The following is a 110,923-nucleotide window of genomic DNA, read 5'->3' on the forward strand; positions in this document are numbered from 1 at the left end:
AGGTGCCAGGGAACGGTCTCTAACGACCAGGATGCCGGACGACCTTCCGCCCGCACACATCATACCACAAGCCGCTATACACAGGATGCCGGCTCTTGGCCGGCATGACGAATGTGAGCGGCAAAGGCCTCCATCAACAAACTTCCACCCCACCTACGTCAAATGACGTATGTGGGGTTCTCTCTCCCTCAACGATAGTTGTCGCAGGCGTTTTCTGACGGACGCCGCGATTTCCAAACGCCTTGCAGGCGACAATCCGTTGAGGGGAAAAACATGAATTTCAAAAAGGCAATGACAGGTGCTGCTCTTCTGGCGGCGCTCACCGCTTCGACCGCCACCGGCGCTCTGGCGCAGGAAGACACGATCAAGGTGGGCATCCTGCACTCGCTCTCCGGCACCATGGCGATTTCGGAAACGACGCTGAAGGACGCCATGCTGATGCTCATCGAAGAGCAGAACGCCAAGGGCGGCCTTCTCGGCAAGCAGCTTGAGCCGGTCGTCGTCGACCCGGCCTCCGACTGGCCGCTCTTTGCCGAAAAGGCGCGCGAGCTGATCGAAGGCGATGGCGTTTCGGCTGTCTTCGGCTGCTGGACGTCCGTGTCGCGCAAATCGGTTCTGCCGGTCTTCGAGGAGCTGAACAGCATCCTCTTCTACCCCGTCCAGTATGAGGGCGAGGAAAGCCAGCGCAACGTCTTCTACACGGGTGCTGCGCCGAACCAGCAGGCCATTCCGGCCGTCGACTACCTGATGGAAAATGAAGGCGTCGAGCGCTGGGTTCTCGCCGGCACCGACTATGTCTATCCGCGCACGACCAACAAGATCCTCGAAGCCTATCTGAAGGATCACGGCGTTGCCGAAGAAGACATTATGATCAACTACACGCCCTTCGGCTTCTCCGACTGGCAGACGATCGTTTCCGACATCAAGAATTTCGGCTCGGAAGGCAAGAAGACGGCCGTGGTCTCCACCATCAATGGTGACGCCAATGTGCCCTTCTACAAGGAACTCGCCAACCAGGGCATCGCCGCTTCCGACATCCCGGTCGTCGCCTTCTCCGTTGGCGAGGAAGAACTTGCCGGTCTCGACACCGCGCCGCTCGTCGGCCATCTGGCCGCCTGGAACTACTTCCAGTCCGTCGACACCGACGCAAACTACGACTTCATCGATGCCTGGCATGCCTTCACCGGCGACGATGCCCGCGTGACCAACGACCCGATGGAAGCCCACTACATTGGCTTCAACATGTGGGTCGATGCCGTTGAAAAGGCTGGCACCACCGATCCGGATGCCGTCATCGACGCGCTTGTCGGCGTATCGGTTCCGAACCTTTCGGGCGGCTATTCGGCCATGATGCCGAACCACCACATCACCAAGCCGGTCCTGATCGGCGAAATCCAGGATGATGGTCAGTTCGACATCGTTTACGAAACGCCCGGTCTCGTTGCCGGCGATGCATGGTCCGACTACCTGCCGGATTCGAAGAACCTGATTGCCGACTGGCGCGCTCCGATGTCGTGCGGCAACTTCAATGTCGAAACCGGCCAGTGCGGCGGTATGGCTGCCGAATAAGAACGGCAACTCGGCTCCCGGCGCGTGTTTCGCGCCGGGTGAACAGGGGGGCGGTCCTGTACGAGGCGGGACCGTCAAATTTGGGGGCGCACATGTCCATTTCTTTTCTACCGCGCTATTTCAGAACCTTTCTCTTATTTGTAACTCTGGTACTGACATGTGCGCCCTCACTTTCACGGGCCGCTGATGACGTCGGATCGCTGATTGATCAGTTCTCCGAAGCCCGTAATTTCAACCAGACGGAAGAAATCGTCAAAGCGCTCGCCGCCACCGGTGATCCGGCCGTGATTCCGGTCCTGAAAACGCTCGCCGATGGCGATCTCTACTACCGCGAGGATGACGGCAAGGTCTTCATGACCGCCGATGGCGAATCCCGCCGCAACCTGCTTCTGATCGACCCGCTGACCGGCGAAGAGCTTGGCGAAATGTCCAAGCGCGACCTTGAGAAGATCAAGGTCAACAATAATCTGCGCAGCACCATCGATGCCGCCCTTGCCGGCATGACGCTGATGAGCCCCAATCCCGCGGTTCGTCTCTCGGCTGCCCGCTCGATGATGGATGCGCCGAGCGAGGACAATCTGGCGCTGATCGAAGAGGCGCTCGCGGCCGAAGAGGACGGCGAGATTGCCGCAGTCCTCGGCCAGGCCCGCGCCATCTCCATCCTGAATTCCTCCCGTCCGATTGAGGCCAAGGCCGAGGCGATCGACGACATCGCCGCGATCGGCGGACGTGACGCGATCTCGATCCTTCTGTCGGCGCGCGGCTCGCTCGACCCGGAACTGCAGGACGAGGTCGACGCCGCCCAGGCGAAGATCGAAAAGCGGCTTGCCTTCTGGGATGCCGCGCAGAATGTCTGGTACGGGCTGTCGCTCGGCTCGGTGCTGCTTTTGGCGGCCATCGGGCTTGCCATCACCTTCGGCGTCATGGGCGTCATCAATATGGCGCATGGCGAGATGGTGATGATCGGCGCCTATTCCACCTTTATGGTGCAGCAGGTGATCCGCACATCCTATCCCGGCCTGTTTGACTGGTCGCTGGCGATTGCGCTTCCGGTCGCCTTTCTCATCACCGCCGCCGTCGGCCTTGTGATCGAACGCGGCGTCATCCGCTTCCTTTACGGCCGCCCGCTCGAGACGCTGCTCGCGACCTGGGGCGTTTCGCTGATCCTGCAGCAGGCCGTGCGCACCATTTTCGGCCCCACCAACCGCGAGGTCGGCAATCCGTCGTGGATGTCCGGCGCGTTCGACGTCGGCGGGCTCGTCATTACCTGGTCGAGGCTCTGGATCGTTGTGTTCTCGCTTGCCGTCTTCCTCGGCCTCCTGATGCTGATGAAGCGTTCCGCCTTCGGCCTGCAGATGCGGGCAGTGACCCAGAACCGGCGCATGGCCGCTTCCATGGGCATCCGCACGCCCTGGGTCGATGCGTTTACCTTCGCGCTCGGTTCGGGCGTGGCAGGGCTTGCCGGTGTCGCCCTTTCGCAGATCGACAATGTCTCGCCCAATCTCGGCCAGTCCTACATCATCGATAGTTTCATGGTCGTGGTCTTCGGCGGGGTCGGAAATCTCTGGGGCACCTTCGTCGGCGCCTTCTCGCTCGGCATCCTCAACAAGTTCCTCGAGCCCTATGCCGGCGCCGTTCTCGGCAAGATCCTGGTGCTCGTCTTCATCATCCTGTTCATCCAGAAACGGCCGCGCGGTCTGTTCGCACTCAAGGGAAGGGCGGTTGAATCATGATTACGGCCTATGTTCTCCGCTCGCTCGACCGCAGGATCTCGATCGCGATCGCCATACTTTTCGGCATCGCCCTGCTGGTGCCGGTGCTGAACCTCGTCATCCCGGCGGGCAGCCCGTTTCATCTGCCGACCTATCTGGTCTCGCTGTTCGGCAAATATCTCTGCTATGCGCTGCTGGCGCTCTCGCTCGATCTCGTCTGGGGTTTTTGCGGCATTCTATCGCTCGGCCACGGCGCCTTCTTCGCGCTCGGCGGCTACGCGATGGGCATGTATCTGATGCGCCAAATCGGTCCGCGCGGCGTCTATGGCGATCCGATCCTGCCGGATTTCATGGTCTTTCTGAACTATCAGGAGCTACCGTGGTTCTGGCATGGCTTCGACATGTTCTGGTTCGCCATGCTGATGGTGCTGCTGGTGCCCGGCGCTCTGGCCTTCGCCTTCGGCTGGTTCGCTTTCCGCTCGCGCGTCAACGGCGTCTATCTCTCTATCATCACCCAGGCCATGACCTATGCGCTTCTGCTCGCCTTCTTCCGCAACGACATGGGGTTCGGCGGCAATAACGGGCTGACGGATTTCAAGGACATTCTCGGCTTTTCCGTGCAGGCCGACGGCACGCGCGCAGCACTCTTTGCAGCCTCCGCCATCTTCCTTGCCATCGGGCTTTTCATTGCCTCGGCCATTGTCCGCTCCAAGTCCGGCAAGGTGCTGGTCGGCGTGCGCGATGCCGAGAGCCGGGTGCGCTTTCTCGGCTACCGCGTGGAAAACTACAAGCTCTTCACCTTCGTCGTCTCCGCCATGATGGCGGGCGTTGCCGGCGCGCTCTATGTGCCGCAGGTCGGCATCATCAACCCGGGCGAATTCGCGCCGGCCAATTCCATCGAGGTCGTCATCTGGACGGCGGTCGGCGGGCGGGCAACGCTGATCGGCCCGATCATCGGCGCCATTCTGGTCAATGGCGGCAAGACCATCTTCACCGGGCTTTTCCCCGCCTTCTGGCTGTTCGCGCTTGGCGGCCTCTTCGTCGCCGTCACGCTCTTCCTGCCAAAGGGCATCGTCGGCACCATATCCGACCGCCTTTCGAAAAAGGGCAATGACGCGGCGGCGCGCAACGAACGCTCCGAAGAGGCCGAGGCCGGCATGGATGTCAACCCGAGCGAGGAGGGCGCACGATGAGCCCGATGGAAAAACGCGCGAAGAGCCTGCTTTATCTCGACAATGTCTCGGTGTCCTTCGATGGCTTCAAGGCGCTGAACAGCCTTTCCTTCGTCATCGAGCCCGGGGAACTGCGCGCGGTGATCGGCCCGAACGGCGCCGGCAAGACGACGATGATGGATATCATCACCGGCAAGACCCGGCCGGACACCGGCGAGGTGTTCTTCTCCGACACGATCGACCTGACCCGCAAGGACGAGGCCGACATCGCCCAGCTCGGCATCGGCAGAAAATTCCAGAAGCCGACGGTGTTTGAAAGCCACACGGTCTGGGACAATCTGGAACTGGCGCTCAACCGCAAGCGCGGCGTGTTCTCCACGCTGTTCTATCGGCTGACCAGCGAGGATCAGTCCCGCATCGAGGACATCCTCGAGACGATCCGCATGACGGCCCGCAAGGATGAACTCGCCGCCAACCTTTCCCACGGCCAGAAGCAGTGGCTCGAGATCGGCATGCTTCTGGCGCAGGAGCCGAAGCTTCTCCTGGTCGATGAACCCGTCGCCGGTATGACCGACGCCGAGACGGTGGAGACCGCGCGCCTTTTACGCGAGATCGCGAAAACCCGCGCCGTCGTCGTCGTCGAACACGACATGGGCTTCGTCCGCGACCTCGGCGTCAAGGTCACCTGCCTCGCCGAGGGCTCCGTACTCGCCGAGGGTTCGATCGACTACGTGTCGAACGACCCGAAGGTCATCGAGAACTATCTGGGGCGGTGAGGTGATGCGTTTGTTTGCGACAAGGCGCCTGCCATTGCCGATCTCCCCCCTTGAGGGGGAGATGCTCCGACAGGGGCAGAGGGGGGGGAGCCCTCTCCGAGAGCACGGTGGTCGCGGTTTATGCCCATTACTCCTCTCTGTCGCTTTCGCGACATCTCCCCCTCAAGGGGGGAGATTATGGGATGCGGCATCGCGTCTCTCCGCCATTCCAGCGCGGGCTGAACAGCCCGGCGTCCTTCGAAGGGGCCCGTACCATGCTGACCATCGATAACGTCAATCTTCACTATGGCGCGGCGCAGGCTTTGCGCGGCGTTTCGCTTTCTGCGGACATGGGCAAGATCACCTGCGTTCTGGGCCGCAACGGCGTCGGCAAGTCCTCGCTGTTGCGCGCCGTCACCGGCCAGCATCCGACATCGGGCGGCTCCATCACCTTTCAGGGCGAAACGCTTGATGGGCTGGCGCCCTATCGCCGCGCCAAGCTCGGCGTCGGCTATGTGCCGCAGGGGCGCGAGATCTTTCCGCTGCTGACGGTGAAGGAAAACCTGGAGACCGGCTTTGCCCCGCTTCCAGCCCGCGACCGCAACATTCCCGACGACATCTTCAGCCTGTTTCCCGTGCTGCAATCCATGCTGTCGCGCCGTGGCGGCGACCTGTCGGGCGGCCAGCAGCAGCAGCTTGCCATCGGCCGCGCCATGGTCACCCGACCGAAGATTCTCGTCCTCGATGAGCCGACGGAAGGCATCCAGCCCTCGATCATCAAGGATATCGGCCGCGCGATCCGCTATCTGCGCGATTCAACCGGCATGGCCATTCTGCTCGTCGAGCAATATCTCGATTTCTGCCGGGAACTCGCCGATCAGGTCTACATCATGGACCGCGGCGAGATCGTGCATGAAGGCCCCGCCGAGACGCTGGACACCCCCGAGGCGCGCCGCCACCTGACGGTCTGATGCTTCCTCACGCAGCCTGCGGAGAAAATGTGCGCGCCGGGCAGGCATCTGCTGCTATTGTGTCCACAAAACCTTGATGCCGGAGACATCAATGTCCCGGCTTTCAACGAAAAACAAAATTCATTTCACCGGCGGCACGAAACTTGCTTTTCCTTGTGTGAGTGAAAAATACGAGGTCAATCAATGTGCGGTCAGAGAAAATGCGGCTTGGAGGAAGCGCCCCTCGGGGCGGAGTGGACGTCTTGATCCGAGACCTGCCGGGACGGGCGCAGCGCACCTATGGAAGGGGCGAGGTCAAGGCCAAGCTCTCGGCCGGCAAGACGCGGCTTGACGAATTCTATCAGGAGGGTGCTGCCAAGATCCGCATCCCGGAAAGCTTCGACGGGTCGATGGAGGCCGTGCTGATCAACACGTCGGGCGGTCTGACCGGCGGCGACCGGCTGCAATGGGCGATGACGGCGGAGCCCGGCACGGCACTGACGGTCACCACGCAGGCCTGTGAGAAGATCTACAAGTCCGACAGCGGCCCGGCGACGATCGACAGCGAATTGCGCGTCGGCGAGGGCGCGAGGCTCGACTGGCTGCCGCAGGAAACCATCCTTTTCGATGACGCCTCGCTCAACCGCCGGCTTGATGTCGATCTTGCCGAAACTGCCGAGTTTCTGGCCATCGAGGCCGTGCTACTGGGCCGCAAGGCCATGGGCGAGGCGGTTCAGCGCGGCCAGTTCCGCGATCGCTGGCGGGTGCGCCGTCAGGGCACGCTGCTTCACGCCGAAGATGTGCGCATGACCGGCGACATCGAGAACCTCGTGTCGCAGACGGCGGTGCTCGGCGGCGATGTCGCCTTTGCCACGCTGCTTTATTGCGGCCCGCGGACAGAAATCCTGATGCCGAAGGTGCGCGAGGCGCTGGGTGTGTCTGCCGGGGGAGCGAGCGAATGGAACGGCAAGCTGGTCGCCCGCGTCGTCGCCCCGGACGGCTATCAGTTGAGAAAAAGCCTGATTCCCGCCCTAAGGGTCTTGCGGGACGGCGAAAATCTGCCGAAAGTCTGGCATCTATGAAATCCGCAAGCTGTGACAGCGAGAGAGTGACGCATGAACCTGACGCCGCGTGAAAAGGACAAACTGATGATCTCCATGGCCGCCATGGTGGCGCGCCGCAGGCTGGAACGGGGCGTCAAGCTCAACTGGCCGGAAGCCGTGGCGCTCATCACCGACTACGTGGTCGAAGGCGCGCGCGACGGCCGCCCCGTGGCCGAACTGATGGAGGCCGGCGCTCATGTGCTGACCCGCGACCAGGTGATGGAAGGCGTGCCGGAGATGATCCACGACGTGCAGGTGGAAGCAACCTTCCCCGACGGCACCAAGCTTGTGACCGTGCACGAGCCGATCCGCTAGGGAAAACGCGATGCTCGAACTGCGCCCGAATTGCGAATGCTGCGACAGGGATTTGCCGCCGGACAGCGGCGAGGCAATGATCTGCACATTTGAATGCACATTCTGCCGGGATTGCGTCGACACCGTGCTTCACAATGTCTGTCCGAATTGCGGTGGCGGCTTTGCCCCGCGTCCCATCCGACCGGCTGCCGCCCTCCTGCGCCATCCGGCTTCAACCACGCGCGTGCTCAAGGCTGAAGGCTGCGGGCCGGCAAGCGCTGCCTGAGGAGGAACGAAAAGAAATGATCCCCGGTGAAATGATCCCCGCAGAGGGCGAAATCGAAATCAACGCCGGTCTTCCGACCGTGACGCTGACCGTTTCCAATACCGGCGACAGGCCGGTGCAGGTGGGCAGCCACTACCACTTTTTCGAGGCCAATCCGGCGCTCGCTTTCGAGCGCGACAAGGCGCGCGGCATGCGGCTTGATATCGCTGCCGGAACGGCCGTGCGCTTCGAGCCCGGCCAGACCCGCGACGTGACGCTGGTGCCCTTTGCCGGCAACCGCAATGTCTATGGCTTCCGCCAGGAAATCATGGGCAAGCTCTGAACCCGATTGACGCAGGCCCGCCGCCGCAATGTTCTGAGCGGCGCAGGCATTTTACCAAGCCCCTTTGAGGCGCCGCCCGCGCCGCCGAACCCGCCAGGAGGAATTCATGCCCTTCAAGATGTCCCGCCAGTCCTATGCCTCGATGTTCGGGCCGACCACCGGCGACAAGGTGCGCCTTGCCGATACGGAACTCTTCGTCGAGGTGGAGAAGGACTTTACCCGTTACGGCGACGAGGTGAAATTCGGCGGCGGCAAGGTGATCCGCGACGGCATGGGCCAGAGCCAGGCGTCGCGCGCGGAAGGCGCGGTCGACACGGTGATGACCAATGCGCTGATCATCGACCACTGGGGCATCGTGAAAGCCGATATCGGCATCAAGGACGGGCGCGTCGCCGGCATCGGCAAGGCGGGCAATCCGGATACGCAGGCGGGCGTCGACATCATCGTCGGGCCGGGCACTGAGATCATCTCGGCGGAAGGCAAGCTCGTCACCGCCGGCGGCATGGACGCCCATATCCACTTCATCTGCCCGCAGCAGATCGAGGAAGCGCTGATGAGCGGCCTTACCTGCATGCTCGGCGGCGGCACGGGGCCTGCCTATGGCACATTTGCCACCACCTGCACGCCCGGTCCCTGGCATATCGAGCGGATGATCCAGGCAGCCGACGCCTTCCCGATGAACCTCGCCTTCTCCGGCAAAGGCAATGCCTCGCTGCCCGGCGCGCTGGAAGAACAGGTGCTGGGCGGCGCTGCGGCGCTGAAACTGCACGAGGACTGGGGCACGACGCCCGCCGCGATCGACAACTGCCTTTCGGTGGCAGACAAATACGACGTTCAGGTGATGATCCATACGGATACGTTGAATGAATCGGGCTTTGTCGAAGACACGGTCGAGGCCTTCAAGGGCCGCACCATCCATGCCTTCCACACGGAAGGGGCGGGCGGCGGCCATGCGCCGGACATCATCAAGATCTGCGGCCTCTCCAACGTCATCCCGTCCTCGACCAATCCGACGCGGCCCTATACGCAGAACACGATCGCCGAACATCTCGACATGCTGATGGTCTGCCATCATTTGTCGCCGTCGATCCCGGAAGACATCGCCTTCGCCGAAAGCCGGATCCGCAAGGAAACCATCGCGGCGGAAGACATTCTGCACGATATCGGCGCGTTCTCGATCATCTCGTCCGACAGCCAGGCCATGGGCCGCGTCGGCGAGGTCATCATCCGCACCTGGCAGACGGCCGACAAGATGAAGCGTCAGCGCGGCCGTCTGGCGCAGGAAACCGGCCAGAACGACAATTACCGGGTGAAGCGCTATATCGCCAAATACACGATCAACCCGGCGATTGCCCATGGCCTCTCCCACGAGATCGGTTCGGTGGAAGTGGGAAAACGCGCCGATCTCGTGATGTGGGACCCGGCGCTGTTCGGCGTGAAGCCGGAGATGATCATCATCGGCGGCACGATCGCGGCCGCCCAGATGGGCGATCCGAATGCCTCGATCCCGACGCCGCAGCCGATGCATTACCGCTACATGTTCGGCGCCTACGGCAAGTCGCGCACCAATTCCTCCGTCACCTTCGTCTCGGAAGCCTCGCTCGACGCCGGCCTTGCCCACAAGCTCGGCGTTGCCAAACAGCTTCTGCCGGTGAAGAACACGCGCGGCGGCATTTCCAAGGCCTCGATGGTGCACAATTCGGCAACGCCGGAGATTTCCGTCGATCCGGAAACCTACGAGGTGCGCGCCGATGGCGAAGTGCTGACCTGCGAGCCGGCGGACGTGCTGCCGATGGCGCAGCGGTATTTCCTGTTCTGAGGTGGAGCGATGTCGGCAAGATTTTCGCAGCGAATAGGCAAGTCACCAACCATGCTGACCATCCAGTTGGATGGAATGAGCACACCGCTGCGTAATTCTCTGTGGAATATTTTTCATTCGATTTATGTTGTTGGTGGGGAGAATATTTACTTCCCCAGAACCACTTTGGGCCAATTGGCGAATAGAGGACATGTATTTTTCTTTAAGCTGCCCGCGGATGAAGTCCCTGACGAAAGATACTTGTATGTTCGTTGGATCAAAAAATGGTTCCTCGAGGCCGACTGGTTTCTGCTGTATGACTTTTTTGAATGGTTAATCAATTTCGGAGAAGCGTCTGATCGCTACAGAGCAGATGAGCGTGCTAAGCTCTGTGAAGAACTCGCGAACCGTGTTTTTAAGGAGGAAAATTCGGGTTACCGTTTCGTCGACAAGGTACTTGTGCAAATCACTAATGAGGAGGAGTTGGCTGCAGTGGGATCCGCTCTCGACAATTCTGCTCCATTTTCTGGTGTTCGCACACATATTGAGACTGCAGCTCGTTTACTATCGAATAGAGAAAACCCTGATTTCAGAAATTCAATAAAGGAATCGATATCTGCGGTTGAGCTGGTCGCAAAGAATCTGGCCGGTAGTCCAGCGATCACTTTGGGAGAGGTGCTGAAAGTCCTAAGTCCAGATCTTTCTTTACATCCCGCTTTGAAAGAGGGCTTTTCTAGACTGTATGGTTGGACCAATGATGATGGCGGTATCCGTCACGCGATTATGGATGAGCCAAATCTTACGTTGGCCGATGCAAGGTTAATGCTTGTTCTGTGCAGTGCGTTCTCCAATTATTTGATCGACCGTTCTATCGCCGAAAGGCAGACTTAGGGAGTTTTCTGACGGGGTATCGCATGACCGCTTGGGAGTTGTTCATACCAGCCTGTTTCGCGCTCAATTGCGCGCCGGGGCCGAACAATATGCTGGCCTTTTCCAACGGGGCGCGGCTTGGCGTCGCGCGGGCGCTCGCCGGCGGCATGGGGCGGATGCCGGCCTTTACTTTTCTGATCGCCATTACCGTGGCCGGGCTGGGGACAGTTCTGGCGGCTTCGGCCACAGCCTTTCTGGCGATCAAGATCGTCGGCGCGATCTATCTCGTCTATGTCGGCATCCAGATCCTCATGAAGGCGAGGGCCTTGGCCGAGATGCAGGCGCTCGACGCCAGTATCGCCGCGCTGATGCGACGCGATTTTTCCATCGCCATCACCAATCCCAAGGCGATCGCCATCTTCACCGCCTTCTTTCCGCAGTTCATCGTCGAGGGCGCGCCGATCTGGCCGCAGCTGGCCGTGATGGGCCTTGCCTTTCTCGTGATGGAGGTCGTCGCTGTCTGCCTCTATGTCGCCGGAGGCGCATTGCTCGGGCGTTTCATCACCTCCAACCGGGTCTTCGTGCAGCTCAATCGTTTGGTCGGCGCGGCGCTGGTTTTTGCCGGCGGTTCGATGGCGCTTTCGCGCCATTGAGCGAGGCCTTGAACTGGGTGCGTCGGAATGACGCAGCACGGCTGGGTTGAACCAGGATCGGTCGCTATCACATTGAAACTGCTTGGAAGATGAAACGGATTAGCTATGCGTCGTCAGCATAGCAGGTATTACATTGGAATAATTCTAAAGTTTTACCTTTATTCCGATTTGAAAATTGATAAAATCCGTCAAGCTTTCCAATAGAGAATTCCCTCACACAGGGTTTAAGACAACAGGAGATTGAGATGATCGGTCGCAAAGTTCCGAACGTAACCTTCCGCACGCGTGTTCGCGATGAGAGCATCGAAGGCCCGAACCCCTTCCGCTGGCAGGAAGTGACCTCGGACGATTACTTCAAGGGCAAGCGCGTCATTCTGTTCTCGCTGCCGGGCGCCTTTACCCCGACCTGCTCGACCTATCAGCTTCCCGATTTTGAAAAGCTCTTCCCTGAGTTTCAGGCTGAAGGCATTGATGACATCTACTGCATGTCGGTCAACGACGCCTTCGTCATGAACGCCTGGGCCAAGGGCCAGAACCTTGAGCACGTCAAGGTCATCCCGGATGGCTCCGGCGAGTTCACCCGCAAGATGGGCATGCTGGTCAACAAGGACAATCTCGGCTTCGGCATGCGCTCCTGGCGCTATGCTGCCATCATCAATGACGGCGTCGTTGAGAAGTGGTTCGAGGAAGAAGGCTTCTCCGACCTGTGCGAGACCGACCCCTACGGCGTTTCCTCGCCGCAGAACATTCTCGAAAGCCTGAAGGGCGAATCCAAGGCCGCCTGAAGCCCGGCGCCTTTATCGGTGAAATGATTGCGAGGCGGCCGGCGTGTCGGCCGCCTTTTTCATCGGCTTCATTCGAACACAATCCGTGGGAAATAGAACGACACCACCCAGTTGGGCGCGTCGACGATCTCGCTGATCTTCAGGTCGCCGCAGACCGAGCACAGCATATAGGCGTCGGCCGGATCGAGGTTGCGGGTTTTCGCCAGAAGCTCGATCATGTTTGACACGGCCGCGCGCGCGGCCTGCATCAGATCGGGACCGATGCCGGTCGTGACCTCGTAGCCGGCGGCGTCGAGATGGCGCGAGATGGGGCCGGGAGTCGCAAAATGCGGAGTCTTCGGCGCGGCACCCTTCATCACCTCCACCGTGACGGAAACGTCCATGGCGCTTTCGATTGCCGTCCCACAGACCTCGCCATCGCCCTGGGCGGCGTGGGTATCGCCGATCGACAGCAGCGCGCCCTCGATCTCGACTGGCAGAAAAAGTGTCGTGCCGGCCGCGATGTCGCGGATGTCCATATTGCCGCCGACCCGGCGCGGGGGGATCACCGTGTGATTGCCTGGCGCGTCCATGGCAACGCCGATTGTGCCGATGAAGGGGCGAAGCGGAATGCGCGCCATGGGATTGAAGACGGCCGGTTCCGAGATGTCGGTCTCGTAGTCCCAAAGCTTCAGCCTTGGCTCGGCGAACTGATCCGCCAGAAGACCGAAACCCGGAATGATCGCGGTCCAGCCGAAGCCCGACGGCGCGAACTCGTTGATGGTGACCTTCAGCGCGTCGCCGGGCGCTGCGCCTTCTACATAAAGCGGGCCGGTCAGCGGATTGGCCTTGCCCGGCTCGGCTGTCAGAATGTCGGCGGCGACGCTTTCCTGACCGTAGTGCCCGTTTCCGGCATCAAGACAGGAAAAGGCGATGGTCTCGCCGGATCGGGCGACAAGAACCGGTTCGATCGACCGGTCCCAGCCGAGATGCCCCTGATGATCGTGGATCGTGTGTGCGCATTTCATGCATTTCACCCCTTCCGGGACTGTTTCACCTGTCAAGTCCGGGCCGCATCGCGTTCAGGCGGGCGCGCTCAAGCATGTAAGCCTCTGCCTCCACCATGTGTTCCGTCATGATGGAGCGGGCCTTTTCCGCATCCCTTGCACGGATCGCCTTGATCAGCTCGATCTGGTAGAAAATGCCGGTCTCGCGCAGGCCCGGATTGGGTTCCTCGTAAATTGCCCGGCAGACCGGAAGGTCGCGCAGGAGATTGAGCAGCAGCCCGCAGGTAAAGCCGAGAACCGGGTTTTGCGCGTGGAGGGCAAGTTCGGCATGAAAGTCGAGTTCGGCGAGCCGCTGGACATATTCCTCCTCCGCCGTCGCGGCCTGGCCCTCGTAAAGCCTGATCTTGTCCTGAAGTGTCCTTATGGTCTCCTCCGGCAGGTGCAGCGCCGCGTCGGCGGCGAGCTCCGGCTCCAGCGTCTTACGCAGCGCGTAGATATTCGCGATCGAGGGCGGAGCCTGCAGGAACAGGCTGGTGACGGTCTGGATCGCCTCGGCCGGCTGGACGGCGCGAATGAAGATGCCGCCGCCGGGGCCGGTCTTCGAGGCAATCAACCCTTGAAATTCGAGGATTTTCAATGCCTCGCGCATCGTGCCGCGCGAGGCGCGCAGCGCTTCCGGCGCAAGCCATTCGGCCGGCATGCGGTCGCCCGGCTTCAGGTCGGCGTCGATCATGCGCTCGCGCAGCATATCGGCGATCACATCGGGGCGTTTGCGCTTCTTCTCGGCAAAGGGCGGGCCGAAGGCCTGCCGGCTTTCAAGACTGGTGTTGCTCATGCCGTCCTTTTCGTCATCGGGTGGAAGCAGGCGGCCTTGTGGCCCGCTTCCCCCATCGCCTCGTCGGTCGGCGGAACGGAGCGCTGGCACGCATCCGTTCCGTTGGGACAGCGGGCGAAGAAGGCGCAACCCGGCGGCGGATTGTATGGGTCGGGCAGTTCCGCTTCCCGGTCACCGCCGGAAACAGCCTTTCTGCCGGGGGCCGGGGCGGAATTCAACAACAAATGCGTGTAGGGGTGAAGCGCGCCGGAAAAGACCTGATCGCGCGTGCCGAGTTCGACGATCCTGCCGAAATACATCACCGCCACCCGGTCCGAGATCGACTCCACCACCGAAAGATCATGGCTGATGAACAGATAGGTCAGCCCGAAGCGCGCCTTCAGATCGTCCAGGATGTTGAGCACCTGCGCCTGCACCGAAACGTCAAGCGCGGAGACCGGCTCGTCGAGCACGATCACTTCCGGATTGGCGGCAAGCGCGCGGGCGATGCCGATGCGCTGGGCCTGGCCGCCGGAGAATTCGTGCGGGTAGCGGTCGAGGAATTCCGGCGCGAGGTTGACCGCGTTCATCAGCTCCTCGAGCCGTTTCCCGCGCTCGGCCTTGTTGAGCTTCAACAAGTGGATCAGCGGCGCTTCCAGGATGGTGCGGATCTTCTTGCGCGGATTGAGCGAGGACACCGGGTCCTGAAACACATATTGCACCTGCCGTGCCAGCGCGCGCGGGTTCTTCCGTGCCTCCTCGGCCAGATCCTTGCCCTCGAAGGTGATCTTTCCGCCCGTCGGCACGTCGAGGCCGGAAAGCAGGCGGGCAAGCGTGGACTTACCGCAGCCCGATTCGCCGACAATGCCGAGGGTCTCGCCCTTCTTCACGTCGATGGTGACGTCCTGAACGGCGTGGACGGCGGGAAGCTTCTTGCCGAACAGCGTCTTGCCGCCGCCGAAAGTGCGTTCCGCCCGGTCGATTGCGATTAACACATCTTCAGCCATTGGCGGTCTCCCTGTTGAGCGGGTGGAGGCAGCGCACGCCGCGCTCCTCGCCAAGCGCGGTCATGGCGATATCGCCGCTGCGACAGTCGTCCTGAACGAAAGGACAGCGGTCGGCGAAGGCGCAGCCTTCCGGCAGATTGTTGACCACCGGCGGACGCCCTTCGATCGCATCAAGCCGACGGTCGGGTTCTCCGAGAACCGGCACGCATTCGATCAGCTTGGCCGTGTAGGGATGGGCCGGACGATCGAGGATTTCCTCGGTGGTTCCGGTTTCGACGATCCGTCCGGCATACATCACCGCGACCCGGTCGCAGATCGCCGACACCACGCCGAAGTCATGGGTGATGAACAGGATCGCCGTGTTGCGCTCCTTGCGCAGCCCGTTCATCAGCTCGAGGATTTGCGCCTGTACGGTCACGTCGAGCGCCGTCGTCGGTTCGTCGGCGATGATCACCTTGGCGTCATTGGCTAGCGCCATGGCAATGGAGATGCGCTGGCGCATGCCGCCGGAGAGCTCGTGCGGGAATGCCTTCAGCCGTTCGCCCGCATTGGGAATGCGGACTGATTCCAGCAGCGCGGTTGCCTTTTCGCGCGCCTGTTGTCTCGAAAGCGGCTGGTGCGCCTGGATGGCTTCGATCAGCTGGTCGCCGACGGTAAAGAGAGGATGCAGCGTGGACAGCGGGTCCTGAAACACGTGGGAGACATCGCCGCCGCGCAACTGGCGAATGCGCTCGTCGCTTGCGGCAAAGAGGTCCTCATCGTCGAGCCATGCCGCGCCGCCGGCAATGCGTCCGGGGGGCGTCGGCACAAGGCCCATCAGCGACATGGCCGTGACCGACTTGCCGGATCCGGATTCTCCGACGAGACCGACGCACTCTCCCTGACGCATGTGAAGATCGACGCCGCCGACGGCCTTGTAAATGCTGCCGCCGATATGGAATTCGGTGCGCATTTGCTGAACATCGAGCACTGTCTCGGGTTTCCGGCTCTGGTCGGGAACGCTTTCGCGCTTCACCGCCGTGCGCGCGCCGGGACGCGCCAGCGCGCCGGATTTCAGCCGGGGGTCGAGCACATCGCGAATGCCGTCGCCAAGCAGGTTGATGCTCATCACAAGGGCGAAGATCATCAGGCCGGGCACCATGGAGACATAGGCATCGGTGAACAACACCTTGCGGCCGTCGCCGAGCATGGAGCCGAGATCGGCCTGCGGCGGCTGGGCGCCGAGGCCGAGGAAGGAAAGCCCGGCTGTTTCCAGGATCATCCAGCCGATCGTGGTCGACATGGTGATGATGATCACCGGCAGCACGTTCGGCAGCACCTCGCCGAAGAGGATGGAGAAATGCGACTTGCCGGAAAGCCGCGCCGCATCGACGAATTCACGTCTTGAGAGGCCGAGCGTCATGCCGCGGATGTTACGGGCGAAGAAGGGGATATTGACCACGGCGATGGCGTAGAGCGCGTTCAGCAGGCCGGGGCCGAGAACGGCGACGATGGCGAGCGCCAGCAGGATATAGGGAAACGCCATGACCATATCGATGCCGCGCATCAGGATATTGTCGGTGCGCCCGCCGGCATAGCCTGCGACAAGCCCGATCAGCGAGCCGAAGAATGCCGCGATCAGCGTTGCCGAAACGCCGACGGCGAGGCTGACGCGCGTGCCCCAGATGAGGCGTGAGAGAAGATCTCGGCCCAGCGCATCGGTGCCCAGAAGATGGCCTTCGGTCAATGGCGGCGACAGGCGGACGGCAGGGTCCGTCACATTCGGCGGCTGCAGCGGCAGGATGGGGGCTGCCAGCGCGATGAGGACGATGACGGCGAAGACAATCAGCCCTGCGGTTGCCAGCGTGTTGTTGAACAAAAGCTTGAAGGCGCTCGGGCGGTCGCTCTTCTTCTTTTTGCGCGGCGCGCTGTCTGCGGTGGCATCGGTCATCAGCGCAACCTCGGATCAAGCATGGTCTGGACGACGTCGGCGACCAGATTGAACAGAACATAGGCGGCCGCGACGATCAGCACCCCGCCCTGGACCGTCAGCAGGTCGCGGGTGGAAATGGCGGTCACCAGCATGGAGCCGATGCCGGGCCACTGAAACACGGTTTCGATATAGACCGCGCCGCCGAGCACGAAACCGGCCTGGATGCCGAGGACCGGAATGACGGAGACGAGCGCCGCCTTGAAGGCGTGGCGCATGATCACGCGGCGCTCCTTCAGCCCCTTGGCGCGGGCGGTGCGGATATAGTCCTGGCGCAGCACTTCGAGCATGGAGGTGCGCGTCAGCCGGGCGACAACGCCGGTTGCCACCACGGACAGGGTAAAGGCCGGCAGGATCAGGTGTTTCAGCAGATCGATCGGGCCGCCGCCGCCATAGATCGCATACATGCCGCTTGCCGGCAGCCATTGCAGCTTGACGGCAAACAGCAGGATCAGCAGCAGGCCGAGCCAGAAGGACGGGATCGAAATGCCAATCAGGACGAAGAAGGTGACCAGCTTGTCCGTGAGGCCATACTGGCGCACCGCCGAGACGATGCCGGCCAGAAGACCGAGGATGGAACAGAGAATGAGCGAGGTGCCGGCAAGGATCAGCGTGTTGCCGAAGCGCTCGGTGATGATATCGATGACGGGGCGGTTCTGCGTATAGGACCGACCGAAATCGCCGTGGAGAATATTGCCGAGCCAGATGAAATATTGCTGCACCAACGGCTTGTCGAGGCCGAGCGCCTTGTTGACGCGGTCGACATTTTCCGGCGTGGCATAGGAGCCGAGGATCGCGGTAGCCGGATCGCCGGGGATCATCGCCATGATGGCGAAGACAATGACGGTCAGGCCCAGAAGGACCGGTATGACGGTCAGGAGCCGCCTGAGGATATAATGGGCCATGACGTGTTCTCCGTGTGGGCGGGAGACTCTGCGTTGCTTCAGCGGTCGGTGCGTTGGTTGAGCGCGTTCGCGCTCGCCGTATCTTTTCGATCTCCCCCCTTGAGGGGGAGATGTCGCGAAAGCGACAGAGAGGGGTAGAGGGCGCAAGCCCTATAAGCCGCAATCTCCGTGCTCTCGGATAGGTTCACCCCCCTCTGCCCCTGTCGGGGCATCTCCCCCTCAAGGGGGGAGATTGGTGGGGCTATGCGGTTCCCTTCAGAAGACCGACCCGATCAATTCGGCTTGGCAACCTCCTGCAGCTGCAGGAAGAAAGACGGCTGCAGCTTGAAGTTTTCAACGCTCGCCTTGGTCACGGCGTTCTGCTTCCAGTTGGCGATGAAGGCCCAGGGCGCATCATCCTGCACGATCGCCTGCATCTTCTTGTAAAGCTCCGCGCGTTTGTCCTGATCGGTGGACGTGCGGGCCTCCTCAAGCAGCTTGTCGACTTCCGGGTTGGAATAATAGCCGGAGTTGAAACCGCCCTTGTCGGGGAAGGCATCCGAACGCAGCGCCAGGAAGGGCAGGGTGTCCGGATCGTTGGTCATCCAGGCCATTTCGGCCATGTCGGCCTTGCCTTCGAGGCCCGGATTGACCTTGCCGAGGAAGGTGTTCCACTCATAGGTCTCGATCTTGACCGGCATGCCCACGGCTTCGAGGTCGGCCTGGATCTGGGTGGCCATGGCCTGCGGTTCCAGCATGCCCGAGCCGCCTTCGGTGACGTAGAAGGTCAGTTCCGAGCCATCATAGCCGGCTTCTTCGAGAAGCGACTTGGCCTTTTCCGGGTCGTAAGGGTAGGGCGACAGGCTGTCGTCATAGGCCCAGGCGAAGGCCGGCGGCGTCGGGCCGGCGGCAACTTCGGCCGTGCCCTGCAGGATGTCGTTGACGATCGCTTCCTTGTTGATGGCGTAGTTGACCGCCTGACGGATCTGCTTGTCGGCGAAGACGCCGTCCTTGAGGTTCAGGATCAGGAACCAGACATGCGGGCCGGCCTGCTCGTAGACCTTGTAGCGGTCATTGCCGGAGAACTGCGACAGCGAATCCGGCGGAACCTCGACCATCACGTCGAGACCGCCCGACATCATCTCGGCAACGCGGGTATTGGCATCGGTGACGGGGCGGAAGACAACAGCCTCAAGCGGCGGCGCGCCGTCCCAATAATCGGCGTTCTTGGAAACGACAACCTTGGAATTCGGGTCCCATTCCTCGAATTTGAAAGCGCCCGTGCCGGAAGGATGACGGCCGAAATCGGCGCCGTATTCCTTGACCGCCGCCGGCGAGACGATCAGGCCGGTCGGATAGGCGAGGTTCGACAGGAAGGGGGCGTAGGGTTCGGAAAGCGTGAACTTCACCGTCATGTCGTCAACCACCTCGACGGTGTCGACGGAGGAGAAGAAGAAGGACAGCGGGAAGGGCCCGGTGTCGTAATATTCGCTGTTTTCATCCAGCATGCGGTCGAAGTTGAACTTCACCGCCTCTGCATTGAAGGGCGAACCGTCATGGAAGGTCACGCCCTCGCGCAGCTTGAAGGTGTAGGTCTTTCCGTCCTCGGAAATCTCCCAGCTCTCTGCAAGCGCAGGCTCGACCTCAAGCGTGCCGTCCTTGTAGCGCACGAGGCCGTCATACATGTTCACCAGGATGCGGAAATCATTGACGGCGGTGTCGACGGCCGGGTCGAGCGATTTCGGCTCGGCGATCTGGCCGACGACCAGAACATTGGGCGGCGTCTGCGCCATGGCGGGCGCTGCGAAAGCCAGCGATGCTGCGGCAAACGCGGCGGCGAGAAGGCGTTTCATCAATCGGTTCTCCTCTGTTGGTATTTCGTTAATTAATTATGAAAATTCTGTAATTTACAAGGATTGATCATAATAAATTACAACCAATCCCTCAACGGAATGCAAATGGTAGAGTAAAGTCAGAGGTTTAGCGGCAAGGCGGAGGCTCCGGAAAAGATGTCGCAGGGTTGGTTGATGTCGCGGATGCGCCCTTAAATTGTCCCGGATTTCGGTTTCTGCCTCTCCCGTGGGATGCGCGGCCGATTGCGCCGTGCGCCGGAACGGAAAGGCAGATGAACATGACCAACATCAGTCGTCGAAAGGTGATCGGCAGTGGCGCCGTGGCGGCGGCGCTTGCGGCGCTGGCACCGGTGGTTGCCGAGGCCAATATCGTCACCTCGGGCTATGCTCACGACACGCTCACGATCGCCCTGTTTTCAGCCGACATTTCGAAGCTGGCAATCAACAAGGCTCTGCATCCCATGGTGCAGCAATTCGCAAGACTGGAGGCAAGCGAGGCTGAGGCGGTCGGCAATCTTCTCCTGGGGGCAGGCGCGATCATGCCCAAAAGGCCCGATGCGCTTGCCGAGACGTTGACCACTCTGAAGAAGATGGATCCCGGCACCGGTTTCGACCTCCACTATGTCCGGGCAGAGATCGACGGTCACGAGGACCTGCTGAAGATCCAGAAACGGCGCGTGGCGGAAGGCAAGGCCGGAATCGACACGACCATTGCGACGCTCCTCGTGCCCTTCATCGAGACCCATCTCGCCATGCTGCAGGCCGTGGAAAACAGCATCGCCAGATAAGCGTCGCCGGCGATGGTCCGGCGCCCCGATTTGCGGGTCGGTCGAAATTATCATAATAAATTCCCCAAAGACAAAGCCGCCTTGCGGCAGATAAACCGGGGAGGGCGACAGCCATGGGCAGTACACCGAAGATCAATTCCGAGCGGCTCAAAGCGCTTCTCGACGGTATCAACCGCTTCGGCGCCGGCAGTCCCGGCGCGGGGTTCAACAGGCCGGCTTTTTCCGATGCCGATATGGCCGTGCGCGACTGGTTTGCCGGTCAAATGCAGGCCGATGGCCTGGCCGTGACGCGCGACGGCGCGAACTCGGTTTTCGGGCGTTTCGGCGATGCGGTCGGCCCCTCGATCATGGTCGGCTCACATCTTGATACGGTCGTCGATGGCGGCGCCTTTGACGGGGCGCTGGGCGTGGCCGTCGGGCTTGAATGCGTGCGGGCGATGAAGGAGGCCGGCGTGCAACCCGCCACCCCGATCGAGGTTGTGGCGACCTCCGAAGAGGAAGGCCGCTTCGGCGGCATGCTCGGGTCGCAGGCGATCGCCGGGCTGGTGACGGCCGAATGGCTGTCATCCGCCGCCGATGCCGACGGCGTGCTGCTTGCCGACGCGATGCGCGCCCAAGGTCTCGAACCGGAGGCCGTGCTCGGTGCCGCCCGCCCGAAGGGCTCCGTCAAAGCCTTTCTCGAACTCCATATCGAGCAGGGCCCGGTGCTGGAGCGCGAGGCGATCGCGATCGGCCTGCCGGAAGGCGCGACCGGGATCGTCAACCTTCAGGTGACGCTGAAGGGCACGGCCAATCATTCCGGCACGACGCCGATGGATATGCGCGCCGACGCCTTTGCCGGCCTTGCCGAGATCGCCGTGCAGATCCCGGACATGATCGCACAGTCGCCGTCCGAGATCGCCAGGATCACGATCGGAAAGGTGGAGCTTGTGCCCAACCATCCGCATACGGTGCCGGGCGAGGCGACCTTCTCCGTGATCATCCGGGATGCCTCGGAAGGCGTCATGCGCGGCTTGCAAAGGCTGTTCTACCGCGCGACGGCGGCGGTCGCGGCAAAGCACGGCCTTGCCCACGAAATCGAGGAAAAGAGCGTCATTGCGCCGGTCGCCTTCGATGGCGGACTGGTCGATCTTTTGTCGGAGGAGGCGGAGGCGCTCGGCCTTCCGGCCAGACGGATGATCTCGGGCGCCGGTCATGATGCGCAGACGATGATGGCGCTCTGCCCATCGGCGATGATCTTCGTGCCGAGCCGCAACGGCATTTCTCACGCCCCTGAGGAATTTTCCGAATGGGCGGATATCGAAAAGGGCGCGGAACTCATGCTGGCGGCGCTGGTGCGGCTTGCCGCCTGAGCGGCATCAACTGACGGCGTAGAGCCGGAGAGCGGCGAAGATCACCAGGGCTGTTGCGGCCAAGAGAACGCCGGCGATCAACGCCAGTTCACCGGCCTGGCTTCCGGCCTCGCCTTTTCTGCTGCTGCTTCTTTCGGGCATGACAGTGCTCGCCTTGATCGTGTCGATGGCTGTCAGCATGATCATCCTGCCTTCCTTCGGCGTTAAGAAACATGGTTATCATCTTCTAAACACATGGAAACCGGCTCTGGTTCCCTGAACCGCAAGGGCGTTTGCCATCAGGAATGCCAGACGATAGAAGAGGAAAACGATTTGTCAGCGCAGGATAGAGCCACCGATGGCCCGTGCCTTTCTCTATGTTCTCGATTCTTTCGGCATCGGCGGCGCGCCGGATGCGAAGGCCTATGGCGATCTCGGCGCCGATACGCTCGGCCATATTGCCGAGTTCTGCGCCGCAGGCCTCGGAGATCGGGCGGGTCTGCGCTCCGGCCCGCTGAAACTGCCTAATCTTTCCGCGCTTGGCCTTCTGGAAGCCGCGAAGCTTGCGACCCGGCATTATCCCGCCGGCATGGAACAGCCCGAACGGCTCTTGGGACGCTACGGCGCGGCAAGCGAGGTTTCGCGCGGCAAGGACACGCCGTCGGGCCACTGGGAGATCGCCGGCACGCCGGTGATGTTCGACTGGGGCTATTTCCCCGATCAGCCGGACTGTTTTCCGCAAGAGCTTCTCGACGCGATCTATCGCGAGGCCGGCATTTCCGGCAGCCTCGGCAATTGCCACGCCTCAGGCACGGAGATCATCAAGCGCTTCGGCCAGGAGCATGTCTGGACGCGGCGGCCGATCTTCTACACCTCTGCCGACAGCGTGTTCCAGATCGCCGCCCACGAATATCATTTCGGCCTCGAGCGACTGCTGAAACTCTGCGAAGTGGTGCGCGAACTGACCTATGACCTCAATATCGGGCGCGTGATCGCCCGTCCCTTCATCGGCGAGACGGCCGAAACCTTCAAGCGGACGGGCAACCGCCGCGATTTCTCGATCGCCCCGCCGGAGGAAACGCTGCTCGACCGGTTGACGGCGGCAGGCCGCAACGTGCTCGCCGTCGGCAAGATCTCCGACATCTTCGCCGGCAAGGGCGTGACCCGCCTGTTCAAGGGCGACGGCAATGATGCGCTGGTGACGGCCAGCCTGAAAGCCATGGACGAGGCGGGCGAGGGCGACCTGGTGTTTACCAATCTCGTCGACTTCGACATGGTTTACGGCCACCGCCGGGATGTGGCGGGCTATGCGGCCGCACTTGAGGCGTTCGATGCCCGCATCGAGGAGATCGCCGCGCGGATGAGGCAGGGCGACATAGCGGTGCTGACGGCCGATCACGGCTGCGACCCGACCTGGCGCGGCTCCGACCACACCCGCGAGCGCGTGCCGGTCCTCGTCTTCGGGCCGGGGCTTCAGCCGGGATCGCTGGGCCTGCGCGATACCTATGCCGATATCGGCGAGAGCATCGCCCATCATCTCGGGCTCGGCCCCGGCAAATACGGAGCATCCTTCCTGTGACGACACCGAAAGCCGAACTCCACTGCCATATCGAAGGGGCGACGCCGCCGGCCCTTGCCGCGCGCCTTGCGACAAAATACGGCATCGATCTTTCCGCCTGGCTCCGCGACGGCCGCTATGTCTGGCATGATTTCTCGAGCTTCATCGCCTGCTATGCCGCAATCGCCAATGTCTTTCGCGCCGAGGAGGATTTCGCGGATCTCGCGGAGACCTATCTCGGCGAACTTGCCGCCGATGGCGCGATCTATTCCGAGCTTTTCGTCTCGCCCGAACAGGGGCTTGCCGCCGGTCTTTCCCGCGATGCCTATATGCGCGCGATCACAGCGGGCATCGAGGCGGCGAAGGCGAAGACCGGGATCGAGTGCCGCATGGTGATGATCGGCGAACGGCATATGGGGCCGGAACAGGTTGAGGGGGCGGCGCGCTACGCCGTTTCCTGCGGCTTTCCGCTGCTCACCGGCTTCAACATGGCCGGCGACGAGCGCATGGGCCGCGTCGCCGACTACGCGCGCGCCTTCGACATCGCCCGCGACGGCGGACTGAAGCTGACGATCCATGCCGGCGAGGTCTGCGGGCCGGGTTCGGTGCGCGATGCGCTGGATGAGGTTCGGCCCGACCGCATCGGCCACGGCGTCAGGGCCGTCGAAGATCCCGAATTGGTGCGCCGGCTGGCCGACGAGGGGGTGGTGCTGGAGGTCTGCCCCGGTTCCAATGTGGCGCTTTCCGTTTATCCGGACTTTCGCGCCCATCCGCTGCGCCGGCTGGTTGATGCGGGCGTTCGGGTGACGCTCAATTCCGACGATCCGCCCTTCTTCGGCACGTCGCTGGCGCGTGAGTACGAGATTGCGGAAAGCGAACTGGGCTTCTCACCCGAAGAGACTGCCCGGATGACGGAAACGGCGATTGCCGCGGCCTTTGTCGATGAGGAAACGCGCGCAAGGCTTTTCGCCCGGCTGCGCGGCTGAAACAGTGGAAAAATCGGCGTTTCGGCCCGAAGGCGGGCGCGGTGCTTGCCGCGCCGGTCCCTTTTGCGCCATAGAAGGTTTCAGCACGAAAAGATCAAAGCGGGATTGAAGCTCATGGACGGCGTAACGGTCATCGACCACCCCCTGGTTCAACACAAGCTGACGAAGATGCGTCAGAAGGATACGTCCACGGCGGGCTTCCGCAGGCTGCTTCGCGAAATTTCGACGCTGCTCTGCTATGAGGTGACGCGCGATCTCGAACTGACCATGGAGACGATCGAGACGCCGCTGACGACGATGGAAGCGCCGGTTCTGGAAGGCAAGAAACTGGTCTTCGCCTCCATCCTGCGCGCCGGCAACGGCCTTCTGGAAGGCATGCTCGACCTCGTTCCCTCGGCCCGCGTCTCCCATATCGGCGTCTACCGCGATCATGAGACGCTGGAAGCGATCGAGTATTTCTTCAAGGCGCCGGAAGATATCGGCGAGCGGCTGGTGATCGTGGTCGATCCGATGCTGGCGACCGGCAACTCGTCGATTGCCGCAATCGACCGGCTGAAGGAGCGCGGCGTCTCCAATATCCGCTTCCTTTGCCTCCTGGCTGCGCCCGAGGGGATCGAGCATTTCCGCAACAGCCATCCGGACGTGCCGGTCTACACCGCCGCCATCGACAGCCATCTGAACGAGAAGGGCTATATCGTTCCGGGTCTCGGCGATGCCGGCGACCGGATGTACGGCACCAAGTAAGGGACCGTCAGCGCCTGAGCGGCAGGCGGTAGCGCACGAAATCATCGGCCTTGTCATAGCGGTCGTAGAGCCTGCGCGCCGTCTCGTTGCCGGAATTGGTGTGCCAGTAGAGATTGGTCCAGCCGTCGCGCTTGCCCATCGCGATCAGGTCGTCGATCAGCAATCTGCCGATCCCGCGTCCGCGCATGCTTTCGTCCACGAACAAATCCTCCAGGTAGCAGGCGGGCTCGATCGCCCATGTGCGCGGATGGAGAATGCAGGTGGCAAAGCCGACTGGCTTGTCACCGACAATTGCGAGCCGGGTGAAAACGGGGACGATGGGATCAATGATCCGCGACCATGTGGTATCCGTCACCTCCGGAGCGATCGCGCTGCCGTAGAAGGTCAGGTAGCCCTGCCACAGGCTGAGCCAGGACGCCTTGTCTTCAGGGCGTGCGGCGCGAATGAAGGGATCGCTCATTCGCCGGCTTCCTGCAGCAGTTGCAGGGCTTCCTGCGAAAGCTCGATCTCGGGCGCGCGCAGCAGCGTGTCCATCTGCTCGAGCCGCGAGGCGCTGGCAATCGGGGCGGTGACGCCGCGCCGCGTCATCAGCCAAGCAAGGGCGATCGCCGCCGGATGCTCGCCGGTATCGGCGGAAACCGACTCGAGCGCCTTGAGGATCCGCTTTCCGCGATCGTCGAAATACTTCGCCACTCCGCCGCCGCGCGCGCTGCCCGCAGTGTCGTCGGCGGATTTGTACTTGCCGGTGAGGAAGCCTGCCGCGAGGCTGAAATAGGTAATGACGCCGATATCGTGCTCGACGCAGAGCTCCGCCAGCGCGCCCTCGAAGCCTGAACGGGCATAGAGATTGTATTCCGGCTGCAGAACGTCATAGCGGGCCCGGCCGGTATGTTCGGCGACCCTGAGCGCTTCCTCCAGCTGCCCGGCATCGAGATTGGAGGCGCCGATGGCGCGAACCTTTCCTTGCTCGCGCAGCTTGGTGAAGGCGCCGATCGTTTCCTCATACTCGGTCTCGGGATCCGGCCAGTGGGCAAGGTAGACGTCGAGATAGTCGGTCTGCAGCCGGCGGAGCGAATCTTCCACGGCCTGCATGATCCAGCCTTCCTTCAGCCCCTTCTTGCCGGGCCCCATCTCCGAGCCAACCTTGGTGATGATCACCACGTCCTCGCGTTTCACACCACCGCGCTTCAGCCAGTTGCCGATGATCGTTTCGGACTCGCCGCCGGTATTTCCCTCGACCCAGGCGGAATAGACGTCCGCCGTGTCGATGGCGTTGAAACCGGCGCCGACGAAACGGTCAAGCAGCGCAAAGGAAGCCTGTTCATCCGCCGTCCAGCCGAACACATTGCCGCCGAAGACAACGGGTGAGATTTCGATATCCGTTCTTCCAAGTCTTCGCATATGCATGATTTCCTCCCGGGTGCTGGTGGCATCGCTGTTCCTAACGTAGGTTGCCGGCCGCTCTCTGACAATGGAACGTCCGGCAAAGCGCAAGCGCGAAACGGGCAATCGGGCGGCTTGCGCACGCGCCTGCCGGTTCCTATGCTGGCCCTCGAAATAACAGGTGAGGATCTCCCAATGTTGCGTTTTGGTATTGTCTCGACCGCCAAGATCGGTCGCGAACTCGTTGTGCCGGCAATCGTCGACGCGGAAAATGCCGTGCTTGCCGCCGTCGCCAGCCGTGATCTGGACCGGGCGCAGGCGCTGGCGACGCGCTTCGGCGCGCCGCATGCCTTTGCGTCCTATGAAGAGATGCTGGCGAGCGATGTGATCGACGCGGTCTATATCCCGCTGCCGACATCCCAGCATGCGGAATGGGCGATCAAGGCGGCGGATGCCGGCAAACATGTCCTGGTGGAAAAGCCGCTGGCGCTGAAGGCTGCGGACATCGAACCGGTAATTGCCGCGCGCGACCGCAACAAGGTGCTGATCAGCGAAGCCTTCATGGTCACCTATTCGCCGGTCTGGACCAAGGTGCGCGCGCTCCTGGCCGACGGCGCGATCGGCGAATTGCAGCATGTGCAGGGGGCGTTCTCCTATTTCCTGCGCGATGCGACCAACATGCGCAATATCCCCGAACTGGGCGGCGGCGGCCTGCCGGATATCGGCGTCTATCCGACGGTGACGACGCGTTTTGCCACCGGAGAAGAGCCGGAGCGGCTGCAGGCGACGGTGCGCTATGACAGCGAATTCGGCACGGATATCTATGCCTCCGTCAAGGCGGAGTTCCCGGGCTTCGAGATGAGCTTCTACGTCTCCACCCAGCTCGCCAACCGCCAGACCATGGCCTTCCACGGCACCAAGGGGCTGATCGAGGTGGTCTCCCCCTTCAACGCCAACCGCTGGGGCGAGGAAACGGTGCTGCTCTCCAATCAGAGCCATTCCGAGACCCAGGCTTTCCGTTTCCAGGATAGCCGGCAATATGTCCGCGAGGTCGAGGCGTTCTCGAAGGCGGCTGCCGGCGGTGAGGTCGAGGTGTTCTCGCTGGAGGATTCGGTGAAGAACCAGCGCGTGATCGACGCCATCTATCGCGCCGGCAAGCTTGACGGCGGCTGGGAGACGGTCTGATCGCCGACTGACCGCTCGTTTCCCTTCCGTCACCCCGGCTCAAGGCCGGTATGACGGGAGGACGGCGGCTTGGCTGAAGGCAATGGAGCTGGCTGCCGCGCGGCAGATGATTTAGGCGTGGGGCCGCAAGGCCGCCCGCTTTGTGAAAGGACAAGGCCATGGCGACTACGCTTTACGGCATCAAGAACTGCGACACGATGAAGAAGGCCTGGACCTGGCTTGATGCGCACGACGTCGCCTATGAATTCCACGACTACAAGAAGGCCGGCATCGACCGCGCGCATCTGGAGCGCTGGTGCGATGAGGCAGGGTGGGAGACGGTGCTGAACCGCGCCGGCATGACCTTCCGCAAGCTCGCGGACGAAGAGAAGCAGGACCTCGACCGGGACAAGGCGGTCGCGCTGATGCTCGACAAGCCCTCGATGATCAAGCGCCCGGTGCTGGAGGATGGCGACCGGCTGATCGTTGGCTTCAAGCCGGATGACTACGCGGCGTTTTTCGGCAAGGCGTAAGGCGATGGCGAGAACGACGCAGGCGACCCGGTTTCTCGACAAGGCCGGTGTAACCTACACGATCCAGCAATATGACTATGACCCGAACGCCTTCAAGGTCGGGCTGCAGGCGGCCGAGGCCATTGGCGAACCGGCGGAACGCGTGTTGAAGACGCTGATGGCCGAGGTCGACGGCAAGCCGGTCTGCGCCATTCTGCCGTCGAATGCCGAGGTCTCGATGAAGAAGCTTGCCGCGGTCTTCAAGGGCAAGCATGCGCATATGCTGGATGTGCCCGCCGCCGAGCGGCTTTCCGGCTATCACGTCGGCGGCATTTCGCCCTTCGGCCAGAGAAAGCGCGTGCCGGTGGTCTTTGAAACCGCCGCCCTTGGCCACCCTTACGTGATCATGAATGGCGGTCAGCGCGGCCTTCAGGTGAAGCTTGCGCCGGCCGATGCCGTCAGTGCGCTCGGCGCGGAAACGGCGGGCATTATCGCATAGGCCTCAGATCGGATCGCCCCGCGCTGCCTCGCGCGCCTTTGCCAACGCTTCGGGCGCGAAGGCCGAGCAGGGCGGGCTGGTCTCGATCACGGCGTGGAGGTCATTGCGCGCGATGGCGTCCTCGACAAAGGCGAGCCGGTCCTTGCCCTGAAGCGCGATTACGGTGTCGCGCAGGATCGGCGCCGGCTCGTTGCCGTAGCGGCGCGCCTGCCGGGCTTCGACATAATAGCGGATATCCGGATTGAGCCGAATGTCGGACCAATCCTCGACCTCCGCAAGTGCCGGAAGCGCGAAATAGTGGCCGGTCGCGGCATAGCTGACGAGCCTGTCGAGAAGCCCCATGATGCGGCTTTCTTCCGCGTTGATGTACGGACGACCAGGCTTGCCGCAGAACAGACCTTCGGTCGGCGTTGCAAAATCGTAGGAATAAAGTTCGCGCAGTTCCTCGGTCACCTCGAGAACGATGCAAAATGCCGAGGATGCGCGGCCGGTCTTGAGGACATGGAGCTTCCAGGCTTCCAGTCCATCGTTGAACGCGTGCGTGAATGCGAATTCGGGATAGCGTCTGTTGTAGATCAGATACTCGAACATAATGCGGGCTGCGCAGTTTCTAAAGCCGTTCCCGACAGCTTCCAGATCGGAGAAGATTGCATCCTCTTCCGCGCTGTATTCATCGGTAAAGTCCGGGTGAGGGTGGACTGCGAAAGACCAGTTTGCCTGTGCTGGCAAAGCCGCCGAAAACAGAAACAGACAAGCGGCAGATAATGAACGCATCAAGCTTCTCCCCGCAAATCCCTGTGGCGCTCGGTCAACAAGGCCAGTCAGGTTAACGCCTCCATATTGTCTCAACATCCGGCGCCTCTTTCGGCACGATCTTGTCGGACCACGGCGTGCATTCCGGCGAGGTTTCGATCACCCCGCGAAGATCGTTCCGCCCATAGGCCTTTTCGACCTCATCGAACCTTTCCTGCCCCATATCAGCGATCACGATCTCCCTGAATTCCGGCGAAAGGGGCTTGCCGGTCTGCCAGGCGAGCGTGCGTTCGAGGAAATAGCGGATATCCGGATTGAACCGCGTCGTCACCGTGTCCTCCCCGAGCCGAAGGAAGGCCTCGACGGCGTCCCTGTTCAGCGTTTCGGCATATTCCGTCATTTTCGCCAGCAGCGTTGACAGAAGCTGTTCGGCCTCGGATGCCGGTTCCCTCGCGAGCTTTCCGCAAAAGAGGTCGGGAAAAGGCCCCTCATCGAAAAGAAGGTCATCAATGGCGACTTCCAGCAGGCCGACCACGCAGCCGCTCGCGTCATTGCTGCCAAGGCTGACCATGTAATCCATCCACCGTTTGAGGGCGACATCGGACGGAGCGCCGGCGGCGTAATCCGGATAATGCGCCTTGTAGATGGCGAATGCCGCCTGAAGCCGGGCGGGGCAGCGTCGCGGCCAGTCCAGATCGTCTGCCTGGCGGAGAAGATCCCTTTCGGAAGGGGCAAGCTGGTCGCCATAGGGTTGTGGGTGTTCTTCGAAGGACCAGGAAGGTTCACTGGCGGCCAACGGGCCGGCTGCCGAGAAAAGAGCCGCGAAAAGACCGAGCGCCAGAGCTTTTGATCGAAAGGACATTCCTCGCCGTCTCCCCTCGTTGATGGAAATGTTACCTAGGGTTGAGTTGAGGCGATTTTCAATCACATGTCAAGCGACGCACGGTGGGCGAAAGGTCCCTCGTTGTATCGCGACGACGCTTCAATTCTGGTGCAAACCACACTAGATAGGTCTCAAGACAAACCAATTGCGTGAGGCCCTCATGACCGTCGAGACCAGACTTCCCCATCCCATCGATCTCAAAGCGCTGGAAAAGCTGGCGGAAGTGGCGGTGCATGTCGGCCTCAATCTGGCGGAAGGGCAGGATCTGGTGATGACCGCGCCGATCGAGGCGCAGCCGCTGACGCGGCTGATCACCCGCCATGCCTATAGGGCCGGCGCGGGTGTGGTGACGACGATCTTCTCCGATCCGCAGGCAACGCTGGAGCGTTTCGAAAACGCCCATGATGCAAGCTTCGACAAGGCCGCCAACTGGCTTTACGAGGGGATGGGCATGGCCTATGAGCGTGGTGCTGCGCGGCTGGCGATTGCCGGCGACGACCCGATGCTGCTTGCCTCCCAGGACCCGGAAAAGGTTGCGCGCGCCAACCGGGCGAATTCGACCGCCTACAAGCCCGCACTGGAAAAGATCGCCGGCTTCGACATCAACTGGAACATCGTCTCCTATCCCTCGCTGGCCTGGGCCAAGACCGTGTTTCCTGATGACCCGGACGCCATGGCGGTGGCGAAACTGGCGAAGGCGATCTTTGCCGCTTCCCGCGTCGATCAGCCGGATCCGGTCGCCGCGTGGAAGGAGCACAATGATAATCTCCATGCCCGTTCCGCCTGGCTCAATGGCAAGCGTTTCTCGGCGCTGCGCTATTCCGGGCCGGGCACCGATCTCACCATCGGGCTTGCCGACGAGCACGAATGGAGCGGCGGCGCTTCGCCGGCGAAGAACGGCATCATCTGCAATCCGAACATCCCGACCGAGGAAGTGTTCACCACGCCGCATCGGCTCAGGGTGGAAGGTCATGTCTCCTCGACCAAACCCCTGTCGCATCAGGGCACGCTGATCGACGATATCCGCGTTCAGTTCGAGGGCGGGCGGATCGTCCATGCCGCGGCCGCCAAGGGCGGCGACGTCCTGAACAAGGTGCTGGATACGGACGAAGGTGCGCGCCGTCTCGGCGAAGTGGCGCTGGTGCCGCATTCCTCGCCGATTTCGGCAAGCGGCATCTTGTTCTACAACACGCTCTTCGACGAAAACGCCTCCTGCCACATCGCGCTCGGCCAGTGCTATTCGAAATGCTTCATCGACGGCGACAAGCTGTCCGCCGAGGAGATCGCGGCCAGGGGCGGCAATTCCTCGCTAATCCACATCGACTGGATGATCGGCTCGGACAAGATCGACATTGACGGGCTCGATGCCGATGGCAACGCCACGCCGGTGATGCGCGGCGGCGAGTGGGCCGATTGACGACGCGTTCAGCTCTGCCCTTGACGCAACCCCGGCTCCGGGCCGGGGCTGTGGTCGTATAAGAAGCCGCTCAGAACAGGCTGCCCTGTTCGGGCGGTTTTGTTTTGGCGGCTGGCTTCTTCCGTGGCTGCTTAGGCTTTTCTGGCCTTGCCGTTTGCTCTTCCGGCGGGGCCTTCGCAGCGGCGTCCCGGCCCGTTATCGCGCTGACGCGACCATCGGCGAATTCGATATCGACGGGTTTTCCCTGACTGAGGCCCTCGGCGCGGGAGATTGGCTTGTTCTCCTCGTCGCGGATCACGGCAAAGCCGCGCGCGAGCACGTTCTTGTAGGACAGCGAATTCAGCACGCGGTGCTGGCCGGAAAGCGCAGCGCGGTAAGTCTTGAGGTTTGCGGTGATCGCCGTGTCGGCGCGGGCGGCAAGCACCGAGACCTGCTCGCGGTCGCGCGCCACCATCATCGAAAGCCGCTGCGGCATGCCGGAAAGGCCGGAGGCGCTGCGCTCGAATGTCCGGCGCTTGTTGATCGTGTTGAGTTCCAGCGCCCGCGTGAGCCGCAGTGCGGCCTCATCGAAACGGCGGCGCGGAAGGGCCAGCAACTGGTCGAGCGAGGGCAGGCCACGGGCAAGCCCGGTCAGCGTCTGGCGGCGGAAATCCATGAGCCGCGCCATGGCCGAGGAGAGGCGCGCGGCCTGTCGCGCCTGGTCGGCGACGAGTTCAGCCTTTACGGGAACCGCGCGTTCGGCGGCCCCCGTCGGCGTTGGCGCGCGGTAATCGGCTGCGTGATCGATCAGCGTCCAGTCGGTCTCATGGCCGACGGCGGAAATCAGCGGGATATCGCTTTCATAGGCGGCGCGCACCACGGCTTCGTCGTTGAAGCCCCAGAGATCTTCCAGCGAGCCGCCGCCGCGCGCGACGATCAGCACATCGGGCCGCTTCACCGGGCCATCTGTCGTGCAGGCGTTGAAGCCGCGAATGGCAGCGGCCACGGCATCGCCGGAGCCTTCGCCCTGCACCTTGACCGGCCAGACAACGACATGGACGGGAAAGCGATCGGTGATGCGGTGGAGAATGTCGCGGATGACCGCGCCGGTGGGCGAGGTGACGACGCCGACGACGCGCGGCATGAAGGGGATCGGCTTCTTGGCATCCGCGTCGAACAAACCTTCTGCGGCAAGCTTCCTGCGCCGCTCCTCCAGGAGCGCCATCAGCGCGCCGGCGCCGGCAGGCTCCAGCGATTCGATGACGATCTGGTATTTCGAGGCGCCGGGGAAGGTCGTGACCTTGCCGGTCGCAATCACCTCCATGCCTTCTTCCGGCTTGATCTTCAGGCCGGAAAATACGCCGCGCCAGATGACCGCGTCGATACGCGAACGTTCGTCCTTCAGCGAAAAATACGCATGTCCCGACGAGTGCCGCCCGCGAAAGCCGGAAATTTCGCCGCGCAGCCGGATCCGGTCGAACCGGTCCTCCACCGTGCGCTTGATCGAGCCGGAGAGCTCGGAAACGGTGAACTCGGTCAGGTTCGTGGCTGATTCGGCGTCAAAAAGATTGCTCATGGCGGCAGTCTATCCGATCCGTCCCCGCCTTTCACCGGTCATCCCCGCAAATCCCCGCCGGTTGCGGCTCTGGCAAAATTCTCGTCATCGCATTCAACAAGGAGATGTGCCATGACCGATCGTTTTTCCTCCCGACATGCCACGCCGACAAGTCCGGCCTATGACGGGTTTTCGATTGCCGCCGATGATGCGCTGCCGCTGCAGGAGGTCACGCGGGCAGTCTATATCGGTGTCGCCGGCGACCTGACCGCCATGCTGATTTCCGGCGAAACCGTGACCTTTGAGAACCTGCCAGCCGGTTTCATTCTGCCTGTTCGCATCAGCCGCGTGTTTGCCACTGGTACCACGGCGGGCGCTCTGGTGGGTCTCGTATGAGGATAGCGAGCGAGATTTCCATGACCGGCAACCTGCAGGCGGCGCAAGGGTTTTGGGGCGTCCCTGCCTATCAGGCCCTACCGGCGGGCGGCTCAGGGGTTCTCGGGCCCGGAGCGGTACTCGACATCGGGCGCGATCGCTATGCTCTGACAAGGCTTGCCGTCGCCGCGATCCCGGCAGCCGCGGCTTCCGAACTGGCGGCGCTTTCCGCCTGTTCCTTCGAGAAACTGATCACCTTCACCCGGTCGGCTACTGCGACCTATGTGGGGTCCGACGGGCTGATCCATTCGGCGGCGGCGAATGCGCCGCGCTTTGACCACACCAACGGGCGGCGGCAATTGCTTCTGGAAGGTCCGGCGACGAACCTGCTTCTCAATTCCGCAGTTCTGTCGACACAGTCCGTCGCGGTCCCGGCCGCGACCTACACGCTGAGTTTCTACGGTACGGGCAGCGTCACGCTGGCGGGGGCCTCTTCCGGCTCGCTTTCCGGTTTTGGCAGCACAACACGGGTCTCATTGACCTTTGTCGCGACGGCGGGAGCGCTGACCATGACCGTTGCCGGCAGCGTCGCCAATGCGCAGTTGGAGTCGGGCTCTCGCGCATCCTCATATATTCCGACCACGGGCAGCGCGGCTACACGTCCGGCCGACAGCGCCCGGCTAACCGATGCCGCGGCCGAACTGGTTCGGCGCGATGCGGTTTCCATTCTTGTTCAGGCATTCCAGCCTTTCGAAACCGGTTCCACTCGGCGGTGGATGGGGACGAGCTACACGATATTGGGGCTGGACACGGGAAAGAAGCCTTCCCAGTGGGATGGCGCGGGGCCTCTCCTGTCGGTTTCTTCCGGTGTGAACGATCAGGTCGACCTCGGGTTCGGCGTGGCATGGGATGGTTCGGGGCGTCGGATGTCGATTGCCGGCGCTTCGGCCGGAGACGCGCATCAACCGGCATTCACCGGCAATGTGTTCCTCGGGCGCGACAACAGCGGCAATTTCGCACCCGGCTGGTATGATCAATTGATCATCTGGCCGTTCCGGATGACGAATGCGGACCTTGCGGCAAAGGCGGCGGCCTATACGTGACTGTTTCCCGAAATTTGCAGATCACGCCGAGGCGATCGCCAGCCTGGCCGGGTGCGGCATCGCCGTTTCCGGCCAGCTTGCCTGCCGCGATACGATCAACCCGGATGGCCTGCTGGTCCTCAAACCCGTGGGCGGCGCTTGTGACGGCTTGGTCTATGCGCCGACCGGAGAAACACGGATAGACGCAGGCGGCGTCGTATATTGGGCGATGGAAGCCGTCGAGGGATATCACCTCAATCTCCGCCTGGCCGATGGAGGTGGACTGCCGGCTGCGCTACAAGCCCACAGGGTCATGCTGGGGCCGGAAACGCCGGCGGAACGCGTCACCTCGGGCGAATGAGAAAGGACGGCCGCACGGCCGCCCTTTCCGAATGTGATCACGAAGGAATCCGGCGCGACTATTCGTTGATCAGCCGCTTCAAAAGCTCGACTTCCTGCGAAAGTTTCTGGTCCTTTTCCAGAAGATCCTCGATCTTGCGCACGGCATGAAGAACCGTGGTGTGATCGCGACCGCCGAAACGACGGCCAATTTCCGGGAATGAGCGCGGCGTCAGGGTTTTGGCGAGGAACATCGCGATCTGGCGCGGCTTGACGATGACCCGCGTGCGCCGGTTGGAGACGAGTTCCTGACGGGTGACGCAGTAATGACGCGCGACCACGCGCTGGATGTCTTCGATACGCACGCGCCTGGGCTCGCCCGTGCCGACCAGGTGCACGAGCAGTTCATCGACGCGCTCGATCGACAGGTTCGGTTCGAAGGAGCGGCGAAACAGAAGCTGGTTGAAGGCGCCCTCGAGCTCGCGGCCGCTGGCGGTCACCTTGCGGGCGACATGGTCCAGAACATTTTCGGGAATGTCGATCGACGGGTCTTCCTGGCGGGCAACCAGCAGCCTGCGCTTCAGCATCTCGAGCCGCATGGCATAGTCGGGCGCCTCGATTTCGAGCGAGACGCCGCCCGTAAGACGCGAACGCACGCGCGGATCGAGCGATTCCAGTTCCCAGGGCGCGCGATCAGCGGCGACGACGACCTGTTTGGCGCTGTCGAGCAGCGTGTTCAGAAGATGGCAGAATTCGTGCTGGATCATCTTGCCCTGCAGGAACTGCATGTCGTCGATCACCAGAAGGTCGATGTTGCGCAGCGAATCCTTGAGCGTCAGCGCATCATTGTCGCGGATGGCCGTGGCAAATTTCCACATGAAGTATTCGGCCGTCAGGTAGACGACGCGCTGCTTTTCCGGGGCGGCGAGCGCCGCATTGGCGATCGCCTGCAGAAGGTGGGTCTTGCCGAGGCCGACGGAGGAATGAATGAAGAGCGGGTTGAACCGCACCGCCGCCATGCCGGATTCGGCAATGGTCTTGGCGGCTGCGAAAGCCACACGGTTCGAAGAGCCTTCAACAAAGCTGTCGAAGGTGAAGAAGGGATCGAGCGGCGAGCCGAAGACGGTCCTGGCGCCGTGCGCGCCGCCGCGTGCCGGACCGCTCTCGGGCTCGGGCATCAGCGGCTGATCGTTGACGGCGCGCGGCACGGGGCGTGCGGACGCGGTCTGCTGGGGGAGTACGGGTTTCGGCTTTTCTTCTGAAACCTGCGGACGCTGGGCGCGGGTGGCCGAGCGGACCAGGACTTCGACCTTGAGAACCTGTGGACGCTCGGAGCGCGCCAGTTCGCACAGCAGGTCGAGATAGTGGTTGTTGATCCACGATTTCAAAAAGGCCGTCGGAACCGAAAAACGGATGACGCTCTTAGAGGAAGAGTGCAGCTTCAGCCGCCCGAACCAGCTTGCATAGACATCGGCGCCCACATGGGCCTTGAGCGCTGTGCAGAAGCGCTCGAAAAACTGATTGTCGGTACTCAAGGCAGCGTCCGGTGCTTCATCATGTTCCCCTTTCAAGACCTCTGAAGCGCCTGCACCCTGCTCAGGGCTCGAAGTCACCGTCCTCGTTCTCATTCCTTGCCGCCTTTCAAAAGTCATCACACAGGCGCAAGCGCTCTCCGCGCTCGCGGCCCGTTTTCCCTTTGACCCCGGTCTGGGGCCTTTCGTTGAAACTGCCCGGGTTAAGGCCGGGCTTGGGACAATCCCTGCTCAGCCAGCGCCCTTCCTCGTAAAGGGTGATGCTGGCCGCAAAGTGTCCGGTCAGTCGTTCTCGTCCGTCTAGGTCCCCACTTGCTTTCCGGCCTGAAAAAGGCACACAATGACCGAACCGGATTTCACGAAGAAGCCCGATGCACAACCTGTAATTGTTGGAAGGACGAAGCCGAAACGACCCCGCTTCCAGCTTCGGGAAGACAACGCGCTCAAGGAGAGCGCGCCCCTCCCGGCAAGGCCGAGAGCTCAATCCGTCCGCTGATGTGAGAAGCATTTAGGCAAGAACGGTGGTCAATTTCAACAAGGAATTTTCTCCGAATCGGCGCTGCCAGCATTGACTCAAGTGAGCGATTTTGACTCGGTCGACAATGCCGCAAAAGAATCGCTTTTGAATCAATTAGATTCGGAAACCCCTCATTTTTAGCAGCCGATTCGAGGCAAAAAAAATAAAATGACTTGACGCGATTTGGGGGCGCCGTTTCAGGCCAAAAACGGTTGAAATGTGACCTTCCTCCCGCAACCGATTGAAATTACGAGAAAAAATCCGTCATTTTTTCGACATCTAGCTGAAACGTGAATGTCACGAAGGGCAAGCCTATGAAGAAAAACAAAAAACCCGGCCAGCGGCCGGGTTTCTCGAAAAACTGATACTTATTCGCGCTCAGGCAGACAGCGTCTTGACGCGCTGGGCAAGGCGGGAAACCTTGCGCGAAGCCGTATTGCGGTGCAGGACGCCCTTGCTGGCGGCGCGTGCGATTTCCGGCTCGGCGGCTTTCAGGGCTTCTTTCGCCTGATCGAGGTTGCCGGCTGCGAGCGCCTCTTCAACCTTGCGGACGAAGCCGCGGACACGCGAGCGGCGGGACTTGTTGATGGCGGTACGGCGGGCCATTTTGCGCGTCGCCTTTTTCGCCGAAGTTGTATTGGCCATATAAGTCTCTCTTCGAATGTGGTCGCAAGCTCCGACATCGGCGGCGCGCCGTCATGGCTCTAGTCGCTTTTCTGCCGGGAGCAATCGATGAAGCTTTGCAGCTTTCAACACTGTGGTGCGGGCATATAAAGGCAAACGGGCTGTCCGTCAATGTCGAATTGTCGAAAACCACCCGCTCGACTGCCGATCCGATGCCTGCGGCGTCCGGCGCCATTGCCATTACGCCGTCGCGTTTTAGAATTCAAGAAGGTGTAGTTCCATTTGGCGCCGTTACCGCGGGCCCAGAAAAACGGATAAAGATATGCGCGTCACTGTCTTTTCGGCCAAGCCTTATGACGAGGAATTCCTCAAAGCCGCCAATGAGGGGCGGCATGACCTGGTGTTCACCGAGGCGCCTCTTCACGCGCCGACAGCGAAGCTCGCCGCCGGTTCGAAGGCCGTCTGCGCCTTCGTCAATGACGACCTCGGCGCCTCGACCCTGTCGGAACTGAAGGAGGCGGGGGTCAAGCTCGTGGCGCTTAGATGCGCCGGCTTCAACCGGCTCGATCTGACGACGGCTGACCACCTGCAGATGGCGACCGCCCGCGTGCCCTCCTATTCGCCATACGCCATCGCCGAACACACGCTGGCGCTGGTGATGACGCTGAACCGCAAGATCCATCGGGCCTATAACCGCGTGCGGGAAGGCAATTTCGCGCTCAACGGACTTCTGGGCTTCGATCTGCATGGCAAGACCGTCGGCGTGGTCGGAACCGGTGGGATCGGCCGCAATGTGATGCGGGCCTTTTCCGGCTTTGGCTGCAAGATCCTCGCCTTCGACCCCTATCCCAATGACGAGGCGATTGCGCTTGGTGCGCGCTATGTCGACAAGGACGAATTGCTGGAACGCTCCGAGATCATCACGCTGCACTGCCCGCTGACCCCGGAGACGCGGCATTTCATCGACGAGACGGCCATTGACGCCATGCAGCGCTGCAAGATGCTGGTCAATACGAGCCGCGGCGGCGTGATCGACACGCTTGCCGTCATCGACGGACTGAAGTCGGGGCGAATCGGCGCTTTGGCGCTTGACGTCTATGAGGAAGAAGAGGACCTGTTCTTCCGCGATCTCTCGTCCACCGTCATCCGCGACGATATTTTCGCCCGGCTCCTGACTTTTCCGAATGTGCTGATCACCGGCCACCAGGGCTTCTTCACCGAGGAGGCTCTTTATAATATCGCCCACACCACCATCGCCAACATCACCGCTTTCGAGGAAAAAGGCGTGGCGTTGCATCCGATCGAGCGGCGCTAACCCGTTCTACCCTTTCTGGCAGGCCGGGCAGTAGAAGGTCGAGCGGCCGGACTGAACGGCGCGCGCGATCGTGCCGTTGCAGTCCGCGTGCGGGCAGGGGGATCCGGTGCGGTCGTAGACGGAGAAAGAATGCTGGAAATAGCCGAGCGTACCGTCGGTCTTGCGGTGGTCGCGCAGCGTCGAGCCTCCGGCCTCGATGGCCTCGGCGATGACGGCGCGAATGGCCGGGACGAGCGCTTTCAGGCCTTCGCGCGGCTTGCCCGTCGGCGTGACGAGGTGGCCTGCGGCGCGAAACGGCGACAGTCGCGCCCGCCACAAGGCCTCGCAGACATAGATGTTGCCGAGACCGGCGATATTGCGCTGGTCGAGCAGAGCGGTCTTGATGGCCTGCGTCTTGCCGGCAAAGCGCGCGGCGAGGAAATCGGCATCGAGGCTGTTGCCGGTCGGCTCCGGGCCGAGGCCGGCAAAGCTCGGCTCGGCTTCCAGTTCGGCCTTCTTCGCAAGCTTGATGAAGCCGAAGCGGCGCGGATCGTTATAGACAATGCGTCGTGCCGGCGCGCCGCTCAGTTCGATGATCACGTGGTCATGCAGCGCATTGACGCTGCGGGGCGTGTGAAACCGGCCCGGCAGGTGGGCATCGTCTTCCTCCTCGACCCGCCATGAGCCCGACATGCCGAGATGGGCGATGATGGTCATACCGTCATCGAGGTCGATGAGCAGGTATTTCGCCCGCCGCCCCAGCGCGACAATGGTCCTGTCCTCCACAGTCTCGACAAGGTTTTCGGGGAAGGGAAAGCGAAGATCGGCGCGGTTGAGGATCAGTTTTTCTATCCGGCGGCCCTCCATGGCAGGCGCCAGTCCGCGACGGACGGTTTCGACTTCGGGCAGTTCCGGCATCTTATTTTAAGCCTTTGGCGTTTCGCTTTATTCCGTTTCGGTTTATAGCCGCACTGTCGGCGGGCGGCAGCAATAGCGCAAGGCTTCGGCTTTCGCTATGGTCGCCTGCAAAATCAATCGGGTAACAGATAGGTGCGAACATGGCGGAAAGCCGGACCGGCGCAAACGGCGGCATGGAAACCTCCTTCGGTTTCAGGGATGTGGCCGATGGCGAAAAGCAGCCGCTCGTCAACGACGTGTTTCACAAGGTCGCCAAACGCTACGACATGATGAACGATCTGATGTCGGCGGGCCTGCACCGCGCCTGGAAGGATGGCATGGTGAGCGCGCTCAATCCGCCGCCGAACCCGGATTACCGCGTGCTCGACGTTGCCGGCGGCACGGGCGACATCGCCTTTCGCATCGTGAAGGCCTCGCGCAATCTGGCGAAGGCCACGGTTCTCGACATCAACGGCTCGATGCTTGCCGTCGGCGAGGAGCGCGCGGCCAAGAAAGGCATCTCCGACAATCTCACCTTTGTCGAAGCCAATGCCGAGGATCTGCCCTTCGACGACAAGACCTTCGACGCCTATACGATCGCCTTCGGCATTCGCAACGTGCCGCATATCGATAAGGCGCTTTCCGAGGCTTACCGCGTGCTGAAGCGCGGCGGGCGGCTTCTGGTGCTGGAATTTTCCGAGGTCGAGGCGCCGATCCTCGACAAGGTCTACGAGGCCTGGTCCTTCCATGCCATTCCGCTGGTCGGAAAGGCGGTCGCCGGCGACGGCGAGCCTTACCGGTACCTGGTCGAATCGATCCGCAAGTTTCCGAGCCAGACGGACTTTGCCGCGATGATCGAGCGCGCCGGTTTTTCGCGCGTCAAGTTCACCAATTATTCGGGCGGCATTGCTGCCCTCCACTCAGGCTGGAAGCTTTAGGCACGGCTCATGGGCGCGTTACGATCCTATTTCAATCTGCTCGGCGTTGGCTGGGTGCTGGCCCGCGAAGGCGTGATCAACGCGCTGCCGTCGGAAGGCCTGCCGGCCTATGCGCGGCTGGTGAAGGCGCTTCTCGTGCCGTTTGCCCGGCCGAGCGCGCGCAAGAAGGACCGTTCCGACCGCCTGGGCAAGGCGATTTCGCGGCTCGGTCCCTCCTATGTGAAGATGGGCCAGTTCCTGGCAACGCGCCCCGATGTGGTCGGCGATGGCTTTGCCAATGACCTTGCGCAGTTGCAGGACCGCATGCCGTTCTTCTCGGTGGAGGCGTCGAAATCCACCATCCGCAATTCGCTCGGTCGCCCGGTCGATGAGCTCTACACATCGTTTGGCGATCCGATCGCTGCCGCCTCGATCGCGCAGGTGCATCCGGCCGAAGTACTGGATCGCGACGGTCGCCGGCAGAAGGTTGCCGTCAAGGTGATCCGCCCCGGCATCCGCCAGCGCTTCCAGGAAGACCTCGGCGCGATGTATCTGGTGTCGCGCATGCAGGAGCGGTTCATCCGTTCCAGCCGGCGGCTGCGCCCGGTCGATATCACCCGCACGCTGGAGCAGACCACCAAGATCGAGATGGACCTGCGGCTTGAGGCTGCTGCCATATCCGAGATGACGGAGAACACGGCCGAGGATCCCGGTTTCCGCCTGCCGAAGGTGGACTGGGAGCGCACCGGCCGCGATGTCGTCACCATGGAATGGATCGACGGCGTCAAGATGTCGGATCTCGAAGGTCTGAAGAAGGCCGGGCACAATCTGGAGGAACTGGCGGTCACGCTGATCCAGTCCTTCCTGCGCCACACGCTGCGCGACGGCTTTTTTCACGCCGACATGCATCCCGGCAATCTCTTCGTCGACAATGACGGCATGATCGTCGCCGTCGACATGGGCATTGTCGGTCGGCTCGGAAAGAAGGAACGGCGCGTGCTCGCCGAAATCCTCTACGGTTTCATCACCCGCGATTACATGCGCGTGGCGGAGGCGCATTTCGAGGCGGGCTATGTTCCCGCGCACCACAACAAGGCCTCCTTCGCCCAGGCGATCCGCGCCATCGGCGAGCCGATCCATGGCCAGTCGGCCGAAACGATCTCCATGGGCAAGCTTCTGACGCTCCTGTTCGAGATCACCGAGATCTTCGAGATGTCGACGCAGACGCAGCTCATCAACCTGCAGAAGACCATGGTGGTGGTCGAGGGCGTGTCGCGCATGCTCGATCCGCATTTCAACATGTGGAAGGCGTCTGAACCCGTGGTCGGCAAATGGATCGAGGAGAACCTCGGCCCAAAACGCGTTCTCGCCGATATGCGCGAAGGCATGCGCGCGGCGCTGAAACTGGCCGAGGCCGTGCCGGAAATCGCCGACAAGACCGAGAAATTCCACAACGAAATCATTGCCATGAGCGAGAAGGGCCTGCGCTTTGACGAGAGCACGGCCGAGGCGATCGGTCGCGCCGAAGCGCGGCATACGCGCTCGGGTCGCGCGGCGCTGTGGCTGATTGCAGTCGTGCTTGGCTACCTTGCTGTCGTGGCGTCGTTCATGTGGCTGGGGTAGGACTTGGTGCCAGTAAGCTCGCCGCATAGCGTCCGCCGATCTCCCCCCTTGAGGGGGAGATGTCGCGATAGCGACAGAGAGGGGTATGGGCATAAGCAACAGGCTTCGAAATCGGCGGGAGGGTTCACCCCCCTCTGCCCCTTTCGGGGCATCTCCCCCTCAAGGGGGGAGATTGAGGGAAACCTTTTCCGCTTCTCCCTCCAATCAACGGAGCATAACCATGCGTATCGGCGGGCGTCTTCAAGGCGCGATCGAAATTCTGGCGGATGTCGAAGAGCGGCGGCGGCCGATTGCCAATGCGCTGAAGGACTGGGGCACGGCGCATCGCTTTGCCGGGTCCGGTGATCGAGCGGCCATCGGCAATATCGTCTATGACGCGCTGCGACTGAAGCTTTCCCACGCCTGGCTCATGGATGACGACAGCCCGGCAGCCCTTGCCCATGCGGTCCTCTTCCGCCAGTGGGGCATTGCGCCGGAAGCACTTGCCGAACGGCTGGATGGCGACAAGTTCGCGCCCGAGCCCTTGTCCGACGCGGCTCTCCAGGCCTTTGCCAGCCGCAATCTTGCCGATGCGCCGGATGATGTGCGCGGCGACCTTCCCGAATGGATCCTGCCGGCTTTCAAGCAGAATTTCGGCGAGAACTGGCTGGCGGAAGCCGAAGCGCTGAACCTGCGCCCGCCGCTGGACCTGCGCGTCAACACGCTGAAGGCAACCCGCGAGAAGGTGCTGAAGGCCCTTGCCCGCAGCGGAGCAGGTGAGGGCGGGATCGCGCCCGAGGCGATCCGCATTCCGCCCGGAAGCGGGCCGGACCGCCTGCCCAATGTCACCGCCGAGCTTTCTTTCCAGAAGGGCTGGTTCGAGGTGCAGGATCAGGGTTCGCAGATCGTCGCCAAGCTGGTCGGAGCAAAGGCCGGCGATCAGGCGCTTGATTTCTGCGCGGGCGGCGGCGGCAAGACGCTGGCGCTGGCAGCCGCGATGGAGAATGCCGGGCAGGTGCACGCCTATGACGCCGACCGCACCCGGCTTGCGCCGATCATCGAGCGGCTGAAGCGGGCGGGCACGCGCAATGTGCAGGTTCATGATACGCTTGAGGGGCTTTCCGGCCTTGAGGCGCGGTTCGACCATGTTCTGGTCGACGCGCCCTGCACAGGCACCGGCACCTGGCGTCGCCGGCCGGACATCAAATGGCGGCTTTCGGAAAAGAACCTCGAGGAGCGCACCGCCCAGCAGGCCGAGGTGCTTGTCGATGCCGCCCGCTTCGTCAAGCCGGGCGGGCATCTGGTCTATGTCACCTGTTCGCTTCTGCCGGCGGAAAATCAGGATCAGATCGCGCGGTTTCTGCAAAGCGAGAGCGGCAGCGGCTTTGCGGCCGTGGATGTCGAGACCGTCTGGCCCGCCGCCTTCCCCGGCGTCGAGGCTCGGCCTCATGTCTCCTGCGCAGGCTTTGCCACGCTGACGCCGGCAGCAACCGGGACCGACGGGTTCTTCTGTGCGATTCTGGTCCGGAAATCCTGATTTCAGCGCTTTGAATTGACGATCATCAAGGCCGATACGCGGCCTTTCTGCTTATTGTCCGTTCAATAACTGGATTATTTGACACAAGTTTGTTTTTCCTTCATGTAGGCCGCGATCAACCAATCGTGAACTCATTGAAGGAGAGGGATTCATGAAACGCACGACAACCATGCGCGTTGCGCTTTCCGCTTTTGCGGCCTCGACCGTTCTTGCGGCCATGCCGGCCTTTGCGGCGGACGCGACGCCGGAAGACGTCGTCAAGCATTATGCCGATGTCGCCCATGCCAAATATCAGGACAGCCTGACCACGGCGCAGGACCTCGACGCGGCAATCCAGGCCTTCATCGAAGCCCCGAGCGAAGAGACGCAGGCCGCCGCCAAGGAAGCATGGATCGCTGCCCGCGTTCCCTATCAGCAGACCGAGGTCTATCGCTTCGGCAACCCGGCCGTTGATGACTGGGAAGGCAAGGTCAACGCCTGGCCGCTCGACGAGGGCCTGATCGATTACGTCGACGCCTCCTATGGCATGGAAAGCGACGAGAACACGCTTTACACGGCCAATGTGATCGCCAATCCGGAAATCGAGATCAACGGCGAGGCGGTCGATGCCACCGAGATCACGCCGGACCTTCTGGCCAACACGCTGCATGAGGCCGGCGGTATCGAAGCCAATGTCGCGACCGGCTATCACGCCATCGAATTCCTGCTCTGGGGCCAGGACCTGAACGGCACGGATGCCGGCGCGGGCGAGCGTTCCTACACGGATTATCTTTCGGGCGATGATTGCACCAACGGCAATTGCGACCGCCGCGCGGCCTATCTCTCGGCCGCGTCCGAACTGCTGATCTCCGATCTGGAAGATATCGTGGCGGCCTGGGAAGAGGGCGGCGAAGCCTACACCTATGTCACCGAGGATCCGACACGCGGCGTCGCCGCCATCCTCACGGGCATGGGGTCGCTCTCCTATGGCGAGCTTGCCGGCGAGCGCATGAAGCTCGGCCTGCTGCTGCACGATCCGGAAGAAGAGCATGATTGCTTCTCCGACAACACCCATGCCTCGCACCTCAATGATGTCATCGGCATCCTGCAGGCCTATACGGGCGACTATGTTCGCGTGGACGGCACGGAGATGACCGGCGCTTCGGTTTCCGATCTGGTTGCTGCCAAGGACGCAGCGCTGGATGAGGAAATCAAGGCGAAGCTCGTCGACACGGTCGAGGCGATGGAAGCCATGGCGGCGCGCGCCAATAACGTCGAGGCTTATGACCAGATGATCGGTGAAGGCAATGACGAGGGCAATGCCACCGTTCAGGCCGCCATCGACGGACTGATCGCGCAGACCCCGTCGATCGAGCGTGCGATTGCAGCACTTGAACTCGGCCAGATTGAACTGGAAGGCTCCGACAGCCTGGACAATCCGGACGCTGTCTTCCAATAAGAATAGCAATGGCGGGGCCCGCGCAGCATGTCGCGGGGCCCGTCCTCCTTTTGACGTGAAAGACCATGACGACACGGTATTCGAGAACTCTTCCTCTGGCGGCGCTTGCCGCCTTGTTCGGTTTTGCGGCACTGGCCCAGGACTGGCCGCTGCCTGAAACGCGCGATGATCTCGATGCCAAGGACAAGGCCCGTGTGGAGGCTGTAACGCAGCCAACCGATGATTTCTCCAAGGCTGAGCGCTTCGAAACCATGCAGGGCGGGGCGGCGACCACCAAGGCCACCGTCAACCGCGATGTGTTCTCCAAATCCTCCGCCAACATCACCTTCGCCGAGGAAGAGACCTTCAAGCTCGGCAATGCGCTGTTCCGCAAGTTCTGGGTTTCCTCGCCGTCGTCGACGCAGGCCTCCGACGGGCTTGGCCCGCTGTTCAACGCGCGCTCCTGCCAGAGCTGCCATCTGAAGGACGGGCGCGGCCATCCGCCGGAAGGCGACAGCGATGCCACCTCGATGTTCCTGCGTCTGGCGCGGCCCGCCCGCACGCCGGAGGAGCGGGCGCGCATCGACAGTTACGAGACCATCAATTTTCCTGACGAAGTCTATGGCGGCCAGTTCCAGGATTTCGCCGTGCCCGGCCTTTCCGCCGAAGGCCATATGAAGATTGATTATACGGAAAAGCCGGTGACGCTCGGCGACGGCACGGTCGTGTCGCTCCGCGAGCCGATCTATAGCGTGACCGATCTGGCCTATGGCCCGATGGGTGAGGACACGACGCTTTCGCCGCGCATTGCCAACCAGATGATCGGCATGGGGTTGATCCAGGCGATCCATCCGGCGGATATCCTGTCTCAGGCCGATCCCGATGACGTGGACGGCGACGGCATTTCCGGTCGTCCGGCGATCGTCAGCGATCACAGGACCGGCGAGATCAAGCTCGGCCGCTTCGGCTGGAAGGCGCAGAATGCCAGCGTGCGCGACCAGTCCTCCGGCGCCTTTTCCGGCGATATCGGCATTTCCTCGCCGGACGCGCCGAACCATTGGGGCGATTGCTCCGAGACGGAGGCCGACTGCCTGGCAATGCCGCACGGCGCACAGGCCCGGCTCGGCGACAGCGAAGCGCCCGATCCGGTGATGGAACTCGTCACCTTCTATTCCGAAAACCTCGCCGTGCCCGCCCGCCGCGATGTCGATGACCCGGAAGTTCTACGCGGCAAGCAGGTGTTCTACGAGGCCGGCTGCGCCTCCTGCCATACGCCGAAATATGTCACCAGCCGCGATGCGGAAAACGCGGCTCATCGCTTCCAGCTGATCTGGCCCTATTCCGACTTCCTGCTGCATGATATGGGCGAGGGGCTCGCAGACCATCAGCAGGTGGGCGTTGCCGATGGCTATGAATGGCGCACTGCGCCGCTCTGGGGCACGGGGCTGACGGAGGTTGTCAGCGGCCATTCCTTCTTCCTGCATGACGGCCGTGCGCGCGACCGCACCGAGGCGATCCTGTGGCATGGCGGCGAGGCGCAGGATGCGCGCGACAATTTCGCCAACGCCTCGAAAGAGGACCGAGACGCACTGATCAAATTCCTGGAATCGCTTTGAGACATGGAGTTGTTGTGAGACATCTTGCCGGAACCGTTTTCGCCGTCCTTCTTGCCTTGCCGCTGGGAACCGGCAGTGCGCGGGCCATGAACGAGGATGCCGTGCCGATGGTGCTGGAAAAGGCCGTCGACGGTTTCATCCGGCCCGGCTATCACGCCTTCGAAGAAGCCTCCGGCACCATGGCCTCGGCAATGGGCGCCTTCTGCGCCACGCCCGACGAGGCGACCTATGGGGCGGCTGAGACGGCCTTTGACGAACTGGTCGGCGCATGGTCGCATATCGAGATCGTGCGCACCGGCCCGGTCATCGATGACCACCGGTTCGAGCGCATTCTCTTCTACCCCGACCGCAAGAGCATCGGACTCAAGCAAGTCCAGGCGGCCATCATCGAAGAGGATGAAACCGCCACCGACCCCGATTACCTGCCGGAAAAGAGCGTCGCCATGCAGGGGCTTCTGGCGCTCGAATTCGTGCTGTTCGGCACGCAATACGAGACGATGTTCGATGCGCCGGAGAGCTATCGCTGCCGCTATGGCGCGGCGATTGCGGAGAATATCGACGACATCGCCGGCGCGCTGTCACAGGAATGGGATGCGCCCGATGGCGTTGCCGCCCACTGGAAGAAACCCGGTTCGGACAATCCGCTGTTCCGCACGAATGACGAGGCGCTGACGGCGCTGCTCGGCGTGCTGGTGCACGGCATGGAGACCGTGCGCGACTATCGGATTGAGTATTTCTATCGCGGCGAGGACGGCCCGAACATTCCCACCCGCGCGATCTACTGGCGCTCGGAAAACACCTGGCCGTCGATTCTTGCCAACCTGGAGGGGTTGCAGGATCTGCTGAACAATTCGGAGATGGTTGATCTGCTTGATGAAGACGTGCGTTCCATCGTCTCCTCGATCAACTTCCTGTTCTCCTCGGTCGAGGGCGTGGTCGGCAGCATGGACCCGGATATCGAGGTCGTACTGTCCGATCCCGACCAGCGTGCCAAGCTGGATTACCTGCTGATCAACACCAAGGACCTGATCCTGAGGCTCAACGACCGCTATGGCGGCGCGATCGGACTTGGCGCGGGCTTTTCCTTCTCCGACGGGGATTGACGTTCATGCGCTCGCCGCTCCTTGACCGTCGAAGCTTCGTCAAGGCGGCGGGCGCCGCCTTTCTGGCGGGTCTGACGCCGGCCTCCGCCTTCGCGCTGTCGCGCGCCGACGCGGTCTATGCCACCGGCATCCGCAAGGCCGACCGCAGTTTCGCGCTGGCGCTGATGAGCGAGGCAGGCGATTTCATCGCGGAAATCGAGCTGCCCGACCGCATACACGGCCTTGCCGCGTCGCCCGCAACGGGCGAGGTCGCGGCCTTTGCCCGCCGGCCCGGCACCTTCATCCTGGTGTTCTCTCCCGATGGCAGCGGCGGGCAGTTCCTCATCAATTCCATTGCCGACCGGCATTTCTACGGCCACGGGGCGTTTTCGCCGGATGGACGGTTTCTCTATGCCAGCGAGAATGATTTCGAAAACCGTCGCGGCGTGATCGGCATCTATGATCGCCGCGATGGCTATCTCAGGATCGACGAATATCCGACCTATGGCGTCGGCCCGCATGATCTGGCGGTCTCGCCGGACGGGCGCTTTCTGGTCGCGGCCAATGGCGGCATCGAGACCCATCCGGATTTCGGCCGCACCAAGCTCAATCTCGACCATATGGAGCCGTCGCTGGCGCTGATCGATGCGGCGTCCGGCGCGCTTGTCGAGAAACATGCGCTGCCCGCCGATCTCAGCCAGCTCTCGACCCGGCATCTGGCGATTGGTGGGGAGGGGCGCGTGTGGTTTGCCTGCCAGTATGAAGGCCCGCGCAATGCGCTGCCGCCGCTCGTCGGCCGCTTTGCCCCCGGCGAGGCGCTCTCCTTTGCCGAGCTGCCGGAGGATATCACCATCGGGCTTGGCAATTATGTCGGCGCCATCGCCTATAATCCGCGCGACGGGCTGATCGGCCTTTCCTCTCCGAAGGGCAAGGGAATGGTGGCAAGCCTCGACGAGGCGACCGGTCAGCTGCGCTCATCGCGCGTTCTTGCCGATGCGGCGGGCATTGCGGCGGCAGACCATGGCTTTGCCGTCGGCACCTATGGCGGGTCGTTCAAGGGCCGCCATCATGATGTCGCTTTCGATCAGCATATCCAGCGGCTGAATGAATAGGTCGACTGGACAACAGGGTTTCGCGCGCTAGATCGGTCTCGCCATGAAAAGAATTCTTATCCATGCCGTCTTCGTTGTCGGCGTCGTCATTGCGGGTTTCATCGTCGGTATCGTCAATGTGCCGGGCGAATGGTACCAGTCGCTCGCCAAGCCGCCCTTCAATCCGCCGAACTGGGTCTTCGCGCCCGCCTGGAGCCTGCTCTATGTGCTGATCGGCTGGGCCGGCGCGCGGCTCTTCATCGGCCGGCCTCTAACGTCCGGCGCGCTGACGCTGTGGACGGCGCTTCTGGTCTTGAACCTTGCCTGGTCGCCGCTCTTCTTCGGCATGGAGATGCCGGCGGCGGCGCTGGTCGTTGTGAGCGCGCTCCTTGCGGGCATCCTTCTGTTCATCGCCCGCACCTGGGGCAAGGATCGTCCTGCGGCGCTGCTCTTCGTGCCCTATGCGGCCTGGGTCGCCTTCGCCACGCTGCTCAACGCCTCGATCGTTTACCTCAATTGATCTTTCCCGCTTGTTGGGAATAGGCGACCGTGCCAATCTCCGTTGCCAGAGCGCCGTGCGTCCATTCGGATGCACAAAGAACGTTCTAGCATATTGAATCTACGCGGTGAGGCATGGCGAATTTCGAGCACGGCGACTTTCACGCCCGGATCATGAACAGTTTTGCGAGCCAGGGCGCGATGGAGATGCTCGGGGCGGAACTGACCCGCATCAGCCACGGCGTGGTCGAGATCGAGCTGCCGTTCGATCAGAAACTGACGCAGCAGCACGGCATCCTCCATGCGGGCGTCATCGCGACCGGGCTTGAGACCGCCTGCACCTATGCCGCCTACACGATGATCGACACCGATGCCTCGCTTCTCACCATCGAGTTCAAGGTCAATCTCCTGTCGCCGGGGCGGGCAGGGCGGTTCCTGTTTCGCGGTGAGGTCACGAGGCCGGGCACCAACATCATCGTCACCGACGGGCGCGGCTATGCCATCGGCGACGACGGCCCGGCAAAGCTGATCGCCTCCATGTCCGGCACATGCATGGTCGTGCGCGACCGGGAAGGGTTTCAGGGGTAGATGCTCGATCAGGTAGGCGGAAAGGACGTTCTCTTCGTCATGGCGGCCGAGGCCGAGTATGGCGAAAGGCTGAAGGCGCGGATTTCGCCTCTGATGGCGGGCGTTGGCCCGGTCGAGGCCGCGATCTCGCTGACCAAGGCGCTCACCGTCTTTGCCGCGGCGGGCAGGCTGCCGGCGCTCGTCGTGTCGCTCGGCTCGGCCGGCTCGGCCACCCTGGAGCAGACGGAGATTTATCAGGCCGCCTCGGTTTCCTTTCGCGACATGGATGCCTCGCCGCTCGGTTTCGAGAAAGGGCGGACGCCGTTTCTGGATATTCCGGCCGAAGTTCCGCTGCCGTTCACGATCCCCGGCCTGCCTTCCGCGCGCCTGTCGACGGGCGCCAATATCGTCTCGGGCGCGGCCTATGATCTTATAGACGCCGAGATGGTGGACATGGAGACTTTTGCGCTTCTGCGGGCCTGTCAGGTGTTCGGCATCCCGCTGGTCGGCCTTAGAGGCATTTCCGATGGCCGGGAAGAGCTCAAACATGTCGATGACTGGACGCAATATCTCCATATCATCGATGAAAAACTCAGCAACGCCGTCGATCGGCTGGAAAGCGCCATTGAAACGGGCGCGATTCCCCTCTAAACGCAGCTTTTAGCTTTCATCGAGCGGAAGGCCTCCCATGACCGCAGACATTACCCATCCCGATTCCGTCCTGATCATCGATTTCGGCAGCCAGGTCACGCAGTTGATCGCGCGTCGCGTCCGCGAGGCCGGCGTATTCTGCGAGATCGTGCCGTTCCAGAAGGCGGAGGAAGGGTTCGAACGGCTGAAGCCGAAGGGCGTGATCTTCTCCGGCGGTCCGGATTCCGTCACGCGGGACGGCTCGCCGCGCGCGCCGCAGGCGGTATTCGACAGCGGCGTGCCGATCCTCGCCATCTGCTACGGCCAGCAGACCATGTGCGTGCAACTCGGCGGTTCGGTCGAAGGCGGCCACGCGGCGGAGTTCGGCCGCGCCGATGTCGAGATCCTGAAGGCCTCGCCGCTGTTCGAGGGCATCTGGGAGGTTGGCAAGAAATATCCGGTGTGGATGAGCCATGGCGACCGCGTCACTCATGCGCCGGAAGGGTTCGAGGTGATCGGCGTCTCGCCGCATGCGCCCTTTGCCATCTGCGTCAACGAGGAAAAGCGCTACTACACCACCATGTTCCACCCGGAAGTGGTGCACACGCCCGACGGCGGCCGGCTGCTTTCCAATTTCGTGCACAAGATCGTCGGGCTGAAATCCGACTGGTCGATGGCGGCCTACCGCGCCGAGATGGTGCAGAAGATCCGCGATCAGGTGGGCGATAAGCGCGTGATCTGCGCGCTGTCCGGCGGCGTCGACTCCTCCGTCGCCGCACTCCTGATCCATGAGGCCGTCGGCGACCAGCTCACTTGCATCCTCGTAGACCACGGGCTGATGCGCAAGAACGAGGCGGCGGAAGTCGTCGCCATGTTCCGCGAGCACTACAACCTGCACCTCATTCATGTCGATGCGGTCGACCGTTTCGTCGGCGAGCTTGAAGGCGTCGCCGATCCGGAGACCAAGCGCAAGATCATCGGCCGCCTGTTCATCGAGACCTTCGAGGACGAGGCGAAGAAGCTCGGCGGGGCCGACTTCCTCGGTCAAGGCACGCTCTATCCGGATGTGATCGAAAGCGTGTCCTTCTCCGGCGGCCCGTCGGTCACCATCAAGTCGCACCACAATGTCGGCGGTCTTCCCGAGCGCATGAACATGCAGCTTGTCGAACCCTTGCGCGAACTGTTCAAGGACGAGGTCCGCGTGCTCGGCAAGGAACTCGGCCTTCCCGACAGCTTCATCGGTCGCCATCCCTTCCCGGGGCCGGGTCTTGCCATCCGTTGCCCCGGCGGCGTGACGAAGGAAAAGCTCGACATTCTGCGCGAGGCGGACGCGATCTATCTCGACGAAATCCGGAAAAACGGCCTCTACGACGTCATCTGGCAGGCCTTTGCCGTGCTGTTGCCGGTGCAGACTGTCGGCGTGATGGGCGATGGCCGCACCTATGAATTCGTCTGCGCGCTGCGCGCTGTCACCTCGGTCGACGGCATGACGGCCGATTTCTACCACTACGACATGAACTTCCTCGGCAAGGCCGCCACCCGCATCATCAACGAGGTCCGCGGCATCAACCGCGTCGTCTACGACGTGACCTCGAAGCCGCCGGGCACGATCGAGTGGGAATGATTGCCGGTGTGCGCGGGTGCTGACGGGCCTTGCCGTCAGCGGCTCAAGTCGATCTCGCCTTTGATGTAGTCGATCTTCGGCCTGCGAAAGCCCATTGCCGCCCAGGACGCCATCAGCCGGAAGAAGAAGGCTGCCGAATAGGTCTTGAGATTGGGCACATCCTCGGGCAGCGACGACGGATCGTCCAGCGTGCCTGCCATCGTCCTGAGTTGAAGCGGCGGCAGTGCGCCTTCCGGCCAGAGCACGCCGTAGAGATCGACCCAGTGGCCTACCGTGACGTCGAGCAGGACCGGCGTATTGCAGCAGATCGCAACGGCGCGCCGGGTCCTGGTCTTGTCGTTCAGCCGGAACGCCCGGAGATGCTCCGCACCCTTGATGCAGCGTACCCGGTCCTTGCGATAGACCTCCATGCGCGTGCCGCCGGAGACCTCGCGCAGACGCGGCGCGCCGGGAAGCGCTTCCATCCTGTCGGCCGCAGTCCGGCATGAATTGCAGAGACATTCCGCGCTCATGATCGGTGCCTCTTCGGCCTCCATGACAACGCTGCCGCAGCGGCATTGCACTCTTGTCACTGCTCCCATCAACGCACCTCCGCAAAGTCTTTCGACAGACTATAGCGGTTCTCGCTGGTTTCGAGGAGACAGTGCGGCGGATTCATGTGTTTGGCTTCCTATTGAACCAGAGATATCAAATTCGCAGGCCTGATTGATGATCGCGCGGAAAGCTTTCTTTGCGTTCTGAGCGGAGCTGTCGCGGACTGCTGATGCTGGATCCTTTTCCGGCCTCGAAAACAGGGCCAACCGCCCGCGATATGGGGAGCCTCCGTGTCACCCGCAAAAAAAAACGGTTGGCTGCTCGAAGCAAAAGTCATCTTTTTTTGCTGTCGCGGATAGCGTGCGTCAGGTTGTGTCAAATAAATGTTGCCCTTAATAAGATTCCCAAAATAGAATAGCCTTTGGGACGAGTGATTTTCGAGGGGTGGAGACTTGGAGAGGGCTCGATTGCCGTTTTTGTATTGTCACTTTGAATTCAGTTCGTGACTTTAAGTGGGGGGGGCGGTTTTGTTCAGAAATTTATTGATGATTGTTAAATTTATCTACGCGCATCCACTGAACGAAAATCGGAGATTCAGATCATTGACCGGTTTTTTCCGGTGGCAGGTCGGTTCGAAAATGCTGGGGGGGCGGTTGATCGTTGACTGGGTCGATGACGCGAAATTCATTGTTCAAAAGGGCGAGACGGGCCTGACCGGGAATCTCTATTGCGGGCTCATGGAATACGAGGATATGGCATTCCTTCTCCATTATCTTCGCGAAACCGATGAATTTTACGATGTCGGTGCGAATGTTGGCGCATATACGATACTTGCGAGTGGGGTGCGCGGCTGCAAATCCTACACATTCGAACCTCTCCCGGATACGTATGACAGGCTTCTGGACCAGATCAAGATCAACAGGATCGATGAACTGGTCGTGCCAAATAACAAGGGAGTTGGCGCTGAACCGTCTGTTCTTGAATTCACGAGCAATCTGAATTGCGCCAATCACGTCAATACAGATCCCAACAACAAGGACGTCGTCAGCGTTGAAGTCACGACGCTGGATAGTATTGATCCGGACCACAGTTCTATCGTGAAGGTGGATGTGGAGGGGTATGAATCCTTTGTTTTGGAAGGTGGGAAGGCCTTTTTTGGCAACCCTCAGGTTGCGGCGCTGATCGTCGAGCTGAACGGAAGCGGTGAAAAGTTCGGCATCTCGGACGATGATATTGATCGCAAGATCCGTTCGTTCGGTTTTGTGGCGGTGAAATATGATCCGAAAAGCCGATCTCTGAACGAGGCTGGAAAGTATAATACCGGCGGAAATACCGTGTATGTCAAAAACGTGGAACAGGCCGCACAAAGATGCGCTTCCGCGGAAGAGGTAACAATCCACACGGCGGGCGATGTCAGAATATAAAATTCGGTTCCGATCTGACCGTTAATCATCAGATGGGTGGAAAGGCATATCGCTTTGCGACATGCTCCGGCTTTCTGAAATGGCGTTTCAGTCCGGAGCTACCGGTTTCCCGTGGCATCCCAAAGCCTGAATAGGTCCGTGCGCCTGCCGATCTGATTGTCCTCGGCGGCCTTGCCTCTTCTTTGTGATCGTTATTTGGGTTGCCTTCGCCTGCTTGAGCGGTCCGTCGTCATTTCATTCCTGATTGGTGCCGCCGCCTGGCGGATGATGCGGCCGCTGAAAAGCGTCCGCATCATCCGATTCGGTTTTTCGATCTGCTTGCTGAATGCCGACCGGCAAGACCAACCGGCTTATGTCTCCATAAGGCGCCGCCGGGCGCAGGCGCCGGACGTCCCGGCGTTCTACTGTCTCTGCTTCAGTGCGTCGCGGATTTCAAGCAGCACTTCGATCTCGGTGGGGCCGGGCGGCGGAGCTGCTGCCGCGGCGGCTTCTGCCTGCTTCGTGGCCTTGCGTTCGGCTGCGGCGCGCACGCGATTGATGGTCTTGACCAGCAGGAATACGACGAAGGCGATGATCAGGAAGTTGATGATCGACGTGACGAAGGCGCCGTAGGCGAAGATCGCCGCGCTGGCATCGCGCGCATCGGCAAGGCTCGCGCCTTCGGGCACCGTGCCATTCATGACGAAATACATGTCGGAAAAATCGATCCCGCCGATGATGAGGCCGATGATCGGGTCGATGATGTCTGCGACCAGCGAGCGAACGATGGCGGTAAATGCCGCGCCCACGATAATGCCGACGGCCATGTCAACGACATTGCCTCTGGCGATGAAATCCCTGAATTCCTTGAGCATGTTATCTCCGTCCTTGCCGGCCCCTTGCGTTTCGATTTGGCAAGGTTAGGCGATTGTGACGGAGGCTTCCATATTCTGTGGGTTGAAAAGAGCCGGGACGGCGACGGCGGCTTTTTTGCCGCCTTATTCCACAGGCTCTTCCACCTCGGCGCGTTCCCAACCCTTGCCGGTCAGGTGTTCCTGCGGCTGGAAGCGTTTCTTGTAGTCCATCTTCTGCGAGCCTTTGACCCAGTAGCCGAGATAGACGTAAGGCAGGCCTAGATGCTGCGCGCGCGCAACATGGTCGATGATCATGTAGCTGCCGAGGGAGCGTTTCACATAGGCCGGATTGAAGAAGGAATAGACCATCGAAAGGCCGTCGACGAGAATGTCGGACAGCGCAACGGCGACGAGTTCGCCTTCCTCGCCGATACGCCCGCTCGCGACGCGATATTCGAAAAGCCGTGTTTCCACATGGGTTTCCTCGACCATGACCGCGTAGTCATCGATGGTCATGTCGGCCATGCCGCCGCGCTGGTGGCGGCTGTCGAGATAGGTGCGGAACAGATCATACTGCTCGGTGGTTGCGATTGCCGGGCGCTCGGTTGCCGCAAGGTCGCTGTTGCGCGACATGATGCGTCTCAGGGAACGGGGCTTCTCGAATGCCCCCGCCACGATCCTGACGGACACGCAGGCGCGGCAGTTTTCACAGGCCGGGCGGTAGGCGATGTTCTGCGATCGCCGGAAGCCGCCCTGAGTCAGAAGGTCGTTCATCTCGCTGGCTCGCGGGCCGACGAGATGGGTGAAAACCTTGCGCTCGCGCTCGGCCTCAAGATAGGGGCACTGCGCCGGCGCCGTCAGATAAAACTGTGGTGAGTGCGTGGCTTGCGTGTTCATGACCGGCACAACATGCTTCGGGTTGATATCCCTAGCATGGAGCAATCAGTAAAAAGGTCAACAGTGGCTGAAGCGCTTCAGATCGCTTCTTCGCGAACGATCACGGCGCCGACCAGAAAATCATGCAGCAAACGCTTGCGATCGGTGAAAAGTCCGACCAGCAGGACGAGCGGCGTCAGCACCGAGTTGAACAGCCAGAACAGCGCCAGATGCACGGCCGCCGTCAAAAAGTCCATCCGCAGCCCGTCCGTGCGCACGATCCTGAGGCCCATGGAGCGCATGCCGAGCGAGGCCTGCGAGATGCCACCCATGGTGAAGCCGAAATAGAACACGGCAACGATGAAATAGAGCACCGGATAAAGGAAAAAGGCGAGGCCAAGCGTGGCAATGCCGACGAAGAACAGCAGCACCGCCGCCGGCACCCACAGGATCGCGATGATCAGGTAGTCGACCAGAAAGGCAAGAACCCTGCGCGACAACACGCCGGAATAGGCGGGGCTGCCGGCATTGGGTGCATAGGACATGTCGCGTTCGATGCTCATCGTGTTGGCTCACTCGTTTCAATCGGGCGAAGCCTCTGCATCGCCCTCCAAGTTTCCAATGTGGGATGGCCGTCGCCGATTGCAACGATCAAGGCCCAGTCTCCGTCACGATTTCGCCAGCTTTTCGGCAACGTCCATGGCGAAATAGGTGAGGATGCCGTCGCAGCCGGCGCGTTTGAACGACAGAAGGGTCTCCATCATCACCCGCTCGCCGTCTATGGCGCCGCGCTCGGCGGCCATGCGGATCATCGCGTATTCGCCGGAGACCTGGTAGGCGAAGACCGGTAGGCCGAAGGCCTCCTTCATCCGCCAGCAAATGTCGAGATAGGGAAGGCCCGGTTTCACCATCAGCATGTCGGCGCCTTCCTCGACGTCGAGCGCCGCATCGCGCAGCGCTTCCGTGCCGTTGGCGGTGTCGACGTAATAGCTCGCCTTGTCGCCCTTCAACAGGCCCTTGGTGGCGATCGCCTCGCGGTATGGGCCGTAGAAGCCGGAGGAGAACTTGGTCGCATAGGACATGATGCCGACATTCTGGAAACCGGCGGCATCCAGCCGCTCGCGGATCGCGCCGATGCGCCCGTCCATCATTTCCGAAGGGGCGATGATGTCGGCGCCGGCTTCGGCCTGCAGAACGGCCGCCTCGCAGATATGGTCGACGGTGGCGTCGTTGACGATCTCGTCGCCGATGAGGATGCCGTCATGGCCATGGCTGGTGAAGGGATCGAGGGCGACATCGGTGATGACGCCGACGCCGGGTGCCGCCTTTTTCACGGCGCGCGTCGCCCGGTTGATCAGATTGTCCGGGTTGAGGACCTCCGAGCCGTTCATGTCGCGCTTTTCCAGCGCGATGTTGGGGAAGGTGGCAATTGCGGGAATGCCGAGTGCCTCGGCCTTGCGGGCGGCTTCCGCCAGACGGTCGACGCTCATGCGTGAAACGCCGGGCATGGCCGGGATCGGCTCCTCGATGTTGTCGCCGGGGATGACGAAGACCGGCCAGATCAGGTCATCCACCGTCAGCCTGTTCTCGCGCACCAACCTGCGGGTCCAGTCGGCCTTGCGGTTGCGCCGCATGCGGCGGTGGCCGGTGATGCGGTCGACGAGATGGGTCTTGTCATTGGCGTCGTTCATCCTGGATCCTCCGGCATTTCAACGTCTTTGATGTTCGTCAGGCTTTTAGCACGCTGTTTCTGTCGGCAAAACAACCCAATTTGTCACATCGGCGCGCACGTTTGCGGGTTTGTCAGCGGGCGATTGGCGCGTATAAGGCGGTCATGTCCTCAGAGCCAAGTGTAACGCCCAGACCCAGTTTTTCGCAGACCGCTTTTCTGGTTTTCAAGCGGTGCATTGCCGTGTTCCTGCTTTTCCTGGCGCTTTCCAGTTGGGCGGCGCTGATTGGCTTGAGCGAGGGCGGCTCCGGGCGATTCGACCTTGTGCATGCCGACGTGCGCTTCGTCGAGGCAGTGCTCTCGGTCCTATATCCCGTGGCTGCCGCCGGGCTGTGGTTCGGTGTCGGCTGGGGCTTCGTGCTGTGGGTGCTGGGCGCAGCCGTCCAGATCGGCGCGCATAGCGCCTATCCGCATATCTTCGGCGATGCGCCGGGGCTGGCGGCCCTTCACATTCTGTTGATCGGTTTTTACGTTTCCTTCTGGGTTTACCTTGCTTTCATCCGTCAGCGCTAGGATCAGCCGCATCGGCCTGCTGCGCGGCTTTGAAAAGTGACAATAATTGGCCATATTGCTGTGCAAGGGGCATCGTTAAAGAAAAGGGGCGCGATCATTGCGCCCGCGGGACCGAACGAGATTTGGATTTCATGACAAAAGACCAAGACCAGAAAGCGCATTCCAAAACTGTGTCGCGCCGCCGTTTCATCGCTGGCGCCGCCGGCGTTCTGGCGATGCCGCATCTGGCCTCCGCGCAATCGGCCGTCGACGCTCTGATCAACACGCCCGGGCGCGGCAACTGGGACGACCAGTTCGACGCCTTCACCTCGCGCGCGCCGGCCAGCGTCAGCTCCAACCAGCCGATCCTCGGACCGAACGCGCCGGCCAATCTGATGCAGGCCATCGCTCAGTACCAGCAGATCGTCACCAGCGGCGGCTGGCCGGAAGTCCACCCCAATGTGCCGCTGCAGTTCGGCGTCTTTGATCCCTCCGTGCAGCAGTTGCGCCAGCGGCTGATCGTTTCCGGCGACCTGCCGCGCTCGGCGGGCATCTCGGATTCCTACGATTCCTATGTGCAGGGCGCCGTGCGCCGCTTCCAGGCTCGCCACGGTCTGTCGGAGACCGGCTATATCGATGAGTACACGCTGAAGGCGATCAATGTCAGCGCCCGCGTGCGCCTTGCCCAGCTGGAGACCAATCTTTCGCGCGTCGAGGACCTCGGGTCCGATCTCGGCGAGCGCTATGTTCTGGTCAACATCCCGGCAGCCTATTGCGAAGCGGTGGAGCAGAACACCGTGGCGCTGCGCAATGTCGCCATTGTTGGCCGGCCGTCGCGCCCGACGCCGATCCTCGACTCGAAGATCTTCGAAATCATCTTCAATCCGCCCTGGACCGTGCCGCGCTCGATCATCCAGAAGGATATCATGCCGCTGATGCGCAAGGATCCGAACTACCTGGTCGACAACAAGATCCGTCTCTACGACAACAAGGGCCAGGAGGTCGATCCGATGACGGTCGACTGGAACGCGGAAAAGGCGCCGAACCTGACCTTCCGTCAGGATCCCGGCCCCAACAGTGCCATGGCCTCGACAAAGATCAACTTCCACAACAAGCATGCCGTATACATGCATGATACGCCGAGCCAGTCTCTGTTCAACGATATCGTCCGTTTCGAATCGTCCGGCTGCGTGCGCATCGAGAATGTCCGCGACCTTGATGTCTGGCTTCTGAAGAACACGCCCGGCTGGGACCGCCAGCATATCGAGGAGACGATCCACAGCGGCATCTCGACGCCCGTGAACCTTGCCGATCCGGTGCCGAACCATTTCGTCTACATCACGGCATGGTCGGCGAAGGACGGCGTCGTTCAGTTCCGCGATGATATCTACAATCTCGACGGCGCGCCGGAACTGGCGCTGCAGACGACCAGCGGCATCGAATAACCCGACGCCTTCGTATTCGTGATCGAAAATGCCGCCGGCGGACCATGCTCGCCGGCGGCTTTCGTCTATTGCACGATGATGCGCCGGAGGATAGAACGCTTCCGCCCGCCTGCCACAATTGAGGAACACGCGATGACAAGCCAGACTGTGTTTACCGAGAACTTCTTCAACCGCACACTCGCCGACACCGATCCGGAAATCTTCGACGCGATCGGCAAGGAACTCGGTCGCCAGCGTCACGAAATCGAGCTGATCGCCTCGGAAAACATCGTCTCGCGCGCCGTTCTCGAGGCGCAGGGCTCGATCATGACCAACAAATATGCCGAGGGCTATCCGGGCAAGCGCTATTATGGCGGCTGCCAGTTCGTCGACATCGCCGAGGAACTGGCGATCGAGCGCGCCAAGAAGCTGTTCGGCGTCGAGTTCGCCAATGTGCAGCCGAATTCCGGTTCGCAGATGAACCAGGCCGTTTTCCTCGCGCTGCTTCAGCCGGGCGATACCTTCATGGGCCTCGACCTCAATTCCGGCGGTCACCTGACCCATGGTTCGCCCGTCAACATGTCCGGCAAGTGGTTCGACGTCGTTTCCTACGGCGTGTCCCGCGAAGACAATCTCATCGACATGGACGAGGTCGCCAAGAAGGCCGAGGAACATCGCCCGAAGCTGATCATTGCCGGCGGCACGGCCTATTCGCGCATCTGGGACTGGAAGCGCTTCCGCGAGATCGCCGATTCGGTCGGCGCCTATCTGATGGTCGACATGGCCCATATCGCGGGGCTGGTTGCCGGCGGCGTGCATCCCTCGCCGTGCCCGCATGCGCATGTTGTCACGACGACGACGCACAAGTCGCTGCGCGGTCCGCGCGGCGGCATGGTGCTGACCAATGATCCGGATATCGCCAAGAAGATCAATTCCGCCGTTTTCCCGGGCCTTCAGGGCGGACCGCTGATGCATGTAATCGCAGCCAAGGCCGTGGCCTTCGGCGAAGCGCTGCAGCCGGAATTCAAGGCCTATGCCGAGCAGGTGGTCAAGAATTCCCGCGCGCTTGCCGCCTCGCTGATGGAAGGCGGCCTGGACGTTGTTTCCGGCGGGACCGATAACCACTCCATGCTGGTTGACCTGCGCCCGAAGAACGCCACAGGCAAACGCGCAGAGGCAGCGCTTGGCCGCGCCTACATCACCTGCAACAAGAACGGCATTCCGTTCGATCCGGAAAAACCCTTCGTCACCTCTGGCGTGCGTCTCGGCGCCCCGGCCGGCACGACGCGTGGCTTCACCGAGGCCGAGTTCGCCGAGATCGGTTCGCTGATCGTTGAGGTGCTCGACGGTCTCAAGGAAGCCAATTCGGACGAAGGCAATGCGGCAGTCGAGAAGGCCGTGCGCGAAAAGGTCGTCGCGCTCACCGAGCGCTTCCCGATGTATGGTTACATGGGCTGATGCGCTGCCCGTTCTGCAATTCGCCTGATACACAGGTCAAGGATTCGCGCCCGGCGGAGGACAACACGTCCATCCGCCGCAGGCGCGTCTGTCCCGATTGCGGCGGGCGGTTCACCACCTTCGAGCGCGTGCAGCTGCGCGAGCTTGTCGTCGTCAAGAAGAACGGCCGCAAGGTGCCGTTCGACCGCGACAAGCTGGTGCGTTCCTTCGAGATTGCGCTGAGAAAACGCCCGGTCGAGCGCGAGCGCATCGAACGCGCCGTCTCCGGCATTGTCCGCCGGCTGGAGAGTGCGGGCGAACCCGAGATCCAGTCCGAGGAGATCGGGCTTCTGGTTCTCGAGGCACTGAAGAACCTTGATGACGTCGCCTTCGTGCGCTTCGCCTCGGTCTATCGCGACTTCTCGACCACCGAGGATTTCGAGGAGATCATCGCCGAGTTCTCGGCCAAGCTCGCCCGCGACAACGAGACCAGCGAGATCTGAGCGGGCGCGATTCTGCCTCCGCGAGCGCAGGGAAACAGCAAAACACTTGCAACTAACCGGCAGGCGTGGTTTAGCCGCTCGTAACGATGAGCGGGCAACAGCGCCGCTTTGAAAGACTGACCGCATCTCTTCGGAATGCGAGGAGACCCATGACGACCGAAAAGACCGCAAACCAGCGTGGCGCCGCCCGCCTTGCCGCCGTTCAGGCGCTCTACCAGATGGATCTCGCCGGCACGGCGCTTGCCGATGTGCTCGCCGAATACGAGGTCTATCGTCTGGGCAAGGAAATCGACGGCGACGTCTACCTGAAGGCCGACCCCGCCTGGTTCCGCGCGATCGTCACCGGCGTCGTCAAGGACCAGAAGATGCTCGATCCGAAGATTTCGGATGCGATTTCCGAAGGCTGGACGTTGGCACGGCTTGATTCGACGCTGCGCGCCATTCTGCGCGCCGGCGTTTTCGAGATCACGAAAAAACCCGATGTCCCGACAGCCGTGATCGTCACCGAATATGTCGAGATCGCCACCGCCTTCTTCGAGGGCGATGAAGGTAAGCTCGTCAACGCCGTTCTGGACCGGATCGCACGGCGCGAACGGGGCGAGAAAAAGGCCTGAGCGGCTGGGGGCGCCGTGCGACCATTCGGACGCACAAAGAACGCTCCAACCTTTTGAATATACGCATCGACTCCGATTCTCGGGCCGATGCGTCAGAGCCAGGCCTTTCTCCTAAAACGTCATTCGAAATCGATCCCCGTCACCCGGCCCTTCCAGAATGGTTCGGTTCGCCCTTCGCCGACCCGAGCGATGACGAAGGAATGGGGGATCATCATGCCTGCCACCGGCCGATAATCGTCGCGCTCGGAGTGTTCGCCGGAACCATGATAGGGCGTCGTCAGGTCGCCTTCCTCCGTGGCGTCGAAACTCGCCAGGCTGCCATCCTCGCGGAAGGTGGCGACCATGCTGGCCTCAAGACCGAAGCCTGTGACTGTTGCGAGCGCGCTGTGCTCGTCGACGGGGTCCCAGCGCACCGGCCCGCCGGGCAACAGGGCGACGGGAAAGAGCGGACTTTCCAAAAGCCAGCGCCTGAGCGAGATCCGGTTCAGGTCCGGTGACGCCTTTTCGTCGACGACGGTCAGCGTCGAGGCGAGTTTCGCGCGCATCTCCATCTCGCCATCGGCAAAGAAATCATAGACCCGCGCATCGATGCCGTAGGCAATCGGCGTCGTAGCGGTAAACAACAGGGCCGGGCTTGAAAGCGCGATCGTCTGTTCCGCACGCGTTGGAGCGAAACCTTCCGTCAGCGGCCGCCGGAACAGGCCTTCCTCCCTGACCGAAACAACGGAGATATCCGCATCCACGTCCCTGATGGCGAAATCGAAATAGCGTCGGACCGGAGCGGGCAGGGCCTGCATCTCGGCATCGGAGGGGCGCGGATATCCGGTTTTGGCGGCAATCATCCGCACGCTGCGTGCATGGCCGGCGATCTCGCGCCCGGTCATGACATGTGAGATGCCGATCCAGCCGATGAGCGCGACGACGAGAAGGGCAAGGCCCGTCGCCGAATATTTCAGGACACGCATGAACATGGGACTTCCTCCTAGGCTTTGGCGGCCGGATCCGTTTGCGAACCGGTCGAGATCAGGAAACGCATCAATGTGTCGACGGCGGAGATCGCGGCGTCACGGGGGTCTTCGCCGGGTTGTACCGGGGCGCGGTCGAGAAGGGTGAGCATTGCCGCGCCGTGAACCGTCGACCAGAGCAGAAAGGCTGTCTTTCCGGCTTCGGCCGCCGGCAGGTAACCGGCCGCCTGGCAGGTCCTGACGGCCTGGACAAGAACGCCGAGGCAGCGCGCCCCGGCATCGCGCTCAAAAGGACTGCCGGAAAGGCCGGCTTCCGGCGGCGGGTCGAACATCAGGCGATAGAGATTCGGGTTTTCGAAGGCGAATTGAAGATAGGCCAGGCCGCCCTCCCACAGCCGGGCGATCGGGTCCGTGCGGTGGCGCGCCGCCGTCGCAAGCTTCTGGTCGAGCATCTTGACGAATCCGGCATCATGCACTGCCTTCAACAGCGCGTTCTTGCTCGCAAAATGGGTGTAGAGCGCTGGAGCGCTACAGCCGATCTCCTTTGCGATCCGGGCAAGCGAGATGTCTTCAGCCGCGGATGTCGCCAGGAGGTCGATTGTTGCTGCGATGGCTGCCTTTTCGATCTCGATTTGCTGCTCCTTGCGTGGCCGCGCCATGGTCAGGTTCTCCGTTAATAATTTAATAGGATTAAATTAATACCATTAAATTAAAAGCGCAATGGACTTTTTTCTTTTTGTCCTGCGGGACGGCTTCAGAAGGGGCGGCGAAAGAGCGGGCGTCCGGCTGGCGGCGGGAGCGGATACCCGGTTAAATCGTTTCGTTTTCTGTCTCGCCTTTGCGATAGCGCAAAGCTTGGCCGCATTCCGCTCTCCTATTGTCAGAACGAAGCACTTGACGCCTCGCCTGGTCCACAGCACTCTCGTGTCTGCCCGCAGGGCGTGGAGGGGAAAGAGGCGTTTTGCGGTTAGAACGGTGCAGTTTCTGGCGCTGTCGTGACGGTTGTTCACGGTGGCGGCGAGGGGCGGCCGGTGAACAATTTCGGCAGGGCAGGGCGGCCAAGGCCTGTTCCGGTTCATGCCGTTGAGGGAAGGAAAGCGAGAAATGATGATATTGCTTGCCGTGATTGTCTGCGGCTTGTTGTCGATCGTGTACGCCCTTTGGGCGACGCGCTCGGTGATGGTCGCCGATCAGGGAACCCCGCGCATGAAGGAAATCGCGGGCTTTATCCGGGAGGGGGCGCAGGCCTATCTGACGCGCCAGTATACGACTATCGCAATCGTTGGCGTCGTCGTCTTCGTGCTGGCCTGGCTGCTGCTGTCCTTGACCGCCGCCATCGGCTTCGTCATCGGGGCTGTGCTTTCGGGGGCCGCCGGATTCATCGGCATGCATGTCTCCGTGCGCGCCAATGTCCGCACGGCGCAGGCTGCATCCTACAGCCTGCCGGCCGGGCTCGACATCGCGTTCAAGTCCGGCGCGATCACCGGCATGCTGGTTGCCGGCCTCGCCCTTCTTGGCGTCTCCGTCTACTACTACATCCTCACCGTCGTTCTCGGCCATGCGCCGGATGACCGCCATGTTATCGATGCGCTGGTCGCGCTCGGCTTCGGCGCTTCGCTGATCTCGGTCTTTGCCCGTCTCGGCGGCGGCATCTTCACCAAGGGTGCGGATGTCGGCGGCGACCTCGTCGGCAAGGTGGAAGCGGGTATCCCGGAAGACGATCCGCGCAACCCGGCAACGATCGCCGATAATGTCGGCGACAATGTCGGCGACTGCGCGGGCATGGCGGCCGACCTCTTCGAGACCTATGCGGTCTCTGTTGTCGCCACCATGGTGCTCGGCGCCATCTTCTTCGGCGGAACCGCCATTCTCGGCGATGTCATGCTGCTGCCGCTCGCCATCTGCGGGGTCTGCATCCTGACCTCGATCGTCGGCACCTTCTTCGTCAAGCTCGGCACCAACGGCTCGATCATGGGCGCGCTCTATCGCGGCCTGATTGTCACCGGCCTGCTGTCGATCGTCGGCCTCGGGATTGCCACCTGGCTCACCGTTGGCTTCGGTTCGCTCGGCGAGGTTGCCGGACGCAACATCACTGGCTGGGCCCTGTTCATCTGCGGCATCATCGGCCTGATCGTCACGGCGCTGATCGTCGTCATCACCGAGTATTACACCGGTACAGGCAAGCGTCCGGTGGTCTCGATCGCGCAGGCTTCGGTTTCCGGCCACGGCACCAATGTGATCCAGGGCCTGGCCGTCTCGCTTGAGGCGACCGCGCTTCCGGCAATCGTCATCTGCGGCGGCATCATCTCGACCTACCAGCTTGCCGGCCTGTTCGGCACGGGCATCGCGGTCACCGCCATGCTCGGCATAGCAGGGATGATCGTGGCGCTCGACGCCTTCGGACCGGTCACCGACAATGCGGGCGGCATTGCCGAAATGGCCGGCCTCGATCCCGACGTCCGCAAGTCGACCGACGCGCTCGATGCCGTCGGCAACACCACCAAGGCTGTCACCAAGGGCTATGCCATCGGTTCGGCCGGCCTCGGCGCGCTGGTTCTGTTCGCGGCCTATTCGAACGACCTTGCCTATTTCGCGGCGAACGGGGATACCTATCCCTTCTACGCGAACATGGGCGATATCTCGTTCTCGCTGTCGAACCCTTATGTGGTGGCCGGCCTGATCTTCGGCGGGCTGATCCCCTATCTCTTCGGCGGCATCGCCATGACGGCCGTCGGCCGCGCGGCCAGCGCCGTCGTTGCCGAAGTGCGCCGCCAGTTCAAGGAAAAGCCCGGTATCATGGGCGGGACGGAGAAACCGGACTACGGCCGCGCCGTCGACATGCTGACCAAGGCCGCGATCCGCGAGATGATCATCCCCTCGCTGCTTCCGGTGCTGGCTCCGCTCGTCGTCTTCTTCGGCGTGTGGCTGATGTCCGGCTCCAAGGCGTCTGCCTTTGCGGCGCTGGGCGCCTCGCTTCTCGGCGTGATCGTCAACGGCCTGTTCGTCGCCATCTCGATGACCTCGGGCGGCGGCGCGTGGGACAACGCCAAGAAGAGCTTCGAGGATGGTTTCGTCGATGCCGACGGCGCCACCCACGAAAAGGGCTCGGACGCCCACAAGGCCTCCGTCACCGGCGATACGGTCGGCGATCCCTACAAGGACACGGCTGGCCCTGCGGTCAACCCGGCGATCAAGATCACCAACATCGTCGCACTGCTGCTCCTGGCTGTTCTGGCCTGAGGCGCACCGAAAATCCCGGCGGAAAGCCTCCGCCGGGGCATGACAAGAAAGACCCCGCTTGCGTGACAAGCGGGGTCTTTGCGTTTGGTGGCTTTCGTTCGCGCCTACTGAACCGCGCCGCCATTGGTGGCGAAGAAGTCGCGGGCGGCGCTGCTGCCGGTGCCCTGCAGAATCTGCTGGATGAAGGTGATGTCCTTGCCGCCGGTCGGCGTGGTATCGGAAACCATGTCGACGACCTGGCCGTCCTGCATGGTGTAGCGCGCGAGCCGGTCGACGCGGCCATTGCCGTTGAGATAGACCGCCAGGATTTCCTGGTCGACGAGGCGCGGCTTCTGGAATTCGAAGCGGCGTTCCTTTCGCTGCGAGATATAGAAGAAGACCTCATTGTCGAAGGTCGCCGTCGTCGAAGGCTCGCCGAGCGTGAGCACGACCTGCTCGCGACTTGAGCCCTCCTTGACCAGTTGGAGCCGCTCGTCGTCGATGACATAGCCCTGATAGAATACGTCCTTGGTGCCGATGACGTCGGCAGTCGAGCAACTTGCGGAAACAAGCGCGACGGCAACCAGTGCACCCGCGGCAGCCGGGCGAACCGGGCTGAAATCGAAATATTGTCGGCGCGTCTTCAAGCGTCCACTCCCTGGCAAAACGTCTTTCGGGGCCAGCGGGGGGTCCCGGCAGGCCATCTTTGTTTCATTTCGCAGGCGTCGCCTCTGACGAAGGCGGGCCCGGCCGCGATTCCCGGTTGCGAGCGAACCGCGCTCAAACTACCATTGACCATGGTTCGGTTTGGGGGCACAGACCACCTGACGCCGGAATAACTCGAAGCCTCGCGTTTTCCAAATCAAATGGATAAACCAGCTTTTGCCCGGATGCAATTGTGCGGACGCTTTGCAATCAGTCGCCTTAGACAAGTAAAGAGAGTGGGATGATCCTGAGGATTTTCGGCAAGAACCGCAGTAATCGGCAGATCGTGCAGCGCCAATATGGCGTCATCACGGCGACTGCGCGCCAGCCCTGTTTTTATACGGACTACGGCGTTCCCGATACGGTGATGGGGCGTTTCGAGATGCTCTCGGTGGTGATGATCCTTTTCCTGAGACGCACCTCGAAATCATCGGAAAGCGGAAAGCAGATGGCCCAGGAGGTCGTCGACGCCTTTTTCATGGATATTGACTATTCGATTCGCGAACTCGGCGTTGGCGACAATTCTGTCCCCAAGCGGATGAAGAAGCTTGCCGGCATGTTTTATGGCCGGCTGGAACGCTATGTGCGCTGCCTGCAGCATCGCGACCTGGAGCAGCTCGCCATCGCGCTGTCTCAGAATATTCACACCGTCGAGGCCGATCACGCCGAGATGGCGGAACTTGCCCGCTGGATGCTGGAAAATGCCGACCACCTCGATCGGATCGATGAAATTGTCGTGGAAACGGGGATGGTGAGCTTCCTCGTGCCCGAAAGCATGGAGACTGGACGTGTCTGAGAAGAACGCGAACGAGAAACCGCTGCCCTTTTCGCGCCCCTTTCCGGTTGCGCGCGCGGCGGCTGTGCCGTTCGAAATGCGCCTTGAGGCGAAGGGCCAAGAGCTTGACCGCCTCGCCGATTTCCTGGACGTGGATGCCGTCACCGCCCTTGAGGGGGATCTCAGGATCACGCCGTGGCGGCGCGAGGGCGTGCGCGTGCGCGGCGATGTCAAAGCCCGTATCGTGCAGTCCTGTGTAGTGACGCTGGAACCGATCGAGACCGATCTCGCCGAGACCGTCGATGCCACCTATCTTCCGGAACATTCTCGGCAGTTCAAGCGCAAGCTGAACGAGGAGGGCGAATTGCTGGTCGATCCGGAAGGGCCTGACGATCCGGAGCCCTTTGTCGGCAGCGAGATCGATATCGCCGCCGTGGTGATTGAGGCGATCGGCCTCGCCATCGATCCCTACCCGCGAAAGCCCGGTGCTGAACTCCCGCCGGAGCCGGGTACGGATGAAGAGGAGGAAAGCGCGGAGGCGGAACGGGAATCGCCTTTCGCCGCGCTGAAGGACTGGAAGGGCGGAGGAAGCCGGTAGGCCGGCAGCGGGGATGATGAAACACCGCCCGGATTGCCCTTCGGCCCGCCGGCGCAGGACTTTCTGGCAAAACGCATGTTAATTGCTGTTTTTCCGTCGCGGCAGTTGTCTCCGGCAGCAAAAACGGTATTTTGGCCCGGCTTCTCCGGATGCGTGCAAACAGGGATCTCGAACGTTTGATTAGAATTTCCATTGATGCCATGGGGGGAGATGTCGGACCGGAAGTTGCCGTGGCAGGCGCCGCGCAGGCTCTGACGCGGCACCCCGACATCAGCTACATTCTCTACGGCCAGCAATCCGTCATCGAACCGCTTCTTGCGTCCTATCCCAAGCTCAAGGATCAGGCGCGCATCGTCGATTGCGAGATCGCCGTCGGCATGGACGAAAAACCGAGCCAGGCGCTCAGGCGCGGCCGCAATGTCTCCAGCATGTGGCGGGCGATCGAGGCCGTGAAGGAAAATGAATCCGACGTTGCCGTTTCAGCCGGCAATACCGGCGCGCTGATGGCCATGGCGATGTTCTGTCTGAAGACCATGCCCGATATCGACCGACCGGCAATTGCCGGCATCTGGCCGACGCTGAAGGGCGAGAGCATCGTTCTTGATATCGGAGCGACGATCGGCGCGGATGCCAAGCAACTTCTCGATTTCGCCCTGATGGGCGGGGCGATGGCGCGCGCGCTGTTCGAGTTGAAGAAGCCCACCGTCGGCCTGCTGAATGTCGGCGTCGAGGAGGTCAAGGGCGTCGAACAAGTCAAGGAAGCGGGGAAATTCCTGCGTGAAGCCGATATCGACAATCTCGATTATGCCGGCTTCGTCGAGGGCGACGATCTGGGCCGCGGCACGGTCGATGTCTTCGTAGTCGAAGGCTTTACCGGCAATATCGCCCTGAAGACGGCCGAAGGCACGGCGCGCCAGATTGCCCAGTATCTTCGCTCTGCCATGTCGCGCACCTTGATGTCGCGCATCGGCTACCTGTTTGCGCGCGGCGCCTTCCAGATGATGCGGGAGAAGCTCGATCCGCGGAAGGTCAATGGCGGCGTTTTCCTCGGCCTGAACGGCATCGTCATCAAGAGTCACGGCAGCACCGACGCCGAAGGCTATGCCTCGGCGATCGAAGTGGCCTACGACATGGTGCATAACGGGCTTCAGGCCAAGATCCAGCATGATCTGAGCGAATACCACGCGCGTAATGAGTCACCAATGGGGCCGGAAGCGGCCTGATGCGGCAGTGCGTGACCGGCGTGCCGGCCGCGATGCCTGCCAACAAGGAATAACGAAATGATGCGTTCTGTCGTTTGTGGTTTCGGTGCGGCGTTGCCAAAGCGCGCGGTCACCAATGACGAACTGCAGCAGCTTGTGGATACGTCTGACAGCTGGATTCAGCAGCGCACCGGCATCCGGCAGCGCTATATCGCCGGTCCGGATGAGACGACGGCCTCGCTCGGCGAGCAGGCTGCGCGCGCGGCGCTCGATAATGCCGGCCTGACGCCTGCGGATATCGACTTGATCGTGGTGGCGACCTCGACGCCCGACAACACCTTTCCGGCGACGGCGGTGAATATCCAGAACCGGCTGGGCATGGAACATGGCTTTGCCTTCGACATGCAGGCGGTCTGCTCCGGTTTCGTCTACGCGCTGACAACCGCCGACAATTTCATCCGCGCCGGCAGGGCACGGCGGGTTCTGGTGATCGGCGCGGAGACGTTTTCGCGGCTTCTCGACTGGACCGACAGGACGACCTGCGTGTTGTTCGGCGACGGCGCCGGTGCGCTTGTGCTGGAAGCCATGGAAGAACACGAGGCAGGCGCGCGCGGCATCATAGCCGCCAGCCTTCGCTCCGATGGCTCGCATTGCCGCAAGCTCTATGTCGACGGCGGCGTTTCCACCACCGGTGATATCGGTCATCTGCGCATGGAGGGCCGTGAGGTCTTCAAGCATGCCGTCGGCATGATCACCGATGTGATCGAGGCGGCCTTCGCGGAAGCGAAGATCGACATCGGCCAGCTCGACTGGCTGGTGCCGCACCAGGCCAACCGGCGGATCATCGAAGGCTCCGCCAAGAAGCTCGGCATTCCGATGGAGAAGGTCGTCGTGACCGTGGATCAGCACGCCAATACCTCGGCTGCCTCCATCCCGCTTGCCCTGGCGACGGCGGCTGGCGATGGCCGGATCAAGCGCGGCGACATGGTGATGCTGGAGGCCATGGGCGGCGGATTTACCTGGGGAGCGGTGCTTTTGCGCTGGTAATGCCCTTCGCGCAACGAAATCAGTCCTTTCACATGCTTGACCGCCTTGCCGCACAGCAATAGTGTCGTGGCCAAGGGGAACTAAAGAAAATTGGGATGCGGCAATGCCTGGCAAAACTGTGACGCGTGCGGATCTGGCCGAGTCGGTGTTCCGCAAGGTGGGACTTTCCCGCACGGAATCGGCCGAGCTGGTCGAGACTGTGATCGATGAAATCTGTGATGCGATCGTCAAGGGCGAGACGGTGAAGCTTTCGTCCTTTGCAACGTTTCAGGTGCGCGACAAGAACGAGCGGATCGGCCGCAATCCGAAAACCGGCGAGGAGGTTCCGATCTCGCCGCGCCGCGTAATGACGTTCAAGGCCTCAAATGTGCTGAAGCAGAAGATCCTGAAGGCGCATCTCAATCGCAAGCACAAGGCCGAGAAGGCCGCGCAGAAGTCGGCTTCCTGACGCACTTTTCCGCCGTCTGCCGCGAGCGGCTTGCGCCGGCGCCGTTATCGCGCTGAAATGCAATCCTGATTCGATCACTCTGGCAGGCGAGGACGGCCGAAAACCATGGACAAGTCTCCCGAGGCATTTCGCACCATTTCCGAAGTCGCGGAAGAGCTGGAGCTGCCGCAGCATGTGCTGCGCTTCTGGGAAACGCGGTTCACCCAAGTCAAGCCGATGAAGCGAGGCGGGGGACGCCGCTATTATCGCCCGGAAGATATCGAGCTCCTGAAGGGCATCCGCCATCTCCTCTATGATCACGGCTACACCATCAAGGGCGTCCAGAAACTGCTGAAGAGCAACGGCAACCGGTTCGTCACAGCGATCGGCAGCGGCGATGCCGAACTTGTCGAGGCGCTGGCCGTGCCGCCGGAGGCCAGGCAGAACGAGGACCAACCCTCGATCTTCGACGATGACCAGGTTGTCGGCCGTCCGAAGAAGGCCGGCGGGACTGGGTTCTTCCGCCGCAAGAAGGACGACGAGGGGGCCATTGATCCCGCCTCCGGCCTGGCGCGCTCGGATGATGCGCTTTTGCAGGAGGTGCTCTACGACCTCCTGGAATGCAAGCGCCTGCTCGATCAGGTGCGCTGACGGTCTTCACGGTCTGCAATATCCCAAAAGCCCCGGCAACGGGGCTTTGGCATGTCCGTGGCCAGGTCCTGCATCGGCGTTGATCGTCTTCAAATTCCTGTCTTCACGTCTGCGCTATAGTGTCCGCCAGAGGGTGAATTGCGACTCCCGTATTGCCAAAGCCGCCCCATTCTGCTTCCACTTATGGTGGCAATTTCGTATCGTCTCAATACGAAAGCCGGTTTCGGGGTGAGTTTGCGGATCGCGGCGGCGGTGCCCGACACGATGCGCCATGATTTTGGAGAATGATGATGGCGGAGAATGCAGCGGCCAATGACCTGGAGACAATGCCGGTCGATACGGTTCTGGAAAAGCTCGGCGTCGACCCCGAAAAGGGCCTGAGCGCGACCGAGGCGGAAAAACGCCTCGCGCAGTACGGTCCCAACGCGCTGCCTGAGGAAAAGACCAGCCTGATCAAGAACATCGCCGGTCACTTCGTCGGCCCGATCGCCTTCATGATCGAGGCGGCCGCGCTGGTGTCGCTGATCCTTGGCGACTGGGGCGACTTCTTCATCATCTTCGGCCTTCTGATTTTCAATGCCGGGTTGGAATTCTACCAGGACAGCAAGGCGACAAGCGCGCTTGCCGCGCTGAAGAATTCGCTTGCCCCGCAGGCAACGGCGCTGCGCGAAGGCAAGTTCGCCGTCATCGACGCGGCGACCCTGGTGCCCGGGGACATCATCAAGATAAGGCTCGGCGGCATCGTGCCCGCCGATGTCCGTCTGGTCTCGGGCGATTACGTCTCGATCGACCAGGCGGCGTTGACGGGGGAATCCCTACCCGTCAACAAGAAGGTCGGCGATATCGCCTATTCGGGCAGCGTGGTGAAACAGGGTGAGATGGCGGCCGTCGTCACCGAAACGGGGTCGGAGACCTTCTTTGGCCGTACGGCCAAGCTTGTTGCCGGCGCGGGCGCCGTCAGCCAGGCGCAGAAGGCGATGTTCCAGATCGGCAATTTCCTGATCGTGGTGGCGGTCGTGCTGGCCCTGATCATGGTCGCCGTGCAGGTCTATGTCGACATCGTCAAGGCGGATGACTGGGGCCTTGCCGATGCGCTCGGCATCCTACAATTCGTGCTGGTGCTGCTGGTCGCCTCCATCCCCGTGGCGATGCCGGCGGTGTTTTCCATCACCATGGCGCTTGGCGCGCTGGCGTTGTCAAAGGAGAAGGCGATCGTCTCGCGCCTGTCATCCATCGATGAAATGGCGGGCGCCGATATTCTCTGCTCCGACAAGACCGGCACGTTGACGAAGAACATCCTGACGCTTGGCGACCCGATTCCGGTTGGCGGGGCGAAGGCCGAGGACATCGTGCTCGCCGGCGCGCTCGCCTCGCGCGCCGAGGACGGCGACGCGATCGACGGCGCGGTGATCGGCGCGCTTGCAGACAAGGCCGTGCTCGAGCAGTACACGATCGGCAAGTTCACGCCGTTTGATCCGGTGTCGAAGCGCACCGAGGCGACCGTCACCGGGTCGGACGGCAAGGTGTTCCTGACATCCAAGGGCGCGCCGCATGCGATCGCCCTCCTGGCCAACGCGGACAAGGCCGTTGCCGATGAGGTCGATGCCCATGTCGCCGAGCTCGGCGCGAAGGGCTATCGCGCGCTTGCTGTCGCCCGCTCCGATGATAGCGGTGAAAGCTGGACGCTGCTCGGCATCCTGCCGATGTTCGATCCGCCGCGTGACGATTCCAAACAGACGATCGAGAATGTCCGCGCCAAGGGCGTCTCGGTGAAGATGATCACCGGTGACGATACGGCGATCGCCAAGGAAACGGCGCGCCAGCTTGGTCTTGGCACCAATATCCTGCCGGCTGCGGAAGTCTTTCCCAAGGACATGGACCCCGACAATGTGCCCGGTCCGATCGCCGCCCGGATCCTTTCGGCAGATGGTTTCGCGCGGGTGTTTCCCGAGCACAAATACGCGATCGTCAAGACATTCCAGAAGAATGGCCATTTGGTGGCGATGACCGGCGATGGCGTGAACGATGCGCCGGCGCTCAAACAGGCCGATTGCGGCATCGCCGTTTCCGGCGCCACGGATGCGGCGCGAGGGGCGGCGGCGTTGATCCTGACGGCGCCCGGCCTTTCGGTGATCCAGAATGCCGTCGACGAGGCGCGCCGGATCTTCGGCCGGATCACCAGCTACACGATCTACCGCGTTGCGTTGACCATGGACATCATGTTCCTTGTGGTGCTGTCGACCATCTTCCTCGGCTTCCAGCCGCTGACGCCGATCATGATCGTTTTGATGTCGCTTCTGGACGATATTCCGATCATGACGGTGGCTTACGACAATACCAGCGTGTCCGAGCAGCCGATCAGATGGCGCATGCCGCATCTCCTGTCGGTCTCCGCGGTCCTGGGATTCGCCTCGATCGTCCAGTCCTTCGGCCTGTTGCTGATGGGCATGGAAGTACTATCGGAACCCGGACGTTGGACGGGACTCGGCCTTACCGACCCGGCGCATCTGCAGTCGATGATGTTCCTGCAACTGGTCGCCGGCGGTCATCTTCTGATGCTGGTCAGCCGCAAGGAGAACTGGTTTACAAAACCGCCCTATCCGGCAAGGCCGCTGTTGATCGCCATCTTCGCCACGCAGCTTGTCGCGGTGCTGATGTGCGGTTTCGGCATCATCGTACCCGAAATTCCGTGGAGGCTGATCGGCTTCGTCTGGATCTACCTGATTGCCTGGCTGTTTATCATGGGAATGGTGAGGGTCGGGATCGACCATGTTCTTGAGAACCGCAGCGCCCGGCGGGCCATGTCGATCGATGTGGTCAATGAACGGTTGTTCCGCTAGTCTTCGCCGGCAAGGTCAGGGAGGTCTGCCGATGGATTTTCGCGAAAAACTGAGGATCGAGCCCGCAAGCTCCGTCAAGCTTGCCGATATCGATCCGTCCTTTCACGGCAATATCAAGGACAAGGATGAAGGCAAGGCGGAGCTTTCCGCCGTCCTCGACGAGATTACGCCGCTTCAGGAAAAGCTCTACGCCGAGAAGAAGCACGCGCTGCTGATCGTGCTGCAAGGCATCGATGCGGCGGGCAAGGACGGTGTCTGCTGGCATGTGATCCGCGCGATGAACCCGCAGGGCACCTATGTCGCAAGTTTCAAACAGCCGACCGAAACCGAGAAGGCTCATGACTTCCTCTGGCGCGTGCATCAGCGCACGCCGGCGCTCGGCCAGGTGGCTGTCTTCAACCGGTCGCATTACGAGGACGTTCTGGTGGCGCGGGTACACAATCTCGTTCCCGAACGCGTCTGGTCGAAACGCTACCGGCAAATCAACCATTTCGAGGAGTTCCTCTCCGAAAACGGCGTCAGCATCGTCAAGTTCTTCCTCTATATCTCCAAGGACGAACAGCTTGACCGCTTCGAGAAGCGCCTCGAAGACAAGGAGCGCCAGTGGAAGATTTCCGGCTCGGACTATTCCGAGCGGGAGCGCTGGGACGATTACATCGCGGCCTATGAGGACATGCTCTCGAAATGCTCGACCGAGCATGCGCCGTGGTATGTGCTTCCGGCCAATCGGAAATGGTTCCGCAATCTGGCGGCCGCCAAGATCATCCACCAAACCCTCCTCGACATGCAGATCGAGACGCCGACGCCGACGGTCGATCTCGACGAGATCTACCGCAAATATCATCACGCCGTGCGCAACGGCTGAGCTTGCGAAGGCTTCCCGGCATGGAGGCATGCCGGGAATATCTGGGCTCGTGCCCACGTTCTTGCTACGCTGCGCTGCAGCGACTCTTCTTGCTAAAAGTAAAATTTCTGTCACTATAATGCGATAGGATTGCCTTTTGACTTTGGTTTGGCGTCGTTGCGGCGCGTCAATTTTCGGTCTTTTGGTCTCCTGGATAATAAGTGCCTTATACCGGTCGGTGTGCGGACCACCATCGCCTTGACGTCGATGCCTCACAGGAGGACGCGGAAGGATGCGGCTTTTCTACTGCCAATATTGCGGACACCATCTGCGCTTCGGCCCGCCCGTGTGCTCCGCCTGCAGCATGCCCACATCGGCCGTCAATCGATATCGGTTCTGGGCCAGGGCTCTGATAGCGTTTGCCTTGGGGTCGGTTGCAATCCTGTCGACGATGGTGTTCTGAGGACAACGCGGTCAAAGGTGAAATAAAACTGCCCTCGCTTGCTGACTTGGGCGCATGATTTCGGCTAAGTTGAATATCTTCAAGGGTTTGGCGAGTGCGCCAGACAAAAGAAGAGATGAGACCCGGTCGCGCCATGCGTTCAGGTAAGGAGAGTGTGGAGTGGAGCTTGCGATCCTCGTCGCAATTGCCGCAGGTATTTTTGCCGTCATCGGGCTGAGCGAACCGCTCGCAGCGCGCCTCAGATTGCCGTTTTCCGTGATCCTTGCCGCGATGGGCATCGGCATCGGCATCACCGCCACCTTCTTCTGGCAAACGAGCCTCACCAATGCGCTGAACCCGTTGGCGCTTGGAATTCTGAACCTTCCGATCCGGGCGAGTTTCTTTCTCAACGTTTTCCTGCCGCTGCTTGTGTTTCAGGTGGCGCTCAATATCGATATCAGACGCATGCTGGATGACTGGGTTCCGATCCTGGTTCTGGCCGTGCTCGCGGTTTTCGTTGCCATGCTTGCCGTGGGCTTCGCGCTTTATCCGGTCGCAGGCCTGCCGCTCGCCGCCTGCCTTCTGGTTGGCGCGATCGTTTCCACCACCGATCCATCGGCCGTTGTTTCCATCTTCAAGGCCACGCCTTCCCCCCAAAGGCTGGCGCGCATCGTCGAAGGCGAAAGCCTGCTGAACGATGCGGCTGCGATTGCGCTGTTTTCGCTCTTCCTGGGCTTTGTCACCGTCAATGTCGCCAATCCGAAGATCGCGCCGGCGCTTGTCACCTTTCCCTGGATTGCCGGCGTGGGCGGCCTGATCGGCGTCGCTGCCGGGCGTTTCGCGGTCGAAGTGATCGCCCGCATGCCGGATTTTCCGCGTGGCCAGATCTCGGTATCGGTCGCCGTGCCGCTGCTGACATACCTGCTGGCCGAACAGTTTTCCGCCTCCGGCGTGATTGCCGTGGTTGCCGCCGGGTTGACCATCAACCTGCACATGACCGCCCGCTTCACCCCGGCGCTGAACCTGCAGATGCGTGACACCTGGGACCTGATCGCCCACTGGGCCGGTTCGCTGATCTTCATTCTCGCCGCCATCCTCATTCCCAAGCTTCTATCGGAATTCGTGCTCTACGACCTGTTCCTGATCGTGGTCGTGGTGGTTGCCGCACTCGTCGCCCGAGCGCTCATCCTCTTTGGCGTGTTGCCGGTGCTTGCCTCTCTCAGGCTCTCGCCGAAGATGGAGCGGCCCTACAGCGTGGCGATCCTCTGGGGCGGGCTTCGCGGCGCGGTCACGCTGGCCCTGGCGCTGGCGGTGACCGAAAACCGCTACGTGCCGCAGGACATCAAGCATCAGGTCGGCCTGATCGCCACGGGATTCACCCTGTTTACCCTGATCGTGCAGGGCACGACGCTGCGCTGGATCATCCGCAAGCTCAAGCTCGACAGGCTCAGCCCGCTCGATGTCGCGCTCAGCAACCAGGTGATTGCGGTCGCGTTGCAGAGCGTGCGCGAGCGGGTTTCCGAGACCGCGCGCGATCTCGGCCTGACCCGTGAGATCGTCCGCGACGAGGCCAAGCGCTTTGCCGAGCGCGTCGATGCCGCCGTGGAGGAGACCGACGCGACCGAACAGCTTCAGGATCGCGACCGGATCACGCTCGGCCTTGTCGCGCTGGCCGCCCATGAGCGCGATTCGATCCTTGACGGCTATCGCGACCAGATCATCTCCGCCGACCTTGCCGAGCGTCTGGTCATCGGCGCCGACATGATCATCGAGGCGACGCGAACCAGCGGGCGCGCCGGATACCGGGCGGCATCGCGCCGGGTCTACGCTACGAACCTGCGCTTCCGCGTGGCGACGCTGCTGCACAATTATCTCGGCATTGCCAGGCCGCTCGCCAGTCTTCTGGAAGACCGGTTCGATGTTCTCGTGTCCTACAGCATGGTGCTGCCGCGTCTGGAGCTGTTCATTGACGAACGCATCCGTCGCATCCATGGCCGGCGCGTCGCAGAACTCCTGCACGAACTGCTCAACCGCCGCCTCGAGGAGGCGCGCCAGGAACTCGAAACCCTCAGGCTGCAATTTCCCGGCTATGCCGAGGAACTGGAGCGGCGGCTGATCCGGCGCACCACGCTGCAGCTGGAGGAGGGCGAATACGAGGCGCTGGTGGAAGACGGGCTGATCGGCCCCGAACTCCGCGCGACGCTTGGCGCGGATATCGACAAGCGACGGGCGCAACTGAGGGGTAGGCCGGTTCTCGACCTGAAGCAGCAGAAGCGCGTTGCTGTCGAGGGCTTTGCTGCCTTTTCGGACTTCACCGACAGGGAACGCAAGCTGCTGCGCAAGAAGATCCGCATCGTCTATGCCGCGCCCGGTCAGCATATCCTGAGGAAGGAGAGCTCGGCCCGCGAGGTTTGGTTCATCGCTGCTGGCACGGTGAATGTCGTCACCGACGGCGTGAAGCTCCGGCTGACGGAGGGGGACTTGTTCGGTCAGTTCGCCGTTCTGGCCAAGCGCCGACGGCCGATCCAGGTGACGGCGGTGACGGATTGCACGCTGCTGACGCTGGACGAGCACACCTTCCGCAGCTTCATTGCGCGCGAAGGCGCCTTCCGCCGGGCCGTCATTCAAAGTGCAGCCGAGCGCGGCGTCATTATTCCGCCGGAGATCTTCGATCGTCCGGCAGAGGAGCAGACAGCCGAGATCCGCTCGATCCTGGTCAAATCCGGTTCGCTCAGGCCGAGGCCGCAGAGACGGTTCTACCAAAGCGGATTTTGACCGAGGCAGCGTTGCTGCCGGCTTGAATGTCGCGGGGTTTGCTGATCTGTTCCGGGCCTTCCGGCGCAAATTTCCGGTTTTTGGTTTGGATCGTCAAATTGCCTCTTGCGCGCCCGGCATCGAAAGTCTAATGGGGACGGGCCGTTATGGCTGGTCGGGGTGTAGCGCAGCCCGGTAGCGCACTTGACTGGGGGTCAAGGGGTCGTGGGTTCGAATCCCGCCACCCCGACCATTTTATATTGGACGCAAGGCGTCTGTAATAAGTCCTTTGTCCCCCAGGCATTGGGCTTTTTTTGTCACTGCAATAGGCTAATCTCCCAAGGAATTTTGGGGAGTTTGAAATGGCCAAGTGTAGAAAATGCGGTGACGCGATTCCATTCATGGACAATCGTTACTCTGGCTTGTGCTCCAAGTGTTACACGGAGAAAGAACGTCGAATTCACCAGGCGCTGGACAGCGTGAATGCCAAACGCGATTCTGCAATAATAGACGAGTATCGTTCGACTGGTCAGATTGCCGACAGAAGCAATATGCCGAAGGCGTTGTTTGATGAGATCCTTGATTCGCTGATTTTAACTAACGGAGAGTCTGTTCCTGGGCGAGAAGTGTCTCAAGTAATAGACATTGTCGGAGCAGAAGTGGCCTATGGTCTAAATTTCTTCAAAGACATCGCTAACTCTATGAGAGACTTAGTAGGAGGGCGTTCGGATACAATACAGCGAGCAACATCTGATGGCAGACAGGCATGCCTTGACGAGATAAGATCAAAAGCTGCTAGGTTAGAAGCTGATGCGGTCATATCAGTGCGTTTCGAGTTTAGTCAGTTGAACCTTGGGGTGGGTACGAGTGGTATTTTTCTGATTGTTGCGACAGGAACAGCCGTAAAGCTAAAGCGCTAACTATCGTTGATAGATATCAAGAAAGTTTCCGATCGATCACTCGCACGTCGTATCTGAGTGCGGTAATTTTCAACTTAACAAAAAAGCTTTAGAAGTCGCTTGAGAGCAACCGGAACGGGCACCGCCCGCTTCAGTGAGGGAGAAGAACGATGGATGACGCCGTCAAGGGCTGCTGTGCCGTCTCGCGCAATGCAGGAGAGCCGGCGCCCGCCTCTGCGCCCGCCGCCGCGCCTTTCGTTGCCGGCGAGCGCTCCAATGCGATCTTCATTCCCGGCGGACGCAGCCATGTGGGCATGGACAACCCTGTCATCCCGCTCGACGGCGAAGGCCCGGCGCGCAGCGTCAAACTCAATGCCTATCTGCTGGAAGCCCAGACCGTGACGATCGGCCGCTTTGCCGATTTCGTCGCCGCGACTGGCTTTGTCAGCGAAGCGGAGCGGTTCGGCTGGTCGGCCGTTTTCGCCGGGCTTCTGCCCGCCGATACCGAGGTGACGGGCAACGCGCCATCGACGCCCTGGTGGGTGCGCATCGACGGCGCAAGCTGGCGGCAGCCGGAAGGGCCGGGGAGTTCGATCGAAGACCGGCTCGAGCATCCGGTCACCCAGGTCTCTCACGCCGATGCGCTGGCCTTCGCCGATTGGGTTGGCGGCAGGCTTCCGAGCGAGGCGGAATGGGAGCGCGCGGCCCATGGCGGCGTGCGCGGCCGAAAATTTGCCTGGGGCGATGACGAGCCGGATGACGAGACCATTTTCTGCAATATCTGGCAGGGCACGTTCCCGCATACCAACACCATGGCCGACGGCTATATGGGGACAGCGCCGGCACGCTCGTTCGAGCCGAACGAAGGCGGGTTCTACAACATGGCCGGCAATGTCTGGGAATGGACGGCCGATCCCTATCGCATCCGCTCGCTGTCGCGCCACGCCAAGAAGCGCAATGCCGATGCGGTCGCAGCCGGCGAGCGGCTGTTGAAGGGCGGGTCCTTCCTCTGCCACATTTCCTATTGCTATCGCTACCGGATTGCCGCCCGCATGGCGCTCACGCCCGACAGTGCGGCGAGCAATGTCGGCTTTCGCGTCGCCTATGACGCGTGAGCCTTCGTCTGAAACGTGTCTCAGGCGATGCCCGTGCCCGAGCGTTTCTTCGGCATGCGCTCGGGGTGGACGCCGGCCTGGGCCAGGGTGCGGTCGAGAAGCTGTTCGTAGATGGGATGGCCGCCGATCCACTGCGCAACGAGATTGGCCGTGAGGCAGGTGGCGATCAGCGGCAGCGTCATCGTATAGGCGCCGGTCAGTTCCAGCGTCAGCGCCACGCCGACGATCGGCGCGCGCACCGAAGCGGAGAACAGCCCGCCCATGGCGGCAATGCCGAAGGCCAGCGGTACGGCGGCGCCTGCGGGCAGCATGCCTGAAAGCGCGGTGCCGAAGGCAAGGCCGAAGCAGATGGCAAGCGCCAGCATCGGCGCGAAGATGCCGCCCGGCGTGCCGGCGGAATAGCTGGCGACCATGCTGACATAGCGCAGCACCGCAAGGCCCAGCAGCGCGCTGAGCGCCATGTTGTCGCGCGCCATCATCACGATCACGTTCTCCCCGCCGGTCACGGCGCGCGGAAACAGAATGAACAGCGCGCCGACGGCAAGCCCGATCAGCGCCGGCATCAGGTAGGGCACGCGCTTGTGCATGCCCATGACGAAGTTGCTCACGCCCATGATCGCGGCGTTGAGGCTGACGCCGACCGCGCCGAGCACGCAACCGAGGATGACGAAGGCCGGCAGAAGCGCCAGCTCGGGCGTGGGTACGGACATGGAGAAATCCGGCGCCGTGCCGCCGATCGTCTCCGTCATCACGGTGGCGAAGAAGGCGGCGGCGATCACGCCCATATAGGTGCGGAAGGTATAGGGGAACTGGCTGTGGGTTTCCTCGACGATGAAGAGAACGGCGGCCAGCGGTGCATTGAAGGCGCAGGCAAGACCTGCCGCCGCACCTGCGCCCAGAAGACCGCGCCGCTCCACGTCCGACACCTTGAAGAAATCGGTGATCGCCGCCGAGATCGACGCGCCGATATGGATTGTCGGCCCCTCTCGCCCGAGCACGAGACCCGAGGAGAGCGCTGCGATACCGGTGAGGTACTTGACCGGCAGGACCTTGCGCCAATGCACCGTGCGCAGGTTGCTCATCGCGCCTTCGATTTCCTGGACGCCACTGCCGCCGGCCTCCGGTGCGTATCGGCGCACGATATAGACCGAGGCGACGGTGAGGCCCATGGTAATGAGCGCGGCAGCGCCGACCAGAAACGCGCCGTCGAGATGGCGGGCCAGTAACTCCGGCCATTTCAATAGCCGGTCGATGATCAGATGGAAGAAGGAGCCGGCCGTTCCCGTCAGAATGCCCGCTGCGGCAGCAAGAACAATGAATCGGGCTTCGGCGCGCCGGTTGCCGGGTTGATCGGGAAGCTGGGACATGTCATCCATGGGTTACGCGCCGGATTGCAAAGGGTCAACAACAACAAAAGCGGGTGTGCCGAGCCCCTCGACGACGAAGGCGCGCCGTGTCTCATCCCCCTTCATTCAACCTCAGTATGCAGACAAGGCAAATGAAGTCCAGTCTCGCAAATCGCTCCTGCACACTTGTCGCCCGAAGCGTCATCAAATCGTAAAACCGCCTTGTATAGTAAGAGGAAACTGAAAGGATCTGTGTCGTGACGGAAGCAACAGCCGGCGAATTCACTCTGAGCGCTCCTTTGACCCCGCTTTCGCGGATCACGGAAAAAGCGCCGCTGGTGCTGAAGCCGGAAACGCCTTGCGGCGAGGCCGTGAAGCTGTTTTCGAAAAGCGGAGAAAAACATGCGACCAGGGCCTGCATCCGCGGCGGAGACGGGACATTCGCGGGCGTCGTCTGCCTGCATGACTGCCTGCGCCACCAGGTGGACGATCCCGTCAGTTCGTTCGCGCGGAAGAACATCCCGCTGGCCCGCACCGACAGGACGGCCGAATCGGTCGCGCACCAGATGGTGGAGGACCAGATCGAGTTCATGCCGGTCGTCGACCAGGACAACCGGCTTGTCGGCGCGGTAGAGGGCGCCCGGGCGGCCCGCTTCGTGGTCGACACGCTGCAGGAGGACGCCGAGGTCTTCGTCGGCCTTTCGGGTACCGTCAATGACGATTACTTCGAACATTCGGTCTGGTCGGATTTTCGCCGCCGCTTTCCCTGGGTGCTGGGTCTCGCGATTGCGGGTCTCGCCGCGGGCTATGTCGTCCACATTTATGAAAGCGCGCTCGATGCGCTGGTGATCCTTGCGCTCTACATGCCGATGGTGGCCGATACCGGCGGCAATGTCGGCACGCAGTCGGCCAGCCTCGTCACCCGCGTGCTGACTACCGGCAGCATAAGATGGGCCGAGGCGGGCACCATCATGTGGCGGGAAATGCGGGTCTCGCTGCTGATGGCGGCGATGCTGTTTGCCTTCGCCTTTCTGAAAGTGGTGCTGATCTCCAATGCCGCCGATGTGCCGGAAGGGCTGACGCTTGAAGGAATCGGTCTGGCGATCGCTGTGGCTCTTGCCGCACAGGTGGTCTCCGCCACGCTGATCGGCGCGCTCCTGCCGCTCGGCGCGATCGCGGTGAAGCAGGACCCGGCCGTCGTTTCCGGTCCGGCGCTGACCACGATTGTCGACCTGACCGGGCTTCTTCTCTATTTCACCATCACGACCATGATGCTCGGCATCGTCGTCGTTCACCAGTAACGGCTCACGCGGCGGCGTTGTCGCCCGCATGGCGGGCCTCGCGCATGCTGAGCGCGGCGGCGAGCGCGAAACAGAAGGCGCCGAACCAGAGGTTGGCGTTGGAGATATCCATGACGACGGCGGAAACGCCGTGGCGCGGCACATAGGCCAGCGTCGAGGCGATCATGAAGGCGACGCAGCCAGCAAGGTTGATCGCCGCGATCCACCAGCCAAGCTCGCGGCGCGGTCGGGAAAGGTGCGCATGGCCGACCTCGATATAGGCCAGATAGGCCGAGACCAGGAACAGCACCGAGCCGATCATGCCCGGCGTCCAGATCGCAAGGTCCTGCGCGACCCAGCCCTTCGGCGTGTTGATGGCGTCAAACGTGTTGAAGTTGAAGGCGACCGTGCCGATGAACTGCGTCGAGGCGCTGAGCCAGCCGGGACTGTTGGGGCTCCAGCCGAAGAGCTTCGGCCTGACGCCGGAGCCGGCCGCCGTCTGGTCGGCATTGGCCGCCTGGAAGAGCTGCAGATAGGCCGCTGTGGTGAAGGGGATCGAGCCGATGAAGAAGGTGACGTTGGTCGTCCACGCCGGCAGTCCGGCACCGATCTTCGGAAAGAGCGCCATCGCGCTTCCCGCCATGAACAGTGAGGCGCCGATGACGAACACCAGTCCCATGATCCAGTTGTAGAGCGCGGTCTGCCAGGCCGGCGCGCGCACATGTTCAAGCGCGCGCCTCTGGCGGAACAGCCCCTTGCGGTGGTCGCGGGCGCGCCAGAGCAGGCGCCGGCCGCCGCGCGTTTCATGGCGCAACGTGACGAAGGGCCAGGGGCCCGCCTGAAGGTTCTCTTCCGCGTGGTTGACCTTTGACATCATGCGTTCTTCTGTCTGCTGGGCGCTCAGGGGTGGCTGTTGCCGGCGACTTTGGCCGCTGGCGTGACGAAGGTCAACCGCGGGCACGGACGCGGCGCTCGGAAAGAGGGCATTCTTTGCTGTTGATCGTCGGCCCCATTCAGGCAAGATTGGCGCTGCCCGCGAGACGCGGGGAGGGATGGCGGCCCTGCCGCGCAACGAGAGGGATGAATAACGCATGGATCGTGCACACGACCCGAGCCAGCTTGAAATGGTTGTACTGATGACGCCGGACATGGCGAATTTTTCCGGCAAGGTGCATGGCGGGGCGCTCTTGAGCCTGCTCGACCGGGTGGCCTATTCCTGCGCCGCGCGCTTCTCGCAGCATTACGCCGTGACGCTGTCTGTCGATCAGGTGACCTTTCGCGAGCCGATCAATGTCGGCGAACTCGTCACGCTGCGCGCCTCCGTCAACTATACCGGCCATACCTCGATGGAGATTGGCATCCGCGTTGAGGCGGAGGATGTGCGCAGCGGCAATCGCCGCCACACCAATTCCTGCTATTTCACCATGGTTGCGGTCGACGAGCACGGCAAGCCGACGCCCGTTCCGAAACTCAACCTCGAGACGCCCGACAAGGAGCGCCGCTTCGAGGAAGCCAAGATGCGCCATCAGTTGCGCAAGGAATATGAAGCCCGCTTCAGGGAACTGAAATCGGAAAGGGACTGAGGACGAAGCTGCGCCTCGGCGCGGACTTGCCCTGGTTTATGCTGCGCCGCAACCGGTAAAGTGCGGCTCACATTTTCTTCATCTCTGGAAAGTTAAGTGAAATCAGCGATTTGACTTGTTGAACAGTTCGTTCAGCATTTGCGAAATTGTCGAACACGCAATTTCCGCTAGCTGTAGGGGTGCACGCGACCATTCCGGTCCAGTCCAAACCGCATCAGCGAGAGGTTATTTATGTTCCGTTTTGCTACCACGGCTGTCGTTCTGTCCATGATGTCCGCTCCGGTTCTTGCCGCCCCGGTCTCCTATGAATTCGACAAGTCGCACAGCAACCTGTCATTCAGCTACAACCACCTTGGCTACTCGATCACCGACGGCCGCTTCGGTGACTGGGACGCCACGCTGACGATCGACACGGATGCACCGGAAAACTCTTCGGTTGAGTTCGTGATCGCTGCGGACAGCCTCGACACGTTCTGGGAAGCGCGCGACGAGCACTTCAAAAGCGCCGATTTCTTCGAAGTCGAGACCTATCCGGAGATCACCTTCACCAGCACCGAAGTGAAAAAGGTTTCCGATACCGAGCTTGAGGTGACCGGCGACCTGACCATCAAGGACATCACCAAGCCTGCCGTGCTGACGGTGGAAATCCTGTCGCTCGGCGAGCATCCGATGGCGGAAAAGCAGGCTGCCGGCTTCCTGATGGAGGCGACGGTCCTGCGCTCCGACTACGGCATGGACATGTACACGCCCTATATCAGCGACGAAGTCTCCGTCGTCTTTTCCGGCGAAGCGCTGATTGCCGAGTAACGGCTGACCAATGAGCGCGCGGGCGGAGCCGGTGAGAGGCTCCCCCGCGTCTCCCGGAGATTTTCGATGATCAAGAACACCAGACATGGCTATGGCGCCGTCGCCATCCTGTTTCACTGGGGCATGGCGCTGCTCATTCTCGGCATGCTCGGACTTGGCCTTTACATGGTGCGGCTGCCGCAGTCGGACCCGGATGCCTTCGCGCTGTTCCAGCTCCACAAGTCGATCGGCTTCGTCGTGCTGACGCTCGCCGTGCTTCGGCTCCTGTGGCGGGTCGTGAACCCTTCGCCGAAACTGCCGGCGGAAATGCCTGTCTGGGAAAAGGGCGTCGCGCATCTCGGACACACCGGGCTCTACGCGATGATGTTTCTGCTGCCGCTCTCCGGCTGGCTGGTGGTCTCGGCCTCACCCTGGGGCATCCCGACGATCGTCTTCAATCTGTTCGAGGTGCCGCATCTGCCGGTTCCGGGCGACAAGGCCGGAACGGAGGCGCTTGCCTCCGCCGTGCATGAATATGGCGCCTATTTCCTCATCCTGCTGATTGCCGGCCATGTCGCCGCCGCCTTCAAGCACCACTTCATCGCCCGCGACGAGACGCTGAAGCGCATGGTGCGCCCCTCGCGCGGTGCCCAAACCGTTCCCGGAGAATGATATGCGCTTTTCCATGAAGACCCTTCTTGCCGCCGCCGTTCTCGCCGCTCCCTTCGCCACCCCTGCCATGGCCGAGACCTGGACCGTTGATCATGATCAGAGCACGCTCGGCTTCGAAGTGCCGCAGGGCGGCAAGACGCTCTCCGGCACATTCGAGAGCTGGACGGCTTCGATCGATTTCGACCCGGAAGCACCGGAAGACGCGCTCATCACCGTGGAGATCGACACCGGCAGTGCCGCGACCGGCAACGGCCAGTATGACGGCATGCTGGAGACGTCCGACTGGTTCTCCGTCAAGGAATTCGGTTCTGCCGATTTCACCACGGACAATGTGCTCGTTCTCGACGATGGCACCTACAAGGCCGACGGCCTTCTGACCATCAAGGCGGTCACCCTGCCGATCGAGCTCGGTTTCACGCTCGATATCGACGGCGACACGGCCCATGTTGTCGGTCAGGCGACGCTGGACCGCAAGGAATACAATCTCGGTCCCGCCGTGAACGCCGATACCGTCGGAGAGACGGTGACGGTGCTTCTCGACCTGACGGCGATGCGGTAAGCTCGCGCCACGATGCGCTAGGAGAGGGCGCGCGTGGCCGAGATGCAGAAATACACAATCCACAACGAGCGCATCAAGCTTCTTGCGAATGCGCTCGACAGGGCTTCAACGGCCTGCATCGCCGCCGGTCTGATTGTCCCGTCTGTATCGGCGCTTAGTCATGTCGAAGCGCTGTCGGGACTTGCCATCATTTCAAGCTTGGTCTGGCTTTTTGCCGCTTTTGCACTACATATGGGTGCAAGACACGTTCTCGGAAGGTTGAGAGAGCCATGAACAGCACAATGGTATTTTTCTATTTCGTGCTGCCCCTGCTGGTCGCGGGGCTCGGTTGGGTGGCTGTTCTCGCCAACGACTGGAACGAGAAGCGGCGGGAACGCCTCTTGCCGCCGGGAGAATGATCCCGGCGCGCATTCGTCGCACAAACACTCGCAAAAGCGCTGCTTGCTTTACTCGTCGCTCATCTTCAGCGCGGCGATGAAGGCTTCCTGCGGGATTTCCACCTTGCCGAACTGGCGCATGCGCTTCTTGCCCGCCTTCTGCTTTTCCAGAAGCTTGCGCTTGCGGGTGGCGTCGCCGCCATAGCACTTCGCCGTCACGTCCTTCCGGAGCGCCGAGATCGTCTCGCGCGCGATCACAGTGCCGCCGATGGCGGCCTGGATCGGGATCTTGAACATGTGCTTCGGGATCAGCTCCTTCAGCTTCTCGCACATGTCGCGGCCGCGCTTCTCGGCCGCCGTGCGGTGCACGAGCATGGAGAGCGCGTCGACCGGCTCGCCGTTGACGAGGATCGACATCTTCACCAGATTGCCGGCACGATAGTCGTCGAGATGGTAGTCGAACGAGGCATAACCCTTCGAGATTGACTTCAGCCGGTCGTAGAAATCGAAGACGACCTCGTTGAGCGGCAGGTCGTAGGAGAGCATCGCCCGGTTGCCGACATAGGTGAGGTTGGTCTGGATGCCGCGACGGTCCTGGCAGAGCTTCAGGATCGATCCGAGATGATCGTCGGGCGTCAGGATCGAGGCCTTGATCCAGGGCTCGCGGATCTCGGCGATCTTGACGATGTCCGGCATGTCGGCGGGATTGTGCAACTCGATCTCGCGCCCGTCCGTCATCGTCAGTTCGTAGACAACGGAGGGGGCGGTGGCGATGAGGTCGAGGTCGAATTCGCGCTCCAGCCGCTCCTGGATGATTTCCAGGTGCAAAAGGCCGAGGAAGCCGCAGCGGAAGCCGAAGCCGAGTGCCGCCGAACTTTCCATTTCATAGGAGAACGAGGCGTCGTTGAGCCTGAGCTTGCCGACAGCGGCGCGCAGATCCTCGAAGTCGTTTGCATCGACCGGGAACAACCCGCAGAACACCACCGGCTGGGCGGGCTTGAAGCCCGGCAGCATCTTTTCCGTCGGGCGCTTGTCCTCGGTGATCGTGTCGCCGACGCGGGTATCGGCCACTTCCTTGATGGAGGCGGTGATCACGCCGATCTCGCCGGGGCCGAGCTCATCGACAACCAGCATTTTCGGCGTCAGCACGCCGACGCGATCAATCGGGTATTTGGCGTCCGTGCCCATCATGCGGATGGTCTGGCCCTTTTTTAGCACGCCGTCGATGACGCGCACCAGAACCATGACGCCGAGATAGGTGTCGTACCAGCTGTCGACCAGCAGCGCCTTCAGCGGCGCATCGGCGCCCTTTTCGGTCTTCGGCGGAGGCAGCTTGTGGACAATGGCTTCCAGCACGTCCGGCACGCCCATGCCGGTCTTGGCGGAGATCAGCAGGGCATCCGACGCATCGATGCCGATCACGTCCTCGATCTGCTCCTTGACCCGCTCCGGATCGGCGGCCGGCAGGTCGGCCTTGTTCAGAACCGTGACCAGTTCGTGATCATTGTCGATCGCCTGATAGACGTTTGCGAGCGTCTGGGCTTCCACGCCCTGGGATGCGTCGACCACCAGCAGCGAGCCCTCGCAGGCCGAGAGCGAGCGCGACACCTCATAGGCGAAGTCGACATGGCCGGGCGTGTCGATCAGGTTCAGCACATAGGTCTCGCCGTTCTTCGCCTTGTAGTGCAGGCGCACGGTCTGGGCCTTGATGGTGATGCCGCGCTCGCGCTCGATATCCATGTTATCGAGAACCTGCGCGGACATCTCACGCTCCGCCAGCCCGCCGCATGTCTGTATCAGGCGGTCGGCCAGCGTCGATTTCCCGTGGTCGATATGGGCCACGATGGAAAAGTTGCGGATATGGTCCAGTGGGATGCGGTCTTCATTTGTGCTCATGCGCGCGCATATAGCAGCGCGCGCGGCTTCTTGGAAGCGAAATTGCGGGGAGAGGGGCGTGGTCAGCAGGGACGTTTTGGGCAATTCAAATCGTATTGCCTGTCGATGACACCTTGTCGTTCTCTCGTTTTTTGAGTGATTTCGTAGGCTATCGCAATCCTTTCGGGTTCGATTGCCCTGAGTTCAGCCCGCAGAGCCGAAATCCTTGCGAGATGGTCATCGACTTCGGTGACGACCTGCGCAACCGCATGCGCGGCTTGGCCGAAACCGATGAGTATTTCCCTTAGTCGCCTGCTTTTGGCTGCGGCGACGATATCGGTCAAGGCAAGTCCGATGTCGGAAGCGATAGAAGACAGGTCCAGCTCCAATGAGGAGATTTCCCGAGGGATCACGGCTTTTCTGTCCGCCAACGCCTTCTTTTTCTCCCTCAGTTGCTCGATCGTTGTATCCAGAGCCAGTTCAATGCGTCGCAGGCTTTCGCATTCCCCTGAATATTGGTTAGTCATCTCGTTCACCTTTCAGGAAAGTTGAGAAAGGCCTACGATGCCCTCACCAAGAGTTGCGGGGCTCGGCGGGGATATTCATCATGCGAAACGTTATCTGCTTTGCGTGTTTGCTGGTTGTGGGGGCGTTCTCTCAAGGGGGGGCGGCAGACAGCGAGTGGTCATTCTCAGACCATCCCCAACCCAGACCCTGGGAGATCGACCCTGATCAGGGGCGCTTCCTTGATCCACCGGGTCAGGGGCTTCTTTTCGGAGCGCCTGGATGTGGCGACCGCATGGAGCGCGCATTCATCGTTTATCTCGAGACCTATCCAGACTATGCCGAAACCGGACCACGGAATCTGCTTTACGCGCGCTGGCTTGACTATGCGGAGGCCAGTGAAGAATGGTCGTTGCCTTGCTGCCTCTCCGCACCGCACGGCTATCAGCTCAGGCGCATGCTCGAGGAGCCTGACGCCGATGTCACGATTTCCTATTGCGGTCGGTTCGCAGGAGACCCGGAAACCAGTTACGACTGGCTGGCGAAAATGCATATCGATGTCATTGAACATATCGCGCTCAAAGGATCGGTGGCGGGCCTGTCCGTATATCTTCAGCTTGACGGCAAGGGCCGCGTCGTCAATCTCAACCCTGATGTTGTTTATTATCTTAAAAGCGCGATCCTCTCTTCGGATAATCCGACACGGCCGGACTACCTTTTCGATGAGAACGATGCGTCCTGGCGCGATCAACCCTGGAACAGACCCAATCTCGAAGAGGAATTGTCGCCCGAGCGCAAGGCATTCGTCGATGAGGCCGTGGCAAGGGGCGACCTTGCCGCCGTGCTGGAAACCACCGGTCCTTGCGGGGATACGGCCTGGCGAGGTGCTGACTAGACCTGCGAACCAATCGCAGCCGGGTTTCCCGACAATATCCGCTTGACTCTCTTATAGTGGAAATCCATGATCGCATCATGGATATGACCGACTCAACCTTCGACCGAACCATTGCGCTAAACCTCAAACGGCTTCGGGCCGAAAAGGGGCTGACGCTCGACCGGCTTGCCGAACTCTCCGAGGTCAGCCGCGCGATGATCTCGCGCATCGAGCGGGCTGAGGCCTCGCCGTCCGCGCTGGTGCTGGCGAAGATCTGCGCCGCGCTCGGCACCTCGCTTTCGGCTTTCTTTGCCGATGCGGACCGGCCCGTCGATCCGCTGTCGCGCCGGGTCGACCAGCCGGTCTGGCGCGATCCGGAAACCGGCTATACGCGCCGTTCCATATCGCCGTCGGGCACCGGCTCGGGCGTGGATATCGTGCTCATCCGCTTTCCCGCCGGCGGTCGCATCGCCTATCCGCCAAAGCATGGCGCGGCAGAACTGCGCCAGCACGTCTGGGTGCTGGACGGCGTGCTCGATGTCGAGTTCGGCGAGGAGAACCACCAGCTTTCGAAAGGCGACTGCCTGTTCATGCCGGTGGCCGAGCCGCATGTTTTCTCAAATCCCGGCGCGACCGATGTCACCTATTCGGTGATCATCGAGCGTATGCCGTAGAGCGCCGTGCGTCCATTCGGACGTACAAACGACGCTCTAACCTATTGAAACTACGCATCGTTCTTTCCGAAAATCGATTCCGATCCTCGGAGAGAACGTTGCCTCAACGAGGTGCCGTCATGGACATCAGGCTTTTGAACGGTGACGAGGCCGAGGCGGCCATTCCCGCGCTCTGCGCGCTGCTGGCGGACAGCATAGAGGACAATGCCTCCATGGGCTTCATGGCGCCTTATGATGCGGGCGCGGTTGAAGCGTTCTGGCGGCAGGTGGCCGCGGGCGTTGCCGCCGGCGCGGTCATTCTTGCCGTCGCCGAGGAAGAGGGCGCTCTTGTCGGCACGGTGCAGGCGGGGCTGGCGCAAAAGCCCAACCAGCTTCATCGCGGCGATGTGATGAAGCTCATCGTGCTGCGCGCCTTCAGGGGGAGGGGTATTTCCCGCCTGCTGATGGAGGCGCTGGAGGCCGAATGCCGCAAGCGGGACCGATGGCTTCTGGTGCTCGACACCGCCACCGGCAGCGCGGCGGAGGCGATCTATCCGCGCTTCGGCTGGAACCGCGTCGGCGTGGTGCCGGACTATGCGCTTTATCCCGAAGGCGGCTATTGCGACACGACCTTCTTCTACAAGCGTCTTCAGGACTGAGCATCATCCTCTTCGGGAAAGAACACGGCTTCGATCGGCAGAGCGAAGACGCGGGCGATCCTGAAGGCCAGCGGCAGTGACGGATCATAACGCTCCGCCTCGATCGCGATCACGCTCTGGCGGGAAATGTTCAGTTCTTCGCCAAGCCTTGCCTGTGACCATCCGCGCTCGACCCGAAGGCGCTTCACGATGTTCTTCATCCGAGCGAACCGGTTTCCCGCCAGGTCAGATATAGGGCAGCCACGGCATAGGACAGCCAGTAGATCGGGTTGAGCCAGAACAGGGAGATTGTGTCGACATCGCCATAAAGCTCCAGATAGCCCAAGGCTGTCGCCAGAGAAAAGACAACGGCCAGACCCGCAATGATTGCGCGGATCTGTATGATCCGCAGAAATTCATCGATTTCGCGGACGTAGCGCAGATGCGCCCAGAAGAAAGCGAGAAGGGCGGCGATCGCGATGGCCATCAGGCCCATGATTGCAACCGACACATGCGGTGTGTGATCGCTCACCCGGTTGATCGCGAATGACGTGGCGAGGAATACCACGAGTGCTGGAAACATCACGGAAAAATAGCGCCGTGTCGCCCGGTTGTTGGTCATCGGCCGGGTTCCTGTGTTGTAAAGCCTCCTTTACATAGAGGGTTTCGACAAATATGTAAAGTGTACTTTACAACATATCTCTTTCCGAAGGGGCGCGCTGTTCGAGACCTAATCCGCAATTGTATCAACGAACTTGGCGTCTGCTGTGGATTTTGCGCCGGAATGGGGCTACCGACAGAGGGGAAATCTTTCTCGTCAAGGGGCCCTGAAAATGCGTGTCATCTATTCCGAGGATCACAAGCTGCGTGATGCCAAGACCGAGCTGCATGGCGGCGAGCTGGTGAAGCCGTTCGAGGGTCCCTTCCGGGTCGAGTGGATCCGGGCCGCGCTGAAAGAAAAGGGTTTTGACGACGAGGTCGCGCCCACGCGCTACGACCTCACCGTGCCGCTGAAACTGCATGACGCGGGCTATCTGCAGTTTCTCGAGACCGTGTGGGAGCGCTGGCTCTCTGCCGGCTTCACCACCGAGGCGATCCCGATCTCGTTGCCCGTTCGCCGTTCCTATCACGCCCGACCGCCGCACAATATCGACGGCCTTCTGGGCTACTACGCCAATTCGGTGGAAACCTCGATCACCGAGGGCACATACGAGGCGGCGATCGCGGCGAAGGACTGCGCCATGACCGGGGCGGATTATCTCGGCGAGGGGCATCGCTTTGCCTTCGCGCTCTGCCGTCCGCCGGGACATCATGCGGGCATCGACCTCTTCGGCGGCTATTGCTTCCTCAACAACGCCGCCATTGCCGCCCAGCGGATCCTCGACAATGGCGCGAGGAAGGTCGCGATCCTCGATGTCGATTTCCACCACGGCAACGGCACGCAGGACGTCACCTATGAGCGCGATGATATCTTCTTTGCCTCGCTGCATGGCGAGCCGGACGATGCCTTCCCCTATTTCTGGGGTCACAAGGAAGAGACCGGCAAGGGCAGGGGCGAGGGCTACAACGCGAATTATCCGTTGCTGCGCAATACCGCCTGGCCGGCTTACAGCGAGGCGCTGGACGCGGCGCTGAAACGGATTGCGGCCTTCGGCGCCGAGGCCCTGGTCCTGTCGCTCGGCGTCGACACGTTCGAGAAGGATCCGATCTCCTTCTTTCGTCTGAAAACGCCTGATTTCCGCACCATGGGCGCCAGGGTCGCCGGGCTCGGCATTCCGGTCCTCACCGTCATGGAAGGCGGCTACGGCGTGCACGAGATCGGCGACAATGTCGCCAATGTCCTGATCGGACTGGAAGAGGACGGAGGCTGAACCCTCCGGCCGGACACTCCCTCCGTTAATGCTGCATTCAGGTTGAAAGGCGTAACGCCACGACCGAAGATTGCGGTACGACCCTTATCCGGTCCGCCGCCGTCGCTTCAGGTGTTTGCTTCAGGAGGAAGCCGATGTTGAAGGCAGTAAGGAAGGCATTCGTCGCGGTCGTGGCGGCGGGCATGCTGGCGGCAGCCGCGATCACGCCAGCAGCGGCGCATCCCGCGGGCGGTTTCCATGGCGGCGGCTTTCATGGAGGCGGTTTCGGTCATTATCACGGCGTGCCCATGGGGCCCGGTCCGGCGCTTCACGGCGGACTTCACGGGCCGGTCGCTCCGCACTGGCACGGAAATCCGGGTGGCCCCGGCTGGAATGGCGGCGGCCGCTACGGGCCGCATTGGCATGGCAATCCGCCGCCGCCCTACAGGCCGGTCGGTCCCTATCCGGGTCCCTATTTTGGCCCCGTCTATGGCGGTCCCTACGGCCCTTATGGCCCCGGCTGGTATGGCGGTCCCTACTGGAACAACTGGGGGCCGGCGATCACCTTCGGCGCCGGCGCGCTGATCGGCGGCGGCGTTGCGGCAGCCGCATCGTCCGGCGATGCGGCGCCCGTTCAGGCCGGCATCAATCCGAAGCACTATCAATGGTGCGAGGACCACTACAAGTCCTACCGCGCCTCGGACAACACCTACCAGCCCTATCACGGGCCGCGCAAAGAGTGCACCTCGCCCTATTACTGAGACGGCGCGAGAACACGATTTGTGAACGCGCGCGGCGTCTTTTGACCGGCGGCGCGCGCCCTTTCTCCTTTCTGAAACGTTAATCTCGGGTTCAGGCAGGCTTGATTAGTCTCTGCTTGTAACCAAGGATTTCGGCGACCGACCCTTCGGCGCGGCAAACAGGAGAATGAGATGATCAGATTGGCAAGGAAAACGGCGGCTGCCGCCATTGCCTCCGCATTCATGGCGGTGAGCGTTCTGCCTGCGGAGGCGATGCCGGTGATGAAGCCGGCCCCGACGGCGGATAACGCCGTGCAGACGGTGCAGTATCGCGGCGGCGATCGCTATAACGACAATCGCGGCGGCTGGGGCCGCAATCGCGGCTACAACAACAGGCGCTATTACAACAATGGCGGCTGGGGCTATAATGGCGGACGGGGCTATCGCCCGCCGCCGCCCGGATATTACTACGACGACAATGACGACGCGTGGGTGCCGCTCGCCATTCTCGGCGCGGGCGCGCTGATCATCGGCGGTGCGGTCGCGGCCAACCAGAGCCGCCAGCCGCAGCAGACCTATGGGCTGAACCCGAAGCATTACGACTGGTGCGAGTCGCGCTACCGCTCCTATCGCCCGTCGGACAATACCTTCCAGCCCTATAACGGCCCGCGCAAGCAGTGCCTGTCGCCGTATTATTGATTTGGCTGCAATGATAAGAAAAAGGCCGCGCAAATCAGGAGCGTGGCCTTTTTTATTGTCGAAACCCGGATGCCCAACGAGTGACAGTCAACATCAAGCAGCAACCGACACGCGTTTTCTCGGCGTCGCGATGGACAAGCGCCCCTGATCGACTTTCGGATTTTTCTTCTTGATCACGATATCGATATCGCGGCCGAGCTTGAGGAGCATCCGCAGAATCCTGTCTGACGTTATTCCCTCGAGCTTGCCGTTCATGATTTTGGATACATGGGACTGAGGAATTCCCAGTATCTCCCCGGCATCGCGCTGCGTCAGGTGACGGTGCTTGATGATGGATGCCACCTGAATCGCGAGCGCAGCCTTCAGGCTCAGTTCCTCGGCGTCTGCGAGACCAAGATCGGCGAAGATGTTGCCCGAGCTTTCCGTTATGTCTTCCGTCATGTCGCTGGTCTCTTCTTGTAGTCGTCCTCGGCAAGCTTGATCCGAGACTTGATCATTTCGATGTCTTTGGGCGGCGTTTTCTTGCCAGTCTTCGATTTCTTCTGGAAGGCGTGAAGCACGTACACGACCTCCTTCAAACGAAGAAGGTAGACGCAACGATAGGTATCGCCATCATGGTCATCGACGATCTCCCAAACGCCGGATCCGACGCCCTTGAAGGGTTTGGCGCTGCCTGCCTTCTGCCCTGCTTGCGCGAACATGAGAGCCGTGCCGATATCCTTCTTCACCCGTTCCGGAAAACCCTGAAGATCCTTCTGGGCGCTTCCGACCCAGCGGCATGGCTTAAGCGCGTCCTTTTTTATACTCATTTAGGTATACCCCGTCAACCTTCAAGCAGGTTTCACGAAGAGTATGCTATTTCCGGCTGAGACAGGCCACCGCCTCGACATGGGCGCTCCAGAAGAACTGGTCGACCGGGACGACACTGTCGATGCTGTAGCCGCCGTCCCTCAGGATCGAGAGGTCGCGACCAAGGGTCTGCGGATTGCAGGATACGGCAACGATGCGGGCGACCTTCGAGCGCGCCAATTCCTCTGCCTGTTCCTTCGCGCCGGCGCGGGGAGGGTCGAACACGACGCCGTCAAAGGGCGCGAGCTCGCGCGGCAGAAGCGGGCGACGGAAGAGGTCGCGCCGTTCCGTCGTCACCTGTTTCAGGCCCTGCCTGTTGCGCACTGCATGATCGAGCGCAGTCAGCGCCGGACCGTCGAATTCGACGGCGTGGACGCGGGATTTCGCCGCGAGCCTGAGCGCAAAGGTTCCGAAGCCCGAAAAGAGGTCGGCCACCCGCTTGCTGCCCTTCAGATGCCTGACGACCAGATCCGTCATCGCCTCTTCCGCGCCAAGCGTCGCCTGGGCAAAGCTTGCCGGCGGCGGAAACACGCGCGTGCCCGAAAGGTTCAATTCCGGTTTCACCGGCTCGACGATGATTTCGTCGCCGATGGCAAGCCGGGCGATGCCCTTGACGGTCATGACCGCGCGGGTGGCGGCCTGCCGGCGTTTCTCCGACGGCGCCTTGATGCCGGCAAAACTGATGTCGAGTCCTGTCTCGGTCTCCATGGCGGCGATGCGGAAGGGGTCGCTGGTGGAGACCAGAATGCCGGCCAGAAGTTTGAGGGCCGGAAGCCTGGCAAAAAGCGCCGGCGAAAGCACGGGACATTCCTCGATGGCGACGATGTGATGGCTTTCCGGGCTGGAGAAGCCAAGCAGGATGCCGTTTTCCGTGCGGCGCCCGGCAAAGCTCGCGCGCCGCCGCTCTCCGGGGCCGGACGTCACCAGCGGCGCGACGGGACAGTCGATGCCATGGGCGGAAAGCGCGTCGATCACCACCTGCCGCTTGAAGGCGTCATAGGCGGAGCGTTCCAGATGCTGCAGCGAGCAGCCGCCGCAGGTGCCGTTTTCCCCGTCCGGCCCGAAATGGCGACAGGCCGGCGCGATCCGCTCCGGCGAGGCTTCAAGCAGCGACAGCATGACCGCTTTCGACTTCTCGCGCGCAACCGTCACTTTCTCGCCGGGCAGCGTGAAGGGGATGAAGACCGGGCCTTGCGCATGGGCGGCGATCCCGTCGCCCTGGCTTCCGAGCCGTTCGATCTCGAAGGTTTCAGCGGCCATGGCGGTCCAGCCTTTCGGTTGCGCCGGGCTTTTGTCCGGCAAGCAGATATTCGTGGTTTCCGTCGCCGCCCTCGATCGGGGAGGGCGTGATGCCGAAGCTTTGCCAGCCCTGATCGCGAGAAAGCCAGTCTTCCAGGTCTTCGGCGATCTTCGGTCCGAGTGCTGGATCCTTCAACAGGCCCTTCTTGCCGATATTCTCCTTGCCGGCCTCAAACTGCGGCTTGACCAGAAACACGCAGAACGCGCCGGGTTCGGCAAGGGCAAGCGCCGGCGGCAAAGCCAGCTTCAGCGAGATGAACGAAACATCCGAGACGACGAAGCCGATGGGCCTGTTGCCAATGTCTTCGCGCCCAAGTCGCCGCGCATTCAGGCCTTCGAGATTGGTCACGCGCGGGTCTGCGGCAAGCCGCCCAGCCATCTGGTCGTGACCGACATCGACAGCCGTCACATGGGCCGCGCCGCGTTCCAGCAGCACCTGGGTAAAGCCGCCGGTCGATGCGCCGATGTCGAGCGCGTCGGCCCCCTCGGGCGAAATATTGAAATGGTCGAGCGCGGCGATCAGCTTCAGCGCCGCGCGGGAGACATAGGCGCCCGCCGGATCATCGACCGCGATGGCGCTTCCCGCAGGCACGGTCTCGCCCGGCTTCCTCGCGATCCGGCCATTCACCGTGACGGCGCCGCGCAGAACGGCGTCGCGGGCCCGCGAGCGGGTTTCGAAATGGTTGAGGCTGACCAGAAGCTGGTCGAGGCGCTGGGCGGTGTCGGTCATACCCGCTCCATGAACGCATTTGCCGGCAAGCGCAAGACTTGCCGTTTACCCCGTGGTGCCGGTCGAGATGCCGGAGCGGCCGAGCGCGCGGAAAACCGTATCGACGATCCCGTCGCGATCGAGGCCCGCCTTCTCATACATCACTTCGGGCTTTGCCTGTTCCATCCAGATGTCGGGCAGCACCATCTGGCGCACGCGCAGGCCGTTGTCCATGAGGCCTTCATTGGCGAGGAACTGGATGACATGGGCGCCGAAGCCGCCGGCTGCCCCTTCCTCGATCGTCACCAGCACCTCGTGATGGGCGGCAAGCTGGCGGATGAGGTCATGGTCGAGCGGCTTGGCAAAGCGGGCGTCGGCCACGGTCGTAGAGAGCCCCGCCGCGTTCAGCACGGTTGCCGCCTCGCGACATTCGCCAAGGCGCGTGCCGAAGGAAAGCAGCGCTACCTTCGACCCCTCGGAAACGATCCGGCCCTTGCCGATTTGCAGGATTTCGCCGCGTTCGGGCAGCTCGATCCCCGTGCCCTCGCCGCGCGGATAGCGGAACGAGATCGGGCCCTCACTGTAGTCGGCGGCGGTGCGAACCATATGCATCAGTTCCGCCTCGTCGGCGGCCGCCATCACCACGAAGCCCGGCAGGGTGGCGAGATAGGTGGTGTCGAACGAGCCTGCATGGGTCGGCCCGTCGGCGCCGACAAAGCCCGCGCGGTCGATCGGGAAACGCACCGGCAATCCCTGGATCGCGACGTCGTGAACCACCTGGTCATAGCCGCGCTGCAGGAAAGTGGAATAAAGCGTGCAGAAGGGCTTCATCCCCTCGCTCGCAAGCCCGGCGGCGAAGGTGACGGCGTGCTGCTCGGCGATGCCGACATCGAAGAGCCGGCTCGGATAGAGTTCCTGGAACTTGTCGAGCCCGGTGCCGGATGGCATGGCGGCGGTGATCGCCACCACACTTTCGTCCTGCCTTGCTTCCTCGATCAGAGCCTTGGAGAAAACGGATGTATAGCTCGGCGCATTCGGCTTGGATTTCGCCTGCGTGCCGGTCACCACGTCGAAACGGCTGACGGCGTGGCACTTGTCGGCGGCGGCCTCCGCCGGGGCATAGCCCTTGCCCTTCTGCGTCACCACATGGATCAGCACCGGCCCGCGCGCATTGTCGCGCGCGTTGCGCAGCACCGGCAGCAGGTGCTCGAAGGAATGGCCGTCGATCGGGCCGATATGATAGAAGCCGAGCTCCTCGAACATGGTGCCGCCCGTGACGAAGCCGCGCGCATGGCCAACGGCGCGCGAGATCGCCCGGTCGATCGACTTGCCGAGATAGGAGGTCAGCCGCTTGCCGAAATCGCGAACCTCGAGATAGGTCTTGCCGGAGGCAAGCCGCGCCAGATAGGCGCTCATCGCCCCCGTCGGCGGGGCGATCGACATATCGTTGTCGTTGAGGATGACGATCTGGCGGGCGCCGAGCGCGCCGGCATTGTTCAGCGCCTCGAAGGCCATGCCGGCAGACATCGCGCCATCGCCGATGACGGAGATGACGTTGCGCGGCGTGTCCTGAAGCCTGGAGGCGACGGCCATGCCGAGGCCTGCGGAAATCGAGGTCGAGGAATGGCCGGCGCCGAAGGGGTCGTATTCGCTCTCGGCCCTGCGGGTGAAGCCGGAAAGACCGTTCTCCTGGCGCAGCGTACGCATCCGGTCGCGCCGTCCGGTCAAAATCTTGTGCGGATAGCACTGGTGGCCGACATCGAAGATCAGCCGGTCATGCGGCGTGTTGAAAACCTTGTGGATAGCGATCGTCAGTTCGACGACGCCGAGACCTGCGCCCAGATGCCCGCCGGTGCGCGACACCGCGTCGATCATCTCCGCGCGCACCTCGCCGGCAAGCTGCGGCAGGTCGCGGTCTTCCACGTCGCGAAGGTCTGCGGGCAGGTTGATCCGGTCGAGAATGGAGGTTTTGGCCGGTAGCGTCACGTCGTAAGCCTCGTGCGCGAAACGATCGCGCTTTTTCTGTTTCTAAATCGGTTCTAGCGAATTTCAGCGTCCGGGCAAAGGAACAAATTCCGCTTCGTCACCGGGGACAAGCCCGAAACGGCCCTGCCGCCAATCTTCCTTGGCCTGCTCGATGCGCTCCTTCGAGGAAGAAACGAAATTCCACCAGATATGCCGCGGTTTTTCCAGAGCCGCTCCTCCGAAAAGCATGAGACGGCATCCGTGTTCCCCCGAACCTGAAATCGTGATCGTCTCGAGGGGTGCCAGAACCAGCAATTGCTCCGGGCCAAACCGGTCGCCGGCAATCTCCACTTCGCCTTCCAGCACATAGATTGCGCGCTCCTCGTGCTCGGCGGGAAAGGAGAACCGCGCCCCGGGCCTGAGCGCAAGATCAACGAACAGCGTGTCGGTAAAGGTCCGGACATCCGCCTTCAGCCCGCAGAAATCGCCGAGCACCACGCGCCCGCTGACGCCGGCCTCCGAGATGGTTGGCAGCGCGTTCTTTTCCGTATGGCCGAAGGTCGGGTCGGTCTCTTCGTCGCTCTCCGGCAGGGCGAGCCAGGTCTGGACGCCGGACAGCGCATGCGGGCGCTGCCTGAGATCCTCCGGCGTGCGCTCCGAATGAACGATGCCGCGCCCGGCCGTCATCAGGTTGACGTCGCCGGGGCGGATGACGGTGTGGTTGCCCAGCGTATCGCGGTGGCCGATCTCGCCCGTCGTCAGATAGGTCACGGTCGAAAGCCCGATATGGGGATGCGGCTTGACGTCGAGTGCCTCGCCATTGCCGCCGAAGCGCGCCGGGCCCATGCGGTCAAAGAAGATGAACGGACCGACGAGCCTGCGTTTGATCGTCGGCAGTGCGCGGCGCACCTCGAAGCCGCCGATATCGCTGGTGCGCGGGATGATCAGCTGCGAGACGGCATTGCACGACTGCGCGTCGCCGAATTCGGGGTCTTGTCCGGGGAAAAACGACATTGCGGCACCTTTCTCAGCGCCGGGCGCTGTCAATCGGCCTCAGGCCTCGTCAAGCGGTTCGGTTCCGGAGGGCTTTCCCTCGCGGTCGAGCCTGATTTTCTCCACGCGCGCTTCCGCTGCGTTCAGCAGCTTTTCGCAGTGCTTCTTCAGTTCCTCGCCGCGCGCGTAGATGGCGATCGACTCATCCAGCGCCACGTCGCCGCGTTCAAGCCGCGCGACGATCCGCTCGAGCTCGTCTACGGCGCGCTCGAAGGTGAGTTCGCCAACGGCGGTCGGCTTTGCCGGATCGGTCATAGTCCTGCCTCTTGAATTTTCGATCATCGCCCGCACTTAACGCGGCGGGACCGTTCAGGCAAGGTAATGCACGGCGGCGCGATTGCAAGCCGGTGCGGGGTTCTGGCGTGACTGGCGCTAACCATTCCCTGACCGCATCGTTTCATTTGATGTGGAAAGGTTCTATAGAACGAATGAGCCATGCCGCATTGCGGGGGCTCTTGAAGACCGAGGTTTTGCGTAACGGGCCGTAAGTCCATGTGGGGCAGGCGGCCGGGAAGGTGTCCGATGGACGACAGGCATCCGGAGCGAATTGAACTGCGCGTTCCCTACCGGGATATCGATATGCACGGGCGCATGCACACGGCCGCCTATATCGAGCATGCCGAAGAGGCGCTTGCGCATTTCTGGCGCTTTCGGCCCGAGGTCGAGAACGAGCCGGCCTATGTGGTGCGCAAGGTCGGCTGCACCTATTACCGGGGCCTGCGCAATGGCGAACTCGCGCAACTGACGGTCAGGGCCGCGAAGATCGGCGGCAAGTCGATCGGCTTCAATGTCGCCGTTCAGACCGGAAACGAGATCGCCGCCGAGATCGAGCTCTTGTGGAGCGCCGTCAATCGCGACAGCGGCGATCCCGCGCCGCTTCCGGAGGCGACACGGGACTGGCTTTATTCCTTCCTCGACTGAGCGCTTCAGGCAGATCGCCGCGGCAGCAGCGGATAGCCCACCATCACCGCGCGGGCGGCAAGGGCGGCAAGGACGGCCTTGACCAGGTCGCCAGGCACGAAGGCCGCCGATCCCGCCACGGCCTTCGATATGCCGAGACCGACGCCGAAGGCGAGCCAGGCGACGCCGAAGAAATAGACGACCACGATCCCGCCCATGGCCGCGGCAATGAAAAAGCCGAAGGTCTGGCGCAGCGCGCTCTTGGTATCGGCGTGCATTTCAGCAAGGCCGCCGGCGATGTAGGCGCCCGGCAGCCAGCCGACGAGGAAGCCGGCCGTCGGGGCGACGAAAGCGCCAAGCCCGCCGCGCCCGCCGGAAAGCACCGGCAGGCCGATGGCGACCAGCACGAACATGAGAAGCACGGCGGCCGCGCCGCGCCTGCGCCCGAGGATGAGGCCGGCGAGCATGACGCCGAGCGTCTGCGCCGTGATCGGCACGGGGACGAAGGCGAGCGGGATCGGCGGAAGAATGCCGAGCGCCACGATGATGGCCGTGAAAAGCGAAACCAGAACCAGGTCGCGTGAGGTCATTTCGTCTTCCTTTTTTCCTGCCCGCCGCGAATGCCGCGGGCGTCAATCGCATCGGCGATACTGTCGGCGTCCCGCAAGGTCAAGATGATCAGCGGGACGATCGCGCCGGATGGCCTGAAGCGGACGCCCCGCGCCCGGTGCGCGTCGCGAATGGCGTGATAGCGTTGAAGGATATCCGGCACGAAGCGGATGACAAGTCCGATCGCAAGGCCGATATCGGCCGCCTTGACGAGGCCGGCGCGCTCAAGCGGCATGGCGAAGCGCGTGACGGTATCGATGAAGTCCGGAACAGGCGTCGCGGCCGTGATTGCGGCGGCCAGGAACATCAGCGCCGAAAGCCGGAGGACGGAGACGGCCGCTACCTGCCAGGGACTGAAGATCAGGTTGAAGCCGCCCACCAGAAGGATCGCCGCCCCGATCGGCAAGAGCCGGGCGAGCGCCTGGCGGGGCCGCATCGGAAGCGTGAAGTATAGCCCGGCGGCGAAGGACAGCAATGCGCCGAGGAAAACGAGGCTGCCCGACAGAAACACGGCGATGGAAAAGGCGACGAGACCGCCGAGCTTGAGGCCCGGGGCCAGGCGGTGCAGGAACGTGTTGCCCTCGACATAAAGCGACTGCATCAGTGGTTCATCGCCTCGTATTCCGCAATGACTGACGCGGCGGGGCCGTCGCCGACCAGCCGACCCTCATGAAAGAGCAGCACGCGCTCGAAACTCGAAAGCGTTGCGAGATCGTGCGAGATCGCGATCACGTCCTCATTGAGCGCGTCGATCGTCTCGGCTACCCGACGGCGGTTCTTCAGGTCGAGCTGGTTGGTTGGCTCGTCGAGGATCACCAGCGAAGGGCGAGTGGCGAGAACAGCGGCAAGGGCTGCTAGCTGCAGCTCTCCGCCGGAAAGCTCGTGGGCGCGGCGCTGCGCAAGATGGGCAATGCCGAGGCGTGCAAGCGCCTCTTCGGCGCGCGTGGAAAGGTCGGACTTCGCCACGCCGCGCGCCTTGAGACCCAGTTCGATATCGTCCTTCAGGATCGGCAGGATGATCTGGTTTTGCGGCGACTGGAACACATAGCCCGCATCGGCGGTGACGGCAGTCTGGTCGTCCACCGTGTCGCGGCCGTTGACGCGCACTTTCCCTGTGGTCGGCTTCGTCAGCCCGTTGATGAGCCGCGCGAAGGTGGTCTTGCCGGAGCCGTTCAGCCCGATAATGCCGATCCGTCGCCCGGTGAGCGTCAATGTCAGCGGGTGAAGCGCCGCGCGGCCCTCATAGGTCACCCCGGCTTCAAGAAATTCGATCCTCACATGCGCCCCCGGTTCTCATGCCGCCCTCTTATAGGCATCAATGCGCGGTTTCGAAAGCCTTGGATGTTCTTATTTTGTCCGAATCGTTCTAACGTCTGGCCATGGTCAAAGCGATTTCGAACATGGATGCCCGGCGCATCTTTCTCGCCCGGCAGGGGCTTTCCGGTCCTCCGGGGCAGGCGATGGACAAGGCCGGGCTTCTGGCGCTGATCGAGAAGATCGGCTTCGTCCAGGTCGATTCGATCCGCACCGTCGAGCGCGCCCATGCCCTCATTCTTTTTTCCCGCAACCAGACCTTCCGCCGGCAGCATCTGGCCGCGCTCCTGGAGAAGGATCGCGACCTGTTCGAGCACTGGACCCATGATGCCTCGCTCATCCCCACGCGGTTCTATCCCTACTGGAAGCACCGCTTCGCCCGCGAGCAGAAGCGGCTCGTCGAGCGCTGGCGCAAATGGCAGGGCGAGGGCTTCGAGGCGGTTTTCGAGGAGACCTATGCGGCCGTCAGGGACAACGGCCCGCTGTTCTCCCGCGACCTGAAGGAAGACGATCACGTCTCCGGCGGCTGGTGGAACTGGCATCCGGCCAAGACCGCTCTGGAATATCACTGGCGCACGGGGCGCGTCGCCATCTGCCACCGCGTCAACTTCCAGAAGGCCTACGACCTGTCCGAGCGGGTGATCCCGGATGATCACCGTCTCGCCGAAGTCGATCATGATGCGTTTGTCGACTGGGCCTGCCGGGCGGCGCTCGAGCGGCTGGGTTTTGCGACCTCGGGAGAGATCGCCGCCTTCTTCGATATCATCACGCCGCTGGAGGCTAAGACCTGGGTGGAGGCAAACCGCGACCAACTGTCGGAGGTTGCGCTGGAAACCGTGGAGACCGGCAAGCCGCGCCTCGCCTTCGCGCTGGCCGAAGAGGTCGATACCCTTGCCGATGTTCCCGACGCGCCGGGACGCGTGCGGGTGTTGAGCCCCTTTGATCCGCTGTTGCGCGATCGGGCGCGGGCCGAGCGCCTGTTCGGCTTTTCCTACAGGATCGAGGTCTTCGTGCCCGAGCCGAAACGGCAATATGGCTATTACGTCTTTCCGCTCCTGGAAGGCGCGCGCCTGATCGGCCGGATCGACATGAAGGCCGATCGCAAACGCGGCACGCTCGATGTCAGAAAGCTCTGGCTTGAGCCGGGCGTGCGACCGGCTGCGGGGCGGCTGGAGAAGCTTGATGCCGAACTTCAACGGCTCGCCCGTTTCACCGGCGTCGAACGCGTTGACTATCTGCCGGGCTGGCGGGACCGGTAGCCGTCAGGCACTTGGGCCTTTTTCCTTCCACACGGCCACCGCCCAGAATGCGGCGCAGCCGATGAACAAGACGCCGAGACCTGCGAAAAAGATGCCAAGCTGGGCAAGAGACGCAGCGGAACCGGACATTTCAGCCTCCCTGGGTTTCACGCTTTCCCACATTGGCTGATTGTAGGTCCGGGCGTCGCCTCAGTCCAGACGGCCCGTCTGTCCGCGGTCGCGCAGATAGTGGTCGGCGATGGTGCAGGCGAGCATGGCCTCGCCGATCGGCACGGCGCGAATGCCGACGCAGGGATCGTGGCGGCCCTTGGTGCGCAGCTCCACTTCCTGCCCGTCCTGGTCGATCGACTGGCGTGGCGTCAGGATCGAGGAGGTTGGCTTGATCGCAAAGCGGGCGACGATCGGCTCGCCGGTGGAAATGCCGCCGAGAATGCCGCCGGCATGGTTCGACAGGAAGCGCGGCCGCCCGTCATTGCCGATCCGCATCTCGTCGGCATTTTCCTCGCCGGTGAGTTCGGCCGCATTGAAGCCTTCGCCGATTTCGACGCCCTTGACCGCGTTGATCGACATCAGGCCGGAGGCGATGTCCTGGTCGAGCTTGGCATAGATCGGCGCGCCGAGGCCAGCGGGGACGTTTTCGGCGATCACCTCGACCACCGCGCCGACGGAGGAGCCGGACTTGCGGATATCATCCAGATAGCGTTCCCAGATCGGCACCATTTCGGCGTCCGGGCAGAAGAACGGATTGTTGTCGATCTCGGACCAGTCCCAGTTGTCGCGGTTGATCCTGTGCTTGCCGATCTGCACGAGCGCGCCGCGATAGGTGACATCCGGCAGCACCTTGCGCGCGATTGCGCCGGCGGCGACACGGGCTGCCGTCTCGCGCGCCGAGGAGCGGCCGCCGCCGCGATAGTCGCGCAAGCCGTATTTGACATCATAGGTGTAGTCGGCATGGCCGGGGCGGTACTGCCGGGCGATCTCGCCGTAATCCTTGGAGCGCTGGTCGGTGTTCTCGATCATCAGCGAAATCGGCGTGCCGGTGGTCACATAGGTGCGGCCGTCTTCCTGCGGCAGGACGCCGGACAGCACCTTCACCGCATCGGCCTCGCGCCGCTGGGTGACGAAGCGCGACTGGCCGGGCTTGCGCCGGTCGAGATAGGCCTGGATTTCCGCAAGCTCGAAGGCGATGCCGGGCGGGCAGCCGTCGATGACGCAGCCGAGCGCCGGGCCATGGCTTTCGCCCCAGGTGGTGACGCGGAAAAGATGTCCGAATGTGTTATGCGACATGGTTTACCTCTGCCGTCGTTGCGCGGCTTCGCTCTATCGCAATTGCCGGGTGAGGGGAAGCCTACTCGATCCAGCCGATCGTTCCGGCGGCCGGATCGATGCGCAGGACGGCATCCTGAGGGATCGGAAGCTCGGCGGCCTCTGCCGTCGAAACGCCGCCGACAATGCGGAAGAAGCTGCGGATCACGCCGCCATGGCAGACGCAGACGGTGGGGCCGACGACATCCTTCAGCCAGGCGCCGACGCGCCAGGACAGGATTTCGTAGCTTTCTGCATCCGCGCCGGGCGGCACGAAGGCCCATTTGTCTTTCTCGCGTTCGTGCAGAAGGGCCGGGCTGAAGCCTTCCACCTCTTTCAGCGTGCGGCCTTCCCAGTCGCCGAAGGAAAGCTCCTTCAGCCGGTCGTCGGTGCGGTAGAGTTCCGGCGTCAGGCCCATGGCTGCGCGCGCCCGCTCCATCGTCTCGCGGGTTCGCGAAAGCGGGCTCGAAACGAAATCGTAAAGCCGGGCCTCGTCGCCCAATATTTCCCCCAGCCGCTCGCCGTTGCCGCGGGCCTGTCCTCGGCCGGTCTCGTTCAGCGGAATGTCCTTCTGCCCCTGCAGTCGGTATTCGGCATTCCAGTCGGTTTGTCCGTGACGAATGGCATAGATCAGCACTATTTCTTACCGTTCAATTTTCATTAAAGGATGATGCTAAAATTCAAAAGGTTAGGAGGGTTTTGCACATGTTTTGGAAAATCTTCGCCCGCGAAACCGCGGTTGCGGCTGTCGAAATCTATCGCCGTCGCGAAGAAAGCGCAAAGCAAAACGGCGCGGGCAAGGTCCGCGCCGTCGTTTAGACTCAGTCCTTTACGACCGAAATGTCGGGTGCGTCGACCGCCTTCATGCCGACCACGTGATAGCCGCTGTCGGCATGGAGAACCTCGCCGGTGACCGAGGTCGAAAGGTCGGAGAGCAGGAACAGCGCCGTGTTGCCGACCTCGTCGATCGTGACGTTGCGCTTCAGCGGCGAATTGTATTCGTTCCACTTCAGAATGTAGCGGAAATCGCCGATGGCGGAGCCGGCCAGCGTCTTGATCGGGCCGGCGGAAATGGCGTTGACGCGGATGCCGCGACCGCCGAGATCGACCGCCATATAGCGCACGCTCGCCTCGAGCGCGGCCTTGGCGACGCCCATGACATTGTAATGCGGCATGACCTTTTCGGCGCCGTAATAGGTCAGCGTGATCATCGAGCCGCCTTCATTCATGATCTGTTCCGCCCGCCGCGCGATCGCGGTGAAGGAATAGACCGAAATATCCATGGATTTGGCGAAATTCTCGCGCGATGTATCGATATAGCGGCCGGTCAGTTCGTCCTTGTCGGAGAAGGCGATGGCATGGACGACGAAGTCGATCTTGCCCCATTCCTGCTCGAGTGTCTTGAAGACGTCCTCGACGCTTGCGGGGTCCGTCACGTCGCAATGGCCGGCCATCAGCGCGTTCAGCTCCTTGGCCAGCGGCTCGACGCGCTTCTTGAGGTTGTCGCCCTGCCAGGTGAGCGCGATCTCCGCGCCGGCTTCATGACACGCTTTGGCAATGCCCCATGCGATCGATCGGTTGTTGGCAACACCGAGTATAATGCCGCGTTTGCCTTTCATGAGGCCGTTAGCTTCAGCCATGTGTCGATGCTCCTTGCAACTCTCTTCGTTTCTGCCTATGGCATAGGCAGCAATACGGTTCAAGCAATCAGAACCGTGCTGAACCCGCTTTAGCTTCCGAAAAGGTTATTGCCAAGCCCTTGCAAAAATGCCCCGACCGGCCCTCGGCCGGGTGCCTGGAATCTCTTTTTGGGTGGTGGAATGGCAATGAAAATGGTTCGGTCTCGGGCGGGATCCGAATTGAAACGCGCCGTCGGGCGCGATGCGGGAGACTATGCCATGTCCCAGTCGGACGAGACCTCCAACGATTTCACTGCCGAGAACGATCCTTTCGCGCTCTTCGCGGATTGGCTGAAGGACGCCGAGGCGAGCGAGCCGAATGACCCGAATGCAGCGGCGATCGCCACCGTCGACGAGGACGGCCTGCCGAATGTCCGCATGCTCCTGATGAAGGAGTTCGACGTCAACGGCTTCGTGTTCTACACCAATTTCGAGAGCCAGAAGGGCCGGGAACTGCTCGGCCAGCCGAAGGCCGCCATGTGCTTCCACTGGAAGTCGCTCCGCCGCCAGGTGCGCATTCGCGGTCCTGTCGAGGTCGTTTCGGACGCCGAGGCGGATGCCTATTTCCAGTCGCGTCCGCGCGGCAGCCGGATCGGCGCCTGGGCCTCGAAGCAGTCGCGCCCGCTGGAAAGCCGTTTCGCGCTGGAAAAGGCGGTTGCCCAGCACACCGCGAAATATGGCGTCGGCGAGGTGCCGCGCCCGTCCTACTGGTCCGGGTTCCGGCTGAAGCCGATCGCGATCGAGTTCTGGCGCGACGGCAAGTTCCGCCTTCACGACCGTATCGAGTTTCGCCGGGCCAGCCCCGAGGGCGGCTGGCAGAAGGTCAGGATGTATCCCTGACAACCCCGACAAGGCCCAAGTTTCCGGCAAGGGAGGAAAGAATGAACGATATCGCCGAAACCGAGAAGCAGGTCGCCGAGCAGGAAGAGCGTCTTGTGTTTTCCACCTTCAGCGAGGATGACGCCTGGGACCTTGGCCAGCGGCTGGTCGGCCGGGCGCTGGCGCATGAGGCGAAGGTGGTGATCAATATCCGCACGCCGAACCGCACGCTTTTTCATGCCGCCCTGCCGGGTTCCGCGCCCGACAACGACATGTGGGCGCGGCGCAAGTCCAATGTGGTCTTCCACTTCCACCGCTCATCCTATGCGATCGAACTGGAGCACAGACGCAAGGGCCGCACGATCGGCCCGGAACTCGGCCTCGATATCAAGGATTTTGCCGATCATGGCGGCAGCTTCCCGGTGCGGATCAAGGGGGCGGGCGTCTTTGCCGCAATCACCGTCTCCGGTCTTGCCAGCGCCGACGACCACGGGCTGATCGTCGCCGTGCTCGAGGCCTACCTCAACCAACAGTGAGGCATTTTGCCACTCTCGGTCGAAGCCCTGTTTTCTTCGGCCGGGGATTGTGCTATCAGCCACGCCACGGTCAGCAGTTCACCGAGGCGTCGCTGTCCCTTCGGGGATGCTAAACCTGCTTTTTCCGGACGACACCTGACAAGATCACCGTGCCGCCTCGCAAGCCAGCGACCAGCGATGAGAGAACGAGCGGCATGTTCGGGATCCAGTCATGTCGAAAGATAAAATTCCCTTTGTGACGGACGACCTGTCCGCCTTTACCCGCGCGCTGTCGAACCAGCTCGGAGGAAGCGAAGCCACGCCATCACACCTTGCCTTGATGAACATGCTCGCCCGCTCGGGCGGCTTCCGCAATTTCCAGCACCTGCGCGCCGCCCAAGCGGCTGAAGCGCGTCTTGCCCGGCCGGAAATGCCGGTGACCGCGGATTTCCGTCTGGTCGAGCGCACGCTCAACCAGTTCGATCATCGCGGCAAGCTGAAGCAGTGGCCCTCCCGCCGGACGGTCCAGGGCCTGAGCCTGTGGGCCTTCTGGGCGCTGATGCCGGCCGGATCGGATATTTCCGAGCCGTCGCTGAATGCGCTGCTGAACGCCTATCACCTGTTCGGCGATGCCGCGCAACTGCGCCGCAGCATGGTGGAGCACGCCCTGGTGACGCGCAAGACGGATTGCTCGTCCTACCGACGCGTGGAGCAGAGGCCGACGGCGGAAGCCGAAATCCTCATCGCCCGCCTGAAAGCGCGCCGGATCGCCGCCTGACGGTCCAAGCTCCAGATCGAGAGAAACACACAATGACTTCTGTTCGTTTCAACGCGGACACGTCGGCTTGCGGCGTGCGCGTCAAATTCATCCATATGGATATGGCTACCATCGAAGTCGCCTTTTCCGGGCCTGTCGAGGGCGCGCCCGTGCTTGCCCTTCATGGCGGCATGGGCGGCTGGGACCAATCGCTGATCCTGGCACAGGCCCTATTCGGCGAGGGGAGCGTCAGGCGCCTGCTGGCCGTCTCTCGTCCGGGCTATCTCGGCACGGCGCTTGAGGCCGGGCGCGGACCTGCCGCCGAGGCGGATCTTTATGCGGCGCTTCTCGATCATCTTGGTATTGAGCGGGCGGCGGTGATTGCCGTTTCGGCCGGCGGGCCGGCGGCGCTGGCCTTCGCGCATCGATATCCGGAGCGGGTTGCCGCGCTCGTTCTCGTTTCCTGCTGCACCGGCACGCTTGTGCCGCCGCGCGCGGTTTCCCTCATGCTACCGCTGATGCGGCTTGCCG

General features: G+C 62.0%; 116 protein-coding genes and 1 tRNA gene (1 of these 117 cut by a window edge). 74 read left to right on the forward strand and 43 right to left on the reverse strand.

The features are described 5' to 3' along the window. Positions 1 to 273 precede the first annotated feature (273 nt). The 13 genes from urtA (at position 274) to GGR30_RS10060 (ending at position 12,269) form a co-directional block, all read left to right on the forward strand. Positions 274 to 1,569, forward strand: a complete 1,296-nt coding sequence (gene urtA / locus GGR30_RS10000) for an urea ABC transporter substrate-binding protein (protein ID WP_183485739.1) — start codon at positions 274 to 276, stop codon at positions 1,567 to 1,569. A 92-nt stretch (positions 1,570 to 1,661) separates the two neighbouring features. Next, positions 1,662 to 3,302 carry an urea ABC transporter permease subunit UrtB gene (urtB, locus tag GGR30_RS10005; RefSeq protein ID WP_183485742.1) on the forward strand — a complete coding sequence of 547 codons (1,641 nt, stop codon included), beginning with the start codon at positions 1,662 to 1,664 and terminating at the stop codon, positions 3,300 to 3,302. Continuing rightward, positions 3,299 to 4,474 carry an urea ABC transporter permease subunit UrtC gene (gene urtC / locus GGR30_RS10010; RefSeq protein WP_183485745.1) on the forward strand — a complete coding sequence of 392 codons (1,176 nt, stop codon included), beginning with the start codon at positions 3,299 to 3,301 and terminating at the stop codon, positions 4,472 to 4,474. Before urtB ends, urtC begins: the two co-directional genes overlap by 4 nt. Then, positions 4,471 to 5,229 (forward strand): urea ABC transporter ATP-binding protein UrtD, encoded by a 759-nt coding sequence (urtD, locus tag GGR30_RS10015; RefSeq protein ID WP_183485749.1) that lies wholly within the window; start codon positions 4,471 to 4,473, stop codon positions 5,227 to 5,229. Before urtC ends, urtD begins: the two co-directional genes overlap by 4 nt. Positions 5,230 to 5,483: 254 nt before the next feature. Then, complete coding sequence (gene urtE / locus GGR30_RS10020) at positions 5,484 to 6,179, forward strand: urea ABC transporter ATP-binding subunit UrtE (RefSeq protein WP_183485753.1); 696 nt, start codon at positions 5,484 to 5,486, stop codon at positions 6,177 to 6,179. 200 nt (positions 6,180 to 6,379) lie between these two features. Then, positions 6,380 to 7,240: an urease accessory protein UreD gene (locus GGR30_RS10025; RefSeq protein ID WP_183486250.1), complete on the forward strand. Its 861-nt coding sequence runs from the start codon at positions 6,380 to 6,382 to the stop codon at positions 7,238 to 7,240. Positions 7,241 to 7,273: 33 nt separating this feature from the next. Continuing rightward, on the forward strand, positions 7,274 to 7,576 hold the full coding sequence (locus GGR30_RS10030; protein WP_138748617.1) for an urease subunit gamma: 303 nt from the start codon (positions 7,274 to 7,276) through the stop codon (positions 7,574 to 7,576). Between the two features lie 10 nt (positions 7,577 to 7,586). Then, the gene (locus GGR30_RS10035; protein ID WP_183485757.1) at positions 7,587 to 7,841 is read left to right on the forward strand and encodes a DUF1272 domain-containing protein; all 255 of its coding nucleotides are present in this window, start codon (positions 7,587 to 7,589) and stop codon (positions 7,839 to 7,841) included. 16 nt (positions 7,842 to 7,857) lie between these two features. Further along, complete coding sequence (locus tag GGR30_RS10040; protein ID WP_183485760.1) at positions 7,858 to 8,163, forward strand: urease subunit beta; 306 nt, start codon at positions 7,858 to 7,860, stop codon at positions 8,161 to 8,163. 106 nt (positions 8,164 to 8,269) lie between these two features. After that, the gene (gene ureC, locus GGR30_RS10045; RefSeq protein WP_183485764.1) at positions 8,270 to 9,982 is read left to right on the forward strand and encodes an urease subunit alpha; all 1,713 of its coding nucleotides are present in this window, start codon (positions 8,270 to 8,272) and stop codon (positions 9,980 to 9,982) included. Positions 9,983 to 9,991: 9 nt separating this feature from the next. Further along, positions 9,992 to 10,852, forward strand: a complete 861-nt coding sequence (locus GGR30_RS10050; RefSeq protein ID WP_281378116.1) for an AbiJ-NTD4 domain-containing protein — start codon at positions 9,992 to 9,994, stop codon at positions 10,850 to 10,852. 23 nt (positions 10,853 to 10,875) lie between these two features. Beyond that, the gene (locus GGR30_RS10055; RefSeq protein WP_183485770.1) at positions 10,876 to 11,484 is read left to right on the forward strand and encodes a LysE family translocator; all 609 of its coding nucleotides are present in this window, start codon (positions 10,876 to 10,878) and stop codon (positions 11,482 to 11,484) included. Positions 11,485 to 11,729: 245 nt separating this feature from the next. Then, positions 11,730 to 12,269: a peroxiredoxin gene (locus tag GGR30_RS10060; RefSeq protein ID WP_183485773.1), complete on the forward strand. Its 540-nt coding sequence runs from the start codon at positions 11,730 to 11,732 to the stop codon at positions 12,267 to 12,269. A 68-nt stretch (positions 12,270 to 12,337) separates the two neighbouring features. Here the strand turns inward: GGR30_RS10060 and GGR30_RS10065 are convergent, their stop codons facing one another. From GGR30_RS10065 to GGR30_RS10090, 6 genes are all read right to left on the reverse strand, one after another. Further along, entirely contained in the window at positions 12,338 to 13,276 is a 939-nt protein-coding gene (locus GGR30_RS10065) for an acetamidase/formamidase family protein (RefSeq protein WP_183485776.1), read from the reverse strand. Positions 13,277 to 13,301: 25 nt separating this feature from the next. Next, on the reverse strand, positions 13,302 to 14,090 hold the full coding sequence (locus tag GGR30_RS10070) for a FadR/GntR family transcriptional regulator (protein WP_183485778.1): 789 nt from the start codon (positions 14,088 to 14,090) through the stop codon (positions 13,302 to 13,304). Continuing rightward, positions 14,087 to 15,076 carry an ABC transporter ATP-binding protein gene (locus GGR30_RS10075; RefSeq protein WP_183485780.1) on the reverse strand — a complete coding sequence of 330 codons (990 nt, stop codon included), beginning with the start codon at positions 15,074 to 15,076 and terminating at the stop codon, positions 14,087 to 14,089. Before GGR30_RS10075 ends, GGR30_RS10070 begins: the two co-directional genes overlap by 4 nt. Beyond that, complete coding sequence (locus GGR30_RS10080; protein ID WP_183485782.1) at positions 15,069 to 17,006, reverse strand: dipeptide/oligopeptide/nickel ABC transporter permease/ATP-binding protein; 1,938 nt, start codon at positions 17,004 to 17,006, stop codon at positions 15,069 to 15,071. Before GGR30_RS10080 ends, GGR30_RS10075 begins: the two co-directional genes overlap by 8 nt. Then, positions 17,006 to 17,950, reverse strand: a complete 945-nt coding sequence (locus tag GGR30_RS10085; protein ID WP_183485784.1) for an ABC transporter permease — start codon at positions 17,948 to 17,950, stop codon at positions 17,006 to 17,008. The genes GGR30_RS10080 and GGR30_RS10085 overlap by 1 nt, the downstream gene beginning before the upstream one ends. A 272-nt stretch (positions 17,951 to 18,222) precedes the next feature. Beyond that, complete coding sequence (locus GGR30_RS10090) at positions 18,223 to 19,782, reverse strand: ABC transporter substrate-binding protein (protein ID WP_183485786.1); 1,560 nt, start codon at positions 19,780 to 19,782, stop codon at positions 18,223 to 18,225. A gap of 272 nt (positions 19,783 to 20,054) precedes the next feature. On the opposite strand from GGR30_RS10090, the gene GGR30_RS10095 reads away from it, so the two are divergent. Then, on the forward strand, positions 20,055 to 20,570 hold the full coding sequence (locus GGR30_RS10095; protein ID WP_183485788.1) for a DUF4142 domain-containing protein: 516 nt from the start codon (positions 20,055 to 20,057) through the stop codon (positions 20,568 to 20,570). Positions 20,571 to 20,683: 113 nt separating this feature from the next. Next, a complete protein-coding gene (locus GGR30_RS10100; RefSeq protein WP_183485791.1) occupies positions 20,684 to 21,922 on the forward strand; it encodes a Zn-dependent hydrolase in 1,239 nt (412 codons plus the stop codon). Positions 21,923 to 21,928: 6 nt separating this feature from the next. On the opposite strand, the gene GGR30_RS10105 is transcribed toward GGR30_RS10100, so the two are convergent. After that, positions 21,929 to 22,108, reverse strand: coding sequence for a hypothetical protein (locus tag GGR30_RS10105; RefSeq protein WP_183485794.1), 180 nt, complete (start codon positions 22,106 to 22,108; stop codon positions 21,929 to 21,931). Positions 22,109 to 22,259: 151 nt separating this feature from the next. On the opposite strand from GGR30_RS10105, the gene GGR30_RS10110 reads away from it, so the two are divergent. The 3 genes from GGR30_RS10110 (at position 22,260) to upp (ending at position 25,189) form a co-directional block, all read left to right on the forward strand. After that, positions 22,260 to 23,480, forward strand: coding sequence for a phosphopentomutase (locus tag GGR30_RS10110; RefSeq protein WP_183485798.1), 1,221 nt, complete (start codon positions 22,260 to 22,262; stop codon positions 23,478 to 23,480). Further along, a complete protein-coding gene (locus GGR30_RS10115; protein WP_183485802.1) occupies positions 23,477 to 24,445 on the forward strand; it encodes an adenosine deaminase in 969 nt (322 codons plus the stop codon). Before GGR30_RS10110 ends, GGR30_RS10115 begins: the two co-directional genes overlap by 4 nt. 114 nt (positions 24,446 to 24,559) lie before the next feature. Continuing rightward, positions 24,560 to 25,189, forward strand: coding sequence for a uracil phosphoribosyltransferase (gene upp, locus GGR30_RS10120; protein WP_024708973.1), 630 nt, complete (start codon positions 24,560 to 24,562; stop codon positions 25,187 to 25,189). Positions 25,190 to 25,196: 7 nt separating this feature from the next. On the opposite strand, the gene GGR30_RS10125 is transcribed toward upp, so the two are convergent. Then, entirely contained in the window at positions 25,197 to 25,649 is a 453-nt protein-coding gene (locus tag GGR30_RS10125) for a GNAT family N-acetyltransferase (RefSeq protein ID WP_183485806.1), read from the reverse strand. Beyond that, positions 25,646 to 26,596, reverse strand: coding sequence for an aldo/keto reductase (locus GGR30_RS10130; RefSeq protein ID WP_183485808.1), 951 nt, complete (start codon positions 26,594 to 26,596; stop codon positions 25,646 to 25,648). Before GGR30_RS10130 ends, GGR30_RS10125 begins: the two co-directional genes overlap by 4 nt. Before the next feature lie 171 nt (positions 26,597 to 26,767). Between GGR30_RS10130 and GGR30_RS10135 the strand changes: the two genes are divergently transcribed. The 3 genes from GGR30_RS10135 (at position 26,768) to ybaK (ending at position 28,747) form a co-directional block, all read left to right on the forward strand. Continuing rightward, positions 26,768 to 27,757 carry a Gfo/Idh/MocA family protein gene (locus GGR30_RS10135; RefSeq protein ID WP_183485811.1) on the forward strand — a complete coding sequence of 330 codons (990 nt, stop codon included), beginning with the start codon at positions 26,768 to 26,770 and terminating at the stop codon, positions 27,755 to 27,757. A gap of 158 nt (positions 27,758 to 27,915) precedes the next feature. Next, entirely contained in the window at positions 27,916 to 28,269 is a 354-nt protein-coding gene (locus GGR30_RS10140; protein WP_183485814.1) for an ArsC family reductase, read from the forward strand. A gap of 4 nt (positions 28,270 to 28,273) precedes the next feature. Then, positions 28,274 to 28,747, forward strand: coding sequence for a Cys-tRNA(Pro) deacylase (gene ybaK, locus GGR30_RS10145; protein ID WP_183485817.1), 474 nt, complete (start codon positions 28,274 to 28,276; stop codon positions 28,745 to 28,747). Positions 28,748 to 28,750: 3 nt separating this feature from the next. On the opposite strand, the gene GGR30_RS10150 is transcribed toward ybaK, so the two are convergent. Both GGR30_RS10150 and GGR30_RS10155 read right to left on the reverse strand, forming a co-directional pair. Further along, positions 28,751 to 29,521 (reverse strand): hypothetical protein, encoded by a 771-nt coding sequence (locus tag GGR30_RS10150; RefSeq protein ID WP_183485821.1) that lies wholly within the window; start codon positions 29,519 to 29,521, stop codon positions 28,751 to 28,753. A 52-nt stretch (positions 29,522 to 29,573) separates the two neighbouring features. After that, positions 29,574 to 30,362, reverse strand: coding sequence for a hypothetical protein (locus GGR30_RS10155; RefSeq protein WP_183485824.1), 789 nt, complete (start codon positions 30,360 to 30,362; stop codon positions 29,574 to 29,576). Between the two features lie 181 nt (positions 30,363 to 30,543). Between GGR30_RS10155 and GGR30_RS10160 the strand changes: the two genes are divergently transcribed. Beyond that, entirely contained in the window at positions 30,544 to 31,800 is a 1,257-nt protein-coding gene (locus tag GGR30_RS10160) for an aminopeptidase (protein WP_183485827.1), read from the forward strand. Positions 31,801 to 31,870: 70 nt separating this feature from the next. Here the strand turns inward: GGR30_RS10160 and xseA are convergent, their stop codons facing one another. Then, complete coding sequence (gene xseA, locus GGR30_RS10165; protein WP_183485830.1) at positions 31,871 to 33,355, reverse strand: exodeoxyribonuclease VII large subunit; 1,485 nt, start codon at positions 33,353 to 33,355, stop codon at positions 31,871 to 31,873. Positions 33,356 to 33,466: 111 nt separating this feature from the next. Here xseA and GGR30_RS10170 point away from each other — a divergent pair, with 111 nt between their 5' ends. Genes GGR30_RS10170 through GGR30_RS10180 form a run of 3 tightly spaced genes read left to right on the forward strand, consistent with a single transcriptional unit; the run spans position 33,467 to position 35,152 of the window. Next, on the forward strand, positions 33,467 to 33,730 hold the full coding sequence (locus tag GGR30_RS10170) for a spike base protein, RCAP_Rcc01079 family (protein ID WP_183485833.1): 264 nt from the start codon (positions 33,467 to 33,469) through the stop codon (positions 33,728 to 33,730). A 20-nt stretch (positions 33,731 to 33,750) separates the two neighbouring features. Then, a complete protein-coding gene (locus GGR30_RS10175; RefSeq protein ID WP_183485836.1) occupies positions 33,751 to 34,812 on the forward strand; it encodes a hypothetical protein in 1,062 nt (353 codons plus the stop codon). Beyond that, positions 34,775 to 35,152 carry a hypothetical protein gene (locus GGR30_RS10180; RefSeq protein ID WP_183485839.1) on the forward strand — a complete coding sequence of 126 codons (378 nt, stop codon included), beginning with the start codon at positions 34,775 to 34,777 and terminating at the stop codon, positions 35,150 to 35,152. Before GGR30_RS10175 ends, GGR30_RS10180 begins: the two co-directional genes overlap by 38 nt. Before the next feature lie 58 nt (positions 35,153 to 35,210). Here the strand turns inward: GGR30_RS10180 and dnaA are convergent, their stop codons facing one another. Together dnaA and rpsT are read right to left on the reverse strand one after the other, a co-directional pair. Continuing rightward, positions 35,211 to 36,701 (reverse strand): chromosomal replication initiator protein DnaA, encoded by a 1,491-nt coding sequence (dnaA, locus tag GGR30_RS10185; protein WP_425488353.1) that lies wholly within the window; start codon positions 36,699 to 36,701, stop codon positions 35,211 to 35,213. 856 nt (positions 36,702 to 37,557) lie between these two features. Beyond that, complete coding sequence (rpsT, locus tag GGR30_RS10190) at positions 37,558 to 37,824, reverse strand: 30S ribosomal protein S20 (RefSeq protein WP_024708987.1); 267 nt, start codon at positions 37,822 to 37,824, stop codon at positions 37,558 to 37,560. Between the two features lie 301 nt (positions 37,825 to 38,125). Between rpsT and GGR30_RS10195 the strand changes: the two genes are divergently transcribed. Then, positions 38,126 to 39,118 (forward strand): 2-hydroxyacid dehydrogenase, encoded by a 993-nt coding sequence (locus GGR30_RS10195; RefSeq protein WP_183485846.1) that lies wholly within the window; start codon positions 38,126 to 38,128, stop codon positions 39,116 to 39,118. Positions 39,119 to 39,124: 6 nt separating this feature from the next. Here the strand turns inward: GGR30_RS10195 and mutM are convergent, their stop codons facing one another. Then, positions 39,125 to 40,015: a bifunctional DNA-formamidopyrimidine glycosylase/DNA-(apurinic or apyrimidinic site) lyase gene (mutM, locus tag GGR30_RS10200; RefSeq protein ID WP_183485849.1), complete on the reverse strand. Its 891-nt coding sequence runs from the start codon at positions 40,013 to 40,015 to the stop codon at positions 39,125 to 39,127. Between the two features lie 140 nt (positions 40,016 to 40,155). Here mutM and ubiE point away from each other — a divergent pair, with 140 nt between their 5' ends. The 11 genes from ubiE (at position 40,156) to guaA (ending at position 52,575) form a co-directional block, all read left to right on the forward strand. Then, positions 40,156 to 40,932, forward strand: a complete 777-nt coding sequence (gene ubiE, locus GGR30_RS10205; RefSeq protein WP_183485853.1) for a bifunctional demethylmenaquinone methyltransferase/2-methoxy-6-polyprenyl-1,4-benzoquinol methylase UbiE — start codon at positions 40,156 to 40,158, stop codon at positions 40,930 to 40,932. 9 nt (positions 40,933 to 40,941) lie between these two features. Continuing rightward, positions 40,942 to 42,534, forward strand: a complete 1,593-nt coding sequence (gene ubiB, locus GGR30_RS10210) for a 2-polyprenylphenol 6-hydroxylase (RefSeq protein WP_183485857.1) — start codon at positions 40,942 to 40,944, stop codon at positions 42,532 to 42,534. Positions 42,535 to 42,754: 220 nt separating this feature from the next. Beyond that, the gene (locus GGR30_RS10215; RefSeq protein ID WP_183485860.1) at positions 42,755 to 44,050 is read left to right on the forward strand and encodes an RsmB/NOP family class I SAM-dependent RNA methyltransferase; all 1,296 of its coding nucleotides are present in this window, start codon (positions 42,755 to 42,757) and stop codon (positions 44,048 to 44,050) included. A gap of 151 nt (positions 44,051 to 44,201) precedes the next feature. Then, positions 44,202 to 45,488, forward strand: coding sequence for an imelysin family protein (locus GGR30_RS10220; protein WP_183485863.1), 1,287 nt, complete (start codon positions 44,202 to 44,204; stop codon positions 45,486 to 45,488). Positions 45,489 to 45,553: 65 nt separating this feature from the next. Then, a complete protein-coding gene (locus GGR30_RS10225; RefSeq protein WP_183485866.1) occupies positions 45,554 to 47,083 on the forward strand; it encodes a di-heme oxidoreductase family protein in 1,530 nt (509 codons plus the stop codon). Positions 47,084 to 47,097: 14 nt separating this feature from the next. Beyond that, a complete protein-coding gene (locus tag GGR30_RS10230; RefSeq protein WP_343066488.1) occupies positions 47,098 to 48,186 on the forward strand; it encodes an imelysin family protein in 1,089 nt (362 codons plus the stop codon). 5 nt (positions 48,187 to 48,191) lie between these two features. Next, complete coding sequence (locus tag GGR30_RS10235; protein WP_183485869.1) at positions 48,192 to 49,277, forward strand: DUF1513 domain-containing protein; 1,086 nt, start codon at positions 48,192 to 48,194, stop codon at positions 49,275 to 49,277. 43 nt (positions 49,278 to 49,320) lie between these two features. Beyond that, positions 49,321 to 49,776: a TspO/MBR family protein gene (locus tag GGR30_RS10240; protein WP_183485872.1), complete on the forward strand. Its 456-nt coding sequence runs from the start codon at positions 49,321 to 49,323 to the stop codon at positions 49,774 to 49,776. Positions 49,777 to 49,889: 113 nt separating this feature from the next. Continuing rightward, complete coding sequence (locus GGR30_RS10245) at positions 49,890 to 50,342, forward strand: PaaI family thioesterase (protein ID WP_183485875.1); 453 nt, start codon at positions 49,890 to 49,892, stop codon at positions 50,340 to 50,342. Further along, the gene (locus GGR30_RS10250; RefSeq protein ID WP_183485878.1) at positions 50,343 to 50,972 is read left to right on the forward strand and encodes a 5'-methylthioadenosine/S-adenosylhomocysteine nucleosidase; all 630 of its coding nucleotides are present in this window, start codon (positions 50,343 to 50,345) and stop codon (positions 50,970 to 50,972) included. A 37-nt stretch (positions 50,973 to 51,009) separates the two neighbouring features. Next, a complete protein-coding gene (guaA, locus tag GGR30_RS10255) occupies positions 51,010 to 52,575 on the forward strand; it encodes a glutamine-hydrolyzing GMP synthase (RefSeq protein WP_183485881.1) in 1,566 nt (521 codons plus the stop codon). A 35-nt stretch (positions 52,576 to 52,610) separates the two neighbouring features. Here guaA and GGR30_RS10260 read toward each other — a convergent pair whose 3' ends face one another. Continuing rightward, entirely contained in the window at positions 52,611 to 53,156 is a 546-nt protein-coding gene (locus GGR30_RS10260; RefSeq protein WP_183485884.1) for a DUF6151 family protein, read from the reverse strand. Between the two features lie 555 nt (positions 53,157 to 53,711). Here GGR30_RS10260 and GGR30_RS10265 point away from each other — a divergent pair. Continuing rightward, positions 53,712 to 54,533, forward strand: coding sequence for an FkbM family methyltransferase (locus GGR30_RS10265; protein WP_183485889.1), 822 nt, complete (start codon positions 53,712 to 53,714; stop codon positions 54,531 to 54,533). A gap of 401 nt (positions 54,534 to 54,934) precedes the next feature. Here GGR30_RS10265 and mscL read toward each other — a convergent pair whose 3' ends face one another. The 4 genes from mscL to hemB form a co-directional block, all read right to left on the reverse strand. After that, positions 54,935 to 55,387: a large conductance mechanosensitive channel protein MscL gene (gene mscL, locus GGR30_RS10270; RefSeq protein WP_183485892.1), complete on the reverse strand. Its 453-nt coding sequence runs from the start codon at positions 55,385 to 55,387 to the stop codon at positions 54,935 to 54,937. A gap of 123 nt (positions 55,388 to 55,510) precedes the next feature. Next, on the reverse strand, positions 55,511 to 56,263 hold the full coding sequence (locus GGR30_RS10275; RefSeq protein ID WP_183485895.1) for an arginyltransferase: 753 nt from the start codon (positions 56,261 to 56,263) through the stop codon (positions 55,511 to 55,513). Between the two features lie 77 nt (positions 56,264 to 56,340). Then, entirely contained in the window at positions 56,341 to 56,805 is a 465-nt protein-coding gene (locus GGR30_RS10280; RefSeq protein WP_183485898.1) for an RDD family protein, read from the reverse strand. 105 nt (positions 56,806 to 56,910) lie between these two features. Next, a complete protein-coding gene (gene hemB / locus GGR30_RS10285; RefSeq protein ID WP_183485901.1) occupies positions 56,911 to 57,933 on the reverse strand; it encodes a porphobilinogen synthase in 1,023 nt (340 codons plus the stop codon). A 143-nt stretch (positions 57,934 to 58,076) separates the two neighbouring features. Between hemB and GGR30_RS10290 the strand changes: the two genes are divergently transcribed. The 5 genes from GGR30_RS10290 (at position 58,077) to nusB (ending at position 62,441) form a co-directional block, all read left to right on the forward strand. After that, on the forward strand, positions 58,077 to 58,484 hold the full coding sequence (locus tag GGR30_RS10290; protein WP_246413738.1) for a DUF6163 family protein: 408 nt from the start codon (positions 58,077 to 58,079) through the stop codon (positions 58,482 to 58,484). A gap of 131 nt (positions 58,485 to 58,615) precedes the next feature. Further along, complete coding sequence (locus GGR30_RS10295; RefSeq protein WP_183485907.1) at positions 58,616 to 59,908, forward strand: L,D-transpeptidase family protein; 1,293 nt, start codon at positions 58,616 to 58,618, stop codon at positions 59,906 to 59,908. Between the two features lie 132 nt (positions 59,909 to 60,040). Further along, a complete protein-coding gene (glyA, locus tag GGR30_RS10300) occupies positions 60,041 to 61,345 on the forward strand; it encodes a serine hydroxymethyltransferase (RefSeq protein ID WP_183485911.1) in 1,305 nt (434 codons plus the stop codon). Continuing rightward, complete coding sequence (gene nrdR, locus GGR30_RS10305) at positions 61,345 to 61,827, forward strand: transcriptional regulator NrdR (protein WP_138748249.1); 483 nt, start codon at positions 61,345 to 61,347, stop codon at positions 61,825 to 61,827. The genes glyA and nrdR overlap by 1 nt, the downstream gene beginning before the upstream one ends. Positions 61,828 to 61,976: 149 nt before the next feature. Further along, positions 61,977 to 62,441 carry a transcription antitermination factor NusB gene (nusB, locus tag GGR30_RS10310; protein ID WP_183485914.1) on the forward strand — a complete coding sequence of 155 codons (465 nt, stop codon included), beginning with the start codon at positions 61,977 to 61,979 and terminating at the stop codon, positions 62,439 to 62,441. A 119-nt stretch (positions 62,442 to 62,560) separates the two neighbouring features. Here the strand turns inward: nusB and GGR30_RS10315 are convergent, their stop codons facing one another. Next, positions 62,561 to 63,412 carry a DUF6920 family protein gene (locus GGR30_RS10315; protein WP_210288003.1) on the reverse strand — a complete coding sequence of 284 codons (852 nt, stop codon included), beginning with the start codon at positions 63,410 to 63,412 and terminating at the stop codon, positions 62,561 to 62,563. A gap of 11 nt (positions 63,413 to 63,423) precedes the next feature. Beyond that, positions 63,424 to 64,065 (reverse strand): TetR/AcrR family transcriptional regulator, encoded by a 642-nt coding sequence (locus GGR30_RS10320; protein ID WP_183485919.1) that lies wholly within the window; start codon positions 64,063 to 64,065, stop codon positions 63,424 to 63,426. Positions 64,066 to 64,510: 445 nt separating this feature from the next. On the opposite strand from GGR30_RS10320, the gene GGR30_RS10325 reads away from it, so the two are divergent. Further along, complete coding sequence (locus GGR30_RS10325; RefSeq protein ID WP_183485921.1) at positions 64,511 to 66,646, forward strand: sodium-translocating pyrophosphatase; 2,136 nt, start codon at positions 64,511 to 64,513, stop codon at positions 66,644 to 66,646. Positions 66,647 to 66,750: 104 nt separating this feature from the next. On the opposite strand, the gene GGR30_RS10330 is transcribed toward GGR30_RS10325, so the two are convergent. After that, on the reverse strand, positions 66,751 to 67,272 hold the full coding sequence (locus GGR30_RS10330; protein ID WP_425488349.1) for an outer membrane protein assembly factor BamE: 522 nt from the start codon (positions 67,270 to 67,272) through the stop codon (positions 66,751 to 66,753). A gap of 299 nt (positions 67,273 to 67,571) precedes the next feature. On the opposite strand from GGR30_RS10330, the gene GGR30_RS10335 reads away from it, so the two are divergent. From GGR30_RS10335 to GGR30_RS10390, 12 genes are all read left to right on the forward strand, one after another. Continuing rightward, the gene (locus tag GGR30_RS10335) at positions 67,572 to 68,126 is read left to right on the forward strand and encodes a ubiquinol-cytochrome C chaperone family protein (RefSeq protein WP_183485926.1); all 555 of its coding nucleotides are present in this window, start codon (positions 67,572 to 67,574) and stop codon (positions 68,124 to 68,126) included. Then, a complete protein-coding gene (locus GGR30_RS10340; protein ID WP_343066489.1) occupies positions 68,119 to 68,703 on the forward strand; it encodes a YceD family protein in 585 nt (194 codons plus the stop codon). The genes GGR30_RS10335 and GGR30_RS10340 overlap by 8 nt, the downstream gene beginning before the upstream one ends. A gap of 176 nt (positions 68,704 to 68,879) precedes the next feature. After that, complete coding sequence (gene plsX / locus GGR30_RS10345) at positions 68,880 to 69,926, forward strand: phosphate acyltransferase PlsX (RefSeq protein ID WP_183485929.1); 1,047 nt, start codon at positions 68,880 to 68,882, stop codon at positions 69,924 to 69,926. Positions 69,927 to 69,983: 57 nt separating this feature from the next. Further along, a complete protein-coding gene (locus GGR30_RS10350) occupies positions 69,984 to 70,952 on the forward strand; it encodes a beta-ketoacyl-ACP synthase III (RefSeq protein ID WP_183485932.1) in 969 nt (322 codons plus the stop codon). Positions 70,953 to 71,055: 103 nt separating this feature from the next. Then, positions 71,056 to 71,400 (forward strand): integration host factor subunit alpha, encoded by a 345-nt coding sequence (locus tag GGR30_RS10355; RefSeq protein WP_024709611.1) that lies wholly within the window; start codon positions 71,056 to 71,058, stop codon positions 71,398 to 71,400. 105 nt (positions 71,401 to 71,505) lie between these two features. Continuing rightward, entirely contained in the window at positions 71,506 to 72,030 is a 525-nt protein-coding gene (locus GGR30_RS10360) for a MerR family transcriptional regulator (protein ID WP_183485935.1), read from the forward strand. Positions 72,031 to 72,320: 290 nt separating this feature from the next. Next, on the forward strand, positions 72,321 to 74,870 hold the full coding sequence (locus GGR30_RS10365) for a plasma-membrane proton-efflux P-type ATPase (RefSeq protein ID WP_183485938.1): 2,550 nt from the start codon (positions 72,321 to 72,323) through the stop codon (positions 74,868 to 74,870). 31 nt (positions 74,871 to 74,901) lie between these two features. Next, positions 74,902 to 75,735 carry a polyphosphate kinase 2 family protein gene (locus GGR30_RS10370; protein ID WP_183485941.1) on the forward strand — a complete coding sequence of 278 codons (834 nt, stop codon included), beginning with the start codon at positions 74,902 to 74,904 and terminating at the stop codon, positions 75,733 to 75,735. A gap of 601 nt (positions 75,736 to 76,336) precedes the next feature. After that, a complete protein-coding gene (locus tag GGR30_RS23665) occupies positions 76,337 to 78,931 on the forward strand; it encodes a cation:proton antiporter (RefSeq protein WP_183485944.1) in 2,595 nt (864 codons plus the stop codon). 155 nt (positions 78,932 to 79,086) lie between these two features. Next, positions 79,087 to 79,163 (forward strand) — tRNA-Pro (locus GGR30_RS10380). Positions 79,164 to 79,272: 109 nt separating this feature from the next. Beyond that, positions 79,273 to 79,830, forward strand: coding sequence for a YbjQ family protein (locus GGR30_RS10385; RefSeq protein ID WP_183485949.1), 558 nt, complete (start codon positions 79,273 to 79,275; stop codon positions 79,828 to 79,830). 149 nt (positions 79,831 to 79,979) lie between these two features. Continuing rightward, on the forward strand, positions 79,980 to 80,924 hold the full coding sequence (locus GGR30_RS10390) for a formylglycine-generating enzyme family protein (RefSeq protein WP_183485953.1): 945 nt from the start codon (positions 79,980 to 79,982) through the stop codon (positions 80,922 to 80,924). A 20-nt stretch (positions 80,925 to 80,944) separates the two neighbouring features. Here GGR30_RS10390 and clcA read toward each other — a convergent pair whose 3' ends face one another. Beyond that, positions 80,945 to 82,300: a H(+)/Cl(-) exchange transporter ClcA gene (gene clcA / locus GGR30_RS10395; RefSeq protein WP_183485955.1), complete on the reverse strand. Its 1,356-nt coding sequence runs from the start codon at positions 82,298 to 82,300 to the stop codon at positions 80,945 to 80,947. Positions 82,301 to 82,527: 227 nt separating this feature from the next. On the opposite strand from clcA, the gene GGR30_RS10400 reads away from it, so the two are divergent. Next, entirely contained in the window at positions 82,528 to 83,571 is a 1,044-nt protein-coding gene (locus GGR30_RS10400) for a magnesium transporter (RefSeq protein ID WP_343066490.1), read from the forward strand. A 4-nt stretch (positions 83,572 to 83,575) separates the two neighbouring features. Here GGR30_RS10400 and GGR30_RS10405 read toward each other — a convergent pair whose 3' ends face one another. Next, the gene (locus tag GGR30_RS10405; protein WP_183485957.1) at positions 83,576 to 84,427 is read right to left on the reverse strand and encodes a hypothetical protein; all 852 of its coding nucleotides are present in this window, start codon (positions 84,425 to 84,427) and stop codon (positions 83,576 to 83,578) included. Positions 84,428 to 84,641: 214 nt separating this feature from the next. On the opposite strand from GGR30_RS10405, the gene GGR30_RS10410 reads away from it, so the two are divergent. The 5 genes from GGR30_RS10410 to GGR30_RS10430 all read left to right on the forward strand — a co-directional run bounded on the left by GGR30_RS10410 (position 84,642) and on the right by GGR30_RS10430 (position 87,423). Then, positions 84,642 to 85,133 carry an acyl-CoA thioesterase gene (locus GGR30_RS10410; protein ID WP_183485958.1) on the forward strand — a complete coding sequence of 164 codons (492 nt, stop codon included), beginning with the start codon at positions 84,642 to 84,644 and terminating at the stop codon, positions 85,131 to 85,133. A 231-nt stretch (positions 85,134 to 85,364) separates the two neighbouring features. After that, on the forward strand, positions 85,365 to 85,940 hold the full coding sequence (locus GGR30_RS10415; RefSeq protein ID WP_183485959.1) for a YceI family protein: 576 nt from the start codon (positions 85,365 to 85,367) through the stop codon (positions 85,938 to 85,940). Between the two features lie 66 nt (positions 85,941 to 86,006). Beyond that, the gene (locus GGR30_RS10420; protein WP_183485962.1) at positions 86,007 to 86,591 is read left to right on the forward strand and encodes a cytochrome b; all 585 of its coding nucleotides are present in this window, start codon (positions 86,007 to 86,009) and stop codon (positions 86,589 to 86,591) included. A gap of 1 nt (position 86,592) precedes the next feature. Next, entirely contained in the window at positions 86,593 to 87,150 is a 558-nt protein-coding gene (locus tag GGR30_RS10425; protein WP_183485965.1) for a YceI family protein, read from the forward strand. 33 nt (positions 87,151 to 87,183) lie between these two features. Then, a complete protein-coding gene (locus GGR30_RS10430) occupies positions 87,184 to 87,423 on the forward strand; it encodes a hypothetical protein (protein WP_183485968.1) in 240 nt (79 codons plus the stop codon). 173 nt (positions 87,424 to 87,596) lie between these two features. Here the strand turns inward: GGR30_RS10430 and lepA are convergent, their stop codons facing one another. Continuing rightward, positions 87,597 to 89,423: a translation elongation factor 4 gene (gene lepA, locus GGR30_RS10435; protein ID WP_183485971.1), complete on the reverse strand. Its 1,827-nt coding sequence runs from the start codon at positions 89,421 to 89,423 to the stop codon at positions 87,597 to 87,599. 62 nt (positions 89,424 to 89,485) lie between these two features. After that, positions 89,486 to 89,929 (reverse strand): hypothetical protein, encoded by a 444-nt coding sequence (locus GGR30_RS10440; RefSeq protein ID WP_183485974.1) that lies wholly within the window; start codon positions 89,927 to 89,929, stop codon positions 89,486 to 89,488. Positions 89,930 to 90,009: 80 nt separating this feature from the next. Here GGR30_RS10440 and GGR30_RS10445 point away from each other — a divergent pair, with 80 nt between their 5' ends. The 3 genes from GGR30_RS10445 to GGR30_RS10455 all read left to right on the forward strand — a co-directional run bounded on the left by GGR30_RS10445 (position 90,010) and on the right by GGR30_RS10455 (position 92,092). After that, positions 90,010 to 90,801, forward strand: coding sequence for a hypothetical protein (locus GGR30_RS10445; protein WP_183485977.1), 792 nt, complete (start codon positions 90,010 to 90,012; stop codon positions 90,799 to 90,801). A gap of 77 nt (positions 90,802 to 90,878) precedes the next feature. Beyond that, on the forward strand, positions 90,879 to 91,454 hold the full coding sequence (locus GGR30_RS10450) for a helix-turn-helix domain-containing protein (RefSeq protein WP_183485980.1): 576 nt from the start codon (positions 90,879 to 90,881) through the stop codon (positions 91,452 to 91,454). Positions 91,455 to 91,573: 119 nt separating this feature from the next. Further along, positions 91,574 to 92,092 carry a GNAT family N-acetyltransferase gene (locus GGR30_RS10455; protein ID WP_183485982.1) on the forward strand — a complete coding sequence of 173 codons (519 nt, stop codon included), beginning with the start codon at positions 91,574 to 91,576 and terminating at the stop codon, positions 92,090 to 92,092. On the opposite strand, the gene GGR30_RS10460 is transcribed toward GGR30_RS10455, so the two are convergent. Both GGR30_RS10460 and GGR30_RS10465 read right to left on the reverse strand, forming a co-directional pair. Continuing rightward, positions 92,083 to 92,292, reverse strand: coding sequence for a helix-turn-helix transcriptional regulator (locus GGR30_RS10460; protein WP_183485984.1), 210 nt, complete (start codon positions 92,290 to 92,292; stop codon positions 92,083 to 92,085). The genes GGR30_RS10455 and GGR30_RS10460 overlap by 10 nt on opposite strands. After that, positions 92,289 to 92,693: a hypothetical protein gene (locus GGR30_RS10465; RefSeq protein WP_183485986.1), complete on the reverse strand. Its 405-nt coding sequence runs from the start codon at positions 92,691 to 92,693 to the stop codon at positions 92,289 to 92,291. Before GGR30_RS10465 ends, GGR30_RS10460 begins: the two co-directional genes overlap by 4 nt. Before the next feature lie 211 nt (positions 92,694 to 92,904). On the opposite strand from GGR30_RS10465, the gene GGR30_RS10470 reads away from it, so the two are divergent. The 3 genes from GGR30_RS10470 (at position 92,905) to GGR30_RS10480 (ending at position 95,360) form a co-directional block, all read left to right on the forward strand. Further along, a complete protein-coding gene (locus GGR30_RS10470; RefSeq protein ID WP_183485988.1) occupies positions 92,905 to 93,942 on the forward strand; it encodes a histone deacetylase family protein in 1,038 nt (345 codons plus the stop codon). Between the two features lie 134 nt (positions 93,943 to 94,076). Then, the gene (locus tag GGR30_RS10475; protein WP_246413740.1) at positions 94,077 to 94,682 is read left to right on the forward strand and encodes a BA14K family protein; all 606 of its coding nucleotides are present in this window, start codon (positions 94,077 to 94,079) and stop codon (positions 94,680 to 94,682) included. A gap of 171 nt (positions 94,683 to 94,853) precedes the next feature. Next, the gene (locus tag GGR30_RS10480; RefSeq protein ID WP_183485990.1) at positions 94,854 to 95,360 is read left to right on the forward strand and encodes a BA14K family protein; all 507 of its coding nucleotides are present in this window, start codon (positions 94,854 to 94,856) and stop codon (positions 95,358 to 95,360) included. Between the two features lie 93 nt (positions 95,361 to 95,453). Here GGR30_RS10480 and GGR30_RS10485 read toward each other — a convergent pair whose 3' ends face one another. The 7 genes from GGR30_RS10485 to GGR30_RS10515 all read right to left on the reverse strand — a co-directional run bounded on the left by GGR30_RS10485 (position 95,454) and on the right by GGR30_RS10515 (position 101,490). Next, positions 95,454 to 95,801 carry a helix-turn-helix domain-containing protein gene (locus GGR30_RS10485; RefSeq protein ID WP_183485992.1) on the reverse strand — a complete coding sequence of 116 codons (348 nt, stop codon included), beginning with the start codon at positions 95,799 to 95,801 and terminating at the stop codon, positions 95,454 to 95,456. Beyond that, positions 95,798 to 96,169 (reverse strand): type II toxin-antitoxin system RelE/ParE family toxin, encoded by a 372-nt coding sequence (locus GGR30_RS10490; protein WP_183485995.1) that lies wholly within the window; start codon positions 96,167 to 96,169, stop codon positions 95,798 to 95,800. Before GGR30_RS10490 ends, GGR30_RS10485 begins: the two co-directional genes overlap by 4 nt. A gap of 46 nt (positions 96,170 to 96,215) precedes the next feature. Continuing rightward, complete coding sequence (locus GGR30_RS10495; protein ID WP_183485997.1) at positions 96,216 to 97,469, reverse strand: class I SAM-dependent RNA methyltransferase; 1,254 nt, start codon at positions 97,467 to 97,469, stop codon at positions 96,216 to 96,218. Next, entirely contained in the window at positions 97,459 to 98,238 is a 780-nt protein-coding gene (locus GGR30_RS10500) for a TlyA family RNA methyltransferase (RefSeq protein ID WP_183485999.1), read from the reverse strand. The genes GGR30_RS10495 and GGR30_RS10500 overlap by 11 nt, the downstream gene beginning before the upstream one ends. A 45-nt stretch (positions 98,239 to 98,283) precedes the next feature. Beyond that, on the reverse strand, positions 98,284 to 100,203 hold the full coding sequence (dxs, locus tag GGR30_RS10505; protein ID WP_183486001.1) for a 1-deoxy-D-xylulose-5-phosphate synthase: 1,920 nt from the start codon (positions 100,201 to 100,203) through the stop codon (positions 98,284 to 98,286). Positions 100,204 to 100,266: 63 nt separating this feature from the next. Continuing rightward, positions 100,267 to 101,196 (reverse strand): pirin family protein, encoded by a 930-nt coding sequence (locus GGR30_RS10510; RefSeq protein ID WP_183486003.1) that lies wholly within the window; start codon positions 101,194 to 101,196, stop codon positions 100,267 to 100,269. Positions 101,197 to 101,235: 39 nt separating this feature from the next. Then, complete coding sequence (locus GGR30_RS10515) at positions 101,236 to 101,490, reverse strand: exodeoxyribonuclease VII small subunit (RefSeq protein WP_183486005.1); 255 nt, start codon at positions 101,488 to 101,490, stop codon at positions 101,236 to 101,238. Between the two features lie 267 nt (positions 101,491 to 101,757). Between GGR30_RS10515 and GGR30_RS10520 the strand changes: the two genes are divergently transcribed. Then, the gene (locus GGR30_RS10520; RefSeq protein WP_183486007.1) at positions 101,758 to 102,156 is read left to right on the forward strand and encodes an acyl-CoA thioesterase; all 399 of its coding nucleotides are present in this window, start codon (positions 101,758 to 101,760) and stop codon (positions 102,154 to 102,156) included. A gap of 5 nt (positions 102,157 to 102,161) precedes the next feature. Here the strand turns inward: GGR30_RS10520 and GGR30_RS10525 are convergent, their stop codons facing one another. From GGR30_RS10525 to GGR30_RS10535, 3 genes are read right to left on the reverse strand one after another with little or no spacing between them, the layout of a single operon-like run. Then, entirely contained in the window at positions 102,162 to 102,725 is a 564-nt protein-coding gene (locus tag GGR30_RS10525; protein ID WP_183486009.1) for a biotin transporter BioY, read from the reverse strand. Continuing rightward, positions 102,722 to 103,345, reverse strand: a complete 624-nt coding sequence (locus tag GGR30_RS10530; protein WP_183486011.1) for an energy-coupling factor transporter transmembrane component T family protein — start codon at positions 103,343 to 103,345, stop codon at positions 102,722 to 102,724. Before GGR30_RS10530 ends, GGR30_RS10525 begins: the two co-directional genes overlap by 4 nt. Then, the gene (locus GGR30_RS10535) at positions 103,345 to 104,022 is read right to left on the reverse strand and encodes an ATP-binding cassette domain-containing protein (protein WP_183486013.1); all 678 of its coding nucleotides are present in this window, start codon (positions 104,020 to 104,022) and stop codon (positions 103,345 to 103,347) included. Before GGR30_RS10535 ends, GGR30_RS10530 begins: the two co-directional genes overlap by 1 nt. 101 nt (positions 104,023 to 104,123) lie before the next feature. On the opposite strand from GGR30_RS10535, the gene GGR30_RS10540 reads away from it, so the two are divergent. Continuing rightward, positions 104,124 to 105,317 carry a winged helix-turn-helix domain-containing protein gene (locus GGR30_RS10540; protein ID WP_183486015.1) on the forward strand — a complete coding sequence of 398 codons (1,194 nt, stop codon included), beginning with the start codon at positions 104,124 to 104,126 and terminating at the stop codon, positions 105,315 to 105,317. Between the two features lie 3 nt (positions 105,318 to 105,320). Here GGR30_RS10540 and GGR30_RS23560 read toward each other — a convergent pair whose 3' ends face one another. From GGR30_RS23560 to fabI, 4 genes are all read right to left on the reverse strand, one after another. Beyond that, positions 105,321 to 105,446: a hypothetical protein gene (locus GGR30_RS23560; RefSeq protein WP_281378118.1), complete on the reverse strand. Its 126-nt coding sequence runs from the start codon at positions 105,444 to 105,446 to the stop codon at positions 105,321 to 105,323. A 60-nt stretch (positions 105,447 to 105,506) separates the two neighbouring features. Beyond that, entirely contained in the window at positions 105,507 to 106,604 is a 1,098-nt protein-coding gene (gene aroC / locus GGR30_RS10545; RefSeq protein WP_183486017.1) for a chorismate synthase, read from the reverse strand. Positions 106,605 to 106,665: 61 nt separating this feature from the next. After that, positions 106,666 to 107,259: a histidine phosphatase family protein gene (locus tag GGR30_RS10550; protein ID WP_183486019.1), complete on the reverse strand. Its 594-nt coding sequence runs from the start codon at positions 107,257 to 107,259 to the stop codon at positions 106,666 to 106,668. Between the two features lie 184 nt (positions 107,260 to 107,443). Further along, on the reverse strand, positions 107,444 to 108,262 hold the full coding sequence (gene fabI / locus GGR30_RS10555) for an enoyl-ACP reductase FabI (protein WP_183486021.1): 819 nt from the start codon (positions 108,260 to 108,262) through the stop codon (positions 107,444 to 107,446). Positions 108,263 to 108,520: 258 nt separating this feature from the next. Between fabI and pdxH the strand changes: the two genes are divergently transcribed. The 4 genes from pdxH to GGR30_RS10575 all read left to right on the forward strand — a co-directional run. Then, complete coding sequence (gene pdxH / locus GGR30_RS10560) at positions 108,521 to 109,141, forward strand: pyridoxamine 5'-phosphate oxidase (RefSeq protein ID WP_183486263.1); 621 nt, start codon at positions 108,521 to 108,523, stop codon at positions 109,139 to 109,141. Between the two features lie 41 nt (positions 109,142 to 109,182). Continuing rightward, positions 109,183 to 109,656 (forward strand): heme-degrading domain-containing protein, encoded by a 474-nt coding sequence (locus GGR30_RS10565; protein ID WP_183486023.1) that lies wholly within the window; start codon positions 109,183 to 109,185, stop codon positions 109,654 to 109,656. Positions 109,657 to 109,867: 211 nt separating this feature from the next. Continuing rightward, positions 109,868 to 110,413 (forward strand): DUF2087 domain-containing protein, encoded by a 546-nt coding sequence (locus GGR30_RS10570; protein WP_183486025.1) that lies wholly within the window; start codon positions 109,868 to 109,870, stop codon positions 110,411 to 110,413. A gap of 32 nt (positions 110,414 to 110,445) precedes the next feature. Then, positions 110,446 to 110,923, forward strand: partial view of an alpha/beta fold hydrolase gene (locus GGR30_RS10575; protein ID WP_183486027.1) — the 5' portion only. Its footprint extends 443 nt past the window's final position; only the first 478 of its 921 coding nucleotides appear in the window; the start codon lies at positions 110,446 to 110,448; its stop codon lies beyond the right edge, outside the window.

This window comes from Martelella radicis, assembly GCF_014196625.1.
Taxonomy (GTDB): Bacteria; Pseudomonadota; Alphaproteobacteria; order Rhizobiales; family Rhizobiaceae; genus Martelella; species Martelella radicis.

Bases quoted from the DNA above. Each gene is read 5' to 3' on its own strand.
- mutM (WP_183485849.1), bottom strand. From the start codon at position 40,015: ATGCCGGAACTGCCCGAAGTCGAAACCGTCCGTCGCGGACTGGCGCCT.
- GGR30_RS10335 (WP_183485926.1), top strand. From the start codon at position 67,572: ATGATCCTGAGGATTTTCGGCAAGAACCGCAGTAATCGGCAGATCGTG.
- GGR30_RS10160 (WP_183485827.1), top strand. From the start codon at position 30,544: ATGACCGTCGAGACCAGACTTCCCCATCCCATCGATCTCAAAGCGCTG.
- GGR30_RS10130 (WP_183485808.1), bottom strand. From the start codon at position 26,596: ATGCATATGCGAAGACTTGGAAGAACGGATATCGAAATCTCACCCGTT.
- GGR30_RS10570 (WP_183486025.1), top strand. From the start codon at position 109,868: ATGTCGAAAGATAAAATTCCCTTTGTGACGGACGACCTGTCCGCCTTT.
- GGR30_RS10150 (WP_183485821.1), bottom strand. From the start codon at position 29,521: ATGCGTTCATTATCTGCCGCTTGTCTGTTTCTGTTTTCGGCGGCTTTG.
- GGR30_RS10155 (WP_183485824.1), bottom strand. From the start codon at position 30,362: ATGTCCTTTCGATCAAAAGCTCTGGCGCTCGGTCTTTTCGCGGCTCTT.
- GGR30_RS10465 (WP_183485986.1), bottom strand. From the start codon at position 92,693: ATGACCAACAACCGGGCGACACGGCGCTATTTTTCCGTGATGTTTCCA.
- GGR30_RS10140 (WP_183485814.1), top strand. From the start codon at position 27,916: ATGGCGACTACGCTTTACGGCATCAAGAACTGCGACACGATGAAGAAG.
- GGR30_RS10565 (WP_183486023.1), top strand. From the start codon at position 109,183: ATGAACGATATCGCCGAAACCGAGAAGCAGGTCGCCGAGCAGGAAGAG.
- GGR30_RS10235 (WP_183485869.1), top strand. From the start codon at position 48,192: ATGCGCTCGCCGCTCCTTGACCGTCGAAGCTTCGTCAAGGCGGCGGGC.
- GGR30_RS10325 (WP_183485921.1), top strand. From the start codon at position 64,511: ATGATGATATTGCTTGCCGTGATTGTCTGCGGCTTGTTGTCGATCGTG.
- GGR30_RS10055 (WP_183485770.1), top strand. From the start codon at position 10,876: ATGACCGCTTGGGAGTTGTTCATACCAGCCTGTTTCGCGCTCAATTGC.
- GGR30_RS10275 (WP_183485895.1), bottom strand. From the start codon at position 56,263: ATGAACACGCAAGCCACGCACTCACCACAGTTTTATCTGACGGCGCCG.
- GGR30_RS10540 (WP_183486015.1), top strand. From the start codon at position 104,124: ATGGTCAAAGCGATTTCGAACATGGATGCCCGGCGCATCTTTCTCGCC.
- GGR30_RS10170 (WP_183485833.1), top strand. From the start codon at position 33,467: ATGACCGATCGTTTTTCCTCCCGACATGCCACGCCGACAAGTCCGGCC.
- GGR30_RS10405 (WP_183485957.1), bottom strand. From the start codon at position 84,427: ATGATGTCAAAGGTCAACCACGCGGAAGAGAACCTTCAGGCGGGCCCC.
- GGR30_RS10220 (WP_183485863.1), top strand. From the start codon at position 44,202: ATGAAACGCACGACAACCATGCGCGTTGCGCTTTCCGCTTTTGCGGCC.
- urtE (WP_183485753.1), top strand. From the start codon at position 5,484: ATGCTGACCATCGATAACGTCAATCTTCACTATGGCGCGGCGCAGGCT.
- GGR30_RS10365 (WP_183485938.1), top strand. From the start codon at position 72,321: ATGGCGGAGAATGCAGCGGCCAATGACCTGGAGACAATGCCGGTCGAT.
- nrdR (WP_138748249.1), top strand. From the start codon at position 61,345: ATGCGCTGCCCGTTCTGCAATTCGCCTGATACACAGGTCAAGGATTCG.
- GGR30_RS10450 (WP_183485980.1), top strand. From the start codon at position 90,879: ATGGATATGACCGACTCAACCTTCGACCGAACCATTGCGCTAAACCTC.
- GGR30_RS10495 (WP_183485997.1), bottom strand. From the start codon at position 97,469: ATGGCCGCTGAAACCTTCGAGATCGAACGGCTCGGAAGCCAGGGCGAC.
- GGR30_RS10520 (WP_183486007.1), top strand. From the start codon at position 101,758: ATGGACGACAGGCATCCGGAGCGAATTGAACTGCGCGTTCCCTACCGG.
- GGR30_RS10065 (WP_183485776.1), bottom strand. From the start codon at position 13,276: ATGAAATGCGCACACACGATCCACGATCATCAGGGGCATCTCGGCTGG.
- urtB (WP_183485742.1), top strand. From the start codon at position 1,662: ATGTCCATTTCTTTTCTACCGCGCTATTTCAGAACCTTTCTCTTATTT.
- GGR30_RS10455 (WP_183485982.1), top strand. From the start codon at position 91,574: ATGGACATCAGGCTTTTGAACGGTGACGAGGCCGAGGCGGCCATTCCC.
- GGR30_RS10195 (WP_183485846.1), top strand. From the start codon at position 38,126: ATGCGCGTCACTGTCTTTTCGGCCAAGCCTTATGACGAGGAATTCCTC.
- nusB (WP_183485914.1), top strand. From the start codon at position 61,977: ATGACGACCGAAAAGACCGCAAACCAGCGTGGCGCCGCCCGCCTTGCC.
- GGR30_RS10490 (WP_183485995.1), bottom strand. From the start codon at position 96,169: ATGAGTATAAAAAAGGACGCGCTTAAGCCATGCCGCTGGGTCGGAAGC.
- GGR30_RS10050 (WP_281378116.1), top strand. From the start codon at position 9,992: ATGTCGGCAAGATTTTCGCAGCGAATAGGCAAGTCACCAACCATGCTG.
- GGR30_RS10295 (WP_183485907.1), top strand. From the start codon at position 58,616: ATGACAAAAGACCAAGACCAGAAAGCGCATTCCAAAACTGTGTCGCGC.
- fabI (WP_183486021.1), bottom strand. From the start codon at position 108,262: ATGGCTGAAGCTAACGGCCTCATGAAAGGCAAACGCGGCATTATACTC.
- ubiB (WP_183485857.1), top strand. From the start codon at position 40,942: ATGGGCGCGTTACGATCCTATTTCAATCTGCTCGGCGTTGGCTGGGTG.
- urtA (WP_183485739.1), top strand. From the start codon at position 274: ATGAATTTCAAAAAGGCAATGACAGGTGCTGCTCTTCTGGCGGCGCTC.
- GGR30_RS10030 (WP_138748617.1), top strand. From the start codon at position 7,274: ATGAACCTGACGCCGCGTGAAAAGGACAAACTGATGATCTCCATGGCC.
- GGR30_RS10245 (WP_183485875.1), top strand. From the start codon at position 49,890: ATGGCGAATTTCGAGCACGGCGACTTTCACGCCCGGATCATGAACAGT.
- GGR30_RS10070 (WP_183485778.1), bottom strand. From the start codon at position 14,090: ATGAGCAACACCAGTCTTGAAAGCCGGCAGGCCTTCGGCCCGCCCTTT.
- aroC (WP_183486017.1), bottom strand. From the start codon at position 106,604: ATGTCGCATAACACATTCGGACATCTTTTCCGCGTCACCACCTGGGGC.
- GGR30_RS10225 (WP_183485866.1), top strand. From the start codon at position 45,554: ATGACGACACGGTATTCGAGAACTCTTCCTCTGGCGGCGCTTGCCGCC.
- GGR30_RS10040 (WP_183485760.1), top strand. From the start codon at position 7,858: ATGATCCCCGGTGAAATGATCCCCGCAGAGGGCGAAATCGAAATCAAC.
- rpsT (WP_024708987.1), bottom strand. From the start codon at position 37,824: ATGGCCAATACAACTTCGGCGAAAAAGGCGACGCGCAAAATGGCCCGC.
- GGR30_RS10415 (WP_183485959.1), top strand. From the start codon at position 85,365: ATGTTCCGTTTTGCTACCACGGCTGTCGTTCTGTCCATGATGTCCGCT.
- GGR30_RS10445 (WP_183485977.1), top strand. From the start codon at position 90,010: ATGCGAAACGTTATCTGCTTTGCGTGTTTGCTGGTTGTGGGGGCGTTC.
- GGR30_RS10025 (WP_183486250.1), top strand. From the start codon at position 6,380: ATGCGGCTTGGAGGAAGCGCCCCTCGGGGCGGAGTGGACGTCTTGATC.
- GGR30_RS10355 (WP_024709611.1), top strand. From the start codon at position 71,056: ATGCCTGGCAAAACTGTGACGCGTGCGGATCTGGCCGAGTCGGTGTTC.
- GGR30_RS10440 (WP_183485974.1), bottom strand. From the start codon at position 89,929: ATGACTAACCAATATTCAGGGGAATGCGAAAGCCTGCGACGCATTGAA.
- GGR30_RS10315 (WP_210288003.1), bottom strand. From the start codon at position 63,412: ATGTTCATGCGTGTCCTGAAATATTCGGCGACGGGCCTTGCCCTTCTC.
- xseA (WP_183485830.1), bottom strand. From the start codon at position 33,355: ATGAGCAATCTTTTTGACGCCGAATCAGCCACGAACCTGACCGAGTTC.
- GGR30_RS10420 (WP_183485962.1), top strand. From the start codon at position 86,007: ATGATCAAGAACACCAGACATGGCTATGGCGCCGTCGCCATCCTGTTT.
- guaA (WP_183485881.1), top strand. From the start codon at position 51,010: ATGACCGCAGACATTACCCATCCCGATTCCGTCCTGATCATCGATTTC.
- GGR30_RS10515 (WP_183486005.1), bottom strand. From the start codon at position 101,490: ATGACCGATCCGGCAAAGCCGACCGCCGTTGGCGAACTCACCTTCGAG.
- GGR30_RS10280 (WP_183485898.1), bottom strand. From the start codon at position 56,805: ATGAGCATCGAACGCGACATGTCCTATGCACCCAATGCCGGCAGCCCC.
- GGR30_RS10530 (WP_183486011.1), bottom strand. From the start codon at position 103,345: ATGCAGTCGCTTTATGTCGAGGGCAACACGTTCCTGCACCGCCTGGCC.
- GGR30_RS10470 (WP_183485988.1), top strand. From the start codon at position 92,905: ATGCGTGTCATCTATTCCGAGGATCACAAGCTGCGTGATGCCAAGACC.
- GGR30_RS10480 (WP_183485990.1), top strand. From the start codon at position 94,854: ATGATCAGATTGGCAAGGAAAACGGCGGCTGCCGCCATTGCCTCCGCA.
- GGR30_RS10360 (WP_183485935.1), top strand. From the start codon at position 71,506: ATGGACAAGTCTCCCGAGGCATTTCGCACCATTTCCGAAGTCGCGGAA.
- GGR30_RS10290 (WP_246413738.1), top strand. From the start codon at position 58,077: ATGTCCTCAGAGCCAAGTGTAACGCCCAGACCCAGTTTTTCGCAGACC.
- urtC (WP_183485745.1), top strand. From the start codon at position 3,299: ATGATTACGGCCTATGTTCTCCGCTCGCTCGACCGCAGGATCTCGATC.
- ybaK (WP_183485817.1), top strand. From the start codon at position 28,274: ATGGCGAGAACGACGCAGGCGACCCGGTTTCTCGACAAGGCCGGTGTA.
- GGR30_RS10350 (WP_183485932.1), top strand. From the start codon at position 69,984: ATGATGCGTTCTGTCGTTTGTGGTTTCGGTGCGGCGTTGCCAAAGCGC.
- GGR30_RS10035 (WP_183485757.1), top strand. From the start codon at position 7,587: ATGCTCGAACTGCGCCCGAATTGCGAATGCTGCGACAGGGATTTGCCG.
- lepA (WP_183485971.1), bottom strand. From the start codon at position 89,423: ATGAGCACAAATGAAGACCGCATCCCACTGGACCATATCCGCAACTTT.
- GGR30_RS10320 (WP_183485919.1), bottom strand. From the start codon at position 64,065: ATGGCGCGGCCACGCAAGGAGCAGCAAATCGAGATCGAAAAGGCAGCC.
- GGR30_RS10175 (WP_183485836.1), top strand. From the start codon at position 33,751: ATGACCGGCAACCTGCAGGCGGCGCAAGGGTTTTGGGGCGTCCCTGCC.
- GGR30_RS10425 (WP_183485965.1), top strand. From the start codon at position 86,593: ATGCGCTTTTCCATGAAGACCCTTCTTGCCGCCGCCGTTCTCGCCGCT.
- GGR30_RS10135 (WP_183485811.1), top strand. From the start codon at position 26,768: ATGTTGCGTTTTGGTATTGTCTCGACCGCCAAGATCGGTCGCGAACTC.
- pdxH (WP_183486263.1), top strand. From the start codon at position 108,521: ATGTCCCAGTCGGACGAGACCTCCAACGATTTCACTGCCGAGAACGAT.
- GGR30_RS10370 (WP_183485941.1), top strand. From the start codon at position 74,902: ATGGATTTTCGCGAAAAACTGAGGATCGAGCCCGCAAGCTCCGTCAAG.
- GGR30_RS10125 (WP_183485806.1), bottom strand. From the start codon at position 25,649: ATGAGCGATCCCTTCATTCGCGCCGCACGCCCTGAAGACAAGGCGTCC.
- GGR30_RS10385 (WP_183485949.1), top strand. From the start codon at position 79,273: ATGGCCAAGTGTAGAAAATGCGGTGACGCGATTCCATTCATGGACAAT.
- GGR30_RS10075 (WP_183485780.1), bottom strand. From the start codon at position 15,076: ATGGCTGAAGATGTGTTAATCGCAATCGACCGGGCGGAACGCACTTTC.
- GGR30_RS10525 (WP_183486009.1), bottom strand. From the start codon at position 102,725: ATGACCTCACGCGACCTGGTTCTGGTTTCGCTTTTCACGGCCATCATC.
- GGR30_RS10240 (WP_183485872.1), top strand. From the start codon at position 49,321: ATGAAAAGAATTCTTATCCATGCCGTCTTCGTTGTCGGCGTCGTCATT.
- hemB (WP_183485901.1), bottom strand. From the start codon at position 57,933: ATGAACGACGCCAATGACAAGACCCATCTCGTCGACCGCATCACCGGC.
- GGR30_RS10080 (WP_183485782.1), bottom strand. From the start codon at position 17,006: ATGACCGATGCCACCGCAGACAGCGCGCCGCGCAAAAAGAAGAAGAGC.
- GGR30_RS10475 (WP_246413740.1), top strand. From the start codon at position 94,077: ATGTTGAAGGCAGTAAGGAAGGCATTCGTCGCGGTCGTGGCGGCGGGC.
- GGR30_RS10410 (WP_183485958.1), top strand. From the start codon at position 84,642: ATGGATCGTGCACACGACCCGAGCCAGCTTGAAATGGTTGTACTGATG.
- GGR30_RS10485 (WP_183485992.1), bottom strand. From the start codon at position 95,801: ATGACGGAAGACATAACGGAAAGCTCGGGCAACATCTTCGCCGATCTT.
- GGR30_RS10250 (WP_183485878.1), top strand. From the start codon at position 50,343: ATGCTCGATCAGGTAGGCGGAAAGGACGTTCTCTTCGTCATGGCGGCC.
- GGR30_RS10500 (WP_183485999.1), bottom strand. From the start codon at position 98,238: ATGACCGACACCGCCCAGCGCCTCGACCAGCTTCTGGTCAGCCTCAAC.
- GGR30_RS10100 (WP_183485791.1), top strand. From the start codon at position 20,684: ATGGGCAGTACACCGAAGATCAATTCCGAGCGGCTCAAAGCGCTTCTC.
- glyA (WP_183485911.1), top strand. From the start codon at position 60,041: ATGACAAGCCAGACTGTGTTTACCGAGAACTTCTTCAACCGCACACTC.
- GGR30_RS10510 (WP_183486003.1), bottom strand. From the start codon at position 101,196: ATGTCGTTTTTCCCCGGACAAGACCCCGAATTCGGCGACGCGCAGTCG.
- GGR30_RS10060 (WP_183485773.1), top strand. From the start codon at position 11,730: ATGATCGGTCGCAAAGTTCCGAACGTAACCTTCCGCACGCGTGTTCGC.
- GGR30_RS10460 (WP_183485984.1), bottom strand. From the start codon at position 92,292: ATGAAGAACATCGTGAAGCGCCTTCGGGTCGAGCGCGGATGGTCACAG.
- upp (WP_024708973.1), top strand. From the start codon at position 24,560: ATGGACGGCGTAACGGTCATCGACCACCCCCTGGTTCAACACAAGCTG.
- GGR30_RS10090 (WP_183485786.1), bottom strand. From the start codon at position 19,782: ATGAAACGCCTTCTCGCCGCCGCGTTTGCCGCAGCATCGCTGGCTTTC.
- urtD (WP_183485749.1), top strand. From the start codon at position 4,471: ATGAGCCCGATGGAAAAACGCGCGAAGAGCCTGCTTTATCTCGACAAT.
- GGR30_RS10095 (WP_183485788.1), top strand. From the start codon at position 20,055: ATGAACATGACCAACATCAGTCGTCGAAAGGTGATCGGCAGTGGCGCC.
- GGR30_RS10085 (WP_183485784.1), bottom strand. From the start codon at position 17,950: ATGGCCCATTATATCCTCAGGCGGCTCCTGACCGTCATACCGGTCCTT.
- GGR30_RS10110 (WP_183485798.1), top strand. From the start codon at position 22,260: ATGGCCCGTGCCTTTCTCTATGTTCTCGATTCTTTCGGCATCGGCGGC.
- GGR30_RS10180 (WP_183485839.1), top strand. From the start codon at position 34,775: ATGCGGACCTTGCGGCAAAGGCGGCGGCCTATACGTGACTGTTTCCCG.
- GGR30_RS10260 (WP_183485884.1), bottom strand. From the start codon at position 53,156: ATGGGAGCAGTGACAAGAGTGCAATGCCGCTGCGGCAGCGTTGTCATG.
- GGR30_RS10215 (WP_183485860.1), top strand. From the start codon at position 42,755: ATGCGTATCGGCGGGCGTCTTCAAGGCGCGATCGAAATTCTGGCGGAT.
- GGR30_RS10105 (WP_183485794.1), bottom strand. From the start codon at position 22,108: ATGATCATGCTGACAGCCATCGACACGATCAAGGCGAGCACTGTCATG.
- GGR30_RS10390 (WP_183485953.1), top strand. From the start codon at position 79,980: ATGGATGACGCCGTCAAGGGCTGCTGTGCCGTCTCGCGCAATGCAGGA.
- mscL (WP_183485892.1), bottom strand. From the start codon at position 55,387: ATGCTCAAGGAATTCAGGGATTTCATCGCCAGAGGCAATGTCGTTGAC.
- clcA (WP_183485955.1), bottom strand. From the start codon at position 82,300: ATGGATGACATGTCCCAGCTTCCCGATCAACCCGGCAACCGGCGCGCC.
- ubiE (WP_183485853.1), top strand. From the start codon at position 40,156: ATGGCGGAAAGCCGGACCGGCGCAAACGGCGGCATGGAAACCTCCTTC.
- GGR30_RS23560 (WP_281378118.1), bottom strand. From the start codon at position 105,446: ATGTCCGGTTCCGCTGCGTCTCTTGCCCAGCTTGGCATCTTTTTCGCA.
- ureC (WP_183485764.1), top strand. From the start codon at position 8,270: ATGCCCTTCAAGATGTCCCGCCAGTCCTATGCCTCGATGTTCGGGCCG.